The organism is Paenibacillus sp. PAMC21692 (genome assembly GCF_014303795.1).
In the GTDB taxonomy this organism is placed as follows: domain Bacteria; phylum Bacillota; class Bacilli; order Paenibacillales; family Paenibacillaceae; genus Pristimantibacillus; species Pristimantibacillus agaridevorans.
Map to the genome: position 1 here is coordinate 513,700 of NZ_CP060293.1, position 115,343 is coordinate 629,042.

At 54.9% G+C, this 115,343-nt stretch carries 90 protein-coding genes and 1 pseudogene (2 of these 91 only partly in view); 25 read left to right on the forward strand and 66 right to left on the reverse strand.

What is annotated here, in order from left to right:
- A protein-coding gene (locus tag H7F31_RS02100; protein ID WP_187102797.1) for an extracellular solute-binding protein crosses the window boundary here: on the forward strand, nucleotides 1–1,244 show its 3' portion. It extends 361 nt beyond the left edge of the window; the window shows 1,244 of its 1,605 coding nt (coding positions 362–1,605); the start codon falls outside the window, past its left edge; it ends in the stop codon at nucleotides 1,242–1,244.
- 103 nt (nucleotides 1,245–1,347) lie between these two features.
- On the opposite strand, the gene H7F31_RS02105 is transcribed toward H7F31_RS02100, so the two are convergent.
- The 7 genes from H7F31_RS02105 to H7F31_RS02135 form a co-directional block, all read right to left on the reverse strand.
- The gene (locus H7F31_RS02105) at nucleotides 1,348–3,426 is read right to left on the reverse strand and encodes a beta-galactosidase (RefSeq protein WP_187102798.1); all 2,079 of its coding nucleotides are present in this window, start codon (nucleotides 3,424–3,426) and stop codon (nucleotides 1,348–1,350) included.
- Nucleotides 3,427–3,470: 44 nt separating this feature from the next.
- A complete protein-coding gene (locus tag H7F31_RS02110) occupies nucleotides 3,471–5,315 on the reverse strand; it encodes an FAD-dependent oxidoreductase (protein ID WP_187102799.1) in 1,845 nt (614 codons plus the stop codon).
- A gap of 89 nt (nucleotides 5,316–5,404) precedes the next feature.
- Complete coding sequence (locus tag H7F31_RS02115) at nucleotides 5,405–6,772, reverse strand: ABC transporter substrate-binding protein (RefSeq protein WP_187102800.1); 1,368 nt, start codon at nucleotides 6,770–6,772, stop codon at nucleotides 5,405–5,407.
- A gap of 109 nt (nucleotides 6,773–6,881) precedes the next feature.
- Nucleotides 6,882–7,766 carry a carbohydrate ABC transporter permease gene (locus H7F31_RS02120; protein ID WP_187102801.1) on the reverse strand — a complete coding sequence of 295 codons (885 nt, stop codon included), beginning with the start codon at nucleotides 7,764–7,766 and terminating at the stop codon, nucleotides 6,882–6,884.
- The gene (locus H7F31_RS02125; protein ID WP_261800276.1) at nucleotides 7,748–8,641 is read right to left on the reverse strand and encodes a carbohydrate ABC transporter permease; all 894 of its coding nucleotides are present in this window, start codon (nucleotides 8,639–8,641) and stop codon (nucleotides 7,748–7,750) included. Before H7F31_RS02125 ends, H7F31_RS02120 begins: the two co-directional genes overlap by 19 nt.
- A 188-nt stretch (nucleotides 8,642–8,829) precedes the next feature.
- Nucleotides 8,830–10,434, reverse strand: a complete 1,605-nt coding sequence (locus H7F31_RS02130) for a response regulator (protein ID WP_187102803.1) — start codon at nucleotides 10,432–10,434, stop codon at nucleotides 8,830–8,832.
- Entirely contained in the window at nucleotides 10,431–12,209 is a 1,779-nt protein-coding gene (locus tag H7F31_RS02135; protein ID WP_187102804.1) for a cache domain-containing sensor histidine kinase, read from the reverse strand. Before H7F31_RS02135 ends, H7F31_RS02130 begins: the two co-directional genes overlap by 4 nt.
- 383 nt (nucleotides 12,210–12,592) lie before the next feature.
- On the opposite strand from H7F31_RS02135, the gene H7F31_RS02140 reads away from it, so the two are divergent.
- Nucleotides 12,593–18,052, forward strand: a complete 5,460-nt coding sequence (locus tag H7F31_RS02140; protein WP_187102805.1) for a polysaccharide lyase family 8 super-sandwich domain-containing protein — start codon at nucleotides 12,593–12,595, stop codon at nucleotides 18,050–18,052.
- A 149-nt stretch (nucleotides 18,053–18,201) separates the two neighbouring features.
- Here H7F31_RS02140 and H7F31_RS02145 read toward each other — a convergent pair whose 3' ends face one another.
- Nucleotides 18,202–20,565 carry a hypothetical protein gene (locus H7F31_RS02145; RefSeq protein ID WP_187102806.1) on the reverse strand — a complete coding sequence of 788 codons (2,364 nt, stop codon included), beginning with the start codon at nucleotides 20,563–20,565 and terminating at the stop codon, nucleotides 18,202–18,204.
- Between the two features lie 244 nt (nucleotides 20,566–20,809).
- Between H7F31_RS02145 and H7F31_RS02150 the strand changes: the two genes are divergently transcribed.
- On the forward strand, nucleotides 20,810–21,793 hold the full coding sequence (locus tag H7F31_RS02150) for a LacI family DNA-binding transcriptional regulator (protein ID WP_187102807.1): 984 nt from the start codon (nucleotides 20,810–20,812) through the stop codon (nucleotides 21,791–21,793).
- A 144-nt stretch (nucleotides 21,794–21,937) separates the two neighbouring features.
- On the opposite strand, the gene H7F31_RS02155 is transcribed toward H7F31_RS02150, so the two are convergent.
- From H7F31_RS02155 to H7F31_RS02170, 4 genes are all read right to left on the reverse strand, one after another.
- Nucleotides 21,938–22,687: an SDR family NAD(P)-dependent oxidoreductase gene (locus H7F31_RS02155; protein ID WP_187102808.1), complete on the reverse strand. Its 750-nt coding sequence runs from the start codon at nucleotides 22,685–22,687 to the stop codon at nucleotides 21,938–21,940.
- A 25-nt stretch (nucleotides 22,688–22,712) separates the two neighbouring features.
- A complete protein-coding gene (locus H7F31_RS02160; protein ID WP_187102809.1) occupies nucleotides 22,713–23,666 on the reverse strand; it encodes a helix-turn-helix transcriptional regulator in 954 nt (317 codons plus the stop codon).
- A 46-nt stretch (nucleotides 23,667–23,712) separates the two neighbouring features.
- Entirely contained in the window at nucleotides 23,713–25,233 is a 1,521-nt protein-coding gene (locus H7F31_RS02165) for an MDR family MFS transporter (RefSeq protein ID WP_187102810.1), read from the reverse strand.
- A gap of 113 nt (nucleotides 25,234–25,346) precedes the next feature.
- Nucleotides 25,347–26,372 carry a LacI family DNA-binding transcriptional regulator gene (locus H7F31_RS02170; protein WP_187102811.1) on the reverse strand — a complete coding sequence of 342 codons (1,026 nt, stop codon included), beginning with the start codon at nucleotides 26,370–26,372 and terminating at the stop codon, nucleotides 25,347–25,349.
- A 173-nt stretch (nucleotides 26,373–26,545) separates the two neighbouring features.
- Between H7F31_RS02170 and H7F31_RS02175 the strand changes: the two genes are divergently transcribed.
- Nucleotides 26,546–27,916, forward strand: coding sequence for an FAD-dependent oxidoreductase (locus H7F31_RS02175; protein ID WP_187102812.1), 1,371 nt, complete (start codon nucleotides 26,546–26,548; stop codon nucleotides 27,914–27,916).
- Nucleotides 27,917–27,972: 56 nt separating this feature from the next.
- On the opposite strand, the gene H7F31_RS02180 is transcribed toward H7F31_RS02175, so the two are convergent.
- A complete protein-coding gene (locus H7F31_RS02180; protein ID WP_261800277.1) occupies nucleotides 27,973–28,647 on the reverse strand; it encodes an S-layer homology domain-containing protein in 675 nt (224 codons plus the stop codon).
- A gap of 501 nt (nucleotides 28,648–29,148) precedes the next feature.
- Between H7F31_RS02180 and H7F31_RS02185 the strand changes: the two genes are divergently transcribed.
- Nucleotides 29,149–30,864 carry a proline--tRNA ligase gene (locus H7F31_RS02185; protein WP_187102813.1) on the forward strand — a complete coding sequence of 572 codons (1,716 nt, stop codon included), beginning with the start codon at nucleotides 29,149–29,151 and terminating at the stop codon, nucleotides 30,862–30,864.
- Nucleotides 30,865–31,028: 164 nt separating this feature from the next.
- Nucleotides 31,029–32,723, forward strand: a complete 1,695-nt coding sequence (locus H7F31_RS02190; protein ID WP_187102814.1) for a M3 family oligoendopeptidase — start codon at nucleotides 31,029–31,031, stop codon at nucleotides 32,721–32,723.
- A gap of 248 nt (nucleotides 32,724–32,971) precedes the next feature.
- On the opposite strand, the gene H7F31_RS02195 is transcribed toward H7F31_RS02190, so the two are convergent.
- From H7F31_RS02195 to H7F31_RS02220, 6 genes are all read right to left on the reverse strand, one after another.
- Nucleotides 32,972–33,481, reverse strand: coding sequence for a hypothetical protein (locus tag H7F31_RS02195; RefSeq protein ID WP_187102815.1), 510 nt, complete (start codon nucleotides 33,479–33,481; stop codon nucleotides 32,972–32,974).
- Nucleotides 33,482–33,774: 293 nt separating this feature from the next.
- Nucleotides 33,775–35,460, reverse strand: a complete 1,686-nt coding sequence (locus tag H7F31_RS02200) for an AraC family transcriptional regulator (RefSeq protein WP_187102816.1) — start codon at nucleotides 35,458–35,460, stop codon at nucleotides 33,775–33,777.
- A gap of 118 nt (nucleotides 35,461–35,578) precedes the next feature.
- A complete protein-coding gene (locus tag H7F31_RS02205) occupies nucleotides 35,579–36,595 on the reverse strand; it encodes an ABC transporter substrate-binding protein (protein ID WP_187102817.1) in 1,017 nt (338 codons plus the stop codon).
- A gap of 795 nt (nucleotides 36,596–37,390) precedes the next feature.
- Complete coding sequence (locus H7F31_RS02210; RefSeq protein WP_187102818.1) at nucleotides 37,391–39,469, reverse strand: carbohydrate-binding domain-containing protein; 2,079 nt, start codon at nucleotides 39,467–39,469, stop codon at nucleotides 37,391–37,393.
- Nucleotides 39,470–39,507: 38 nt separating this feature from the next.
- The gene (locus H7F31_RS02215; protein ID WP_187105179.1) at nucleotides 39,508–40,200 is read right to left on the reverse strand and encodes a DUF4956 domain-containing protein; all 693 of its coding nucleotides are present in this window, start codon (nucleotides 40,198–40,200) and stop codon (nucleotides 39,508–39,510) included.
- Entirely contained in the window at nucleotides 40,193–41,038 is an 846-nt protein-coding gene (locus H7F31_RS02220) for a polyphosphate polymerase domain-containing protein (protein WP_187102819.1), read from the reverse strand. Before H7F31_RS02220 ends, H7F31_RS02215 begins: the two co-directional genes overlap by 8 nt.
- 264 nt (nucleotides 41,039–41,302) lie before the next feature.
- Here H7F31_RS02220 and H7F31_RS02225 point away from each other — a divergent pair, with 264 nt between their 5' ends.
- Both H7F31_RS02225 and H7F31_RS02230 read left to right on the forward strand, forming a co-directional pair.
- Entirely contained in the window at nucleotides 41,303–41,980 is a 678-nt protein-coding gene (locus H7F31_RS02225) for a response regulator transcription factor (protein ID WP_187102820.1), read from the forward strand.
- Nucleotide 41,981: 1 nt separating this feature from the next.
- Complete coding sequence (locus H7F31_RS02230; protein ID WP_187102821.1) at nucleotides 41,982–43,268, forward strand: sensor histidine kinase; 1,287 nt, start codon at nucleotides 41,982–41,984, stop codon at nucleotides 43,266–43,268.
- A gap of 347 nt (nucleotides 43,269–43,615) precedes the next feature.
- Here the strand turns inward: H7F31_RS02230 and H7F31_RS02235 are convergent, their stop codons facing one another.
- From H7F31_RS02235 to H7F31_RS02245, 3 genes are read right to left on the reverse strand one after another with little or no spacing between them, the layout of a single operon-like run.
- Nucleotides 43,616–44,617 carry an SGNH/GDSL hydrolase family protein gene (locus H7F31_RS02235; protein WP_187102822.1) on the reverse strand — a complete coding sequence of 334 codons (1,002 nt, stop codon included), beginning with the start codon at nucleotides 44,615–44,617 and terminating at the stop codon, nucleotides 43,616–43,618.
- A gap of 23 nt (nucleotides 44,618–44,640) precedes the next feature.
- A complete protein-coding gene (locus H7F31_RS02240; RefSeq protein ID WP_187102823.1) occupies nucleotides 44,641–45,651 on the reverse strand; it encodes an alcohol dehydrogenase catalytic domain-containing protein in 1,011 nt (336 codons plus the stop codon).
- A 1-nt stretch (nucleotide 45,652) separates the two neighbouring features.
- Complete coding sequence (locus tag H7F31_RS02245; protein ID WP_187102824.1) at nucleotides 45,653–46,543, reverse strand: MDR/zinc-dependent alcohol dehydrogenase-like family protein; 891 nt, start codon at nucleotides 46,541–46,543, stop codon at nucleotides 45,653–45,655.
- Between the two features lie 826 nt (nucleotides 46,544–47,369).
- Here H7F31_RS02245 and H7F31_RS02250 point away from each other — a divergent pair.
- Together H7F31_RS02250 and H7F31_RS02255 are read left to right on the forward strand one after the other, a co-directional pair.
- Nucleotides 47,370–48,221 carry a helix-turn-helix transcriptional regulator gene (locus H7F31_RS02250; protein ID WP_187102825.1) on the forward strand — a complete coding sequence of 284 codons (852 nt, stop codon included), beginning with the start codon at nucleotides 47,370–47,372 and terminating at the stop codon, nucleotides 48,219–48,221.
- Between the two features lie 12 nt (nucleotides 48,222–48,233).
- Nucleotides 48,234–49,337, forward strand: coding sequence for an alpha/beta hydrolase family protein (locus H7F31_RS02255; protein WP_187102826.1), 1,104 nt, complete (start codon nucleotides 48,234–48,236; stop codon nucleotides 49,335–49,337).
- A 138-nt stretch (nucleotides 49,338–49,475) separates the two neighbouring features.
- On the opposite strand, the gene H7F31_RS02260 is transcribed toward H7F31_RS02255, so the two are convergent.
- The 14 genes and pseudogenes from H7F31_RS02260 to H7F31_RS02320 all read right to left on the reverse strand — a co-directional run bounded on the left by H7F31_RS02260 (nucleotide 49,476) and on the right by H7F31_RS02320 (nucleotide 66,750).
- Nucleotides 49,476–51,437, reverse strand: coding sequence for a glycosyl hydrolase family 28 protein (locus tag H7F31_RS02260; RefSeq protein WP_187102827.1), 1,962 nt, complete (start codon nucleotides 51,435–51,437; stop codon nucleotides 49,476–49,478).
- A gap of 43 nt (nucleotides 51,438–51,480) precedes the next feature.
- Nucleotides 51,481–52,377, reverse strand: a complete 897-nt coding sequence (locus H7F31_RS02265) for a carbohydrate ABC transporter permease (protein ID WP_187102828.1) — start codon at nucleotides 52,375–52,377, stop codon at nucleotides 51,481–51,483.
- 17 nt (nucleotides 52,378–52,394) lie between these two features.
- Nucleotides 52,395–53,309, reverse strand: a complete 915-nt coding sequence (locus tag H7F31_RS02270) for an ABC transporter permease (RefSeq protein ID WP_187102829.1) — start codon at nucleotides 53,307–53,309, stop codon at nucleotides 52,395–52,397.
- Between the two features lie 75 nt (nucleotides 53,310–53,384).
- Nucleotides 53,385–55,079, reverse strand: coding sequence for an extracellular solute-binding protein (locus H7F31_RS02275; RefSeq protein ID WP_187102830.1), 1,695 nt, complete (start codon nucleotides 55,077–55,079; stop codon nucleotides 53,385–53,387).
- A 117-nt stretch (nucleotides 55,080–55,196) separates the two neighbouring features.
- Entirely contained in the window at nucleotides 55,197–56,810 is a 1,614-nt protein-coding gene (locus tag H7F31_RS02280) for a response regulator (RefSeq protein ID WP_187102831.1), read from the reverse strand.
- Complete coding sequence (locus H7F31_RS02285; protein WP_187102832.1) at nucleotides 56,788–58,608, reverse strand: cache domain-containing sensor histidine kinase; 1,821 nt, start codon at nucleotides 58,606–58,608, stop codon at nucleotides 56,788–56,790. Before H7F31_RS02285 ends, H7F31_RS02280 begins: the two co-directional genes overlap by 23 nt.
- Nucleotides 58,609–58,898: 290 nt before the next feature.
- Entirely contained in the window at nucleotides 58,899–60,686 is a 1,788-nt protein-coding gene (locus H7F31_RS02290) for a CotH kinase family protein (RefSeq protein ID WP_187102833.1), read from the reverse strand.
- 187 nt (nucleotides 60,687–60,873) lie between these two features.
- Entirely contained in the window at nucleotides 60,874–61,716 is an 843-nt protein-coding gene (locus H7F31_RS02295) for a sugar phosphate isomerase/epimerase family protein (RefSeq protein ID WP_187102834.1), read from the reverse strand.
- A gap of 30 nt (nucleotides 61,717–61,746) precedes the next feature.
- Nucleotides 61,747–62,112: an MGMT family protein gene (locus H7F31_RS02300; protein WP_187102835.1), complete on the reverse strand. Its 366-nt coding sequence runs from the start codon at nucleotides 62,110–62,112 to the stop codon at nucleotides 61,747–61,749.
- Nucleotides 62,113–62,995: 883 nt separating this feature from the next.
- A complete protein-coding gene (locus H7F31_RS02305) occupies nucleotides 62,996–63,517 on the reverse strand; it encodes a C40 family peptidase (RefSeq protein ID WP_187102836.1) in 522 nt (173 codons plus the stop codon).
- 197 nt (nucleotides 63,518–63,714) lie between these two features.
- The gene (locus H7F31_RS34110; RefSeq protein WP_261800462.1) at nucleotides 63,715–64,203 is read right to left on the reverse strand and encodes an SRPBCC family protein; all 489 of its coding nucleotides are present in this window, start codon (nucleotides 64,201–64,203) and stop codon (nucleotides 63,715–63,717) included.
- Nucleotides 64,183–64,608 (reverse strand): annotated as a pseudogene (locus tag H7F31_RS34115) (SRPBCC family protein); the annotation flags it as partial. The pseudogene H7F31_RS34115 and the gene H7F31_RS34110, both read right to left, overlap by 21 nt.
- Nucleotides 64,608–65,111 (reverse strand): MerR family transcriptional regulator, encoded by a 504-nt coding sequence (locus H7F31_RS02315; protein ID WP_187102838.1) that lies wholly within the window; start codon nucleotides 65,109–65,111, stop codon nucleotides 64,608–64,610. The gene H7F31_RS02315 and the pseudogene H7F31_RS34115, both read right to left, overlap by 1 nt.
- A gap of 79 nt (nucleotides 65,112–65,190) precedes the next feature.
- Nucleotides 65,191–66,750, reverse strand: a complete 1,560-nt coding sequence (locus tag H7F31_RS02320) for a tetratricopeptide repeat protein (protein WP_187102839.1) — start codon at nucleotides 66,748–66,750, stop codon at nucleotides 65,191–65,193.
- Between the two features lie 115 nt (nucleotides 66,751–66,865).
- Between H7F31_RS02320 and H7F31_RS02325 the strand changes: the two genes are divergently transcribed.
- The 3 genes from H7F31_RS02325 (at nucleotide 66,866) to H7F31_RS02335 (ending at nucleotide 72,390) form a co-directional block, all read left to right on the forward strand.
- The gene (locus tag H7F31_RS02325; protein WP_187102840.1) at nucleotides 66,866–70,003 is read left to right on the forward strand and encodes an ATP-binding protein; all 3,138 of its coding nucleotides are present in this window, start codon (nucleotides 66,866–66,868) and stop codon (nucleotides 70,001–70,003) included.
- 376 nt (nucleotides 70,004–70,379) lie between these two features.
- Nucleotides 70,380–71,357: a phosphodiester glycosidase family protein gene (locus H7F31_RS02330; protein WP_187105180.1), complete on the forward strand. Its 978-nt coding sequence runs from the start codon at nucleotides 70,380–70,382 to the stop codon at nucleotides 71,355–71,357.
- 13 nt (nucleotides 71,358–71,370) lie between these two features.
- Nucleotides 71,371–72,390: a bifunctional glycosyltransferase family 2/GtrA family protein gene (locus H7F31_RS02335; RefSeq protein WP_187102841.1), complete on the forward strand. Its 1,020-nt coding sequence runs from the start codon at nucleotides 71,371–71,373 to the stop codon at nucleotides 72,388–72,390.
- A gap of 89 nt (nucleotides 72,391–72,479) precedes the next feature.
- Here H7F31_RS02335 and hxlB read toward each other — a convergent pair whose 3' ends face one another.
- The 13 genes from hxlB to H7F31_RS02400 all read right to left on the reverse strand — a co-directional run bounded on the left by hxlB (nucleotide 72,480) and on the right by H7F31_RS02400 (nucleotide 81,091).
- On the reverse strand, nucleotides 72,480–73,040 hold the full coding sequence (hxlB, locus tag H7F31_RS02340) for a 6-phospho-3-hexuloisomerase (RefSeq protein WP_187102842.1): 561 nt from the start codon (nucleotides 73,038–73,040) through the stop codon (nucleotides 72,480–72,482).
- Nucleotides 73,041–73,042: 2 nt separating this feature from the next.
- The gene (gene hxlA, locus H7F31_RS02345) at nucleotides 73,043–73,678 is read right to left on the reverse strand and encodes a 3-hexulose-6-phosphate synthase (RefSeq protein WP_087568114.1); all 636 of its coding nucleotides are present in this window, start codon (nucleotides 73,676–73,678) and stop codon (nucleotides 73,043–73,045) included.
- A gap of 184 nt (nucleotides 73,679–73,862) precedes the next feature.
- Nucleotides 73,863–74,213, reverse strand: a complete 351-nt coding sequence (locus tag H7F31_RS02350) for a winged helix-turn-helix transcriptional regulator (RefSeq protein WP_187102843.1) — start codon at nucleotides 74,211–74,213, stop codon at nucleotides 73,863–73,865.
- Between the two features lie 247 nt (nucleotides 74,214–74,460).
- Nucleotides 74,461–75,120 (reverse strand): AlkZ-related protein, encoded by a 660-nt coding sequence (locus H7F31_RS02355; RefSeq protein ID WP_187102844.1) that lies wholly within the window; start codon nucleotides 75,118–75,120, stop codon nucleotides 74,461–74,463.
- A 12-nt stretch (nucleotides 75,121–75,132) separates the two neighbouring features.
- The gene (locus H7F31_RS02360) at nucleotides 75,133–75,513 is read right to left on the reverse strand and encodes a VOC family protein (RefSeq protein WP_187102845.1); all 381 of its coding nucleotides are present in this window, start codon (nucleotides 75,511–75,513) and stop codon (nucleotides 75,133–75,135) included.
- Between the two features lie 113 nt (nucleotides 75,514–75,626).
- Nucleotides 75,627–76,451 (reverse strand): helix-turn-helix transcriptional regulator, encoded by an 825-nt coding sequence (locus H7F31_RS02365; protein ID WP_187102846.1) that lies wholly within the window; start codon nucleotides 76,449–76,451, stop codon nucleotides 75,627–75,629.
- Between the two features lie 380 nt (nucleotides 76,452–76,831).
- Complete coding sequence (locus H7F31_RS02370) at nucleotides 76,832–77,335, reverse strand: hypothetical protein (protein ID WP_187102847.1); 504 nt, start codon at nucleotides 77,333–77,335, stop codon at nucleotides 76,832–76,834.
- A gap of 26 nt (nucleotides 77,336–77,361) precedes the next feature.
- Nucleotides 77,362–77,892 carry a hypothetical protein gene (locus H7F31_RS02375; protein ID WP_187102848.1) on the reverse strand — a complete coding sequence of 177 codons (531 nt, stop codon included), beginning with the start codon at nucleotides 77,890–77,892 and terminating at the stop codon, nucleotides 77,362–77,364.
- Nucleotides 77,893–78,073: 181 nt separating this feature from the next.
- Nucleotides 78,074–78,415: a zinc ribbon domain-containing protein YjdM gene (locus H7F31_RS02380; protein WP_187102849.1), complete on the reverse strand. Its 342-nt coding sequence runs from the start codon at nucleotides 78,413–78,415 to the stop codon at nucleotides 78,074–78,076.
- A gap of 105 nt (nucleotides 78,416–78,520) precedes the next feature.
- Nucleotides 78,521–79,339, reverse strand: a complete 819-nt coding sequence (locus tag H7F31_RS02385) for a TIGR02452 family protein (RefSeq protein WP_187102850.1) — start codon at nucleotides 79,337–79,339, stop codon at nucleotides 78,521–78,523.
- Nucleotides 79,339–79,899, reverse strand: coding sequence for a riboflavin biosynthesis intermediates N-glycosidase (locus H7F31_RS02390; RefSeq protein ID WP_187102851.1), 561 nt, complete (start codon nucleotides 79,897–79,899; stop codon nucleotides 79,339–79,341). The genes H7F31_RS02385 and H7F31_RS02390 overlap by 1 nt, the downstream gene beginning before the upstream one ends.
- A gap of 368 nt (nucleotides 79,900–80,267) precedes the next feature.
- Nucleotides 80,268–80,750 (reverse strand): SRPBCC family protein, encoded by a 483-nt coding sequence (locus tag H7F31_RS02395; RefSeq protein WP_187102852.1) that lies wholly within the window; start codon nucleotides 80,748–80,750, stop codon nucleotides 80,268–80,270.
- 17 nt (nucleotides 80,751–80,767) lie between these two features.
- Nucleotides 80,768–81,091, reverse strand: coding sequence for an ArsR/SmtB family transcription factor (locus tag H7F31_RS02400; RefSeq protein WP_187102853.1), 324 nt, complete (start codon nucleotides 81,089–81,091; stop codon nucleotides 80,768–80,770).
- A gap of 104 nt (nucleotides 81,092–81,195) precedes the next feature.
- Here H7F31_RS02400 and H7F31_RS02405 point away from each other — a divergent pair, with 104 nt between their 5' ends.
- The gene (locus H7F31_RS02405; RefSeq protein WP_187102854.1) at nucleotides 81,196–81,585 is read left to right on the forward strand and encodes a DnaJ family domain-containing protein; all 390 of its coding nucleotides are present in this window, start codon (nucleotides 81,196–81,198) and stop codon (nucleotides 81,583–81,585) included.
- Between the two features lie 35 nt (nucleotides 81,586–81,620).
- Nucleotides 81,621–81,857 (forward strand): hypothetical protein, encoded by a 237-nt coding sequence (locus H7F31_RS02410; RefSeq protein WP_187102855.1) that lies wholly within the window; start codon nucleotides 81,621–81,623, stop codon nucleotides 81,855–81,857.
- A 141-nt stretch (nucleotides 81,858–81,998) separates the two neighbouring features.
- On the opposite strand, the gene H7F31_RS02415 is transcribed toward H7F31_RS02410, so the two are convergent.
- The 3 genes from H7F31_RS02415 to H7F31_RS02425 all read right to left on the reverse strand — a co-directional run bounded on the left by H7F31_RS02415 (nucleotide 81,999) and on the right by H7F31_RS02425 (nucleotide 85,193).
- Nucleotides 81,999–83,123, reverse strand: coding sequence for an RNA-guided endonuclease TnpB family protein (locus H7F31_RS02415; RefSeq protein WP_187102856.1), 1,125 nt, complete (start codon nucleotides 83,121–83,123; stop codon nucleotides 81,999–82,001).
- Between the two features lie 168 nt (nucleotides 83,124–83,291).
- On the reverse strand, nucleotides 83,292–84,491 hold the full coding sequence (locus tag H7F31_RS02420; protein ID WP_187105181.1) for an MFS transporter: 1,200 nt from the start codon (nucleotides 84,489–84,491) through the stop codon (nucleotides 83,292–83,294).
- A gap of 132 nt (nucleotides 84,492–84,623) precedes the next feature.
- On the reverse strand, nucleotides 84,624–85,193 hold the full coding sequence (locus H7F31_RS02425) for a methylated-DNA--[protein]-cysteine S-methyltransferase (protein WP_187102857.1): 570 nt from the start codon (nucleotides 85,191–85,193) through the stop codon (nucleotides 84,624–84,626).
- Nucleotides 85,194–85,493: 300 nt separating this feature from the next.
- Here H7F31_RS02425 and H7F31_RS02430 point away from each other — a divergent pair, with 300 nt between their 5' ends.
- The 9 genes from H7F31_RS02430 to H7F31_RS02470 all read left to right on the forward strand — a co-directional run bounded on the left by H7F31_RS02430 (nucleotide 85,494) and on the right by H7F31_RS02470 (nucleotide 99,306).
- The gene (locus tag H7F31_RS02430) at nucleotides 85,494–86,159 is read left to right on the forward strand and encodes a rhamnogalacturonan acetylesterase (protein ID WP_187102858.1); all 666 of its coding nucleotides are present in this window, start codon (nucleotides 85,494–85,496) and stop codon (nucleotides 86,157–86,159) included.
- Between the two features lie 124 nt (nucleotides 86,160–86,283).
- Nucleotides 86,284–88,611, forward strand: a complete 2,328-nt coding sequence (locus H7F31_RS02435; RefSeq protein ID WP_187102859.1) for an AraC family transcriptional regulator — start codon at nucleotides 86,284–86,286, stop codon at nucleotides 88,609–88,611.
- A gap of 218 nt (nucleotides 88,612–88,829) precedes the next feature.
- Complete coding sequence (locus H7F31_RS02440; protein ID WP_261800464.1) at nucleotides 88,830–89,756, forward strand: ABC transporter permease; 927 nt, start codon at nucleotides 88,830–88,832, stop codon at nucleotides 89,754–89,756.
- A 21-nt stretch (nucleotides 89,757–89,777) separates the two neighbouring features.
- Nucleotides 89,778–90,662 (forward strand): carbohydrate ABC transporter permease, encoded by an 885-nt coding sequence (locus H7F31_RS02445; protein WP_087568099.1) that lies wholly within the window; start codon nucleotides 89,778–89,780, stop codon nucleotides 90,660–90,662.
- 60 nt (nucleotides 90,663–90,722) lie between these two features.
- Complete coding sequence (locus H7F31_RS02450) at nucleotides 90,723–92,285, forward strand: extracellular solute-binding protein (protein ID WP_187102861.1); 1,563 nt, start codon at nucleotides 90,723–90,725, stop codon at nucleotides 92,283–92,285.
- A gap of 184 nt (nucleotides 92,286–92,469) precedes the next feature.
- The gene (locus H7F31_RS02455) at nucleotides 92,470–93,741 is read left to right on the forward strand and encodes a hypothetical protein (RefSeq protein WP_187102862.1); all 1,272 of its coding nucleotides are present in this window, start codon (nucleotides 92,470–92,472) and stop codon (nucleotides 93,739–93,741) included.
- A 17-nt stretch (nucleotides 93,742–93,758) separates the two neighbouring features.
- A complete protein-coding gene (locus H7F31_RS02460; RefSeq protein ID WP_187102863.1) occupies nucleotides 93,759–94,460 on the forward strand; it encodes a DUF1961 family protein in 702 nt (233 codons plus the stop codon).
- The gene (locus tag H7F31_RS02465) at nucleotides 94,457–97,075 is read left to right on the forward strand and encodes an exo-rhamnogalacturonan lyase family protein (protein WP_187102864.1); all 2,619 of its coding nucleotides are present in this window, start codon (nucleotides 94,457–94,459) and stop codon (nucleotides 97,073–97,075) included. The genes H7F31_RS02460 and H7F31_RS02465 overlap by 4 nt, the downstream gene beginning before the upstream one ends.
- Nucleotides 97,072–99,306 (forward strand): rhamnogalacturonan lyase, encoded by a 2,235-nt coding sequence (locus tag H7F31_RS02470; RefSeq protein ID WP_187102865.1) that lies wholly within the window; start codon nucleotides 97,072–97,074, stop codon nucleotides 99,304–99,306. The genes H7F31_RS02465 and H7F31_RS02470 overlap by 4 nt, the downstream gene beginning before the upstream one ends.
- A 291-nt stretch (nucleotides 99,307–99,597) precedes the next feature.
- Here H7F31_RS02470 and H7F31_RS02475 read toward each other — a convergent pair whose 3' ends face one another.
- The 9 genes from H7F31_RS02475 to H7F31_RS02510 all read right to left on the reverse strand — a co-directional run bounded on the left by H7F31_RS02475 (nucleotide 99,598) and on the right by H7F31_RS02510 (nucleotide 109,952).
- A complete protein-coding gene (locus tag H7F31_RS02475) occupies nucleotides 99,598–101,007 on the reverse strand; it encodes an IS1182 family transposase (RefSeq protein ID WP_261800465.1) in 1,410 nt (469 codons plus the stop codon).
- A gap of 207 nt (nucleotides 101,008–101,214) precedes the next feature.
- Entirely contained in the window at nucleotides 101,215–101,340 is a 126-nt protein-coding gene (locus H7F31_RS34120; RefSeq protein ID WP_261800278.1) for a hypothetical protein, read from the reverse strand.
- Nucleotides 101,341–101,516: 176 nt separating this feature from the next.
- Nucleotides 101,517–102,176 carry a FusB/FusC family EF-G-binding protein gene (locus H7F31_RS02480; RefSeq protein ID WP_187102867.1) on the reverse strand — a complete coding sequence of 220 codons (660 nt, stop codon included), beginning with the start codon at nucleotides 102,174–102,176 and terminating at the stop codon, nucleotides 101,517–101,519.
- A gap of 360 nt (nucleotides 102,177–102,536) precedes the next feature.
- Nucleotides 102,537–104,501 (reverse strand): ribosomal protection-like ABC-F family protein, encoded by a 1,965-nt coding sequence (abc-f, locus tag H7F31_RS02485; RefSeq protein ID WP_187102868.1) that lies wholly within the window; start codon nucleotides 104,499–104,501, stop codon nucleotides 102,537–102,539.
- A gap of 225 nt (nucleotides 104,502–104,726) precedes the next feature.
- Nucleotides 104,727–104,870 (reverse strand): hypothetical protein, encoded by a 144-nt coding sequence (locus H7F31_RS02490; protein WP_181376829.1) that lies wholly within the window; start codon nucleotides 104,868–104,870, stop codon nucleotides 104,727–104,729.
- Between the two features lie 117 nt (nucleotides 104,871–104,987).
- Complete coding sequence (gene helD, locus H7F31_RS02495; RefSeq protein ID WP_187102869.1) at nucleotides 104,988–107,417, reverse strand: RNA polymerase recycling motor HelD; 2,430 nt, start codon at nucleotides 107,415–107,417, stop codon at nucleotides 104,988–104,990.
- A gap of 336 nt (nucleotides 107,418–107,753) precedes the next feature.
- Complete coding sequence (locus H7F31_RS02500; RefSeq protein ID WP_187102870.1) at nucleotides 107,754–108,494, reverse strand: hypothetical protein; 741 nt, start codon at nucleotides 108,492–108,494, stop codon at nucleotides 107,754–107,756.
- 37 nt (nucleotides 108,495–108,531) lie between these two features.
- Nucleotides 108,532–109,242: an ankyrin repeat domain-containing protein gene (locus H7F31_RS02505; protein ID WP_187102871.1), complete on the reverse strand. Its 711-nt coding sequence runs from the start codon at nucleotides 109,240–109,242 to the stop codon at nucleotides 108,532–108,534.
- Nucleotides 109,239–109,952: a MerR family DNA-binding transcriptional regulator gene (locus H7F31_RS02510; RefSeq protein ID WP_187102872.1), complete on the reverse strand. Its 714-nt coding sequence runs from the start codon at nucleotides 109,950–109,952 to the stop codon at nucleotides 109,239–109,241. Before H7F31_RS02510 ends, H7F31_RS02505 begins: the two co-directional genes overlap by 4 nt.
- A gap of 163 nt (nucleotides 109,953–110,115) precedes the next feature.
- Here H7F31_RS02510 and H7F31_RS02515 point away from each other — a divergent pair, with 163 nt between their 5' ends.
- A complete protein-coding gene (locus tag H7F31_RS02515) occupies nucleotides 110,116–111,000 on the forward strand; it encodes an alpha/beta fold hydrolase (protein WP_187102873.1) in 885 nt (294 codons plus the stop codon).
- Nucleotides 111,001–111,215: 215 nt separating this feature from the next.
- Here the strand turns inward: H7F31_RS02515 and H7F31_RS02520 are convergent, their stop codons facing one another.
- The 5 genes from H7F31_RS02520 to H7F31_RS02540 form a co-directional block, all read right to left on the reverse strand.
- Nucleotides 111,216–111,932, reverse strand: a complete 717-nt coding sequence (locus H7F31_RS02520; RefSeq protein ID WP_187102874.1) for an ABC transporter permease — start codon at nucleotides 111,930–111,932, stop codon at nucleotides 111,216–111,218.
- Nucleotides 111,929–112,777, reverse strand: coding sequence for an ABC transporter ATP-binding protein (locus H7F31_RS02525; protein WP_187102875.1), 849 nt, complete (start codon nucleotides 112,775–112,777; stop codon nucleotides 111,929–111,931). The genes H7F31_RS02520 and H7F31_RS02525 overlap by 4 nt, the downstream gene beginning before the upstream one ends.
- 146 nt (nucleotides 112,778–112,923) lie before the next feature.
- Complete coding sequence (locus tag H7F31_RS02530) at nucleotides 112,924–113,970, reverse strand: LytTR family transcriptional regulator DNA-binding domain-containing protein (protein WP_187102876.1); 1,047 nt, start codon at nucleotides 113,968–113,970, stop codon at nucleotides 112,924–112,926.
- Between the two features lie 148 nt (nucleotides 113,971–114,118).
- Nucleotides 114,119–114,826: a Na-translocating system protein MpsC family protein gene (locus tag H7F31_RS02535; RefSeq protein ID WP_187102877.1), complete on the reverse strand. Its 708-nt coding sequence runs from the start codon at nucleotides 114,824–114,826 to the stop codon at nucleotides 114,119–114,121.
- A gap of 257 nt (nucleotides 114,827–115,083) precedes the next feature.
- Nucleotides 115,084–115,343 carry the final stretch of an ATP-binding protein gene (locus tag H7F31_RS02540; RefSeq protein ID WP_187102878.1) on the reverse strand. It continues 1,297 nt past the right edge of the window, so 260 of the gene's 1,557 nt are visible here — the last part of the coding sequence; its start codon lies off the right edge, out of view; the stop codon is at nucleotides 115,084–115,086.

Here is a 115,343-nt window from a genome sequence, read left to right on the forward strand (position 1 = left end):
TAAACGATCTGATCGACCAGCATGGCCCGAACATTAAGGAAATGTACGGCGATGTGCTCAACAAGAGCCGACATTCGGACGGCAACAATTATTATTTGAACAACTGGTACGGCATGGACCCCGATCCGGGCTGGAGCTTCAACATGCGGGCCGATATTTTGAAGGAGCTGGGCTACGGGGACCGCATCGAAAGCGGGGAGAGCTTTACGCAAGAGGAATTCGTCGATCTGCTCAAGCAGTTCAAAGAAAAATACCCGCAAGTCGACGGCAAACCGTCGATCCCGCTAACGTTCAACGCCGACCATATGCCGACGGTAGTGGGCACGTTTAAAGGGATGTACGGCATGAAATCCTACTACGAATCGGACGGCCAAATCGGCCTGGAGGTCCGGGAGCCGCGCTATAAGGAAATGATGGGATTCATCAACGATCTGCAAGCGCTAGCCCTTCTCGACAACGAATGGGCGATCAACAAAACGCAAATCTTCGATCAGAAGGTGTCCAGCGAGCGCGTATTCGCCGTCGGCGGCGGCGAGCCGCTTGAGCCTAACCGTTTGCTGCGCGAGAAGTACGGCGAGGATACGGATAAGCAATTCCTCGCGTTTAAGGTGACGGCGCCGGGCGTCGATCCGTCCGCGACGACGTACGGGCCGCGCAGCTCGCTCGGATGGGATGCCATCGCCATTACGGCGGCCAACAAACATCCGGAGCAGACGATCAAGTTCATGGATTTCCTGGCGAGCGAGGAAGGCCAATATTTACTCATGTGGGGCCTGGAAGGCGAGCATTGGGAGATGGTGGACGGCAAACACAAGCCGTTCCCGGAAGTGCTGCAGGGCTTTAAAGACAACTGGAACGAATATTCCAAGCAGACCGGCATCCGCAAGTGGACGTGGTTCGTCAAAAACGGCAACGGCTCCGACGGCACGCCGCTCGATCTCGTAGCGAAATACGAGCGCAACGCATATAACCAGCATGCCATCAAGTCCATGAAGGACTCGACCTGGGATACGGCGATCTACGACAATCTCGGTCCGGGCGGCGGCACGCCGGATGCCCTGAACGAGCAGAAGATCAAGGACTTGCTGTCTCAAGGCTTCACCCAGCTGGCTTACGCCGAGAGCAAGGATGAATTCGAAGCACTCTACGCCAAGCTGATGAAGGATCTCGAAGACAACAACGCGCCGCGCATCGAACAAATTTATACGGAAAATTATAAGAAGCAAATGGAACTGTGGAAATAAGAAAGCCATGCCAACGAAACCAACCCGCTTGGAAGGAAACTCTTCCCGGCGGGTTGGTTTTTGGCTTGCCTCGGTTTCTGCTCAAGGGATGCGGGAGTTTGCCCTACTGTGCGTGTGCGCGGCGCTTCATCACCCGCACGCCGTGAACGGGCAGCACCGCCGCTTCTCCCAACGCTTCGCCCGATTCCATGTCCGTGTATCGGCAACCGTCCAGCTTGATGCTCTGCTCGCTGCCGCTGAAGTTCATCAGGAACACGTAGTCGTCCGTGCCGTCCGTGCGGACTTGGGCGGTAACGCCGGGAGGCAGCTCCGTCTCGATCGTTCGCTTCGCGCCCGCTTCCTCCGCCAATTTGGCGTAGAACGTTTCGTAAAATTCGTCCTTCGCTCTTGTGGCCAGGTAATAGGCTTTGCCGTTGCCGAAGGAGTGGACGGTCAGCGCCGGACGTCCCGCGTAGAAATCGTTCCGGTAGACCGCGAGCGCTTCCGCGCCTTCCAAGTGGATGAGGTCGCACAGTTCATGCGCCTCGAAAGCCCCGGCGAGTCCGAGCGGATTGCCGTCCACGAACGCGAGGCCGTTGCTGTCGCGGTCATACAGGGCGTCGAGCTCCTCGGACCAGATGCCGAGCGTGCGACGCAGCGGACCGGGGAAACCGCCCATGTAACATAGATCGCTTTCACCTACGATGCCCGACCAATACGTGGCCACCAGCGTGCCGCCTTCCTGCACGAATGTTTCCATGCGCGCGGCGGATGCCTCGTCGACCATATAGAGCATAGGCGCAACAACCAGCGTGTACTTGGCGAGATCGTCATGCCTGCCAATAATGTCCACCGGGATGCCTAGCTCCCAGAATGCCCGGTAGTGCTGCATAACCGTCTCCTCGTAATGCAGACCCATGTTTCGCGGTCCTTGCGCGTCCTTCATCGCCCAGCGATTGTCCCAGTCGAAGACGATGGCCGCCTTGGCGTCGACCGCCGCGCCGACAACGTCCGTCAGTCGTCCAAGCGTCTCTCCAACCCCGGCGACGTCGCGGAAGACGCGCGTATGACCGTGTCCGGCATGATCGACGACCGCGCCGTGCAGCTTCTCGAACGAACCCCGGCTCTTGCGCCACTGGAAATATTGGACCGCGTCCGCCCCGTGCGCAACGGCTTGCAAGGAGGAAAGCTTGTGCATGCCCGGCCGCTTCAGCTTGCTGACGGACTGCCAGTTGGTCGTGCTCGGCGTGCTCTCCATCAGCACGAACGGCCGTCCTCCCTTGATCGAGCGGAACAGGTCATGGTCGAACGCGCACGCGGCCGCGATGCCCGCGTCCCCTTCCGGACCATGCTCGTGCCACTCCGGATAGGCATCCCAGGACAACACGTCCAACACGTCCGCGAACTTGCGCGGATCGACGCCGTCGTGCTTGTTGAACAGATTCGTGGTGACCGGAAGGTCGGCATTAATCTCGCGAATCGGCGCGATCTCGGCGCGGCAGAAGTCCACGGTCTGATCGGTAATGAACCTGCGCCAGTCCACGTTAAGCGCATGAAGCCGACTCTCTCCGTGAGGCGCGGGGGACTCGATTTGCGTCCAGGACGTGTACGTATGGCTCCAGAAAGACGACCACCATGCCGCATTTAGCGCGTCCAGGGTGCCGTATCGCCGCTTCAGCCACTCGCGGAAGGCATCCTGGCATAACGGACAATGGCATTCGCCGCCGTATTCGTTGGAGATATGCCAGCCGATCACGGCGGGATGCGACGAATACCGCTCCGCCAGCTTCGCGTTCATGAGCCGCACCTTCTCGCGGTACACCGGCGAGGTCAGACAATGATTATGCCGGAAGCCGTACAGGTTGCGGACGCGATTGCCCGCCACGCGCAGCACCTCGGGGTATTGCTCCGCCATCCAGGCAGGTCTGGCGCCGCTCGGCGTCGCCAGCCAGACGAAGATTCCGTTATCGGCCAGCCGGTCCAGCGTCCGATCCAGCCATTCCCAAGTCCATACGCCCTCCTCCGGCTCCAGCGCCGACCAAGCGAAGATGCCGACGGCCATGACGTTGATATTCGCCAGCTTCATCAGCCTAAGGTCCTCCTCCAGAATGTCCGGCCGATCCAGCCACTGATCCGGATTATAGTCCGCGCCGTGCATCATGACGGGCAGCTTGCCGCTAATCGGCGGATAACGTTTTGCCATTGTATATGTCCTCCTCTGTCTTCTTCGCCATGCGGCCCGCTCGCTTATTTGCATCGGATCTCGAACACCCGGGCATGATCCAGCCCGCCCGTCGCGATAACTTCCAGCCTAAGCTTGCGCACCCGCTCCAGCTCGGCCTGGCATACGACTTGCCGACCATAATTGTCCCGCACATGCGCCACTTCCGTGTATTCGCCCGGGAAGCCGTTCCCGGCACCGCTCTCCGCTTCGACAAATGCCAGCAAGCGGAACTCCTGCAGCGTCTCCGGCTGCGGCCCCCACTCGTTCTGCCGATGAAGAACGTCGTCGTGCGTCAGCGTCAATCTCCGATGCATGCCCGTGTCGAGTACGACGGCAATCTCCCGAATGGACATGGGCGTCTCCCATTCCAGTTCGATCCACGGCGCTTCGTCTCCCGGCTGCGACATCCAACGATGCGTGCCGGGCGAAGTCAGCTCCGGCCTCGCGCCCTTCGGCCCGTGCATGGCGCGGGTGTGCCCGTCGATAACGCTTGCCGCCGGTCCCTCCGGCTGCTCCGAGGACGACCGGACAACAGCCGCACTCGACAAGTACGCCGACGTGCCCGGATACACTCCGGGCAGGTACGCATCCTGTTCCATCAGCGTCCGCTGCGCGTCGCGCACCAGCTTCGGATCCCGCCATGCCAGCTCGAGCGGCACCCCCGCCCGTACGGCCGCCGCGGCGAAAGTGCCCGCGCCCTGTCCCATGACGGCGCAGGTCGCCATGACCCGCGTGCTGGAGAAAGCGATGTGCGTCGCGGAGATATTGCGTCCGGCGAACATCAAATTGTCTACATTGGCGCTAATCAGCGATCTTAGAGGAATGCCGTATACGTAATTCGTGACGGGCTGGCTGCAAGGCTCGATGTCCTTCGCCTCGATGCCCTGCGGAGGATGCGTATCCATCGGCCACCCGCCGTATGCCACGATATCGTCGAAGTGAACTGCCGCCTCCAGATCGGACTGAGTCAGCATATGCCGTCCGACGAACCGTCTTGATTCCCGCTTGCCGGGGACGAATCCGAACCAGTCAAGCGCCCAGTTCTCCGACTCCGGGTGATGCCCGCTGTTCTTGATGTGATCCCATACTCCCATCATGATCGCCAGCAGCTCGTCGCGAATCGTCTCGTTATCGGCGATCGTATCCATCAGCCCGCCGAATTCCACCCACCAGTATCCGTAACCCCAGGAAGAGTGCTCGCGGTACTTGAGATCCTCTTCGGTGTAATGCTTCGCCCAGGTCGGTGGCACGAACTTCATCGGTTTTCCCATGTCCCTCGTCGTGAACAGAAGCGAGGAGCCGAGCCGATACGCGTCGCCCTCTGCCTCCGCATGGGATTCGCCATATTGCCGCGCAGCCTCGCGGCCCGTGACGTACTGAGCCCCCGCCTCCTTGCCAAGCCGCCCGTCGCCCGTACAGTCGATGTAGATATCCGCGATGATATCGAAGACATGCTCCGTGCTCTCGCGGGTTGCCTTGGCCGCGGCGATGCGGCTTCCCACCATGGTCACGCCAACGAGGGATGTGTTCAGCAACAGCGTCAGATTCTGCTCCGCCCTGCATTTCTCGTACAAGATGAGGTCGAACATGGAGGCGCTCCGCTGCGGGTTGCGCACGGCGTTCTCCAGCATGATCTCCTCCATGATGCCGCCCTCGCGCGCCTCCGTCTCCAGCGCTGTCCCGCGCTTGGAATGGGCCGCGCCCACGATATGCATGCGGATCTCCGAGGAGGCATTGCCCCCCAGCACGGGCCGGTCCTGGCACAGCATCACCTTGGCGCCGTTCCTCGCCGCCGCGATAGCGGCAGCAACGCCCGATATGCCGCCTCCCGCAACCAAAATATCCGTATGTTGAACGATTGTCGTCATTGTTGCCAAATCCTCCCTGCGCCCGATTGGCCTGAAATTAAAATCCCCGCCGCGACCCTGGAGGACGATGCGGGGATTGACTTCACATGTTATTTCGACGCGTTAATCGCGTCGTCCGCGCGTTTCTTGAGATTCGCCAGCGTATCGTCGATGGATTGCGCGTTCATGAATAGCTTCTCCGCTTCTTCCTTGAACGCTTTCTGAATCTCCGATTGGCCAGGCGTCTTTGTGAATTTCTTGAACGTGGAATCCGATTCCAGCAGACGCACCAGCGACTCTCTGTCGATGTACTTCTCGGATTCGCCGATGAGCAGGGACGCCACCTCGTTCATATCCGCCTGCTTATTCGAAGGCATTCTGCCTCCCGGCACCATATCCATGTTGCCCTCCAGGAGATACCAAGCGATGAACTTCATCGCGGCTTCCTTGTTCTCGCTCTTCGGATTGATCATCAAATGGTCGCCCAGACCGCCCGAGTTCACGTTGGTGCCGGCCTCGTATTGCGGAATTTGCGCGAACGCCACCTGGAAGTCGCGGTTCGGATACGCTTGCTCATCCTTGATGTAGCGGATCAAATACGAGCCGGTGAATACCATGGCCGCCTTGCCGTTCAACAGCTCATCCTGCGGCTGCAGCTTGTTCATGGCGGCCTCCGCGAACGGATAGGTCACTTTCTCGTCGATGAGCGCCTTCTGCAGCTCCAGCCCTTTCTTGAACGAAGGGAGCGACTGGAAGGTCGATAAGCCGTCCGCTCCGTAGTATACGTCGGTTGGCTGCTGAGTCATGGCCATATCGTAAGCAATCGGCTCCCAGCCGGGATTGAAGTAGGCGCCGTATTGGCCATCCTTGGTCAGCTTCCTGGACAGGTCCGCGAACTGGTCCCATGTCCATTCGACCGGCACGGACTCGCCCACAGCCTCCAGCGACTTTTTGTTGAGCATGATCATCTGATAGCTCTTGGAGGATGACAGGTAATAGGAGTTGCCATCGACCTTGCGGATGTTGTCGTTGCCGATTACGCCGTCCACATCGAAGCCTGCTGCCGCAATCAGCTCATCGAGCGGCTCCGCCATGCCAGCCGTAATACGACGGTTCAGGTTCGCGTCGCTGAACGTCATGTAGATATCCGGTACATCGTTGGACGACAGCAGCGCGGTGTCGAGCTTCGTGTTGCCGGATTCGTCGTTCACGAACCGGATATATTCCACTTGAATATCCGGATTCGCGGCGTTCCATTTATCGATAACGACCTGCGGACCCGACTCCTCCGGCACGCCGCCCCAGAAGCGGAGCTTGACCGGCTCGGCCGGCTTCTCGGAAGCGGTTGCCTCCTTCGTCGGCGACGGCGCGGCGCTGGAGCCGCCGGCATTGCCGTTATTCGTTCCGCCGCTGCATGCGGACATGAGCAACGTGAAGCTCAGCAGCGTACCTGCGATAATCGATGATTTCCTGTTCATTGCATTTCCCCCTGGCGTAAGTATAGTTTGGCTTACGATTCAGTTATAACAATTGAAAGGCCGTATTCCCATGTCATATTCTTTTCTTCTGCCGTGATTTTCTGAGAAGTCATCCTTTCAGCCCCGTGCTAGCGATACCCTCGACGAACCAGCGCTGACAGATCGACACGATCAGAATCAGCGGAGCCAGGGCGGAGCAGGAAGCCGCCATAATAAGCGGATAATTGGTTCCGTTCTCGTCCATATAGCTCGTCAGTCCGATCGGAATCGTGAACAGATCGCGGTCGCGCAGCAAGATGAGCGGGTTCTCGTATTCATTCCAATGCCAGGTGAACGCGAGAATAAGCAGCGTGACAAGCGCCGGCTTCGTTAGCGGCAGCGAAATCTGCCAGTACATGCGCCAGTAGCCCGCGCCATCGACCTTCGCCGCCTCAAGCAGCTCATTCGGCAGCGAGCTGAAGAACTGGCGCATCAAGAACGTGCCGAGAACCGTGAACATGCCGGGCAGAATAATGCCGAGATGGTTATTCACCAATCCCATCTGGTCAAACATGATAAATCGAGGCACGAACAGCACCTGACTCGGAATGATCATCGTCGACAAATAGACGAGGAAGATGAGCTCCTTGAATCGGAATCGCAGCTTGGCGAACGCGAAGCCCGCGAGCGAGCTTGTCACCAGCGTGCCGACGACCTGCAAAAACGTAATTTTGATGGAATTCCAGTAGAAGACGCCGAACGTGACGCCCTCTGTCCACACCTTGCGATAATTGTACCAATCCCACTTCTCCGGAATCCACTGAATCGGATAGCGGAAGATGTCGGCGGCATTCTTGAACGAAGCGGACAGCATCCACAGGAACGGCAGCACCATCAAGAGACCGACGCCCAGGAAGACGATCGTCATGACGATCTTCAGCCCGGTTTCTCTCGTACGCGCGTTTGCCGAACGGCCGACTCTTCCGTTGTCGTGCGCTAGAATTGATTTTGCCATTTTTTCTGAGTCCTCCATTGGATCATGGTCACGGCGAAAATAACAAGGAACAACACCCACGAGATGGTTGCGCCGTAGCTCATATCCCTGAATTCGAACGCCTGGGTATAGATGTACAGGGCAAGTACGCTGGTGGAATGCATCGGGCCGCCGTTCGTCATGACCTGCACCTGCGCGAATACCTGGAACGAAGCGATGACCAGCGTCACCATGATCAGGAAGCTTGTCGGCTTCAGCAGCGGGACGGTAATGGACAGCAAACGCTGACGCCCCGAGGCGCCGTCGATATCCGCGGCTTCGTACAGATCCTTGGATATGCCCTGCAGACCCGCGAGATACAGCACCATGGCATACCCGATATACGTCCATACGGTCATGATGATAATGGCGGCCAACGCCCAATCGGGACTGGCCAGCCAGCCGGGCGGGCTATCGATGCCTATCGACCTCAGGAAAGCGTTGATGGGGCCTTCGGACGAATTGTACATGACCCGCCAGACGACGGCGATGGCCACGAGACTGCTCATGTAGGGCAAGAAGATCAGTGTCCGGATCAGACTCTTCATATATACGAACTTGTTCAGCGCGCTGGCGAACAGGAGGCCGATCAGCATGGCTGCGGGCACGCTGACCACCGAGAAAATCAGATTGTTTTTTAGCGACTTGTAAATCATTTCGTCCTGCAGCGCCCGCTCTATATTCGCGAATCCCGTAAACGTGATGCCGCCTATTCCCTTCAAGTAGTCCCACTCCGTAAATACAAGAAACAGGCTGAACAACAGCGGCAGCAAAATAAAAAAGGCGAAGCCCAGCACGTTCGGCAGGATGAATAAATAACCAGCCAAATTCTCTTTGCTTTTTTCCGTCCACTTCATACGTCTCATCTCCTCCTGTTCCAGTATAGAATCGATTGGTACGGATCTAAATGTGAAAAACTAAGAAGAACCCGTCAATATCTTTGAAAACGAAAAAAGCCTCCCGGAGGAGGCAACGACGATTAAAAGTATAACTTCATCCCGTTGTATTAAAAAATAATCAAAGAGACGTGACGGTAGACTGATCCTCAACGGAAGTGCATCTTCCGATACTCTAGCGGGAACACGCCTTCGATTTTCTTGAAATATTTGCTGAAGTGATTGGAGTCGCCGTAACCCACCATCTCCGAGATTTCATAAATTTTGTAGGCGGGGTCCTTGAGCAGCTCTCGGGCCTTCTCCATCCGGACGGATGTCAAATAGTCGACGATCTTGCTGCCGGTTTCCTTGCGGAACAGCACGCTCAAATAATTTTCGGCAAAGCCGACCCGCTTCGCCATGTCGGACACCTTGAGCTGAGTGGCATATTCGTCGTGAATCATGTCCAGCACCTTCTGAATTTCCGGCCGATACTTCACGTTGGCCGATTCCCGCACGATGGCAGCCGACTTGCGAATCCAACCTGTCAGCCAGCCCCGGATCTCCTCCAACGTCTCTCCGTTGCGAATGACATCGAATGGATACCGTCCCTCGTATTCGGGCAAGGCGTAATACGGAGTTCCTCGTCCTTCCAGAGCCTTGTTCCAGCCATACAGCAGATGCAGCAGTTCGTCGCGCACCAGCTCGGGATCGCTGTCATCTTGTACGCGCCACTGGGCGAACCAATCCTCAAGCTCCGTCATGACGGGATCCTCCGAAGCGCCGGAGAACAGCTTCAACCAAGCTTCTTCGCCCGGAACCTGAATACGGACGGTCCCCGCAGACGATGAGAAGCCTTTGGCGTCCGCGAATGCAATGGTTCCGCTCCCGCAGAAGAACCTGCGCTGCAGAACCGACTTCGCTTCATGGAAGGACGCGTACAGCTCGGACAGATCATTGTACGTTCTCGATACGCCGCAGCTTATCGAGATCTTCGCATAGGCGCCGGTCGCTTCCCGCATATGTTGCAGCATCTCTCCGCCAATCTCCGAAGAGACGATGGCGAAGGTGCCGCCGCTCACCTCGATAAGCTCCCCGCCCCCGTATTTGCGCAGAATCTCGTTCAGCACGTTGGCTACCGTGTAGGCCAGCAGCTGCTCGCTCCGGAATCTGTTCTCTTCAATGACATGCTCGTAGCGGTCGACGGCGACGACCGCCGTCCGGTAGCGCCGCGCGCTGAATTCGAATTCGGCATCCGTCGTTGCATTCTCCAGCTCCAACCGGGTCGTATGCTTGGTTAGCAAACTTCGGAGCAACGCCTCCTTCGCTTCACGATCCAGACGATGCATGCGGAACGCGGCGCGGTGCTGTTCCGCGAGCGCCTCCTCCTCTTCGCGCACTTCCTGCTGAAGCCGCTTGCACTTCTCCAACAGTTCCTCCGGCACCCACGCCAGCTTCAGCAAGTAGTCAACCGCTCCGAGCCGGAGCGCCTGCTGCACGTATTCGAAGTCGTTGTGATTCGACAGGATGACGCATTTCGCCATGGGCCAACTCCCGCGAATCCGGGAGATCAGCTCCAGGCCGTCCATGTCCGGCATCCGGATATCCGTCAACACGATATGGCAATCCTCCCTCTCGAGAATCTCCAGCGCTTCCACGCCGTTCTGGGCTTCCCCAATGATGTGGAATCCATGCTCCGACCAAGGAATCAGCGTTTTCAGGGAAAGCCGCACCAACATCTCATCGTCGACAATCAGTACATTCGTGTTCGTCATTGCGGTGGCTCCTCTCGAATTGGAAATGTGACCATCACTTCAAGCCCGCCTTCCTTCGAAGTTCCCAGCCGGATGCCGAACCGGGTGCCATAATGCAGCTTGATGCGGCGGTCGACATTCGATATGCCGATCCCGCTGTACTTGGCATGCGGCTGCATCAGCTTATCCTGAATCTCCGCCAGCTTTTCCTTCGGAACGCCGTTGCCGTTGTCCCGAATCGATATTTCCAGACGGTCGTCGACCGCTTCGGCGGCAATCGAGATAAGCAGCGGCATGCGTCCGCCGTGTATAATGCTGTTCTCCACAAGCGGCTGCAGCGTGAACTTGAGCACGGACAACTCCGCAAGGTCGGGCGCGACCCGAACATCGATCGTAATTTGGTCCTGATACCTGATTTTCTGCACGGAGAGGTACAGCTCCAGGTATTCGAGCTCCTGCCCCAGCGTCACGAACCGTTGATTCATCTTCATCGAGAATTCCAGCAGCTTCCCCAACGCCGTAATCATGTCGCTGACGTTGCGGTTCGTATTGGACAGCATCGCCATCAGCTTGATGGAATTGAGCGTGTTGAACAGGAAGTGAGGATTGATCTGCGCCTGCAGCGATTGGAAATGCGCCTCCTCCTTCTGCCTCTGCTCTTCCTCTACCCGCCGCATCGAATCGCGCAGCCTGATTACCATGCGGTTGAAGTTATTGCCCAGCAAGGCGATCTCATCGTTTCCCTTGACCGGAACGGATGTCTGGAAGTCGCCGGAACCGACCTGACGCATGGATCGCAGCATGGAATGGATCGGCTTCGTGAAGCGGATCAGGAAAAATAGGAAGACCAGCATGCTGATCGTGAACACGCCCAGAATAGACAGAATCGATTGGCTCTGCTTGGCGTTCAGCTGCGTCAGAAATTGCTTCTCCGGAACAAGGCTAACGACGTACAGACCGATCTCCCGCACGAACGATACGTTGGCCATGTACGTTCCGTCCTCATGCTCCAACTGCTTAATCTCGCCGGGACTATTCCGGAGCTCCGCCGATTCCGCGTCGCTTAACGGCTTGACCGGCTCGCCCTTGGGATTCCTCAGCTCGCTCCCCCCGTCCCATAGCAGCAGCGAAGGAAGCGAGCCTTCCCCGCCGGATGCTTCGGACGGGAACACCGATGGAATCGGCACGCCGATAAACGCCGCGCCGATATCCGATTGATCCCGCAGCGAACGCGACATCGCGAAGTAGCCGCCTCCAGCGGATTGACCGGTGTTGCCGATCCGGGGATCGAGGCGGAACGGATGCATCCACTGCGGGAAGCCGCCGCCTTCTTTGGCCCGCCTGTACCACTCTTCTTGCACGAGAATGGCATAATTTTGTTTCATATCGAACGAATAGAAAGTGGATACCGCGAGCCCATTATCATTCGTGTAGATGAGAAAGGCGCTGCTGTCGAGCAGAAGATCGCGAATCGTCGTCATCCTGCGCTGCAGCAGCTGCACCTTCATATATTCGGTATAGTCCTCGCTCCATTCCGACAATTCGTCTCCATAATACTGCTCGAAGTCGGTTTCCAGCAGGAATAACGCTTTGATCATTCTGGTCGCGACATCGTTCACCGATTTGGCCGTGCGGTCGGCAAGCTCCTGATTGGCGTAATTAACCTCCTGCGCGACGACCTTCTGCGACGTATAGGCGTAGTTCCAGAATATCAGCAGTGTCGGCACGATAACGAACAACAGGAGCGAGATAATCAACTTGCCCCTGAACGATTGGAACGGACTTAATCTCTTCATGCTGCTCGCCCCCCGTACAGCCAGTATAGAGTCCTCTGCAATCGCAGGCAATAAAACGTCCTGCAACTCGCCGCGATCTCGTAGAAGATCACGGAAAACGCATAGAATTTCACGGTTTCGGACCCTTTTAAATTTCTAACATTTGAGCTGGCAATCAAAAGGCTATCGCAGGAAGCAACGCCGGAATGAGGCTGGGAAATAAGTTGCTATCGTATTTGAAGAGCAATTACGACTTGTATGTGCTGCTATTTGAATTTTGCAAGATTTCTTAGAAATACACCGATTTTCATGAGTTAATCCCCTGTTTATGCCCTAGCGCTTGCTCTACACTTTAATAGAGCAAGCGCTTTCTTTACAAATGTTGTCTGATGAGGAGGGGGAACATGAAACGAATTTTCGTTTCGGCTTTAATTATCATGATGCTGTCAACAATGTTCCAAGGAATGGGGGGAGGAGATCGCGTCATGGCTGCGGACGAGCCGAATGGATTTGATGCGCTGCGGTTAAAGTGGCAGGCGATGCTGATCGGCAGCGATGATTATGATCCGAATGACGTACATATCCATGCCCGAATAGTCGACATTGATACCGCCGCGCAAGGATATTGGGAGGCCATGGAGAAGTCGGAGGATCGCAGCTATCTGTGGGCTGACATCGGCAATGTCGCTAGTGTGAGCGCGGAGAAAACAAGCACGTATACCAGGCTTGCTGCGATAGTGACCGCTTATGCGACGAGAGGGTCGGCTCTAGAGGGCAACCCTGATCTAAGGGGAGATATCGTCGGCGCTTTGGATTGGTTATACCAGGAGGCCTACAATGAGACGATGCCCCAGAACGGCAACTGGTGGGATTGGCAAATCGGCGTTCCTCGTCAACTGCTGAATATCGCGGTATTGATGCATGACGATCTCAGCGAAGAGCAACTCGGCAAGTACATGGCGGCTGTCGGACAGTTTGCTACAAAGAAGGACCTTCTGAGATACACCGGCGCCAATCGGGTTTGGCTCGCCAATGTAATAGGTCTGATGGGCGTCCTTACGAACAATGGCGGGCAAGTTGCCGATGCCAGGGATGCTTTAAGCGAAGTGTTCCTGTATGTGGCCACGGGCGACGGCTTTTATGAGGATGGTTCCTTTATTCAACATGTGACGTTGCCGTACAACGGAGGTTACGGGCGCGCGCTTCTGATCGATGTCTCCAAGCTGGTCAATTGGCTGACGGGCTCGGAGTGGGAGGTGACGGACCCGAATGTCGCCAATGTGGTCCAGTGGGTGTATCGGGCATTCGAGCCGCTTATGCATAAGGGTCTCATGATGGATATGACTCGGGGCCGCGAAATATCGCGTTATTATTCGACGGATCACACATCCGGTCAAGGGATTGTGACGGCCGTCATGAACGCCGCCAATTTCGTGCCGGAACAAGATGCCGCAGCTTTCCGCAGCATGGTGAAAAGCTGGATTCGGCAAAATACGTACCGCAATTATTATCAATATGCGGATATTCCGTCGATCATCCAGGCGAAAGCCATCGTCGAAGACGCCGAAATTCCGGAACGCGACCATCCCCATGTCTATCGGCAATATGCGAATATGGACCGCGCGGTGCAGGTTCGCCCGGATTATACGTTCGGATTGAGCATGTCCTCAAGCCGAATTTCCACGCATGAGGCGGTCAACCTGGAAAACATGCGCGGATGGTACATCTCCGAAGGCATGACTTATCTGTACAATAACGATATCTCGCAATACACCGACGACTTCTGGCCGACCGTCAATCCGTACCGGCTGCCGGGGACGACGGTGGATACGCAGCCGAGGAACAGCGGAGCCTTGTATCGCGATCCGTTGCGTGAAGCAGGCGGGGTCGAGCTGGGCGAATACGGCACCTCCGCGATGAAGCTGAAAGCTTTCTCCAGCAGCATGGTCGCCAAAAAGTCGTGGTTCAACTTTGACGATGAGATCGTGGCGCTTGGCGCAGGCATTACCAGCTCCGACGGCCGGACCATTGAGACGACTATCGAAAATCGGAAGCTGGCCGGCGCGGGCGACCAGGCATTGACAGTGGACGGCGTGGAGAAAGCGTCCGAAACCGGTTGGACGGAAGCGATGACCGACGTTCAGTCCATCCATCTGGCCGGCAATGTGCCGGGCTCGGATATCGGGTACTATTTTCCCGAAGGGGCTAAAGTGAATGCACTGCGCGAGATGCGGACGGGGGCCTGGAGCGATATCGATCACCGCGCAACCGCGCCGACGGACCCGATCATCCGCCCTTATATGACATTGTGGTACGATCACGGGGTCAATCCGGAGAACGAAACGTATCAATATGTGCTGCTCCCGAACAAAACCGCCGCGGACACAAGCGCCTATGCGGATGCGCCGGATATTACGATTCTGGAGAACTCGCCTGATGCGCAAGCGGTGAAAGAGAACCGATTGAATATTACAGGCATTCAGTTCTGGAATGACGAGATCAAGACGGTGGGCGGCATTACAAGCAACAAGCGGGCTGCCGTCATGGCGCGCGAGACGGAAGAAGATCTGACGCTGGCGATATCGGATCCAGCCCAGAAGAAATCGGAAACGATCGAGCTGGAGATCGAGAAATCGGCTACGGCGATCGAAACGCTGGACTCCGGTATTACGGTGACGCAATTAAGTCCGACGATCAAGCTGACCGTTCATGCCGTGGAATCATTGGGACAAACGTATCATGCCAGCTTCCGGCTTAGCCCGGTAACCGAGCTGCCGCAAACGCCGACGAACTTCAAAGCCGAAATCGGGCAATATGGCGAAGTGCAGCTGACTTGGGATATCGCCAGTCAAGTATCGGGTTACACGGTGGAGTATGGCACTTCCAGCGGCAGCCTGACCGAAAGCGTGGATGTGGGGATTTCGACCAGCTACGCGCCAACCGATCTGGAGTTGGGTCAAACGTATTATTTTACGGTAAAGGCGTATAACGATTTGGGTGAAAGCGAAGCTTCGGATGAGCAAGAAATGATGCAGACCTTCATCGTGGTTGATAATCTCTCGCCGAAGGTCACCGCAACCGGCAATTGGGCGTCCAGCTCGGCTACGGGCACGAATATGGGGTATACAGGCGCCTACTATGCTTTGGACTACTGGCATGATGGAAATTCGAGCAGCAGTGAATTAAAAAACGTCCGGTACACCCCCGATCTGCCGGCCGGAACCTACAAGGTATCGATTTGGTGGTTGGAACATTCGAATCGCTCTACTGTAGTGCCGGTAGAGATTCATCATAAAGGGGGAGTCGATTCGGCTGCGTTGAATCAGAAGACTCCGGGCAGCAAGTGGCATGAATTGGGCACATACGCGTTTGCCGGCGGCAGTTCGGAGTATATTATGATTTCGAACGAGGGCGCCAACGGCTACGTAGTGGCCGACGCTGTCAAATTCGAACGGCTCAACATACCCCGTCCGGAAATCGTAAGCGCAGCGCCCGGGTCGGAAACGATTGAACTGCAATGGACGCCTGCGGATAAAGCAACAGGATATGTTGTGAAATACGGCACGACAAGCGGCGAATATTCGCACGAAATCGAACTATCCGATGTGACAAGTTATACATTGACGGAGCTGACGAACGGAACTCCTTATTATGTAACGGTGTCCGCCCGCACGACAAACGGAGAAACGCCGGATGCCGACGAGTTTATAGTAATTCCGTATTATACCAAAATCATGGATGACGCGGATTCCGCGGGAGTAGCCGTGACTGGCGATTGGGCTAACGGTGCGGCAAACGCGGCAACCTATGGTTCAGGCTTTCTGCATGATCGCAATAATGGAAAAGGCGAAAAAAGCGTAGTGTTTACTCCCGGTCTCCCTGCAGGAAGTTATAAAGTGTATGCACGGTGGGTAGCGAACAGCAATCGGGCGAACAATACGCCGATCATTATTGATCACGCCGGGGAGTCGGCAACAGTCAATGTGAATCAGAGGGTTGACGGCGGGGTATGGAAAGGATTGGGACGTTATGACTTTAACGGGGATCCGTCAGAGAAACTAACGATCTCAAATACGGGAACGAATGGATTTGTTGTCGTGGATGCGGTTCGGTTCGAGCAGGAACTGCCGGAAACCCCCGAAGTGACTGAAATTGCGGCCGGCAATGGCAGCGCTACGGTACATTGGACCCCAGTCTATAATGCAACTGGATATGTAATCAAATACGGGACAGTTCCCGGGGAATATCCGGAGAGCGTCCAGGTAAGCGTTAATGTTTCCAGCCATACACTTGCCGGTCTGTTGAATGGAACTACGTATTATGTATCCGTATCGGCGCTGAGAGCCGCGAGCGAAAGCCCGAATGGAGCGGAAGTGGAGGTTACACCGCAAGATACCCAGCCCCCGACCGTGCCGGGCCATGTGACGGCGACGGCGATAAGCGCAAGCGAAGTATCGCTGGAGTGGAGTTCCTCCACGGATGACGCAGGCGTATCGGGATATAAGGTATACCGCGACGATACGGAGATTGCGGACGTGACCGACACGGCTTATACGGACAGCGGCTTGTCGCCGGCGACAACGTATGCATACAGGATCGCCGCCTACGATGCCGCAGGCAACACGTCCGAGCCAAGCACCGCGGTTACGGCGACGACGCTCGCCGAGGAGGAAGAGCCTGGAGAGGAAGAGCCAGGCACCGAGCCGGAGACGCCGTCAAGTTGGCCGGTAGCGTTGCCTCCGCAACATACGGTGATTCTCTCCAACGGAGTGGCTACGATCAAAGTTAACGAAGTGAAATTAATGCAAGAGCTGCAACATGCGGGAGGGGACATTCCTCCGGTAATGGATTTGGCCTCGCTGGGCGGCGGGGATTCGGATACACAAAAGCTGGAGCTGTCGCCTCATGCATTAAAATTGCTGAAGGAACACGGCAAAGGATTGGAACTTCGGGATGAAAGCATTCGTTTCCTGATAACTCCGGCCGCCATTGCAACGGAAGGGCTGAATGATCCGCTGATCATTACGGTGAACCGCAAGAAGGGCGATGGGCCTGCCTTTGCGGGGCTGTCCTCGCGCTCCGATGCTTTCAGCTTAAGCCTGGAAGCCGGGGGCCAACCGGTATCGTTGGATGAACCGCTGCAGGTTGCGCTGAATGCCGGCGATGCGCGGGAGGACCGGAAGCTTGCCGTCTACGCTTATGACGAAGCAACGGGCGAATGGACGTATATTGGCGGCACCTATGATGCCGACACGAATACCATCACGTTCGAAGCAAGCCATGATGCCGCCTATGCGGTATTCGGGTACAACAATCCGTTTGCGGATGTGGCCCGCGTACCATGGGCCCAAGAGGCGATAAACGAGCTGACGATGAGAAGCATCATGAAAGGAACGGGTGCAGATGCATTCGCGCCAGGCAGGGCGATTACGCGAGCGGAATTTGTCGCTCTCATGAATCGTTTGCTGAAGCTCGATGAGGTAAGGAATTCGGGACAATTTGCGGATGTGGATTCTGGCGCCTGGTATGCCAATGACATCGCGACGGCATTCGATGCCGGCATCATTCAGGGCGATGGCGAACGGATCAATCCGGATTCGTCGATTACCCGGGAAGAAATGGCTGTGATCCTGATGAGGGCTGTCGCTATCATCAAGACTGACGACACGGACTACTCGGGAGAAATGACGTTTGCGGATGAATATACTATCGGCTTATGGGCAAAAGCGGCGGTAGGACAGGCAGCGCAATTGGGCCTGATAAACGGCAAAGCCTCGAACTTCTTCGATCCCAAGTCCGTGGCAACTCGTGCGGAAGCGGCTGCGGTTATGTATCGAATGTTATTACTGTTTCAATTGCCGTAACGGACTTCGGGCCAACGGCAAAAAGCTGAAAGGCGGCATTAGGGAGTCATCCCTGTGCCGCCTTTTTCTGCATACGGCATCTCGATGCAACTATATAATCGGAGCGGAATCGCTAATTCGACGGGCTGTCCGGAGCCCTTCATTGCTCCTTAGTTATATTCGAAGATTGCCGTTGCGGTAGTATCCTTGTCGCCGACGATACGCACCCAATGAGCGGAATAACCGTCCGCGAACGCGTGGGCGCGGCTTTCTCCGGCCGGCACGGTCAACTTTGCGTAAGCCGCCCAGTTCCCATCTCCCTGAACGTCCACCTCTACGGTGAAAATGACGTCCTCCGGCCCCGCGTGGCTGAGCTTCAGCGACTTGCGGACGTAGCCCAACATTAAATACGGATCGGACGGTACGCCCGCCTTAACGGCGCTCTCCCTCCAAGGCCCGCCCGTGCCCTTCGGAGCGCCGAATTTGCGCAGCTCGTCGACGCTGCCCAGCCAAAGGCCGATCTCTCCGTTCGCGTCGCAGATCGTATGCTCATCCGGCGATCCGTCCGCCCGCACACCCGATAACACGAGCAGACCTCTCCATGAGCAGAAGTCGTAAATCAGCTTGTTGTGCGTGCAGATCGGCTGGATCTTCCGCAGTCCGCCGGAGCGCTCGTCGGGCAGCTCGTAGAACGAACCGTGGAGGTTCATGAGACTCCGCTCGGTAATAATCTCCCTGATGCCCCGTCGGAATCCCGATGCCGACGGCAGGTCGAAGTCTCCGTGCCCCCTGGGCAGGCGGAAGCGATTGCCTTCCTTGTCCGTCACGATGACCGACGCTTCGTCGACCTTGAACTCCGACTTGGGCGCATAATTCTCGCGAAGCGCGCGTTCCAGCTCCGGCTGATCGAAAGGCCGGACGACCATGTCCTCGCGCAGCTCGTAAAATGAAGTTCCCGTTATGTGACCGGCAGCATCCAGACGGTTCGATGCAATATGGAGCGGAAGGGAAGGATCATTCGTCGCATACAGAATGGCCTCGCTTCTTCCTCCCGGTAAGCCAGCGTCAGCCAGCCCCGCGTTCACTTCCCCGAATCGGGGATTGCCTTCGGCGGGATTATAATGCAATGCTGCCGATACATGATTGGCGCCCCGGTCCGGCGTAACGCGAATCCATTCGCCCTCAAGCTCGGCTGGGAACAAATGATAGGCATAACCTTCCGAGGCTACTTCAAGCTCCGCGTACGCGGTCCAGTCCCCTCTGCCCGTCGCGTCCAGCTCGATGCTGAACGTGACCGGCTCCGCCTCCCGATGGAAAAGATGGAGAATTCTCCGCTCGTATCCCGCGAATTGGAACGGCTCGGAGGATTCGCCTGCCAGCACGGCTTCATCTGCCCACAAGCTGCCCCATCCCGCGGGTTTGCCGAACTCCTTCAGCTTGTCGAAGCTGGTGAATACGAGATTGGACTGGCATTTGCCCGTCATCGGGTTCGCTTGCGTCGAGGCGTCGTTGCAGCCAAGCACCAGATGGCCGTTCCAGTGATCATAGTCGACGATCATCTTGTGATGGACGGAGATCGGCCGAATGCCCGCCGTATTGCCGTGCGAGAACGCAGGCGGGAATTCGAAGAGCATGCCGAACATATCCATCAGCCACTTCTCCATGCCGATATCCCGGATTCTCGGCCATTCGGTAAACCAGCCGTCGTCCGCGCTGTGCGTATAGCTGCCCATCGGAAGCCGATAACGTCGCCATGCGCCTCCGTCGCATACGTTCAGCAGCACGGACTTGGCATCCCAGCCCAGCGCCCAAAGCGGTGATTCATCGTCGGGAGACCCGTACAGACCGCCCGGACCTGTCACCTCCGTATATTTGTTCGCGTCTATGATCGTCCAGCTCGCCCGTTGACCGGCATCTCCTTCCCCGCTCCACTCTGCCAGCACGCCGCCAAGCCCATTATTGGAGACGACAAGCCTGCCCTGTCCGGTATAAGCGCCCTTGCCATGAACGCCCGGCAACAGATACGGGCGCTTTCCTTCCGACACATAGTTGGGATCGCGGTACAGGATGTTGACTTCCAGCGTGTATACATCCACCTCGTAGATGCCGGATTCCATCGTATAGAAATACACTTTGTTCTCGGGATCGGTCAAATGCCGGGCCACTCCGGTCAGACGCCCCTCCATCCGGTCCGGCGTCACAACCCGGACCTCGCCAGCGGCGTCAATGAAATAGGGGCCGATAATCAGCTGATTCGACTCCTTGTGAATCATCCGATTCGCATGCGTGCCGCCAACGCTCAGAGGATGGACGGCGGTCGTCAGATCCTCGCCGATGATGTTCAATTTGTCTTTGCTGCCGTAAGGGGAATGCGTAGGATACGTAATATACCACAGCTTGCCGCACCATGGAACCAAGGCGCCTAGGCCGCATTCCAGCTCTTGCTTCTTCTCGTCTCCATTCGTCCATGCCAGATGCGGGTAGATTCCGCTGAAGTTGTAATACGTCTGTTCATTAACCGTAACGCTGTTCATGGCTTTCATCCTCTCTTGTTCATCGATCGTCAACTTACACGAGTAAGTATAAAGGAGCTCTCCTCCAGACCGCAAACGACGAATCACACGAATTACCACCGCTTTCGGGCAAAAACAGGCGTTAATCGCCTGAATGCTCCTATTTTATCATCATATTACACGAGTAAGTAATTATACTTGTATCTCCTGCGTTCAGTTGATACGATAGAAGACGGCCACACAAGCAGCGGAAGGAGAGGGTTACATGGTCAGCCGCAAAGAGGTGGCGGACAGGGCGGGCGTATCCGTCGCGACCGTCTCCTATGTGTTAAACGATAAGCCCGGCGTCAGCGATGCCGTGCGAGAGAGGGTTCGCTCCGCTATTGAGGAATTGGGGTACAAGCCGAGCTACGCGGCTCGCGCGCTCAAGACAAAAAAGACGAACTGCCTGTCCGTCTTCGTCAACTATCTGGGAGATCCATTCGAAGCCGGATTGCTGAACACGCTGGAGCAAAGGGCGGGGCAACTGGGTTATTACGTTTATTTTCATACGTATCAACAGGGGCAGGAGGAAGACTTTCGCCGTTACTTCTCGGGCAGAATCGACGGCTTGCTGTTAATGGGGCAATCCTTGGGAGAGGGAAAGCTGAGAGCGCTGGAAGCCGAAGGCATTCCCGTCGTCTCGATCATGGAGCCCGTTATCTCCGAAGGCATTGCGGCGTTCGTCGATATTGACTGGGAATCCGGTATGGCTGCCGAGATCTCGCACCTCAAGAGTCGGGGGCACGAGCGGATCGGCTTCATGGCGAACGGCGGCAAGGAACATCCGCATGAGCGGAGAACGCAGGCTTTCTATACCTCCATGGAGAGAGCGGGACTGCCGGTTGCCGAAGATCTTCTGTACGGCGGGGGCAGGCTGGAGCAGGCGCAACAGGCAATGGCGAATCATATCGCGCTCGGAATGCCCGGCGGCCATACCGCATTCATAGCCGCATCCGACCTAATGGCAACCGGCATGCTGGCCGCCTGCCGGGAAGCGGGCGTTCAAGTGCCCGGCACTCTTGCGATCGCAGGCTGCGAGAACATCATGATGACGATGCAGACGACGCCGGCCATTACCGCCCTGCATTACCCGCGTCCCGAGATTGCGGCATTGGCCGTGGAGTTATTGGTAGGCCGTCTGAACGGAGAGCCTATCGCGAGCAGGCGTATGGAAGCCGAGCTGCTTATTCGGGAATCAAGCCGCTAGCAAAGGGATACAAACATGCAATAGGGCTGCCAATCGGCCTGTTTGCGAGGTAGGGCTGCCGCCCCCTCGCCCGCTCCTGCGGCGACGTATCAGATATAGCCCAACTTGTTCCTGGATAACCCTTCCGCGCGCAAAATCTCCTCTTCACTCCATCGCAAGCCCGCCGGTTACCGGCGTGTAGGTACCCGTAAGGAATCGAGCGGCATCTCCCGCGAGGAAAGCAACGACCCCCGCGACGTCTTCCGGCTCGGCGATCCGACCAAGCGGGGTGAAGCTGCCGATCATGCGGCTTTCCTCCTCGGAGACCATCAGGCTATCATCGGATTTGACGAAGCCGGGAGCGACGACGTTCGCCGTTATCCCATAGGGCCCGAATTCCTGCGCAATATATCGGGCAAAGGCATCCAGCCCTCCCTTCGCCGTGCCGAATGCAATATGCCCCGGGACAGGGTCCTTGCCTTCCGTTCTGGACAGATAGACAATCCTGCCGGATTGCTGTGCCATCATCGTGGGGATAACAGCCTTCGTCGGCTCGAACGCCGCCTTTAATTCATCCGTCAACTGTCGTTCGAATGACTCCCAAGAAAGCTCGGCAAAGGCGGCGGCATTAACCTCCCTGTCGGCATTGCATATGAGAACATCAATACGTCCGAACTTACTTTTCACGGTCGACGCCAGTTGTTCCATCTGCTCTTCGCTGCGGGCATCCGCATCAATGGCAATGGCCTCCCCGCCATTTGCCATAATCTCGTCAGCGACGGATTGAGCAGCCTGTTCGTAACCGAAGTCGTGAACGACAACCCTTGCGCCTTGTCTGGCCAACTGAATGCACGTCGCTCTCCCTATACCCCGGGCGCCGCCGGTCACAATCGTTACTTTCCCGCTCACAGACATCCTGTTCAACCCCTTTCTCATCCGCTTACCCTTCATCCGATACGTTATACTGCTCTGCAATATCCAGCGCGGCCTGCCTCACCTTGGCAGCAATAGAAGCAGGCTCAAGCACCATGGCGTCCGTCCTGTAATGAAGCACCATCCCGATCAGCCAGTTCTCATTCGGGTAGGTCGTTCTTACAATAAGCCGTCCATCCGGCAATCGTTCAATATCCTGCTCGTCGAACCGATCCATCACGGACACGGTTGCGGATGCCTGGAACTGAAGCGTAACCGGAATACCCTCGCGCCTCTCCGGCGCCGCCCATCTGTCATTTAATTGCGCAAGCGACTCCGCACGGCGAACGAAGGTGTCTGCTTGTACATGGAGCTCCCGAATCCGCGACAGCTTGAAGATCCGATAGTCGCCGCGCAGTCGGCAATAGCCGTGGAGATACCAGGAGTAAGTTTTCAATACAAGCGCCATCGGCTCCACCACGCGCTCTTGTTCTTCACCCTTTCTGCTCGTGTATTTAAACGTCAGGAGCTTCCGGTCATTAACGGCTTGGCGAAGCGTATCGTACCGGCTCTGGTCCTCCTCGCTATTCTTCCAAGGGGTGAAATCGATCTGGATACGATCTCCTTCTCCCGCTCGGCCTTGCTCGGCCTGCGCTACCATTGCGCCTACTTTGCCGAGAAGGCGATCCATATTGGAGCGATCATAGGCCCTCGTGGACTCCAGACCGCGTAGCGCGGCGGACAAGGCGGTCAGTTCATCGAAGGAGAGCAGCTGCCGATCCAGCCGGAAGCTGTCCATAATCTCGTATCCGCCCTCCATGCCCGTATAGGAGACGATGGGAATGCCGGCTTGACCAAGCGAATCCAGATCTCGATAGATGGTGCGCAGCGACACCTCAAGCTGATCCGCCAGTTCCTGCGCTTGTATTCGCTTCCGATTGAGCAGCAATATCGTAATGGTCATTAATCGTTCCAGCTTCATCGTCATCTCTCCTACGCCGGCACGCTGTTGCTCGCCGATCTATGAATTAGTGGGCGGTTGCGAATTCCTCTCCTTCGGCAGCCGGCTCCATCTTGGCCTTCGTCATTGAGAAGGCGGCAAGCAGCGCCAATACGGCGGGTATGAGGCTCCATGCGAAGACGGTACCTATAGAGCTCGACAGCCCTGCGGTAATGGTATCAAGCAGCCCGGAATCGACGGATTGACGGAATGCCGGATTCAGCAGCGAATGGGGGTCGCTTAAGTTCAAACCGGCCGGTACAGCCACGTCGCCTTTGCCAAGCGATTCGGTGAGCTTCGAGAGCAGGCTATGGCTTTGCACGATGCCGAAGATGGTAATGCCAAGCGCCATGCCGAGCGAGCGATTGAAATTTAAGGTCGAACTTGCGGCTCCTCGCTGCGCCGGAGGGAACGAATCCATTACGGCGGTGCTAAGCACCGAGAAGGAAGCGCCGATCCCAAGACCGATCAGAATCATAATCATCGTAATAGAAAGTCGAGAAGATTCTACCGTAATTTGCGAAAGTAGGGCAAGACCCGTCAGAAGCAGCGCCAGCGTCCCGATCATAATGGTGCGGTATTGCAGCTTCGTCATCAGGAATCCGCCAAGCGTGGCCGTAACCACCGAGCCCACCATCATCGGCAATAAGGTCAACCCCGAATTGGAAGCCGAGCCTCCAAGCACGCCTTGCACGTAGATCGGTATAAAGATCGCCGCCGTCATGTACGCCGCGCCGCTGAGCATCGCGACCAGGTTGCTCGTTGTATATAATCTGCTACGGAACAGGCGGAACGAGATAATCGGCTCTGCGGCCCTCTTCTCCACCACAACCAGCAGCAGAACAAGCACGACGAAACCAGCGAACAAACCGAGAATTTGCGGCGAATCCCATGCATACGTTTTGCCGCCAAGTTCAAGCCCGAGCATGAAGCAGACGATAGCGCCCACTAGGAGAACGGAACCGGCCCAGTCGATTTTTTGCCTGGCATGTTCCGTCGATTCTTTGTAAAACAAAGCGATCGCCAGCAATGCAATACAGCCCAGCGGCAAGTTAATGTAGAAGATCCATGACCAATCGAGATGATCGGTAATGTATCCGCCCAGCAGCGGGCCTACAACGCTTGACAATCCGAACACGGCGCCAAACAATCCCATCATCTTGCCGCGCTCCTTCGGCGGCATGACGTCGAAAAGGATCGTAAAGGCGATGGACACCATCGCTCCGGCCCCGACGCCTTGCACGGCTCTATAGAGGCTTAACTCGACGATGGATTGCGCCATTCCGCATAATGCCGAGCCGATCATGAACACGATGATCCCGAAGATAAAGAAACGTTTGCGCCCATACATATCGGACAGTTTGCCGAAGATCGGCATGCACGCCATCTCGGCCACCATATACGCGGTAGTGACCCACACGAACTTGTCGAGCCCTCCCATCTCTCCGACGATCGTTCCGATCGACGTTGAAACAATCGTGTTGTCCATGGATGCCATCAAAATAGCTAGCAGCAGCCCTCCGACGATTACTCCCAGTTTGTTTGTCATCATATTCCATCCCTTTCTTGTACCTTAAGAATTGATTGGCGAGCAATCATCTATGAACATCTTAAGCTACCCTTGTTGACAACAGTGTGTCAGGGAGGAACCGGTTCGTTGGATTATTTCTCTAAGCGTCTCGCGGTCTCTCCTTCGCAGAACGGTCCGGCAATTCGGATATGCTCCCAGGGCTCACCCGGATTGGCGAGCCGCCATAGCAGCTTGTCCGCCGCCTTATAGCCGGTCTCCCGGATAAGCAGCTCCGGCCGGCTAAGACCAGGTACGGCGGCTACCGGGCCGTTGGCCAGCCCGATGACGGAGAGCTCCTCCGGCACGCGATACCCAAGTTCGTCTAAATTGCGGAACAGCCTCTCGATATCTTCGTCGATACCGGCAATGATGGCGGTAGGCTGCACTTCATCCAGCTTGCCCTGCAAGGCTTCGGCGTCCCAATCGCCGGTTAGCTGCGATTCAAGACCGCAAACCAGTCCATGCTCGCCCATCATCTCCTGAAATGCCTGCCAGCGCCTTGCGAACCCCCGTTGGCTGCCGATGTCGCCCACATACATAATACGCGCGTGACCCAGCCGGACCAGCTTGTCGACAGCCATGCAGACGGCTTCGTAGACGTCCCAGATGACGCTGTCGAGCTCCGACAAAGGCCTGGGATAGTTGATGAGCACCTTCGGCAGCGACAGGCCAAGCAGCTTGCGCTCCGTCGTGTCCGACAGCAGCCTGGGAGCAATGAACAAGCCGTCTGCCGTAGGCAGGCTTATACGCTCCAGCCATTGTTCGAATGCGTTGTCGGACAAATCTTCATCCAGCGTATGACACTCCAGGCGGTGGTCCAGCAGCTCAAGCCGCTGACGCAGTCCTTCGGCCAGCAACGTGTTGTAATTCGTCGATTGACGAGACTGGATAAGCGCGAAGCGCAGCTGGAAGGTCGGGTACGGAGCGATGCCCCGGCTGGCGAGTTCCCTCGCCTGGGCTACGGTCAGGTAGCCGCGCCTATACGCCGTGCGGGCTATCCGGGCCCGCGTCTCCTCGGACATACCGGGTTTGCCTCCCAGCGCCTTCGATATCGTCTGTATGGATAGGCCGAGCTCGGCCGAAAGATCATGTAGCGTAACCGTCTTACGCGTTCCCATAGCGAGTTCCCCCTTACTTTCGGCTGCCGCAGCCGACTACCAGCGAGTATACGAAACATACTTCGGCCTGCTTAACCCGGCAGCTCTGTTTCCACTATTTTAAACTAAAGTTAAACTACTTTTGAAGCCATATCCTCCCTATACTGAAGGTACTTTCGAGGGAGGGATAAGGGATGAACAGAATAGATGCGGATGTGGTGATATGTGGTGGCGGTCCGGCAGGTATTAACGCGGCGCTCGCAGCTGGAAGGACAGGCGCAAAGACGGTGCTGATCGAGCGTTACGGCTTTCTCGGCGGCATGTCGACGGCGGCGCTCGTCTATCCATGGATGACGTTTCATACGACGGGGGGCAAGCAAGTCATCGCGGGCATTGCGCAGGAGATTATCGACCGGCTGATGGCGGAGCATGCATCGCCCGGCCATGTGCGCGATACGGTCGGCTTCGTGCGGACGATTACGCCGTACGATCCCGAAGTATACAAGGTGCTGATCGTCGACATGTTGCGAGAGGCAGGCGTTAAGGTGCTGCTGCACAGCCTCATGGACGAGGCCGTCGTCGAAGGCGACCGAATCGTCGCGGTTAGACTGGCCACCAAATCCGGCAAATACGAGGTGACTGCGAAGCAGTTCGTCGATGCGACGGGCGACGCGGATCTCGCCTATTTGTCAGGCGTGCCGTGCCTGCAGGGCCGCGACGGGGACAGCTTGACCCAGCCGATGACGATGAAATTCCGCATGCGCGGCGTCGATCTCGCCAAGGTGAAGCGGTACATGATCGATCACCCGGATGAATTTTACAAAAAAACGCCGTTCGACGAGCTGGAGCAATTGCCGTTATCCGGCGTGCTGGGCTACTTCAAGCATTGGCAGGAAGCCGAGCTGCCCATTAACCGCGACCAGGTCCTCTTCTTCACCGGTCCGGGGCCGGATGAGGTACTTGTCAACACAACTCGCGTGCAGGGGCTGGACTCGACGAAGCTGGAGGATCTGACGGAAGGCGAGATTCAGGGGCGGAAGCAGGTTCGCATGGTGGCCGACTTCATGACCCGCAATCTGCCAGGCTTCGAGAACGCGTCCATCTCGTCGGTCGGGGCGCAGATCGGCGTTCGCGAAAGCCGCAGAATCGACGGCCAATACACGCTGCAAGTCGATGATGTCGTGAGCGGCCGAACGTTCGACGATTGTATTGCGCGCAGCGGGTATCCGATCGACATTCACGATCCGTCCGGCAAAGGCGTGCAGGCCGCATGGGTGCAGGGCGACGGCGCCTATGACATCCCGTACCGCTGCCTCATTCCGAAGGGAATCGTCAATCTGCTCACGGCGGGACGCTGCATCTCGACGTCCCATGAGGCGCTGGCGACAACGCGGCTTACGCCAAGCTGCATGGCGACGGGCCAAGCCGCGGGCACGGCCGCCGGCATAGCTTCGGCGCAAGGCATTTCGCCGGCCGAGATCAGCGTCGCGCAGCTTCAAGAGCGCTTGATCCGGGACGGGGCGCTGCTCAGCAGCGGACAATCGTCGGTTTACAGCGTGATTTGAGCATAACTACGTAGAAACGCCGCCTCGACCGAGGCGGCGTTTCTTTTCTCTCTATCTTATTCGGCTTGCGGCGTTGGAGCAGGATGTGCTTTCACATATTCCAGTACGTTAAAAATTTGCTCCGCAGCTTCGGCACGGGAAATCTCGCCTTTGGGATCGAAGTTCCCTTGGTCATCCAGCTTAGCGACCTTATAAGCAATCGCTCGTTGAACGGACCCTTCGTAATCGATGGTCAGTTCGGCGCTGTCGGCAATCTGAACAGGCGCAAGCTTAATCTTTGGAAGATCGAAGTGAGCTTCGATCGTGCTGATCAGTTGATGAGTGAACTCTTCCCGGGTCCATTTCTGGTCAGGATCCAGATCGGCCGGCAGTTGAACGCCATTCACGCTTGCCGTAATTAGCGCATTCGCATACCACGCTTCATTGTTCGCGTGCTCATAATAGTCCGTCGCTTTCGGTTCGACCTGGAATCGGACGAGAGCCAGATTCAAATCCGCGGCGTTCACAATCAATTGAATGCCTTGTGCCGCTGTGATCGTGTCATTCGGGGCAAACAATCCGCTCGACACGCCCTGGACGATGCCTTCGCTTTGCAAGAATTCGATTTTATCTTTAATGGCAATATTCGATATATCCGAGAAAGTGGATGAAGCCGCAAAGCTTTGACCTGCGAACGTTAATGATAGTGCCGCAACCGTAGAAAGAGTAATCATCTTGAATGTTGTTTTCAATGTTCTCACCTCGTAAAGTTTTGGAATTCCGCGATAAAGTATTCGCTCGTTGATTAGACTTCCGGCAATCTTGATTGCCTGTCATTGTCCTCACACGATAAATACAATCGAGAAGCCTGTTATTTTTCACGATTCCCAAATTTTTTTCCGTACTGTGCATACACGTTCGATACAATCGGCTTCGCTTGACAGAACCGGGGTTTATCATCTATGATCATCAACAACACTTGACAGCAACAACTGCTTCGATCAAGGAGCATGTTCCCGCAAGCGGCGGCTCAGAGAGGGACCGGCAAGGCTGAGAGGTCTCCCCCGAACGGAACATTCCCGCCTTGCCAGCAGCATCGGCGAACTGAAGTAACCGTTGCCGGCCCCGGCCGTTATCCGGATGAAGGATTGCTGCCGCGCGCGGCGATCGAACCAAGGGTGGTACCACGACACATTCGTCCCTGAACGAATGTGTCTTTTTGTTTTACGCACTAATAGAAGGAGGCAACGTACATGCGTCAATCCCAATTATTCGCGACTACCTTGCGAGAAGCGCCCGCGGAAGCGGAAGTCGCCAGCCATCGCCTGCTGCTCCGGGCCGGATACATTCGCCAGCTGGCTGCCGGCATCTATACGTATATGCCGCTCGGCCGGCGTGTTCTTCGCAAAGTCGAATCCATCGTGCGGGAAGAGCTGGAACGCGCGGGCGCGCAGGAACTGCTCATGCCGGCACTGCAGCCCGCCGAGTTATGGAAGGAGTCCGGGCGTTACGACGCTTACGGCCCCGAGCTGATCCGCCTCTCCGACAGGCATGGACGCGAGTTTGCGTTAGGCCCGACGCATGAGGAAGTCATCACCTCGCTGGTGAAGAACGAGATCGGCTCCTATCGCCGACTGCCCGTTACGCTGTACCAGGTGCAGACGAAGTTCCGCGACGAACGGCGTCCGCGATCCGGCTTGCTTCGGGGGAGAGAGTTCCTGATGAAGGACGCGTATTCTTTTGACGCCACGTTGGAGGGTCTGGATCGCTCCTATCGCAAAATGTACGACGCCTACCACCGTATCTTCGAACGCTGCGGATTGAAGTTTCGTGCGGTCGAAGCGGATGCGGGAGCGATCGGCGGGGAGGGCGGCACGCATGAATTTATGGCGCTGGCCGACATTGGCGAAGATATCGTCGTCGTATGTCCTCAATGCGATTATGCCGCGAATCTGGAGAAAGCAGCCTCGAAGGCGGAGCTCGCCGAGCATTGCGGCAAAGCTCTTCCTGCTCTCGAGACAATCCATACGCCGGACGTGCGCACGATCGAACAACTGACCCGGCACCTTGCGATTCAAGCCGGCGATGTCATCAAGACGATTATTTACTCGGCCGACGGGAATCCGGTCGCCGTACTTGTACGAGGGGACCACGAGGTCAACGAGTTGAAAGTCAAAAATCTCTTGGGCGCTAACGAAATCGTGCTGGCAGACTCGGAAACGGTCATGAAGGCGACTGGAGCGGAGATCGGGTTCGCCGGGCCAATCGGCTTGTCTATCCCCCTCCTCGTCGACGAAGCCGTTGCCGCCATGGAACTTGGCATCGCCGGTGGCAACGAAACCGACTATCATGTCGGCAACGTCGTCCCGGGCAGAGACTTCTCCGTCGAACGTTCGGGCGATTTCCGATCCGTTAAGGAAGGGGAGCTCTGCTCCCGCTGCGAAGAGGGCCGCCTTCAATTCGTGAAGGGAATCGAGGTTGGCCATGTGTTTAAGCTCGGGACCAAGTATAGCGAGGCGCTGGGAGCCGGCTATCTGGACGCGAACGGAAGAGAGCAATCCATCATTATGGGCTGCTACGGCATCGGGGTGTCCCGTGTCGTCGCGGCGATCGTGGAGCAGCATCACGACGAGCGCGGCATGGTCTGGCCGGCTTCCGTCGCTCCGTACCTTGTCCATCTCGTACCTGTCTCCGTCAAGGATGAAACACAGCTGCAGGTCGCCGAAGATTTATATGGAACGTTGCAGCGCATGGGCATCGAGGTGCTGATGGACGATAGAGACGAACGTGCCGGCGTGAAGTTTAAGGATGCCGATCTGATCGGTCTGCCGATTCGCATCGTCGTCGGCAAGGACGCCGCGGATGGCAACGTCGAATATGCAGAGCGACATTCCGGCGAGAAGCGGCTTGTAACGGTCGCGGAAGCGCTGGATCGCATAAGCGGCGCCAACGCGGCTTCGTTTCACTAACACGGTATGCAGACAAGGAGCTGTCGACAGGAACGGTTGACGCTGGCTTTCTGAAACCGACTTGTGTCGCGAACGGTTATATCCATTTGTTCTTCTATCTCCGTTCCGATATTGGGGTATAATGGAAGAGGGATTGCAATCCAAACAAAGGCGGTGCCGTAATCATGAAATTTAGCGAGTACACATACGAGAGACCGGACGTGAAGGCGTTCGAGGGAAGGTTCAAAGAGCTGCTGGCCGCGTTCGAGGCAGCGGACGGCTACGAGAAGCAAGATGCGGCGATGGCGGATATGAACAAGCTGCGCAGCGAGTTCGATACGATGCAGACGATCGCGAGCATTCGCCATTCCATCGATACGAACGACGAGTTCTACAAGGCCGAACAGGATTTCTTCGACGAAAACGGACCTGTCGTCCAGGAGTTCGTGACGGACTACTACCGGGCGCTTGTCGGCGCCAAGTACCGCGCGGAGCTGGAGGCCAAGTGGGGAAGTCAGCTGTTCCGTCTCGCGGAGCTGTCGCTCAAAACGTTTAGCCCCGAGGTCATCGAGGATCTCCAGCAGGAGAACAAGCTGTCGACGGAATACTCCAAGCTGATCGCCTCCGCGAAGATCCCGTTCGAAGGCGAAGAGCGCACGCTGGCGCAGCTCGGTCCGTTCCAGCAATCCACGGACCGCGATATGCGCAGACGCGCCGCGGAAGCCTCCTCCGGCTTCATGGCGGAGAACGAGACGACGCTCGACCGCATCTACGACGATCTCGTCAAAGTGCGGACTCGCATCGCGAAGAAGCTTGGCTTCGACAACTTCGTGGAGCTCGGCTACGCGCGCATGAGCCGCACGGATTACGACGCGGCTATGGTTGCGAACTTCCGGGGCCAGGTGCTGGACCATATCGTTCCTGTAGCAACGAAGCTGAAGGAACGTCAGAAGAACCGTATCGCGATCGACCAACTGCTCTACTACGACGAGAATCTGGCTTTCCTGTCCGGCAACGCAACTCCGAAGGGCGATCCGGACTGGATCGTAGCGGGCGGCGCCAAAATGTACGAGGAGCTGTCTCCGGAGACTGACGCGTTCTTCCGCTTCATGCAGGACAACGAGCTGATGGATCTCGTCGCAAAAAAAGGCAAGCAAGGCGGCGGCTATTGCACCTATATCAGCGAGCATAAAGCGCCTTATATTTTCTCCAACTTCAACGGCACTTCCGGCGATATCGACGTGTTGACGCACGAGGCCGGCCATGCGTTCCAGGTGTATGAGAGTCGCGGATACGCCGTTCCGGAGTACGCCTTCCCGACCTATGAAGCATGCGAGATTCATTCCATGAGCATGGAGTTTCTGACATGGCCCTGGATGGAGCTGTTCTTTAAGGAGGATGCCGACAAATACCGCTTCCATCATCTCGCCAGCTCGCTGATCTTTATCCCGTACGGCGTGACGGTCGACGAATTCCAGCATTACGTCTACGAGAATCCGGACGCGACGCCGGCGGAGCGGAAACAAGCGTGGCGCGAGATCGAAAAAAAATATTTGCCTCATCGCGATTACGGCGACAACGCCTATCTGGAGGCAGGCGGCTTCTGGCATAAGCAGGCTCACATTTTTAACTCGCCGTTCTATTACATCGACTACACGTTGGCCCAGCTCTGCGCGTTCCAATTCTGGAAAAAGTCGCGCGAGGACGGCACGGCCGCATGGAACGACTACCTCAGTCTGTGCCGTCTTGGCGGCAGCCTCTCCTTCACGGAGCTGGCGAAGTCGGCAGGACTCGACTCGCCGTTCGAAGACGGCTGCGTATCGTCCGTCATCGGCTCTATCGAGGCGTGGCTGGACAGCGTGGACGACAAGGCTCTGTAGAGGACACCACCCACCCTATTCGCGCTATTCGAGTAACGTTTCCCTATTTTGAGACTGAATACGGATTCTGGTGTCCGTTACATTTCCATAATGGGGTAAAGCGTCGAATTAAGGTCGCTGTTGTCCGTTAGATGTGAACAAAAACCAGCAGCATCCACGAACGAATGGGTTCTGGACTGCCGCTGGTTTTTTTCGTAATCGCTAATGGCGCCGGACTGGTAGGCTAGCTTTGATAGCCTTTGCTGCCATTATAATTGCGGCAACAATTTCTCCAGCTTTTCGATAAAAGAGTCCCAATGACCCGAATTTGAAAATCCGATTCCCCATTCCACATCCCGCAAGGCCCTTCTTAGTTGAAGAAGTTTATCTATTTCCTCCGCGCTTAGTTCGTTGATTGGCTCCACCATATTATCATGAGGGTAGTTACTAAGCTGATCATATAGCGCGTCTAATAATACGCTTTCCGCTTTGGTTATAAAACCTGCTCCCGAATTCAAATCTCTAATGACCATAATATCTTGCACAACATCGCCAAGCTTCTCTCTTACATGCGACGGTTGCTTCCATTCCGACTCAATCTGATAGGCAATGGCGCCTTCCAGTTGATCGAGATCCCACTGAATTTGGGACAGGGTCAACTCATGCTTGACCGATGTTACCCGTTCTTTCAATTTGTAATTCTGATTGACAGCCAGTATGAGTGAGACCACCAATACGGCAAGGAGTATCGGCACTATCATTTTAGTCGTTTTTTGCATAGGAATACTCCCACCTTTAGACATAATTGTATCGTTGGACGTATTCTCCGAGGATTACTCTCCGGATACTATCTCAATTCTTCGATATCTATGTAATTGCCTTGGTTGTATCGACTTACCCGTTCTATCCATCAGCAATACGAGGAGGAGGCAGAAAATGAAAAATCGTCTGCCGTACCGATTACGTCCTGCACTATTATCTTTGGGGTCCTTTGCTCGCGTTTGGAGCTTTCTACTCGGGAACGAAGCTGGTAAGACTCGGCAGAAACAAGCAGCTCTCTCCATGAAGAGACTTAAGCTCGCCTCCGAACCTGCAAACAGCGTGCCAGATAATCGAGATGTTTGTCCAGCGTAATGGGATTATAATTTGCCCAGTCGTCGCTCACGACGTAGCTCTTTCCTTCCTGGACGGCAGGCAGCCCCTGCCAAGCCGGATGCTGCAGCATCCGGCGGCCCGCTTCTGCCATCCTTTCCGAACGGGCCATGGCAAAAAAGACGCGATCCCCAGCATAATACGGCAGTTCGACAGGCTCAATGCGCTTCCACTTCGTATTGGGATCGCGATCCATTAACGATCGGACGCCGGCCGTCGGTTCGAAGCCGATGCCCTGATATAAGGAATGGCCAAAGTGGTGGCCTGCATAGACGAACAGCCCGTCGTCGTGATAGATGAACGCCGCCGCGGTCTCCCCCTCTCGAACGCAATGCTCCAGTCTGTCCCTCGTTCGAATGGCCTTTTTTTCGTAACGTTCAATCCAGCGTTCCGCTTCTTCCTCCCTCTTAAGCAAATGTCCCATGGCGCGCAGACGCGTGTAGACGTCGCTCTCCCAATCGACCTTCACGGCATCGGCGATCCCAGACAGTTGGTCGGCAGTGGGCTGATCCAGGTAACTCGGGAACAGGATTAAGTTCGGCGACAGCCCCGACAGCTGATGCAGATTAATCTGCGGCAGGTCCTCCACGCCCCGAATAGATCGCGGCGCTTCAGGTATCGTACGCAACAACGCGTTGTTGGAGCCGACCGGCAGCACGCCCAATGCCAGCAGCTCCCCAAGATACTGAATGGAGAATATGCGCTGGTCCGCTCCGCAGCCGCCATGCGCATAACGGGATGGAGGCATTCCGAACTCCTGCTTGAACTTGCGGCTGAAATAATATTCGTCGCGATAGCCTACCAATGCGGCTACCTCACCAACCCTTCGTTCCTGACGGGACAACAGTTCCTTGGCCTTATTCATGCGCAAAACCGTCAGATAGTCGAGAGGCGAGCGGCCCGTCATCGCCTTGAAATGACGCTCGAACCGCCAACGGCTGATTCCTTCGCGCTCGGCAAGCCCGCCGATCTCGATATCCTCTCCGTAATGTTTCTCCAGGTAAGCGATGGTCCGCTCGATCGCCAAACGCGGATCCTTAACCGCCTTGGCGGCATTTCTAGCAGACAATACGTCATAAATCAGCTCCTGAAATCGAACATGACGATGGAGTGACAGAAGCGCATCTTCCGCGCTGCTCTCTCTACTATCGCCAATGGCGCCGGGCAAAGGTGAACGCAAGCTCGCGTTGCTCTGCTTCCGCTGTAACCCCAGCAGCTCCGCCAGTCTGATCTCAAGCCGATGCACGGGCCCGCACGGAAACGGCCGACAGCCGGCTGCAAGCAGCTGCAAACCTTGGCCGCCGCTTGGAATAAGGAACTTCAGCAGGTATACTTTAAGCTCCGTTTCGCTAACCACTTTGAGCTCCGTCTCGGCGCCTGGCGAGAGCAACAGACAATGCCCCCGATCTAGAAGATGCCTCCCGCCGTCTGTAAGGGAGATAATGAGGCCGGCTCCGTCCATGGCGGCCAGCAGCGTATATTCGTTTGCCTCGCCCAGCGACCACGCCCGGTCGCCGAAGTAGCTCTGCTTCGCGATTCCCGTCAAATAAACTTGCGGAGGTAAATCTGCGGGTATTGCTCCATTCATATCAGGCATTTCAGGCATTACAACTCCACCCCAAGTGATAACGATTATCAATTAATGCGATTATAACGAAAATAGCCAAGTCACGCAACGTAAAGCTGCGCCCTTGGCTATTATTGTCCAAACAACAACCGTAATCCTACTTGGCGGTCAGCTCGGCGGCCATCTCGTCCAGCAGCCACTCCAGCGACAGCGGGTCGTTCATGGCCCAGCGCGAACCTACGATATACGCCTGGTTGTTCTTCACTGCAGGAAGCGTGCTCCACACAGGACCGTTTAACACCTCATTAAGCACCTTTTTGGATTCTTCGTCATCGCCTGGACCTACCAGGAAGATGCGATCGCCAACGTATTCCGGCAGCTTCTCCAGCGAGATCTCCGCCCACAGCTGCGACGGATCGCTTGCGAACAGCTCCGTTACCTTGGCGGGAACCTGGAAGTTGAACGCATCGTACATAGTCGGACCCAGCCGTTGTTTGTTGTATACATACAGCTTCTTGTCCGAGTAAAGGACGAATGCCGATGCCGTCTCTCCTTGTTTAATATGAGCCTGGACGACTTCGCGTTGCTTCGCCACTTTCTCGTCATAGCCCTTCTGCCAGGCCTCCGCAAGCTCCGGCTTGCCCGCCAGGTCGGCCGCCTCGCGAACATGCTCGAATGCGTCAGCGCCATAAGCGACAACGACCGTCGGAGCGACTTTGGCCAGAGCATCCACGTCGGCTGCCTCCAGGAAGTCAGGCACCACGATCAGGTCGGGCTCCAGCGCCAGCACCTTCTCGATGTTCGGCACAAGTCCGTCCCCGCCGATGTCTTCAATGCCCTCAAGCTGGTCTTGCGTCAACACCAGCTGCGCGTTCAGATAGTTCGTTCCGACGATAGGAACGCCGAGCGCCGTAAATTCGGAAGCGTAATAGTGGGCGATAATGCGCTCCGGACGGGTCGGAATTTCGACTTTGCGACCTAATGCATCCTCGTATTCGCGCGTGCCGGACTCCGCTGACGGAGAAGGCTCCGACGACGACGTCGGCGACGCTTCTTGCAATGGGGATGGGGAAGCAACAGGCGCGTTATTTGATCCGCAAGCGGCCAGCAGAAGCGCCGTCAGCAGCAGAACGAGCAGGGTGATCCCATTTTTTTGGCGTGCAGCGGTATACATCGTAATTCCTCCATTTGATAAACATTCTCATTATCGACGTATTCATCTTACTCCCCTCCATCCGCTTAATCCATGGACATTTCCCGCAAAAAAACTGGACAAAATGCGCGTATCGACTCTTAAGTCGAAAGTTCAACGAACACCGTCGATCTTGTTGCCGCATCGAGCTCCGTGAGAAAAACGCCTGAAGGCGTCCTTTTCTATAATCGTCCTCGTTTCGGCGAAACCGCGTAGAGAAAGTATGAGCAAACTTATGTTTTCCTCTATATTAAACAGCAGCCTTCGAGCGTAATTGTACATTTATACACAAATTCATGATCGGAGATCGGCCACTTACAATAAATTGTTCAATTATACACAAATTCTTATTAAACTTCCCCGCCCAGGAGTCCGCAAAGTCAATATTTGTGTAGATATACACAAATAAACCTAAAACTAACGCTTCTGGGCTAATAATTGTGTATATTCGTACAATTGTTATCGCACGCTTATGTCCCTGACGACATAATGGCAGAAAACCGCCAGGCACAAGCTGTTATTCCAGCCGATTGCCTGACGGTTCTTGAACATGAATGAAGGCCTATACCGCTTTCCGCTCCATAATCGTTGTTACATCATATGCGTTCTGCCGGCTCCTGTCCCCAACGACGCCGATCCTGAGCTGCCGAGCTTGCAGCCGCGTATTGCGTCTGTGTGCTCCCCTCCGGAAACACTACTGCGTCTACGGGCTACCTGCAGCTGGCTTTCACTCCTACAGCAGTCCTACTGCAACTGCATGCTCCCCATCCGGCAACGCTACTGTGTCTGCGGACTACCCGCAGCCGGGGCTTCCGCTCCGGCGGGCGGAGCTGCTCCATCAGCGGGCGGCTCGAAGCCCTCTGGCGGTTGACCTCCCTGCATGTCCCCTTCAGGACGCTGGCCGCGATCCGGGCGCTGGCCGCCTCCGCCGCCCATACCGCCGCCGGGACCGCCCATGCCCATGCCGCCACCGGTCGTAATGCCGGATTCGTTCACCCAAGTGACTGTGCTCGTCACCTCGAACTCTACGATCTTCGTGTCCCCGGAGTAGATGACGTATGTGCTGCCTTGCTTAATGTCCGGAGAGCTGAACAACACGGATTGGAACGTCTTCTCCGGAGCGAAGGCCGCGATCTCGTTGCCGTCGCCGTCGACCAAACGTACACTCGTGCCGCCTTGAAGCGACTGCGGAAAGGTCATTAGGATCGACTGCTGCGTAGAGGTCTCCGACGTTGCCTGCACCATGCCGGAGCTGCCTGCAGCGATCAGCAAACCCCCGCTGATGTCGAACGTGCCGTCGTAGTCGAGCGAGCCGTTGCCGTTGCCCGTCGGTCCGTTCACGTAGACCGTTCCGCCGCTCATTACAATGGAGCCGTTGGCATCCAGCCCATCGCCGTTCGCGTTTACCGTGATCGTGCCGCCGCTGATCGTCAGCAACCGATCGGAGCCTGCCGCAAAGCTGTCCTGCGAAGCACGGCCCGGCATACCTGCATTGGAATCGTTGCCGCCCGCAACGTTAAAGCCGTCGTCCGATGCCGTTAACGCAATCTCCCCGCCTGTGACGGTAATCGTCGAGCCTTCTACGCCTTCGTAGCTTGTCGTAATATCGATCGTACCTCCGGCAATCGTGACCGAAGCGTCGGCGTGAATGCCGTCATCGCCGCTTGCCAGCAAGAAGGTGCCGCCATTAATGAGCAGGCTGCCGTTCGCATGCACGGCATCATCCGCCGCGTCGACTTCGAACGCGCCTCCGTTCACTTGCAAGCCGCCGCCTGCCTTCAGCCCTTTGGCGCTGGTGGACTCCGTCGCCGTGTTGGCTGCGGCGTCAGTCGGCGCCGCCGTACCCGTACCGCCTTGCCTGCCGCCCATCATGCCTTGGCCGCCGCCCCAGCCGCCGCGTTCCTCGACATGCGTCTCGCCGTTCGCGCTTCCGCCGCCGCTGACCAGTTTAAACGCGCCGTCTTCGACGAGCAGCGAGGTCTCCGCTTGAATCGCGTCGTTGCCCGAGACGATATCGAATGTCCCGCCGCCTATCGCGACAATCCCTTTGCCCTCTTCCTCCGCGTTCGTCGACTTCAAACCGTCTCCGCCCGCATACACGGTCAGCGTCACGCCATCCAGCGCGGCTACCCGGTCCTTGCCCACCAGTCCGTCGTCGACGGACTTTACGTTGATTTCGCCGGACACAAGCAGCAAATCATCCTTGCTTTTGATGCCGTCATTGTAGTTGCCCTCCACGGTAAGCGAACCGGTGCCGTTAATGATCAGATCCGCCTTGCTGAACAGCGCCGCATCCGGCTCGTCCGCCGTTGCATCTGCGTAGACATAATCCGCTCCGTCCGTGAGCGTATTATCGGTCCCTTCTTCCAGCGTGACGATAACCTTCCCGGCCTCTACGATGTAGAAGGGCGAATTGTCCTTGTTGCTTAGCCCGACGCCGTTCAACACGACATGCACAGTCTCGTCCGGCGCATCGATCGTAACTTGTCCATCGTTCAGCTGTCCGCTCAGCACATAGGTGCCCGCAGCCGTTATACTGACCGATCCGTCGTCCGCCGCCTTCGCCCCGCTGCCGCTCACGGCAGCGCTCGCTCCCTCGAAGGTGATGCTCGTCGCCGTGTCCGCACTCCAGGCTGTATCGTAGTCCTCATCATCGAACGTAACGAGATCATCCATCGTAAGATTGACCTTCTCCAGAGCTGCGGAACCCTCGGATCCCTGGTTTGCCGCCTGCTCCGTCGATGGGATAGCCGTAGCCGCTGCCGCTCCGTCGTCATTTTTGCTGCAAGCCGACGTCAGAAGTACGGCGCACAACGCGATAACGCCTATATAATGTTTGATCTTTGCACTCTTCATCTGGTATCCTCCCTTTCCGAATCTCCGAAATCTAAATGTTAATAATCCGCCGCTACGGTCGGCGTCATGGTCAGGGACACATCCAGATTGCCGTTCCGGCAGCGAATCGCGTCCAGCAGTTCCTTCTGGTTCACCGTCTGCCCGAGCGTTACTCCATACACCAGCTCGTACAGACTTCCCAGCTCCGTCGTTCGTACTCGCTTTAACTCATACGCCACCCCGAATTGCTCGAATACTTCGCGGAATGCTTCCTCGTAGCCCAAACTCTCCGGAATCGTGACCTTCAATTGCTTTTGCTCGGCCTTTCTTGCGCCATACTTGATTTTGCTGAGCACGAACATGAGCACGCACAAGATGATCGTAAACAGCACCCCATAGCCGAAAGCTCCGACGCCGCACGCAAGTCCGGCCGCCATCGTAAAGAGCACGTAAGCAATGTCCTTGGGATCGCCGGGCGCGCTGCGGAACCGGATGATGGAGAAGGCGCCCGCTAGGCTAAACGCCCGCGCGATGTTGCTGCCGATGAGAAGGATAATAATGGCGACGATGACGGGAAGAATAACCATCGTGAGCGTGAAGTTCGGCGAATATCCGCTCTGGTTCGTGCGCATGTAAGTCATGCTAATAATAACGCCCAACGCGATCGCGATCAAAATGGTGGCTACCGCCGAGCCGAAAGTCATCGTCGTCTCTGCCGTCGTTGGATTAAATAAACTTTGAAAATCAAACATATAAGACACGCTCGCTTTCCTGTTGAGGTGTAGACTGGGATTGGCTGGACGCTGCGGCTGCGAGGCCCGCCGTCGTGATGAAATTGCCTCCCGGAACGACAATGCTGCCCAACCCATTGCTGCCTATGCCCCCGCGCACCGTTTTTTTGTATTCGTTGCCGTATTTGGAGAAGCTCGTGCGGTACAAGCCATGCTCCGAGAGCAGTCGCGACAGCCACATCGGAACGGTCTTCTCCGCCTTGACCTCCATCAGCCACTTGCCTTCGGGATTTAGAGGCTCGCCGTGATCGCCGAGCTCCAACCCCAGATCGTAACGCCGGTGGCGGATGTTGGTATCGAAAGTAATGCGCAGATCGCGGCTCTCCTTGCTAAACATCGCTTTACGCTCATAGGCCAGATATACCTTGGGCTCCAGCTCATAGCGGCTCAGGAAGTAAGCAATCTCGGCGACCACCTGCTTGTTCATGTAGGACTGATGCTTCGGGGCAATCCCCGTACGGACGAAGTCGTACGCCTCGGCCAGCCTCAATCCCGTTCTGCGCTTGTTGACGATGCCGAACACCTTCTTTTTGAGCTCCAGATACACCTTCGCATCCTCGCCGGGTACGCCGTAAGCCCTCAGTCTGAGCTTCTCCCTGTATTTCGGCTTGGACAGACTGGTGCGGATGAGCGAATTATGCGTCGTATCAAAATACAAATTGCAGATCGAATAATACTCATGCTGCTTGTTATAGTCATCCAGCTCCATATAGTCGAGCAGATCGTAGTAGAAGCTCCGATATGCCGCATCGTCGAGCAAATATTTATTTTCGTATCGGTTAAACACCTCAATGGCCATTGCCGATCCTCCCTTTCGTCGCTTGCCGCGTTCACAGTGCCGCTTGCCTTGTCTGTATATTAGCCCTTCAACCTTGAATGAACCTTAAACACCTTTACAATTCCTCCAAAAAGTTTCCGCTTCATTAATATGGAGCCGTCCGCAAGCACCCGCGCAAACTCTTTGTTATCCGATGCAGGCCGCGCCGCAAAGTTAAGGTTGATTCAAGGTTGAATTGCTATAATGAGATGACCAACAAAGACTTCAAGCAAGGGATGATACACGATGAGGATATTGATCGCGGAAGACGAAACTCATTTGGCCGAGGCCTTATCACAAATATTAAAGAAACAACATTACTCCGTAGACGTCGTGTTTGATGGCCGTTCCGCCTACGATTACGCCCTGAGCGGCATCTACGACCTGCTGCTGCTCGACATCATGATGCCGGAGATGGATGGCATGACGGTGCTTCGCAAGCTGCGGGGAGAGGGCGTGTCCACACCGGTCATTCTGCTTACGGCCAAAGGAGAAATCACGGATAAAGTAGCCGGGCTCGATCACGGCGCCGACGACTATATCGCCAAGCCGTTCTCTACCGAAGAGCTGCTGGCGCGAATTCGGGCGGCGCTGCGCCGTAAGGGCGAGGTCATCCCCGAGGAGGGCATCTCCTTCGGAGATATCGAGCTGAGCACAGCCCAATTAAAGGTCACCGTTAAGGGCAAGGAGCTAAAGCTTAATCTAAAGGAATGCGAGCTGCTGGAGCTGCTGGCGACACGAAAGCAAGCAGTCACGTCGAAGGAACAAATTATCGAGAAGCTGTGGGGATTCGATTCGGAAGTAGAATATAACAACGTGGAGGTGTACATTTCTTTCCTGCGGAAAAAGCTGACCTTCCTCCACTCCGAGGTGAAGATCAACACGATCCGGGGCGTCGGCTACGTGCTGGAGGTGGCCAAATAACATGTTCAAAAAGCTGAAAAACCGTTTCCTCCTGCTCAACCTTGTGACGATCTCCGTCATGATGCTGGTCGCCTTTGTCACGATCTATACGATCACGTATCAGGATGTACGGAGAGATATCGATATTGAGCTGCATAAAACCTCAGAGTTTTTCCGGATGCCTCTCGGCGGAGACGGCAAACGGCGGTTGCCGGGCGTCGGCTTTCAGAACGGTCTGCCGGGCACTCTGCCGATCCTATCGGGCTACGGAGGACCGCCCCCGGGCAGAACCGTCTCGTTTATGCTGCTGGCAAGCGCGGACGGCACGATTAAAGCGGCGGATTCGCCGTTCGATTTGGAAGATGGTTTCTACGAGGAGGCGCTGCGCAAGGCGCTTGCAAGCGGCGGGGAGACCGGGCAATTCGCGCATGACGGCAATGACTGGGCGTTCAATGCGCAGGAAACGAACGCCGGCACGTTGTACGTATTCATGGACGTCACCGCCCAGCAGGCTATTTTGACCAAGCTGATCTACACGTTCGCGGCCGTTGGTCTCGGAATGCTGATCGTCATCTACTTCATCAGCCGTTTCTTCGCCAATCGATCCATTCGGCCTGTCAAACAAGCCTTCGAAAAGCAGAAGCAGTTCATCGCCGATGCTTCGCATGAGCTCAAGACGCCGCTGGCCGTCATCGGGACCAATACGGACGTGCTGCTCGCCAATCGCGAGGATACGATCGCCAGCCAAGAGAAGTGGCTGCACTACATCAAGCAGGAGACCCACCGGATGGCGAAGCTGACGAGCGATCTGCTGTACTTGACGGAGATGGACGAGTCGCGTTCCACCATGATGCACGCGGCATTCGATCTCAGCGACACGCTGGAGACGATCGTGCTGACGATGGAGGCGGTGATCTTTGAGAAGCAGCTTCGGCTGGATTACGACATCGAGCATGGGTTAAAGACGCTCGGCAGTCCCGAGCAGATGAAGCAAGTCATCATGATTCTGCTGGACAACGCCATCAAGTACGCGAATCCGCGCGGCGAAATTACGATCGCGCTAAAAAAACAACAGCACGATGTCGTGCTGTCGGTCACCAATACCGGCGAAGGCATCGCGCCGGAGCATCTCGGCCGGATCTTCGACCGCTTCTACCGTACGGACACCTCGCGTACCCGCTCGCAGGGCGGCCACGGACTGGGCCTTGCGATCGCGCGGTCCATCGTGGATCAGCACGGCGGCAAGCTGCAGGCAAGAAGCACGGTCGGCGAATCGACGACGTTCCTGCTGCAGCTGCCGGCTTACTAAAGTGTGCGTTGAGAAAACCTCTATCGAGGCATCTTGAAAGGCAGCCAGTCGGCGAGCTTTAGATCGACGACGCCGACTTAAATCTTGAAAGACAGCCAGTCGGCGAGCTTTAGATCGACGACGCCGACTTAGTCTCCACCCGGAGCGGCTGCACCCAGCATACCGAGGAAATAAAACACATTCCGAAGATCCTCATCAATCGTGAAGATGACATGTCAATGATTTACCAGAAATACTTCCTGTTCCAATAAGAAATCCGCTTTCGAGAACCGAAAACTTTTACTTCTTTATATGGTCAAAAAGTCCGATTTCAGTACAGGGGAGCGGCTGCAATTTATGCCGATCCCCTATCGCTTTTTCAGCATCGGAGAGAGAGCTTGGCTGTAGATCCAATGGCCGTAATCGTTCGGATGGTTGATGTTGTTGAGCAGCAGGCTCTCATGCGTCTTGCCGGCTGCAAGCTCGGCTGCCCAGGTGGCATGTGCGTCTAACACTCCGATGCCATATTCGTCGCCCAAGCGGCGAATGACGTCGGCATACAGAGCGGTTTTGCCGCTCGTATGCTGCCAATTCGGATTGGGCTCGCATGGCGTTACGAGAAGGATATCGCTATCGCCGGCATTGCGGATCGTATCGATCATAAATCGAAGGTTCTTCTCGAAATCTTCAAGAGTAGTCGTATGGCCGTCTGCCTGCTTGTTCTGATCGTTCATGCCGTAACCAATAGAAACCAAATCCGCGTTGAGAGGAACGACGTCGCTAGCCACTCGCCTTACGCCGCCGCTTGTATCCTCGCCGCCTATCGCTTTGTTTACAATCTGAATACGGCCTTCCTTATATAAGCTTTGCAGTGTGTCCCTGATTCTGCCGAAGTACGCCAAACCTTCTTCGCTGGCTTCTCCACCCGTGCTGATGCTGTCCCCGTAGACGACGTAGACGGCTTCTTCTCCCGCTTTCAGCTTGCCGGCCAACCGCCTCAACAATCCCGAACGCTCGATATCTTCGGTCGTCAGGCTACGGTCCTCCGTCACGGACTCCGTAGAGTAATCCACGTATACGGTGTATGCCTGATTGCTGAAATCGGAGTAACGATTGTGATCGAACCCGCTTACCCCGTACATCGGATGAAGGGAACCATCGGGAATACGGCTGCCGTTCGCGCGGCGAATCGTGCCTTCCTCATAGTCGACGATATAGTCCTTGCCTTCCTCATACTGGATCGTATCCGCGAGATCCTTTCTCGAACGGTTTCGCATAGCTGTAGACTCGCCGGCCAGCGGTTTGTACCTGAGGGGCAAGGCTTCTTCTTTCATAAATACGAATGTTTCCGCTAGTTGTTTGTTTGTCATCTAACGACTTCACTCCTCATTGATCAGGCCTCTCCCGATTCCGTCCCCTTCGACCATTCGAGCACGATGCCCAGAAAAAAATCGGATTTGCCCATGATGATGTTCCAGGCTTGTTCCGCGTCTTCCGCCTTTATCCTGTGGGTGATAAGAGGCAGCGTTTGCAGCCAGCCATCGCGTATCCCGATTATCGTATCGTCCATCCGCTGTTTTGTCCACCCGGAGGGGCTGTGCAGCGTGATCTCCTGCGGCCGCAGTTCCTGGATATCGACCATCCCCTCTGTTCCGAGAAAACCGGCCGATACAAGATGACTATTTAGCTTCATCGCGGGTTTCAGCTCGCGAAATGTATCCATGGCTCCGACCGTGTCGACGACTACGGCAATATCCGTGCGATCGCCGATCCAATCCGCCAGAGCCTGCCGTTTCAAATTGAAGGAGCCAATCGACGAAGGCAGCAGCGCCAATCTTTGGTCATGCCTGCCCAGAACGGTCACGTTGGCTCCTCTATGGGCGAGCGTCTGCGCGGCCCATTGACCGACCATCCCGTCTCCGATGACGACGGCGATATCGCCAGGTGCCACTGCGGGACGTGTGCCGCAATTGTATCCGACTTGGGTGAGAACCGCCCCGCTGTATGCGATAGGCTCAGCATTTTCCGGCAGTTTCCAAACTTGGCTGGCGTGGGTAACAGAAGGATTGATGTGCCCGCCGGAGTCAAACATCATTCCGTTTACCATGCTGATTGAAGCAAACACCCGATCCCCGGGTACCAGGCCCGTTACTTGTTCGCCGACGCTTCTAATGATGCCAACCTTCTGATAACCGGCCACTTGGGGGAACGGCAGCACATCCCCCGGCCGTGTGACTTGTTCACCGGAAATTCTCTCCCCGTACAGGAAGGAGGATTCCGTGCCGTTGCTGATCCAGGAATACTCGAGATCGATGACGACATCCTCGGGTCCCGGCTCGGGAACATCAACTTCCATATAACAAACCTGTCTTACGCCTGTAAAGACGACGGCTTCGGCTCGCATGTTATCCCTCCTTCGCAGCGGCTGCGAAATCGACAGGAGGGTATGCGAAAACTTTGATCGCCTCTTGTTTTTGCAGCAGCTCGACGGTTTCCTGGTATCGGTATAGAGGAATGTGGTGCGTTTGCAGGCATTCCGTGTTTAATCCTTTATGGACGACAAGGTCAAGGAGCAGCTCCTGGTCGCTTTCTCCGAATTTCCGATATCGATAAGATTCCAGCTTCATGCCCTTTAACCAGAGATGGTCTCCATATCTGATTTCTCCCTTGAGGACGCCAAAAATGACTACATGCGAGTCTGTTCGTTCTAACAAAGCTTGAACGGACGGCGCAGCCCCTACGCAATCGTAGCCGAGGTCGAAGCGCTCATCCTCCAGATCGTCCAAGTGCTTTGCCAATCCGATCCCAAGTTCATTTACATACGCGATCCGATCGCGGTTAATATCAACGGCGACAACCCTTGTAGCTCCCATTAATCGGGCGGCCTGCATCGCAAGCATACCGGCAGGGCCTAGTCCGGATACGAGCATCGATTTGCCGGATATATCGCCAAATTGCAGCAGTCCGATCAATACGCACTTAAGCAATTCAAAGGAAACGGCTTGCTTCCAACTCACTTCATCGGGAAGTTTAATCAACTCATGAGTGCGGTAATTCAAGTATTCCGCATAGGCGCCGTTGCCTAACAGATGCTCCAATGCCGCCACTCGGTCCCCAACCTTAAGCGACGTCACCTTGCTGCCAACCGCAACGACAGTCCCTGCCATCTCATGCCCGGGGAAGCCTGGCAGCAAAGGATAGTCCGGTTCCTTGGTCGCATCAAACATATCCTTGCCGCCCATCATATTCATATCCCATCGCGGGCAGGTGGACACGATCTCTATGCGCACTGTCACTTGATCATCTTGCGGAACTTCCGATGGAATCGTAATAATTTCGAACGCATTCTTTCCCGTTATCTGTAGCGCTTTAATTGAAATCAGCCCTCTTTCATTTGCAGAATATGATGCTGTATGGGTCTAGTGTACAATAGAACAGGCATTATGTATTTGCATTATATACTCCTATTCAATTAAATAATTCCCTTTAATTTAAGCACTCAATAGGTATTTCTCTACATTCCGTTTGCACACGATTGACATCAATGAAATTAACTTCTTGCCTCTATAGGTTCTTTCCGTAAAAGTTGTCATGCTAATCCTATAGTCTAGGAAAGCCTTTTTCCTTCTAACGGACAGGAGCGTCGCTATTCTTCGATTAAATGATGTTTCTAAAATCTAACGGACACACGCGACCCTATTTGCAGCATCCGAGCAACCTTTTGTTATATTTCGGCCATAAAACGTCGCTCCTGTCCGTTAGAATTTGATCCTTGCGTAAAACCGGCTAATAGTGTTTCGTGAGTCCGTTAGATTATGGGACGGCCCATACTCTGTAGGTGTAACTCCGTTCGTTATTCGCATTCTAGTTACATTCCGGTACATCGACGTTTTTAACGCCTACCAGGGCGAGATGCAATATCGGATCGTATTTGGTCCCTTGTTATGGAGGCTTTTCGTGTTTGCTATTAAACGGATTGGCTGTATACTAGGGTAAAACAAAAGATATCATATTATAGTCCTTTTATTATTTATAAATGTCCTTATAATCAATGGTTATCTGACTTTTTACCGATCATTCATTTGAACAATATTGACATTGTTTTCTGAAGGAGGGATCCTGTTGAAAATTAGAAATTGCGGGGCGGGAACCTTATCCAGGTCGGCGGAGCTGCCTGGCGGGGGGATGCACCCGTCCAGTTATGAAATTCTCTATATTACCGAAGGGAAAGTACGGTTTAAGTGGAGAGCGAATATATGCGAAGCGGATGCGCCGGCCGTATTTATTTTGGCTGCCTCGACGCCGCATGAGCTGGAGAGCTTGCAAGCGGAAGCGAAATTTCGTTTTCTGGAGCTTGACGAGATCGAGGAGTTCCCGTTCACCGACCAACAAGTGGATGAGTGGAATTTCATGCAGGCCCATAAAGGCATCTATTCCAAAACAATGCTCGCATCTTCGATTCTTCAAACTCTCGATTTTGTTTATCATCTCCAATCGACGTGCCTGGCCGGACAAGATTCGAACCTCGGGGATGTATGCTTGCTGGAGATCCGCAAGACGTACAAGCTTATCGCCCATATGATCGAGGATCCGGAAAAATCGGCTGTCGAAGAACGCAAGGTGAAGCACAAGTCGCGCGCCGCGGTAGATTTGCTGATTGACTACATGGATTGGCGGTATAAAGAAAACGTTACGCTGGAAGCTCTTGCGGAAGTCGTCGCCCTGGACCCCTCTTATCTCGTGCGGCTATTTAAGAAGCATATGCAGATGACGCCGTTCGAATATCTTCGGGACCTTCGTTTGAAGGCGGCTGCCAGCTACTTGTCCGGAAGCGATCTGCCGATAAGCGCTATCGCCCAAGATACGGGATTTGCCAGCGTTCATTACTTTTCCCGGATATTTAAAGCCCACTACGGGCAAAGCCCGGCGGAATGGCGCAAGCATCTGAAAGGACCGAAAGAAAAATCGAACTGAGGAGGGTTTTAGATGGATCAGGAACGTTATACCGAACAAGTAACTGAAGGCTATGAATACCGTAAAAAACAAAAAGATGAATTTGAAGCTTTGATTGAACGGATGCGCAACGATTCGGCTGCGAGACGCACTGCTTTTTTTCAACCAAACACCGCAAGCGTAGCTGAATACGAGCAAGATGCTAGACGAATGCGAGTGCAAGTAAAAAATATGTTAGGATGGCCTCTAGGCGAGGAGTATGCCGCTGATTTCCATTCGCACGCCGACGTTGACGCGGTTCCGGAAGCGAATGTAATTTACGTGTCCAAAGATGCGCTGGGAAGCATTTATCGCGTCGAAGTCGAGGCTGGTTTCGGTTTAACGACGTATGGCATCTTGTTCCTTCCGCATGCGCCCGGGCCGTATCCTCTTGCCATCTCTCAACATGGCGGAGGGGGGACGCCCGAGCTCTGCTCGGGTTTTTATGGCGATAATAATTATAACGATATGACACGCAGGGTATTGGAGCAAGGAGTAGCTGTTTTCGCGCCGCAATTGATCCTTTGGAACGATACCTACGGCCCTGAGCATCAGCGAAACGTATACGATAATCAACTCAAGCATTTGGGAAGTTCCATTACCGCGGTTGAAATATTTAAAATCCAAAGGGCGCTCGATTACTTAACTTCCAGGCAGGATATCGATCGTTCCAATATCGGGATGATCGGATTATCTTACGGCGGTTTTTATACCCTGTATACCGCCGCGCTCGATACTAGAATAAAGGCGGCCTATTCGTCCTGCTTTATCAATAATCGATTTGTTATTGATTGGCCCGACTTCACTTGGTTTAATGCGGGAAACCGATTTTTAGATGCGGAGATAGGTTCGCTGATCGCTCCGCGGCATTTATATTTGGAAGTCGGCATCCGGGACGAGCTTTTTCAGTATGCGCATGCCCAGCCGGAAATCGATAAGATTGCCGCACTTTATCAGAAGTTGAACATTGCGCATCGGTTTTATGCAAAAGCTTTTGACGGGGAACATGAATTGGATTTAGCGAACGATGGGATTGAAAGCTTCTGTAACGTGCTTAAGGGGGATTCAGGAATTGCGTTTTTTCCTGAACAGGATTAACAACAAAGATGAAGTTGCTAAAATTCAAGAAAATTAGGGGATAAGTTTAAGGCGAAAACACCTCTTCTCTAAAAAATAAGGGGCGTTTTCGCCTTAACTAGAAATTGCTTATCTATTTATTGATAAAAAGATCAGACTCTACTCAAACGTTATATCCTCATAATATCCTTTGGCTTCTATATACTCTTCCATATTGTTCCCGGACAATTTCGTACCGTTAAGTTTAACATTGGTAAACCGGATATCCTGCACGTTATGCATGTCGTCGACGCCGTAAATCAACGATTTTCGCGGAAGCTTGCCGCGATAGAAGACATCTTCGAAGGCGATGCCGCTCACTGAACCAAGCGGTACGCCAGGTACGAATTCGTCCGTCTTGATCTGAAACAGCATGGAGTCCTCGGGAGCTTCGAACTCGTCGATTTGGATATTTTTAAAGCGAACATTGCTTATCTTATTTCCGCCTGTGGCCCAGAGTTGAATGGCGCCGTTATATTTATTCAGATCCCATACGCCGCGCTGATTCAAGATATGGATATTTTCAAAGCTTACTTGATCGATCGAAGCGTTCGGCGTGGTGCCCAGGCCCAGCAATATGGGACGTGCGTTGTCCGCCCAGAATATCGAATCCTTAACCGTAATATTCGATGTCTTCCCGTAATGGTACATGACCAAATTGTCGTCGGTCGTTCTTATAAATACGCCTGAAACACGAGCGTTTTTGCTGCCCGAGAGGTGGATGCCGTCAGCATTTACCATGGAGCCGAAAAAATTGATGTTTTGGATCGTCGTTTGGTCCGTAAAGTTCATAACAACCGACCACATGGGGTAATCGATCAGCGTAATGCCCTCTAGCTTTGAATTTGCGCTTTTCGTAATCCAGATCGCTCCGCTTCGCCCCTCGGCATAATTTCGGGGCCGCAAAAGTTCTCCGCCATACAAGATGCCGCGCCCCCGGATCGTGATATTATTCCGGTCATCTGCGGAAATCGACCCTTTAACGACCGACCCCGGCGCCAAATAAACGGTCGTGGCGCTTTGACTTACGTAAAACGCTTCACCCGCATGCCAATTGCCATAACCCGTAGACGACATATAAAAAGTGGACTCGTTGTCATCGACGATATTTTCATAACCCGAGAGTGCTCCTCTGACCGCTTTCCCCTTTGCGATGTTCGTCGAATCGCCGTTCTTATAGAGCCGGAACTCGCTTACTAGAGAAGCCATAACATAATGGCTGGAACCGGTATTGCCGAGCAGGACAAGCTTTACATATCTGGCCTTCACGTTTCTTAATACGTCGGTAACGGTCCCTTCCTTCCGGTTCTCGCGTCCGTCATATATTCGCACGTACGGATCCTCCGCTTTCTCCTTGGCCTCGATAATGAAGCGCTGCGGTCCTTTGGCGAACCACTGGGAGTCGGTTAACGGCTGCACGAAATCGAACTTATCCAGCTGAAAGATGTCCCCGAGATCAAGCTCGACCCACATGCCCTTAGGCAGCTCGTGTTCACCCGGCGTAAAGTAATACGTATTTTTGCCGTCCGGCAAATAAAGCGGAACGGGATCGCCCGGATTTACGACGTACACGTTCTCTGCATCCGGTGATGGAACGTTTTTATCAGGCGTATTGGAAAGGATGTGCAAGTTACCTTCGCTCCAGCTGCCGTTTATCATGATCGTAGGCTTTAAAGGCGCCTTGTCGTCCTGAGTGAGCGTAAAGTAGAGGGTGTGCTTGCCTTTTTTTCTGGCATTGATTGGATAGGCGCTCGGCCGAATTTCAAATTTCTTTATTTCCGCCGGATGATAAGTCACCTTAAATTCTACCGTACCGGTAAAGTCAAGGTTCACCATGGCCGCATCCGTAGGAACGTCCTGTTCCTTCTGTTCGCCGTTCTTTACGTTGTATACGTAAAGTTCCTTCCAGGCTTTCTTCCCGTCCCCGCGCACCCATACCGAGAAGCTGTCGTTCTCTTCCCATTCGGGCGTTTTCCAAGTAACGACTTCCGCCGGGGCCTTCCCCATTTGCGGCTTTGCGGCAAGCACCTCTCCATTGACCAACAGAGCTGCCATCAAGAGCATCATCACCAACACCTTCATCCTATACCATCCTCTCCGTATCATGTTCAGACGATCCGCAGCCTTATCCTTTCACACTGCCCAGCACGATGCCCTTCATAAAATATTTTTGCAGAAAAGGGTAAAGGACCAGAACAGGCATCGCGGCCATAAAGATTTGCGAAGCTTTGGTCGTACGGTCCGATACTTCCGCCAGCGCCTTCATATCCTCTGCCGTCAAGTTTCCTCCTGCGGTGAACATCTCCGTGCTTACGACAAGCGTCTGCAAATAGGTTTGCAGCGGATAATTCGCCGGCGAGTTCATATAAATCAGGCCGTCGAACCAGGAATTCCATTGACCGACACATGTAAAAAGCAAAATGGTCGCCAGCGCGGGCATCGAGATCGGAACCATGATTTTCCACAACAGCTGCCAGTGGGTACAGCCGTCGACAAATGCGGCCTCCTGAATTTCCTTCGGCGTACCGCGAAAGAAATTGAGCAGCAGCACGATATTAAACACTGCCACCGCTCCCGGAAGAACAAGCGCCCAGATCGTATCGAGCAAATGGTAGTTGCGAATGACCATATAAGCAGGAATGAGTCCCCCGCTAAACAGGATCGTCACAAAGAAAAACCACACATAAAAGGTTCGCATGGGGAAATCCGCCCGCTCCTTCGACAGCGGATATGCGGAGATAATGACGATCGCTAAGCTGATGACCGTCCCCAGGACAACCCGTTTTATGGAAACCAGCAGCGATTGCAGAAATTCCGGTTTGGACAGCGCGTATTTATAGGAGCTCAACGTAAAATCAACCGGCCACAGCTTCACCGCACCCGCCGTTGCCGCCGAGCTGGAGCTGAAGGACAACGCGAGGATATTAATGAGCGGAAGCAAGCAAACCACAGCCAAAACAATCAGAAATACATTGTTGAAGAGGAGAAAAATTTTACGTCCAAGCGAGTCGTTGATGTCCATGAATGCTTCTCCTTTCTTTAGAAAATGCGGTATCCAGCTAATCGGTAAGCCAGCCAGTAAGAGGCTCCGACAAAAATCAAAGAGACGACCGATTTGAACAGGCCGACAGCTGTCGCAACCGCGTACTGGGCATCGATAAGGCCAAGCCGGTAGACGAACGTGTCAAGTATATCCCCTGTCCGGTACACGAGCGGATTATACAGATTGAACACCTGGTCGAAGCCCGCATTGAGCACGCCGCCGAGGCTCAGCGTCGCCATCAGCACGATGATCGGCAGCATGCCCGGCAAGGTCACATGGATCGTCTGCTTCCATCTGCCCGCACCATCCATGACGGCTGCTTCGTACACGGTTGGATTGATGCTCGTAAGAGCCGCTAGGTAAACGATCGTGCCAAACCCGAATTCTTTCCAAACGTCCGTGACGACAAGCACGTAAGGAAACAGCTTATCGTTGCCGAGAAAAAATATCGGCTTCATCCCGAACCAGCCCGTCACTTCGTTCAGCAGCCCCTGCGAAGGGGAGAGAATATCGATCAGAATCCCGCCCAGGATAACCCACGAGAGAAAATGCGGCAAATAAATGAGTGTCTGAACCGTTCGCTTAATCGATGATTTCCGCACTTCATTCAGCAGCAAAGCCATAACGATCGGCGCCATTTGGCCGAATATGATTTTTAGAAAGGCGATATAGATCGTGTTCCAAAGCACCTGGCCGATACCAGGCATTTGGAGCATAAATTCGAATTGATCCCAGCCTACCCACTTGGAAGCGAAAAAGCCCTTGGAAGGAATGAATTGCTGAAAGGCTATGACGATTCCGGCCATCGGTATGTAATGAAAAAATATCAACAAGAGAACTCCGGGCAGCAGCATTAGATGCAAAGGGAGATACTTCTTCCATAGTCTTCTTTTGGCGGCAGCCGCATGCATCGCTATCATTCCTTTGTGTAGTCAAGTCAGCAAGAAGGAAGCAAGGACAAGCCCGCCTCCCCCAAGTTCTTCCGTCTATTTTTTGGCTTTGTACCAGTCATTGACCTCGGTTGTAATATCGTCCCCGCCCAGCTTCTTCCAGTCAGCGACAAACTTATCGTATTCGCCGATGTCCGCTTGGCCCATGATGATCTTCGTGAACACTTCCTGCTTCATTTTGTCCAGCGTGCTTTTCTTGGCTGTCATCGTCGGCGTGCTCGGACCCGAATATTCGTCAACCAGGTACCTGTTATCCTTCACATAGTCGCTTACTACGTTCATGCCGCCTTTTGGGCCCGCCCACTTATAGGAAGACCAGGCTTGCCCTTCCTCATTGCCGTCTTTGAATTTGCCGGACAACCACAGCTGGTAAAGATCATAATGATGCTTCACGTCGGCAATCGGATTATCCACGTACTTCCCGGCATCCACGGATGCCTGAACGCCCCGGTGAATATTGATGAGCTCCAGCGGGTCGCTTATAATGACTGCCGCAAAAGCCGATACGTTGATCTCCTTGTTTTCGCCTCCGTACCAGTATGCGTCCAGCCGCCCTTCCGGACCATATTGCTTCTCTACCGCAAAATTCAGCAGCTTCACGAGCGCTTCCGGATGTTTGAACCCTTTGCGAACGACGTAGTAGTTTCCGACCGGAACGCCGCCCGAGGTGCTGGCCGGCTTATCGTCAAAGGAGATCAGCGGATACGGCTTCCAATCGGACTTTTCCTTCTTGTAATGATCGGTCAGCGGCCACCATACGGCGCCTTCACCGGAGTAAAACATCCCTGTTTTGTTGGATGCGATCAGCTCATATGCCTTGGCCTGATCCTTGACCGCAAATTCCGGATCGATCAGACCGGCCTTGAACATCTCCTGCAGCTTTTCCAGCGCAGGCTTGAGGCCCGGCTGAATGTCCCCGTACACCAGCCCCGATCCGTCCTTGACCCAACGGCCGGGATAAGCATGGAAGCTTTCGAAGAAGCCCATCATGGAATTCAGATCCTTATTGATTCCGCCGAGCCCTATCGTATCCTTTTGGTTGTTGCCGTCCGGGTCTTGGTTAGCGAACGCTTCAGCGATTTTGTATACGTCTTCCATCGTCTTCGGCTCCGTCAGATTCAGCTTCTTCAGCCAGTCTTGACGGATCCAAAGCATTTGGGCGCCGGTGCCGGTAAACGTTACGCCCGGAAGCGCAAGCAGCTTGCCCCCGAATGTGGAAGCTTTAATGCCGTTTCCTCCGTCATTGGAGATGACCTCCTTCGTTTTATCCGAAGCGTACTTATCGAATATGGCCGTCAAGTCTTCGACCATATCGGCGTCGACAAGCCGTTTCAGCTCATTGGCGTTTACCGTCAAAATATCCGGAATATCGCCCGAGGCAATGGTGACATTCATTTTTTGCTGCCATTGGGTTTGCGGAACGCTCCACTTATTGACAAGCTTAATGCCCAGCTCCTCTTCATAGGAGCGGTACCAGATGTTGTTGTCGATACTGTCGCCCTTCTCGAATTTAAGGGACGGCGGCAGCCACCTGGCCGTAGTCACTTCAATCTTGGACTCGTATTTGCCCAGCGGGTCGGCAGCGGTTTGTTCGTTTATGCTATTCCCTGCACCTTGGTCATTTTTGTTCCCGCCAGCTCCCTCGTTCGTGCCGCTGCTACATGCCGTTACGAAAAGAAGCTGTACAGCCGCGGCGAATAGCAGGTAACGCTTTAGACTTGCATGTTTCATGTTTCATCCCCCTTATGCTGTAAACGCTGTCACTTGCTTGAATCAAGTATAAGCCCGTTACATAAACTTTCGTAACAGGCCGTTTCTTTACATTCGCTTACCTATTTTTTACCTCGATCATTCACCGCGCGCCCGGTAATCCTGCGGCGTAAAACCGCTAGCTTTCTTGAAAAACCGCGTAAAATGCGGCGGTGAAATAAAGCCGAGCGTTGCGCTGATTTCATGAATTTTCATATCCGGTTGGAGCAGCAGCCGCATGGCTTCCTTCAATTTCGTCTCATGGATGTAGGCGAGCACATTCGTGCCCGTCGCCTTCTTGAACGCTCGGGACAAATACGAGGGATTCCACTCGGCAACCTCGGATAAACGCATGAGCGACAGGTCATCGCCCAGGTGATCGCGGATATACCCCTTCAACAGATCGATCGTCCGGTCCCGGCGTTCCGTCTGATCCTGCCGCTGCAGCTCGAAAATCGTTTGGGCCAGCCGGCTATAATAGCCGATCAGTGACGCCGAATCAAGCGGAAGGCCGGAAGGCTGCAGCAAAGGCGATAAATCAATATGAGCCGATAGGCGCTCGTGCAGATTGAAGCGGTGTATATGACGCAGAAAAACGAGCGAAAGCGCAGCATAAACCGATTCGATCCGCACAGGCTCGGCAGTGAAATGCTTCCACTCGGCATCTAAGGCTTCTTCTTGGCCGGCGGCCAAATAGTCGCCCATCAGATCCGATTTGCGCAGCATTTTCGCCCGATAAAGCTCCGTCTCGTCGAATTCCACCTGAACGAGTCCGTTCCGGTCGCCGGCTTGACGATTGCATTCATGCTCCAACATCGCCCAGCGGTCGGCGATATCCTCCCACTCGCAAGGCGAACGGTCCAACAGGCAGAACAGCGAAATATCGAAGGAGCGCAGAAAGACGCCTTCCGCATTCTCCGCATAATCCCGGACAGCCAGCTGAATATCGCTCCACATGGCGGGCTCTTCCGGCTGCTCGTCCGGGTTGCTTGCCGGCGGTTGTACGAACCAGGCGATCGTGTCTTTGCCGACAAATATATACCTCATAAGCAGACGGGAATAACCGTACTGATCCTCGATCGCTTTCATTCCCGCATGAAGCTGCGTCTTGCCGGCTTTCCATGCTCCGCGGTCAGATGCCATAAGCTTGGCCATCATAAGGAGTACGGGACGCCGCGGATCGAGCGGCATGCGCAGCTCCTCGAATTGTCCGGCTAAGTCCGGCATAACGTCGGCTTCGCCGTGGAGCAGCTCGCTTAACAGCTCGTTCTGCAGCAGCGGCAGCGATTGTTCCATTTGCTGCATCGCTTTGGCCATAAGTCCCTCGATCTGCCGCTCTCCCGCAATATCCTCCGTCAGCTTGCCGATCGTCTCCATTATTGTTTCATGACCTTCGGTCTTTAGCAGGTAGCTGGTATTGTCATACTGAATAGCCTCGTACACGTAATCGAATTCGCTATGCCCCGTCAGAAAGACGACCTTGCATCTCGGCCACAAACGGCGAATGTGCTTATGCAGCTCCAGTCCGCTTAGAACGGGCATCCGGATATCGGTCAACACGATGTCGAACTTCCCTCTCCTTATCCATTCGAGCGCCGTCTTGCCGGAATAAGCCTTGTACAATTCCAGCTCGAAAGGAAACCGTTCTTCCAAAAGGGTGTAGAGACCGTCCGCAATATCAGGCTCGTCGTCAACGATCAGCAATCGAAGCATGTTCCTTCTCCCCCTTCCATATCGCCAAGCGAATTTCCAATCCTCCGAGACGGCTGCGCCTAATGCCGATTCCACCGCTTTCCCCGTATTTCAGACGCAATCTTCGATGAATGTTCAGAAGACCGGTCGTTTCGATCGTGCTGTCATCCATCTCCAGCAATCGCTGCAGCTTCTCCAGCCGTTCGTTATCCAAGTTAGGGCCATTGTCCTGCACCAGAATCAGCAAGCAATCGTCCGCCTCCTCGAATGAAATGGCTAGAAGACCGCCTTCCTCGATATGATCGAACGCATGCTCGAAGGCGTTTTCGATTAACGGCTGAAGAATGAGCCGCGGTACCAAAACCGCCCGGTAGGACTCGGGCACTTCGCCGAACTGCGCCTTCATCCGCAGTCGGAAACGCCGTTCCTGAATTTCCACGTAGATCATGGCGTGCCTGGCCTCCTCGTAAAGCGGAACCTCATCCGAGGAATTGCGGGTAATATACCGCAAATAACTGCCCATTTGCGAGGCGAATTGCTTGGCGCTGTCATGATCCTCCACCGCTATCATGTTATACAGGGAGAAATAGCTGTTATATAAAAAATGAGGGTTAATTTGCGACTGAAGCTGCTTCAGTTCGGCGCGCTGCACTAATATTTTGTGTGTATACACCTGTTCGATCAGTTCCCGCAATTGGCGGGACATCTTATTAAAGCCTTGAAGCAAATAACCGAATTCGCTGCGGCTGTTCACGGCGACCGCCACGTCCAAATCCCCCTTCTCCATCTTTCGGAACGCCTGCAAAAGCGCCAATAACGGCCGGTGGATCATTCGGTACAGGGAAAAGCAAAGAACGATAATAAAGACGAAAAACACCGCTATTAATACCCAGAACAGTTGCTGATAACGGTACAAATTGTTAAACAGGCTTTTCTCGGGGATATAATGAATGAGCGAGAAACCGAGCAATGGCGAAAAGCGAGAGGATACGAGCACGTGATCGTCGCCTTTCCCCACGCTGCTTATCTTTTCATATCCGCCGGGCACGCCCGATTTATACCGGTCGATATACCGTTCCAAAAACGGATTCTCGTACTGATGCGTGCGAACGATAAATTCGCCGCTCGGATCGATTAGCACGGAGCCGCTATTCTCGCTGCTTTCCAGGGCGGATAACGACTTGCTCAGCTCGTTCGGGGAAAGCTCCACAATGATGGAATACAGCGCATTTTCGCCTTCGTACAGATCCCGCACCTCATGAACGAGCACGATGTACGGGATGCCGCCGAGCACATAGATGGCTTTTCCTGGATTCTTCTGAGCCAGATCGCGGGTAGCGTCGAATTGCTCGCGAGCCATCGCGCCGGCCCCCTGCATAGCGGATATCGTGCGGTCGATGGAAGGGATATGAGCGGACACATCCGATATGTAAACGCTGCTGTTCTTCAGAGCAAACAGCCTGTCCTGCAGTCGCAGGATTGCCTGGCTTTTGTCGAATTTGTTCATATAGTCCGGAATAACCGCAAGCTTGTTCAGGAACTCGTCGTTAATCAGATCGAACTGCAGCAGTTGAATCCGTTCGACTTCCTTTTCCATCGCACGTATATTCGCCTCAACCCGCGACTCCATCGAATTGGATATTTCGCGGCGCAGCGACTCCCGCCCCCCGGCGTAGAAGTTATTTCCGATCAAGACAATCGGTATCAGCAGCAAAGCCAAAATGATGGCAATGCGGAACAACAGTGAGCTCTTCAGCTTGCCCAGCCCCGTACGGATAATCCCACCTCCATTTTCTCCAAGATTACCATAAGGCGGCATTTTAGGAATACTGATAATTTTAATGGTATAAGGTTGAAGGGCTGTCGTTGTCTTTGATGCTTGACGAAAAAGGGGATCAAACGGCGCTGACCATAAGCGATAATTTGCTAGAGGCGGTTATATCGGGGCGCAAAAAGCAGGAAACTACAAAAATAGAGAAGACCGGGAATTTTCCGGCCTTCTCTAGATGGAGCATCTGATCGTTGCCGCGCGGTTTATTGCTCCGCCACACAGACGGGACTGCATGTTCCTGCACCCCTGTCTGTCTGCCCACCAGTCGGGGCCGCTGTCTACTCGTCAGTCTGCGCCCCTGTCTGCTCATCGGTCGGGGCCGCTGTCTGCCCGTCAGTCTGCGTCCCTGTCTGCCCGTCGGTCGGGGCTGCTTGCCCGCGAGCTCCCGCGTTGTCTTGCATCCGGTCTGCGGGGCCGCCTTGACCACCAAAGCCCTGACCGCGTTCAAAGCCGCCGAATCCCATGCCTCCCATTCCGCCGCGACCGCCCGGACCGTTCTCGCCCAGCTTCGAGAGATCGACCGAAGACGCATCGACGAGACGGTCCGGCGCAGCCTGCTGCCCTTCCGACGTCGACGGGATGTCGCCATCCAGCTGCCCCTGTATGCTCTCGACACGCAGCGTGCCAAGCTTGATCAGCTCCGTCACAGCCGCCTCATACTCTTGATATGTGTTAAAAGCGCTTGGATCCGCCTTCACGCGCTCCGCGATCAGCTCGTTCAAGCTCTGCACTTTTTGCTCGAACTTGCCGTCCGCAAAGTAGCCGTCGACGATTTCCTGCAAGTACTCGTGATACTTCGCCTTGTACGCCTCCACTTCCAGCAGCTTGCCGAGGATTGGCCGCTCTTCTAGCGTTACACCGGTCACCGGCGTGTCGATGGGCTGGTTGACCACATCCGAAGCCGAGCCTCCCATAAAGCCGCCAAACGCCATGTTGTAATCCCATGGCAGCATGCTGATCTGCCCGTTATTCTCGTAGAGGTAGTAATTGTGTGCCATGTTGGACGTATAGCTGTCCATATTGACAACAACCGTATGAGCCGCAAAATATCGCAGAACGGCGTCAACGTCCACGTACTTCTCCAAGTCCGTACCGCTGCTTAAATTTTTCAGCGCTTCGATGACACGCTTATGGTCCTCCTCCGTCGTCTTTGTCTCCGCGTTGTCAAAGATCGCGGAGTAGCTGGCGATCTCGTCGTCGGTATACACCAGCGAGACGCCGTTGCCTCCACCGTTCATACCGCCGCCACCGCCGCGGTTGCCTCCGCCCATGCCGCCGAACCCTCCTTGCGGAGGCGCTCCATTTGCTCCGCCGGTGCCCGGAGCCAGCTGACCCTGAGCTCCTGCTGCCTCATCGGCTGTTTCTCCGCTGCCAGCTTCTCCGCCGGGCATAGCCGTTCCGTCGTTCGTGGGCCTGTTGCCGCCCGGCATGATCATACCGCCGCCCATGCCGCTGTTGTCGTTGTTCGGCTTGTACAGCTCGCCCTCGTCTCCCTTGGCGCGGGCAAGATAACCGCTGTCGATGTCTTCGACGGCGAGATAGAAGCCCCATTCCTGGTCGTTCACCTGTATGTCGGCGAAGGCAAACAAGGGGGCGTCCACGCCGATATAGCTCATAATGTCGTAACTGAGATACTCCTTCATGTAGCTGTTATCCGTAATCATATTATTGACGACCAGCTTGTCGAGACCCATCCAGGTCTGATCCTTGACGTATTCGTCGAACTTTATCTTGAAGCTGTAGCGATCCGTCGTATCGTCGCCCGCCACTTGCCTTAAGCTGGAGTTGCCCTTCGGGCGGATCCCGACATTCTCGATCGTGGATCCATTGATTGTAATACTCGCCGAAATATACTGCTCCTCCGTCGCCGTATCCAGCATTCCCTGCCACTCTGTCTCGTCCGCTTCAATAGAGATCGACATCACCTCCGTCTTTTCCATCTCCGCGGCATAACCCGCAGCCGATGCCGTACCCGATTGACGGCTTCCTCCAAAGCTGCATGCCGCCAGCATGGCCAAGCACAAGAAAGCTGCCAGGATCTTATTCGCTTCACCCCATCGTTGCATTGCGATCGCCCTCTTTCCACACTTATTTGGTCATAGCCCCATTGTAACCCCCTATTCTTAAATGAATCTGAACCGCCGCCAGTAATAATTGCGGTAGACGATTGCACAGCTCCAAATAGAAAAAACTCCGGCGCTGACCACAAGCGCATCGGAGTCTTCTTCTATATATGTATATATGTGTCGCCCCTTATTGAGAGAGTCGAACCCGCGCCGCGCGTCGGCCTTCCACTACAAACCGGGCCGCGGCCGGCAACTGAGCCTCATTTACGTCTTCCAACGTAACGAAGCCATGAGGCTTGTACCGCTCCAGCAGCTCCCAGAACAATGGGTATTGCAGCTCGCCAAGGCCTGCAGCCGTCCCCTGCAGCCTGTTCCCGTCCTCGGAACGAACACAATCCTTTGCATGGGCGCTGACGATCCGGGGCCCCAGCAATCGGAACGCCTCGCGAACGATATCCTCCTGCCGCTCGAAGTTGCCGCCGTTCATCAGGTTGCAAGGATCCAGCACGACGCCTACGCAAGACGATGGAAATCGCTCGATCGCAGCAGCAAGCGTCTCCGAAGAATCGATCAGATGGCCTTGCGCCGCTTCCAGTCCGATCGTGACTCCCCAGCGCTCAGCTTCTTCCACCAGCTCGTCCAGGGCACGATCCAGCCGTTCGCGATATAGCGGAATAAGCGCGGCATCCTGCGGCGTTCCCACTTCTGTTGCGACGATCGGCGCTCCGAAATGGCGCGCATGGCGCAGATGCTCCTTAAAGCGATCCACATTGTACCGGTAAGTCTCGTCATCCAGGTCGATCAGACTCGCGTAACAGCCCAGCACGGCGATTCCGACGCCATGCTTCGCGAACGCGCCTCCGACTTCATTGGCAAGTCCCGGACTCAGCGCCCCAAGCGGAAACTCTATGTCCGAGATCGCCTTGCTGAGAGCGAGCTGGACATACGAGCAGTCCGTTGCGGCTATCTTGGCCGCGAGTTCCTGAAACGGCTGCCTGCCTAACAAATGAGCTAATATGCCTACCGACATCCCTTTCCCCTCCATATCCTGCTTGTCTGTTTATTCATCCTTGTCCCGCATGTCCTCGGCAGCCGCAGAAAATCCCTCTTTAAATCCTTCTTCGGGCCAATGACGGTAACGATTCAAGTCGATCCGTCCTCCCCGCTCCACCTCGACGCCTTCTTCGCCGAGGTAGAGCTCCTGCTGGAAACGCGCTTCGTCGTCCTGCACCGCGATTTCTCCCTTCGCGTTGACGACCCGATGCCAAGGCAGTCCATGCGCCGCGCTCATGCTGTGCAGGATGCGCACGACCTGCCGTGCTCCTCTGGCACTGCCGGCTTGCTCCGCGATCTGGCCATATGTCATCACGCGCCCTTCCGGTATGCTTTTAATGATGTCGATAACGGCTTTCGTGAAAGGCTGCATGGTTCCCCTCCCCCTGATCTTCTTCTTTCGGTTTTCGAATGCTTTAGATCGACGACGCCGACTTAAATCTTGAAAAGCAGACAGTCGGCGAGTTTTAGATCGATGCCGCCGACTTAAATCTTGAAAAGCAGACAGTCGGCGAGCTTTAGATCGATGCCGCCGACTTAAATCTTGAAAAGCAGCCAGTCGGCCAACTTTAGATCGATGCCGCCGACTTAAATCTTGAAAGGCAGCCAGTCGGCCAACTTTAGATCGATGCCGCCGACTTAAATCTTGAAAGGCAGCCAGTCGGCGAGTTTTAGATCGACGACGCCGACTTAAATCTTGAAAGCAGACAGTCGGCGAGTTTTAGATCGATGCTGCCGACTTAAATCTTAAAAAGCAGCCGGTCGGCGAGCTTTAGATCGACGACGCCGACTTAAATCTTGAAAAGCAGACAGTCGGCGAGCTTTAGATCGACGACGCCGACTTAAATCTTGAAAAGCAGACAGTCGGCGAGCTTTAGATCGATGCCTTCAGAATCTTCCTTTGCAGTGATACGGAAAAAGCCGCAGGTCGCGGCATCCTTCGCACACCAACAGCTTAAACCCATTGGCTACGTTCCGCAATTCCGGAATTTCTCGACTTTCTTCAAGACATTGGGGCGTAACTCCCCTTTATGCTTTCTTCGAATCGCTCCCAATGTCCTTGTTCATCAAAGAAAATGCGTTTCAAAATGTTAAGTTCCATATACTTTTACCATACCAAAAACAAAAACAAGGCGGAAGACATACCGCCTCGAAAATTTTATAATGTTGAGAAAACCCTTACAACCGGATAACCGGCCGCAAGGGCTTCAATTCTTGTCTATTTGATGCATGCTCATTGGATATGACGGGAAAGACTACAGGACTCTTCTTGCCGTGGAATAACGTTTCGAGTAATCGCTCAGCTTATTAATGCGAACGCCGTTGAAGGTGCTGCTGATCGTGTTGTGAATGAATTGTCCGTTGCCGATGTAGATGCCGACATGGCTGACCGCGGACGACTTGCCGTTATTGAAGAAGATCAGATCGCCCTTTTGCAGATTGCTCTTGGATACGTATTTGCCCGCATACTTCTGGGAAGCCGTTCCCCACTTGAGACTTACGCCGTATTTGCCGAACACGTACTTGGTGAACGAGGAGCAGTCGAAGTAGAGCTTGCTTGGATTATTTACACCGTATTTGTACTTGACCTTGCCTTGCAGCGACTTGGCAGCTGCGATAATGCCGTTTGCCTTGGCGGAAGCCGAAGTTGCCGAAGCTGTGGCCGCCTCAGCTTGTCCGATATGGGAAGTGCCGAAGGCCGCGTGACCCGACACGAGAGTTGCGCATACTGCCGTTGCGATAACCGTCTTCTTGAACCAGTGGTTTTGGTTTGTCATAGGATGATATACCTCCTGATGTCTGATTTGCTACATCCGGAGTATAGCATGCATAACTGGGCACAAGTGGTTTCTTAGTGGTTTCTCATTAGACAATACCTGCACATGGGGGAGATTATTTCCAACGGCAAACAAGAGACCGATAGAATCAGTCTCTTGTTTTTAACACTTTTTCACGCAATTAAGCCGCCCTGAAATTACAAGCTAAGTCGCTTGGCGTTCTCCAGCACCTTGCCCAGACGATCCAGGTTCTGCTCATTGCTTCTCTCGCACATAATCCGGATGGGCTCAAGCTCTTCCGCATGCCGAAAGCATTGACGAAACGTTACCCGCGTGCCGCCTTCCGCATCTTCGAACAAGGCCGTGACCTGGAACGCAGGCGCCTCGGCATGCTCCAGCACGATCCGCTCGTTCGGCACTATTTCGATGAACGTATTTCGGTTAGGATAGTCCGTCCCATCGGGCCCGTGCATAGTGAGGCGCCACACGCCGCCAGGACTAAAGTCGATTTCGTGGAACGTATTGGTAAAGCCTTCCGGTCCCCACCACTCGGCCAGTTGGTCGGGCGTCGTCCATGCCGCGAATGCCAGCTCGCGAGGCACATCATAAATCCGGGATGTCGTTAGTTCTAGACCATCATCCGCTGCAGCCGGCTCCGTCAAGGAGCGCCCGAGCGCGTCCAACATTTCGCCCGTGCCATGCTCCCGAATCTCCACCGTATCATGCCCGTCGAGGAACGCGCCTTGCTCCGTGAATATCAGCCTTGTGCCCTCTTCGACATCCAGCAGCTCGATCGTTGTAATGGAGGTCGAGATGCGAACATCGCCCATGTCCATGCTGTAGGTATAGATAATCCGCTCGTTCGGCACAATATCCTGATAGACGGCGTCGTACACGAAGAGAGGTCCGCCCTCCGCTATTTCGCCACTGCTATACTCTCGTCCACCGATGCGGAATTCGAAAATATCCGGCTTCGAGAACCACTTCACTTTAGCATCCAGGTCGGCCCATGCCTGGTACACCCCATCCCGCGTCGCAGGGTAAGTCCGTTCAACTACAAAAGTGCCATGCTTGACAAAACGTTCGCTCATTACGATTCCTCCTTAGAGCCAGGCATTCCGCCCCTTCGGGCCAGCAGTGCGCCCAACAGATTCAGCTGCCCCTCCCATTTGTTCTGCCGATCCATGATCGGTTTGTCATACTCCGCCTTCATCGTCTGCAGCAAGCCGGTGAATTCATCCGCCGATACCTGCTTCTTGCCTTGCAGCAGCTTCGCCACGTAGCGGAGCTGGCCAAGCATCTTCTCCTGCCGCCGGATGTCTTCTTGCACCCGATTAATTTGCAGATTCACCACGTCCAGAGGCTTCATGCCGCTGCCGGACATCGCCGCCTTCACTTCCTCCAGCGACAGGCCGAGCTCCTTCAGCGACACAATCTGGTAAAGACGCGTCACGTCCTCCTCGCTGTACAGCCTATGACCCGAATCTGTCTGCGAGGATGGAGAAAACAGTCCGATTCCGTCGTAGAATCGCAGCGTACGCACAGTTAACCCCGTCAGCTTAGCCAGATCGCCGACCTTCCACTGCTTCTTCATGGCTCATCCCCACTCACCGGCGCCGGCTTGCTGCCGGTAAGCCTATTATAAAACCTTACGTTACGTAAGGTGCAAGCCTCTATTTTTCAAATTCTTGAAGCAACGCCGATGCTTCCTCGTGATCCGGCTCCAGCTCCAGCAGCAGCTTCAAATAACGCACGGCTTCCTCTTCCTGCTCCTGCTCGAAGCAGCAAATCGCCAGACAATAATAGACAGTCGAGACAACCTCGTCCTTCTCGGCCTCGACAGAAGCCTCAAGAAATGTTTTCGCTTCCTTGTAGCGATCCATCTCGAACAAAATCAGACCGGCATCCAGCGCCAGATCATATTTCTGCTCCATGACATAATAAGAGGACCACATCAGCTCGATACCCCTTGTTATATCGTCCAGCTCATCCTCATACGCATCCGGCAGCAGCTCGGAGATCCGTCTCGCGCTTTGAGCGAAAAACTCCGCGTCGTATCCGCCAAGCCGCCAGAAGCCAAGAAATTGCTGAAGGCCCATCGTATCCAAGTGGCCGTCCAGCCACTCCTTTAGGCTATAGAATTCATCCGGCCCGAACCGCTCGATAACGCGACGATACGCAAGGCGAGTATGGACGCAGGCCTCCGGCCGCTCCAAACGAAGAATACAGCCTACGTTAATATTCTTGTAATGCTGCGGAGGAAATAACGCAAGCGCTCCTTGCCGCTCGAACACGTATTGAAAGGCGTGATAATTGGCCGTAAAAGAAAACCCACCGTGACGGATCAGCTCCGGAGGCGGAGCGTTCCTCCAATTGTCGATTCTATGGTCGCCCTTATCGGCCGTGATTAATGCAGAGCCTGCCGTGGACAATGCGTGTAATCGCTCCAGGCAAACGAAGCCCGAGGATGGGAACAGCAGATGGGACTCGTCCAATTCCTCCTGGTAGAAAGCAATTAAGTCGCGATAGAAATAGTCTTCCCGCTCGTATTCGGGCGCCGGACGATGCTCGTAACGCAGCGACAGCCGGTCGAGCTTCGCCGCCGCCTCTTCTCCCTCGTTTTCTCCACGCTGGGCAGAACGGATAAACACGTCGGTCTCGTAGACGCGGCCGTCTCCCATATAGAGCAGTTCCTGAGGGATGCCATCGAAGAAGTAATTCGCCACGATGACAAGGGGCTGCTTCAATGCGCCGGCGACGATTGTCTCACCAGACACCAGCAGATGAAGCTCCGTGTCCTGGACAGCATCGAACCGGGCCACATCAAGCGTGCCGTCCTCCAGAAACGGTTGCAAGGCAGGATGTTCCTTCCACGCAAGCACGTTGCTCATCGCCAGATCCGTCATCCAATAACGAAATGGCGGCAGCGGGATATCCGCATATTGAATAAGCGCGCGCAGCTCGTGCAGCACATGGCAAGCAAGCCTACCCACGCCTGCGCCCACCTCCACGATGCATACGGGCTCTTCTGCGAGGCCTTGCGTTGCCCGGTCCATCAACAGACCGAAGATCATCTCCGCATATGCGCCGCCGATCATCGGATTGCTGGTTATGTATTGAGGAACCTGGTCGTTATGCCAAGCCGTCATCCCCGCCTCTTCGTAATATTGCCGCTGAATCTCCCAGATCGGCGCCTCGCTGAACCGGTATCTCCGTTCGTTCGTAACGCTCATAACTATGTTGCCCCCGCTCTCTTATGGTTTCCCCTTGTCATCATACCTTTTTTTGCCCTCCAGCACGAATATATCTCCTACAGGACAATACGCGATTCATGTCGAATAAGGAGAGATGATGAAAATACGACCAACGACAACCTTCAAATATATTATTATATTAGCTGTCCTGTTCAGCGCGCTCATCGGACTTCGCTGGGCCTGGTCCGAGCTGTTCCATACCGAAGAGCTGCCCCGCCCCGTCGTCGACGGGGAGCTCGACATGCGCGGCATCGATCTGTCCGACTCTCCCGCCTTTTTTTTAAACGGCCAGTGGGAGTTCTATCCCCACCAATTTCTTTATCATGAAGACTTTGCGAGCGGGAACGCGGAGCATTCCTCCGTCATGGTTCAGGTTCCTGGAGATTGGAAGGACGCTCTGGCGCCCAATTCCGACAACTCGTACGGCTATGGAACCTATCGCCTGCGCGTGCTGATCGATCCCTTGAATCGTCCCATCACCATGTGGCTAAAGAACATCCAGGCAGCTTCCGAGGTCGAGATCAACGGCTTCTCCGAGGGGCCAATAGGCACTGTTACCGACAGCAAAAATAATTACGAGCCGAAGAGCATTTCTTATACGGCTTCCTACTACACCACCGGTACGACCGAGCTGAATATCTTGATTCGAATCGCCAACTATGACGAGCCGTTTAACGGGGGCATTACCCGCTCCATTCGATTCGGCTCCGCCGCCGCGGTCGACATGATCCGCTGGTACTCTATCGGCTTCCAGCTTGTCACATTCGTCGTTCTGGTGCTGTACGGCACCCTTGGTTTTATTTTATACGCCTTTAACCGAGAGGAACGCACCTTGCTTTCGCTTGGGATGCTGACGATGACAGTTGCGATTGCCATTACGACCGGTCAGGACAACCTTATGCTGCTCTGGCTGCCGATCGACTATGCCCTGGGCTTTAAGCTGCGGATTATCTCACTGCTTTGGCAGAATGTGTTTATTTTGCTCGTATTCCGAAGGTACGCCCCCGCCCCCGCCGGGAGCCCTTGGCTGCGCCGTTATGTCGCCTTGATCGCCGCTGTCACCTGCGTCTTGCTTGCGGCTCCGGCTTCGTGGACATATAGCTTCCACGATCTGTATGGTTTTATGGGCTTGTATCTTTTCTCCTTCTTCTGGTTCCTCTTTACGACAGGCAAGCTCTTGTTCCAGAAAGGTGGAGACCGCGACGTCGTCTTTCTGCTATTGACCGCAGCCGGCATTACCTCCAATATTTCCTGGAGTATAATGGAATCCAGCTACGATGTGACGACGGTCTACTATCCTCTCGATATACTGGCTTCGCTGATCGGCTTCTCGGCTTATTGGTTCAAGAAGTACTTCCGTCATGCCAAGAACAACGCCATGCTCAACGAACAATTCCGCATTGCGGACAAACTCAAGGATCAGTTCCTTGCCAATACTTCGCATGAGCTCCGAACGCCGTTGCATGGCATTATCAATATTGCGGAGACCGTTGTCGCCAAGGAGAGGGAAAAGCTTGATGAGGGCAGTCTGAGGGATATGGAGCTGCTCGTCACGATTAGCAAGCGAATGTCTCATACGCTTGGCGATCTGCTCGACGTCGTCCGGCTGCAAGAGCATCGCATCATGCTGCAACAACGAGCCGTCCCCATACAATCGATCGCTCCTGGCGTCGTCGGCATGTTGCGATACTTGACGCGAGGCAGGCCCGTCACGATTACGATCGATATGCCCGAGTCCTTGCCTCCGGCTTGGGCGGACGAACAGAGGCTCGTCCAAGTGCTGTACAATCTGCTGCATAACGCGTTGAAATATACGGAGTCGGGGACGATATCGTTATCCGCCAAACATCGCGGCGGCAAAATTGTTATCGCCGTTACGGATACCGGCGTCGGCATGGACGAAGATACATTGTCCCGCATTTTCCTCCCCTACGAGCAAGGTACTTACGGTCGTCAGGATGGAAGGGGCATCGGTCTGGGCCTCAGCATCTGCAAGCAGCTCGTCGAGCTTCATGGCGGAGAGTTGACCGTACGCTCCGTGCTCGGGCAGGGTTCCGTGTTCAGCTTCGCGCTAAAGACTGCGCAGGGCGATTCCAGCCACGTCCCCGAAGCCGCCGCTTCATTGGAACAGGATCCTGGCACAGCTCCCCTGCCCAAAGAAAGCATTGACTTATTGAGTCCAGATCTTGACAGTGCGGAGGCGCCCTCCGACTTTCCGCCGTTGCTGAGCGATGGCACCACCATCCGTATCATCGCCGTGGACGACGATCCCGTCAATCTCAGCGTGCTTGCCGGCATTTTGTCAACGGAGCTTTACACGATAACGACGGCCAACAGCGCGGGAGAAGCGTTGGAGCACATTCGAACCGCACCATGGGATCTGCTGATTGCCGATGTCATGATGCCTGTTATGTCCGGCTATGAGCTGGCTCAAGCCGTTCGCGAGCATTACAGTCTCTCCGAGTTGCCCATCTTGCTGCTTACGGCGAGCAGCCAGCCTGCGGATATCTATGCCGGCTTCCTGGCCGGCGCCAACGATTATGTGACCAAGCCCGTCGACGGCATGGAGCTGAAATACCGCATACGGACTCTTATCGAGCAAAAGCGCTCCGTTAACGAGCGGCTGCGGATCGAGGCTGCTTATCTGCAGGCCCAGATTCATCCGCATTTTCTGCTAAACGCGTTGAATTCCATCATGGCGCTCGGCGCCATCGACACGGACAAGATGCAGGAGCTCGGCAGTATGTTCGCCTCTTACCTGCGCATCAGCTACAACTTTATCAATACGAATGAGCTGGTCCATTTAACACACGAGTTGGAGCTTGTGCAGGCCTATCTGTATATCGAGAAGGTACGGTTCGGGGATCGTTTGATTGTCGAATGGGAGGTCGACGAATCCATCCATTTGTCCATTCCTCCCCTGTCTATTCAGCCGCTGATCGAAAACGCCGTCAAACATGGCATTATGAGCCAGGACAGCGGCGGGACACTCCGCCTTTATATCGAATCTACCGAAGCCGGAGCCTGGATCGAAGTGCAGGATGACGGCAAAGGCATGGAGCAGGAAGCGGCTTTCCGATTGTTAAACAAGGGGATGAATCGTCAGGGCGGTATTGGCCTTGCCAACACGAACCGACGGTTGCTGCAGCTGTACGGCCGCGGCTTGTCCATTTCAAGCCAGCCCGGGAAAGGCACAACCGTATCGTTTTTCGTCCCGTTTACCGAGCGTTAGTAAGCGGACCGCGCGCCAGGGCTAGCGAGCGACTATAGCTCGCTATAGCCATATCGCGGGTAATGGCCAGTTTTAGTGTCAGGAGCCATGGCTGCTGCAGCCGGCCACAGAATAGGCTATCGCAAAAGGGAGAATCCGCCGCCGGATTCTCCCTTTCCCGTTATATGTAACCTGACACGGGCCAACGCCAGACACACGCATCCACTGATCTCCAACCGGCACCTGGTAACTCCCGCCAATCCCCCGCTTTCCGCTTATCGCGCGCTTCGGTGCATGACATAGGCCAGCACCAGTCCCCCATTTAAGATTCATTCAAGGTCGCCGCTTTAAGATAAGGGTCTAGTATCCCGCAGGAGGAGTGATTGCCTTGATACGTATGCGCAAACAAACCATGATCATTACTCTTATAGCCATCGTGCTCTTGACCGTCGCTTTCATCGTGTACCGGCTGGCGGATCGCTATCTCATCGAGCACTTCGAGGTCATTGTCGAACCGAGTACGCAGATCCCGAGCGCGGGCACAAGCCAGGGCTCAGACACTGAAAGCACATCAGACGCTGCAGAGCTCTCGAATGACGAGGAAAAGCAGACCACGGCGCATTGGGATGACTGGAGCTACGAAGACGAGACTCAGACCATCCAGATCGAGAAGGTGCAGACCGGCTCCGGCGAAGATAAAATCACCTACTACGTGGCGGATGTCACCTTCCAAGACGAGGCCAATCTCGACACCGCCTTCGCCAAGAACGCCTTCGGCACCAACATCATAGAGGACACGTCGACGATCGCGGAGAACAACAACGCCATATTCGCGATTAACGGCGACTATTACGGCTTCCGTAGCGATGGTGTCATTATCCGCAACGGGACCTTGTTTCGCGACGAACCCGCTCGCGAAGGTCTGGCGCTATACAGTGATGGATCGCTGCAAGCCTACGCCGAAGAAGCGATCTCTTCTGACGCCCTACTGGAGGCGGGGGTCACCGACACGTTCTCCTTCGGGCCGGCTCTCGTGACGGAAGGAGAGATTGCTGGCGACTTCTCCAGCGTGAAGATCGACAAAAACTTCGGCAACCGCTCCATTCAGGCCGCCAATCCTCGTACGGGCATCGGTATGGTCGCACCGAACCGCTTTCTGTTCGTCGTGGTCGACGGACGCAGCTCCGAGAGCCGCGGCATGACGTTGACAGAGTTCGCTGAACTATTCCAAGATCTCGGCGCGGTCGAGGCGTACAACCTGGATGGCGGGGGTTCTTCGACGATGTATTTTATGGGCAGGGTTGTCAATGATCCGCTCGGCAGGGGCAATGAACGCGGCGTCAGCGACATTATCTATATTCCGAAGTCCGTATAAGGAGGCAGCCATCATGACCATACTCATCCCCTCTTACGAGCCTGACGAGCGGCTGATCGCCCTTGTTCGCAAGCTCAAGCAAGTTAGCGAGGACGACATCCTGATCGTGGACGACGGCAGCGGCGAGGCATACAAAAATATCTTTGACTCCGCATCGGCAGTCGGCTGCACAGTTCTGACACATCGGAGCAACCAGGGCAAGGGCTGTGCACTTAAGACCGGCTTCGACTACGTGAGGCAGCTAGGCGATGGCGACGCCGTCGTTTGCGCAGACAGCGACGGCCAGCATCTGCCAGGCGACATAATGAGAGTCGCGGCGGCGATCCGCGATCGGCGAGGGCATATCGTGCTGGGCAGCAGACAATTTACGGGCAAAGTCCCGCTGCGCAGCCGCATTGGCAATACAGCTACCCGCATGGTGTTTAAGCTGGCGACCGGCCAGCCCATCCAGGATACGCAGACCGGACTGAGAGGATATTCGCCGGATCTGCTGGACTGGCTATGCCAATTGCCCGGAGACCGATTCGAATACGAAATGAACATGCTTCTGGAAGCACCAGGCGCAGGCTACGAGCTAGTGGAGATGCCCATCGACACCGTCTATCTGGATGAAAATAAATCATCGCACTTCCGCCCGATCGCCGACTCCGTTCGCGTCTACATGCCGTTCTTAAGGTTCTGCGCATCGTCCGGTCTCGCTGCCGTCCTGGATTTTGCCTTGCTGCTTCTGTTGCAGTGGCTGACCGGTAATCTGCTTTTCTCCGTGGTAGGCGCCCGCGTGTTCAGCTCTCTGATCAATTATGCGATCAATCGACGATTTGTGTTCTCCAGCAGCTCAGGCCATGCAGCGGCCATGCGGAAGTCCATGCCCCGTTACTATACGCTGGCTGCGGTCATAATCGCCCTCAACTATGGCATGCTCCACTTGCTCCACGAGAATGTCGGCATCTCGCTCGTAGCAGCCAAGCTTGTCACAGAAGTATCCTTGTTCGCGCTGAGTTATTGGGCGCAGCGCAAGTTCGTGTATGAATAACGCTCCTATATAGCAAGAAAGGCGAGGACATCCCTTGGACGTCCTCGCCTTTCTTCGTGCGCGCGGAAATTGAATTGCCGCTGTTTTGTCTATTCCAAATTAGCGTGCTGCCTGAACATCGCACCGGTGCCTTGCGCCAGCTTCTCCATAAGCCTCAAAATCACCGCGTCGAACTGAATCAGCAACGTCTGCTCGAACAGCGAGCCCATGGGTTGCCTGGTGACGCGATCATCGCCCGACTTTTCCTTGGACACACCGGGCAGCTTGATAACCAGGTCCGCCAGACATCCGATCGGGGAATCCGGAGCCAGCGTCAGCGCCGCTACGGAAGCCCGCAGCTGCTTCGCCTTCTCCGCCATGGCGACGAGAGTGCGGGTCTCGCCGGAGCCCGACCCGATAATTAGCACGTCGCCTTCCGAAATTCCCGGAGTGATCGTCTCTCCCACGACGTAAGCGTCTATGCCCAGATGCATGAGACGCATCGCGAATGCTTTGGCCATCAAGCCGGAGCGGCCCGCGCCGGCCAAGAACACGCGGCGCGACGCCAGAATCGCTTCGGCAAGCCGCTCCTCTTGCCCGCCATCGAGCTGTGCCGCGGCAAGCCGCAGCTCTTCGATGATTTCGACGGCGTACGCCTTCTTGGAGGCCACGGTTAGGCTCCTTGCTCGATGAGCTGGCGCATCTCCGCCGCGGCTGCCTGCTTATCCGCTTGTCCGGTAATACCGCCGCCGACGATGACGAGATCCGGGTTCGCTTTGATGACTTCGGGAAGCGTGCTTAATTTGATGCCCCCGGCGATCGCCGTTTTGGCATGTTTAACGGCGGATTTGATGGTGAGCAGATCCGCGAACGAATTTTGACCCACGGCTTGGAGATCATATCCCGTATGCACGCAGATGTAGTCGACGCCGAGCGCATCCACTTCCCGGGCACGGCCCGCGAGATCCTTAACCGCGATCATGTCCACCAGAATTTGTTTGCCTTGCTTGCGCGCTTCTTCGACTGCGCCCTTGATCGTCATATCTTCGGATGCGCCAAGCACGGTCACGATGTCGGCTCCCGCCTCCGAAGCCTTCATCACTTCATAGCCCGCTGCATCCATGACCTTCAGATCGGCGAGCACTCTCAGATGAGGGAACGCCTCCTTGATTTCCTTCACCGCGCGCAACCCCTCGTTAATGACGACGGGCGTGCCGATCTCCACGATATCTATATAGGCTTCGACTTCCTTCACCAGTTGTTTGGCCTGCGGAATATCGACCAGATCCAATGCCAATTGCAATTCCATGTACAAGTCACTCCTCGCGTTTATCTTAATAAGTGTGGAACACGCAACTTATTGTATGACGACGGGGAAGACTTGAACAGTACGCACTATTCGGTGACATAGTTCCCAATTGTATACCAACAGCGTCAATCAAGGTGGAATGGCCGTTGCTTTCCTCTGGCAGGGCAGCGCGTTTCATTGCTTATCAATGATCGCTCGAGGTTGGCGAAGCTTCCTTGTCCACCCGTTCTTGATGCTTCAGCCCCCAGTCGGCCAGCAGATGAAGCACCTCCCCCATCGTCCCTCCGTATGGGGTCAAAGAATATTCGACCTTCGGAGGCACCTGCATAAAGACCTCCCGATGAATAATGCCGTCTTCCTCCAATTCGCGGAGTTGCTGGGTCAACATCTTCTGAGTAATGTCCGGCATGCCCCGCCTTAATTCGCCGAATCGCCTGGCGCCGTCCATCAGATGGCATAATATGACCAGCTTCCATTTGCCTCCGATCACCTTTAGCGTCGTCTCCACGGAGCCCTTAAACAACTGATCGCCCATAATGTCGCTCCTTCCACCGTTCGTCGCAAGCTATCGCCGCCAAGCGACGATAGGCAGCCTGTTTGCCAGAATCGTCCTTCCATGATAGCCGACTCTTCCCGCAATCACAACAGCCCGCAGACAGATCCCGAAGCTAGCGCAGTACACGATGGCAAGTCGCCCCTAGGCAATAGAATAACAACGGACAGTCCGCAGGCCGATGAGTCGACCGTGCGGAACTGCCCGTTTCGATTGATTTGCTCTTGCCCTATCGCGTCGCCAACCCCAGCTTCTTCGCAAAATACGCAAAAGCCTTCTCGGAGCAGACTGGACCGATCGCTTGGCCCACCTCTGCCTTCGCTTCTTCCACCGACAGCTGCCTGACATCGCCGAGAACCGATCGTATCCACGAGTCCGAAGTCTGGTAACACATGCTGCTCCAGCTCTCCTTCTGCTTGGCCGAGCCGGTAATGACGATGTAGCCGCCACTTTGAAGCTCGTTCAGCGCCTTGTCGTACTCCTTCTTATCCTCTTTGGCATCGAGTCCCGATTCCTTCCGCAAGTGACGGGAATCCGTATTGCCTTGCTCGCTCAAAATCCCGTAGATCCGATGAGCGGCCCGCGACATGGAGCCGGCTTCGAAGAGATCGCGGACGGACTGGTTGCCGGTCAAAATCGTCCTGACCGCGGGATACAAGGCGCTGTCGATAAACGAAGCTTTTGTCCCGAAGAACCTGCCGTATGCGGCCACGCCTTCCTGAGCGATCCGAATGCGCCAAAGCCAGGGATCGGTAGCCTGTTCCGTATGCCAGGCGCTGTCTTCGGTAACGACGGTCAGCGCCGGATGCTCGGGAGCCAGCTCCGCGAAAGGAAATATCTTATATTTTTTTACTAGCTGCACGAATTCCTCATATTCCGTTATCTTCATCTCTGAGCGCCCCTATGCAAACAGACTGATCAAATTGCCGTCCGGGTCCTGAACGATGGCATAACGTTGTCCCCATACCGCATCCCACGGCTCGCGATGTCCGCCGTAACCGCTCTCCACAATTCGTTGATACAGCTCGTCCACCTCTTGCGCGTTCCCGCAAAGAAATGCGAGCTCGATACGATGGCCCGCGGGCTCTGTCCAACCGCCATAGATATCCGCTATCATCTCTTGTTTGTCGAACGCCAAGCGGACGCCGCCCTGCGCCTCGACCTCTACATGCATGTCGTTATCCTTGTTCTCCGGGATGCTGAGGCCCAGCAATCGGTAGAAGGCAAGCGCCCTGCCCATATCCTTCGTCACGATGCCTACCATATCCAATCGAATGCCCATCCGTTCATTCCCCTTTCGCTGCATTCTGTATTACTGACGCATAATCATTGTCGCCAGTTCTACACCGATCATACCTCAATTCCAGCCGGCATAATAGGAAAAAACGGACATGTTCATTCCTTCGCCCACACTTGCCCCGGCGGTAACCCGTAATATCGTTTGAACGTCTTGATGAGATGGGACTGGTCGTAATAACCGTATTTCACTGCAAGATCGGCGTAGCTCATCCTGGCTCCAGCACCCCCATAAATCTCCCGCAGCATGCTCTGGAACCGGATAATGCCAAGCATCTCCTTCGGACCGACGCCAATCTCCCGTTCGAAAACCCTACGCATATGGCGTTCGCTGAAGCCCAGCTTGTCCGCAAGCTGGGCAGGGGACAATATGCCTTTGTAGTCGTACATATAGTTTAACCCGTTATAAAGCAAGCCGGGCATTGGGACATCCAGGCGAGAAAGCAGTCCCGAAAGCCGGCTTTCTGCAAGTTCGATCAGCTGCGATACATCCTTGGCGTACAGCAGTTCCTCCGACAGAAAAAGACCCTCGGCTCCCCACATGTCGTACAGATACACCCGCTCCGAGGCAAAATCCGAGACCGGAACGCGAAGAATGGAACGAGCGGACTCCGTATACATGCGAATGCCAAAGGAGGATTGCTCCGAGGCGAGATCAATAACGAGGCAGTTCGTCATCAGACCCGTGACGAAGGCGGCATGGCTGGCGGAGGTCGCCCTGCGATCCACGATAATATCGACGCAGCCGTCGGGAATAATCCGGTGCGGTTGGCTCCCCGATCGCGCGTCGAAATCCACCGTCCAATAACAAGCCACATAGGGCGCCAAGAAAGCGCTCGGCGCGTATTCCCTGTAGCTGTAGCCGGAATGCTGCCGCTCGCTTTGCAAAGTCGGCGACTGTACGGGGCGGAATAGGTTTGACATGCAGCGGAGGCCTCCCTGCTTTTTAGAATCGTCGTTACTAGCGTAACATAGTGTCGCCATGCAAGGAAACGTCAGGCAGAACCCTCTATGCGCCAATGCATCGCGGGGAATTGGGCCTACGCTTACACCTCCGGGCCGCCCCACGCCAAAAACCCGTCCGAATGTTCGGACAGGCTTTGCGCTCCCTTGCAGAAGCGGCGGTCTGCGCAAGAAATTACTTTGCGGCGGCGGCGGAAGTTCTAACTTGCTCGCTCGCTTTCAGCGCTTCTTTCAGGCTGATTCTGCCTAGTTTGCTACCGCTTTTTTTGTCAATGCTCGGAGGCATAACGACCATGGATTTCACCCCCTTTCGAGATTCATGCTTTTCCGGCAATATGGATTTACTTCCGTTCCCCTGCCTTCAGATAGGCCCAAAGATCGGCAAACGCCGTCTCGTAGACGACCTCTCGACCGGTGCCGCCTTCGCGTTCCCCGACGTACTTCGCAAATTTGGCATAGAGCCGATTCAGATACGTTTGATTGGCAAGCACATAAAATCGCACCAATCGAACCCCGCGATTATCGTTCTCTACCTTCCTGACCCAATCCCCGAACCCGCGATAGAAGATCCAACTGCTTCGATAAGGTTCGGCCAATATCGCGGACTCGATAAAAACCGTTTCTCCATCACTCTCGTAGCGGTATTGAAGGTAGGCCGCGAGCTCGCCCTGTTCGTTCTCGTACAGCATAAAGCGGCTGTCTTGAAGCGTCGTCATGAGATGCTCGATTGTCTCCAGCAGAGAAAGCTGCCGATCGAACTGATAGCTCTCGGCGATGTAGAACTTCGCGAATCGCGCATAATCGGAGTCCGTCTCGCAGTTTTTCGCGTACAGCCGCTTTGACATGCTATTTCCTCCATTTGGTTGCAAGATCAAGAATCGATCGACCGGGACGCGAACCGACCGACATATGCCTTTAGTTGTGCCAAGGTGACCCGATAGGCGTACAAATCGCCGGCAGCCGTGCCCGATACGCTTGTCCTCTCCGCGAACTTCCCGAACAGTCGTGCCAAATAGGCATCCTGCTTCGTCCAGAAAACAAGCTCCGCAACCTCTTCCGTCTCTTCTTCGAGATACTCCGTTAGAAACTGCAAACCTCGCAAAAAAACCGGCGTTCTCCGGCATTCCTCTACCAAATAAGCAACCTGCAGCTGCAAGATATGGCGATCCTCGTAATCGCCTTCTCCGGTCCCGCGAATGTAGCCTAAAGCGCCTACGGCTTCTCCGTCGTCGTCGAGGCAGAGGATGCACCGAGAATCCTCTATCAGCAGCGGGCTTGCTATAAAGTTAAACGATACGGGGAAAGAATATGGCATTCCGAGCCCCTCGTAATGACTGAGCAGAAAGTCCAAATATTTTCTGTGGTACATGTGGCTCGCGCTCACGGAAAAAGTATAGTACATAGAAACGCCGCCTCCATGCTTTTGACATTATTTTATTACGTTTCCACCGTTTTGCCTATTTACTTTTGTAAGTTTTCCCGAAAGATTGTCGAAATCGCGGAAAATCGCTCTCATGACAAAACGGACGACATCGTTTGTCCGATGTCGTCCGTCCTATGACGCTCGCTGAGGGAGCAGGATGTTAGATCTTCTTGACGAATTCCGACTTCAGCTTCATTGCGCCGAAGTCGTCAATCTTGCAGTCGATGTCATGGTCGCCGTCAATGAGCCGAATGTTCTTGACCTTCGTGCCGATCTTCACGACAAGCGATGTGCCTTTGACCTTCAGGTCCTTAATGACGGTGACGGAATCGCCATCCTTAAGCACGTTCCCGTTCGAATCTTTCACGATTTTCTCTTCTTCGCCGCTCCCGTTTGCGTCGTTCGGGTTCCATTCGTGGGCGCATTCCGGACAAACAAGCAAGCTTCCGTCCTCGTAAGTATAAGGCGAATCGCACTGTGGGCAATGGGGTAGCGTGGACATAATTCAAAAACTCTCCATTCATTTAAGTTAATTAGATGTCGTAACCGTTCATTCTCTGATGGGCAAGTCGCCTTTGTCCATGCTACCGCATATCAAAGCTCGCTTTCAACCCAATATTTGTTGGAATGCCCTAATGCACTTGCCCTCCGGGGCATCCAGAACCGCGAATTTAATCTCCTTGAACAACCCGACTAGCCCTTCGTCCAGAAGCAGCTCGCGCCACCATCCGGCCACCTTCCACGGGTCATTCCGGAAGACTCCGCAGCCAAACGCCCCCAATACCAGACGCTGGTCTCCCATATCCGCGAAAATAGCCAAAGCTAATCGCATCCGATTCTTCATGGCAACTTCCGCTTGCGCCGGGTCCTCCCCCTTCAGCAGCACTTGACCGAAATTCACGGCGGGCAGCGTCAGTACAGACGCCCGAAAGGGAGTTTCCGCCAATTGAAATTTCTCGTCTCGAAAGAACACCACGTCCGGTGAATAGATGGCATGGTCCGTATACATCATTGAGCTGCAGGCTCGGTTAGCTTCATAGTAGCCTTGGTTCCGAAGCAACGTGCCGTATAGGCCGCTGGATGCGGCAAGGCTTTCCTCTTGAGCCATGGCTCCGTTCAAGAACCCGCCTCCGGGATTCTTGGCGCTGGCAAAGTTCAGCACCCCGATTTTATCCGTTGCCGACACCGCCAATTGACTCGTTGCCTTGACCGTCGCCTCATTAGCCACGGCATAATGAGCGCTGTCCCCCCCTGGCGAGACCGGGAGATTGCGTACCAAAACTGCACCTTGCTCGGGCGTAATCAGACGACTGCCTTTCTCAGACCGTTGCTGCGCTTCCGCTATCTCAATCTTCCGACCCCCATGCTCGTAGAAACCACGCTGCTGAATATCGACCGTTTCCTGGGCTATTTTTTTGCGATTCATTACGCCTCCTCCTTTCGTCCAAGTAGAATGTCTCGGACCTCCATAAGTGCAAATCCAAGCAAGTTCGTCCCCCTCCACTGCAAGGGGTCCTTTGCCTTGGGATCGTCCTGCATTAAACCGATTCCCCAGATTCGGTCGTAGGGACTGGCTTCGACGATAATGCGCTTTCCGGTTGCTTTCAAAAAATAGCCCAGCTCCGGATGCTGAGAGAACTTGGCTTCGTTGGCTTGCTTGACGATACCGTAGCTGCGATCCTCCCATACCTGGCCGTCGAAGCCGCTTACCCTGCGTCCAAGCTCCTTCATCGCCTTGGGACTGTCGGCGCGCAAAATGGCTGCAAGGGAGGCTTCGTCATGGAATAACCGCGCCTTCTCCGCCATCATGTATTGCTCCGCGCAGCTGTACCTGATCCCTTCAATGACGAATGGACTCTTCCACCATTGACTCAAACAACTCTTATCGACCTGTTCCCCTTGCTGCGTATGGCCCCAGAAGAACAGAAAATCGAACTTTCGTCCCGTCGAGCTTAATTGACGCAAAGATTCGATATCATAAATCAAGAATAACCCTCCCTTGTAAAGCCGGGTTGACCTGCAAGACAAGCCGCCGCGTTGGTATAATTGATTGATAATGTTTAATTGATATTATCATTTTAATAATATAAATATAACAAAATCATTTCCAACGCACAAGGTCATTTATTATTATAGGCAAGTGTCCCAGCTGGGGCCTTCCATAGACGACTGGCACGCTTCAATAAGAAAAACTTCTATCGAAGTTCTTCGAGAATGAGCGACTGCGTTTCATGGTTGTATTAATCGCTAAATCGAATTTCAATTTCTGATCGCTCGAAACCTTATTCAATTGTCATCAGAACGAAACCCGCCAGCTTGGCTTACAGCTGACGGGTTCTATCTTGTGCCGCTATTCACTCGCGCGGCAGCTCGCCGATGATACCGGCATAATCGGCGCGTCTTTTCTCCCAGACTTCTTTGCGAGGCTCGTGCTCGCGCTCGTCGAGCAACGCTTCGACGACGTCGAGACAAACATGCCAGCCTGCAAGATCACGATGCGAGTGATCCGTAATCTTCGTTATTTTCTCAATAAGGAGAAGACGGCAGCCATCCTCTTCGGGGTAGAGCTCGAAGCGCACACGATCCTCGCCCCACGTATATTCCAGCACGGACTGCCGCTTCATCTCCAGAATAGCCATCTCTTCGAACGTGCCATCCCCCATGTCGAACTTAATGACGCTTCCCTCCCGGAGTTCTTCGACTTGCAGCTCCGAGAACCACTTCTTCAGCTTGTCATTTTCGGTCAGATACGCCCATACCTTCTCGACGGGATGCTTCAGCTTGCGCTCGAACCTGGCCTCGTATCCTTCTTCGGTTTGTTTGACAACGGCTAACATCGTTTGCCTCCTCTTCGCTATAGCGGCTTCTTGTCGTCCTGCTCCAACGCCATCTCCAGCTCGTCCAGCTTGTAGCTCCAGAACCTCCGGTATGGCGCAAACCAATCATGGACTTGCCGCAGCGGCCCTGGATTCACCCGGTAGATGTGCTGCTTCGCTTCCTTCCTCGCCGTAACCAGCCCCGCTTCCCGCAATATTCTCAGATGCTTGGATATACCCGGCTGGCTAAGGGGCAGCAGCTCCACCAGCTCTCCGACGGATCGTTCACGAACGAGCATCAAATCCAGCATCGTCCTCCTATGCGGCTCCGCCAACACTTCAAATAGTTTGTCGCTGTTCATACAAACATATTACTATTCGGTTATATTTCCGTCAAGTTATGCGTTTGGCGTGCCACTCGCCTCGCCTCCTTCCTGTGCTACAATGAACGAAAGGAGCTGATAGCATGGATATTCTGCGCCTAATGGCGGAAGAGAAAATCAAGGAGGCTATTCGCCGAGGCGAGTTCGACAATCTTCCCGGCGCGGGCAAACCGCTCCCGCCTGACGACATGGAAGGAGTCCCCGAGGACTTGCGGGTCAGCTACCGACTGCTGAAGAATGCCGGCATCGTGCCGGAAGAGATCCAGCTGCGCAAGGAAATGGTGACGCTCGGCGATCTGCTCGCCGCATGCCGAAACGACGGCGAGCGCTTAAAGCTCGAGCGGGAGCTTTCGCTGAAGAAGCTCCGCTACCAATCGCTGATGTCCGCGCGCGGCTGGCAGGCATCCGGCGCCTTCGCGGAATACGAAACCAAGGTGCAGCAGAAATTGACGGAGAACGAGTCCGAATCGTGATTCGGACTCCAAGATCGACGGGGGAGGTGTAAGAGATGGAGGAAACCATCGCTTCTATTATTCTCATGTGCGAGAAGCTAACGGAAGAAGAGCAGCAATTAATCGCCGATGGGCTATCCAGACATTTTGGGAGAACCGTTCAAAGTTTGATTCCTGCGCTCCCAACTTTTAATTCGGAGGAACTGAACATCACTAAGTTTGTAATCAACGGACTCATTCTATCCAAAGAATACTCGCCTGATGTCAATAACCCCCACTTAACTATCGTTTGAAGCGGGAGCTTGTAACGACCCGATCGTACAAACGTCTTGTGCGACTCCGATCTTTTTCGTTCGGAAGAGAACGTGGTGTTACATCCTCGGATAAGCCTTCGCTTACCGATGGGCAGACTGACAGCTACCCTGCAAGCCTAGTCATGCTAGGCCTGCACCTTGTAGAAGGTACTCTTTTCCCTTCAGACAGAGATTCATCGCACCGATCCGGTCATCATTACTTGCATAGCCACAGGCCAGGCAACGGAATCGATGCCCCCGTTTATCCCGGTTCCCTTTTGCCGTGTGACTGCATATCGGACAGGCTTGCGAGGTGTGTTTTGGATCTACGGCAATGGTCATCGCTTTCGCAAGCTGCGACTTGTACGTTACCATCTCGCGAAGCTGGCGGAACGCCCACGATACCGTCACATAGCGATGTTTACGCCTGACCTTTTCCGTTGCTCCCCGAATCCCGGTCAAATCCTCCAGCACAAACAACGTATTCGCCCCATATCGGGTCACGAGTGCCTTACTGACTTGATGATTAACATCGGTCATCCAGCGGTTTTCTCGTTCTCCGATTTGCTTCAGCCTGCGACGGGATGAAGGCGTTTGTTTGCGCTGCAGCTCTGAACGCAGCCTTTTGTAGTTCGCTCGTTTTTGTTTGAGCTCTCTTCCTCGAAAGAATAGGGTTTTGCCATCGGTGTCATACGCCGTGGCTACAAAGTTGACGCCCAGATCAACGCCAACGACGTGTTCGATTTCCGCCGGCTCAGGAACGGCTATTTCTTTCGATACCGGAATATGCAAAAACCACTTTCGCTTTTTATACACCAGCTTGGCCGTACCGAAAGTCCACGAACCGTCGAAATAAGCTTCCATTCCTTTCGCTTCGAAAGGAACCTTGATACGGCCCTGCAGCGTATTGACGGAGAACAGCCCAGCGCCCAGGTTCAGCGAATAATCCCGGTTCCAGACAAGATCATATTCCGGCTTCTTAAAGCGTACAAGCGTCCAGGCATGGCCGTTACTCCGAAGGGCTTTGTATTTGGCAATCACGGTTTTCATTACTGACTGAGCCATTTGGGAGCGCAGGCCTAGCGTACTGCGAAGGGTTTGATACGTCATTCGGTGCAAGACAGGCTGCCCGAGCTCTCTCTTCTCGAACACAAGAGCAGAGACAAAATCGCAGCCCTGCCGATAAGTGATCATCGTTTGTTGCAGTGCCCTCATTTGACTTTCTGACGGTTTTATTTTGAGTTTAGCCGTTACGGTTGCGATCATACGTTCGTCTCCTTTCTATCCGTATTTTAGCATAGCAGGGAGAACAAGAACATACGAAATATCCTTCAGGCTAACGCCTGACGCCCATTCCTCCCCCGCTTATAGAAGTCGGGAGTATCCTGGGCGATTTTGATGAAAGAGGCATATGAACGCTTGAAGGATACGAATTTATATAACTTCCTTCCTTCTAGCCAACAGCCCATACAAGATGATCCCCGAAGCCGCGCTTAACGCCGCGCATATCGCGATCACGCCGTAGCCGGCCTGAAGGCCGCGGAACAGCCCCTCTTGCGTCTCCGCGCCTACCATTCCTTTAACAAGCTCGATGACGCCGCCGATCAAATAGTTGCCAAGCACGCTTCCGACGCCCATAACCGTCACCGTAAAAGTAATGGCCATGTCGCTCTCGCGAGGGTACCTGCGCGCAATAAACGCCATAACCGTAGGATAGATCATCGCAATGCCTACCCCACCCGCAGCAAAGAAGTACGCCAGCTTTTCCCCGCCGAAGATGGCGACGAACGTGCATGCCGCAGAGAACGACGAGAACAGGATCAGCGACACCGTGAAGCCGATTCGGTCTGTCAGCGGTCCTAGCAGCAGCCTTGCCAGCGCAAAACAAAGGAAAAACGCGGACAGCATGCCCGATGCGCTGACCGTGTCCCAGCCGTAAGCCTTCTCCAGGAAGTTAACCAGCCAGCCTCCGACCGCCAGCTCCGATACGACCCCGAAGGTCAGCACGCAGATCATGAGCCAGAGAACCGGGTCCCTCATAAGCCGCTTTAACGGAATACGTTCCTCATGCTGAACCTCGTCGCCAGGGAAAGTCGTAAACATGGCGATGGCCAGCGGTATAACAGAGAGCAGCAGGACGACGAGGTACATCCCGCGCCAATCCAGCGTGTGGCCATTAACGGTCACCGCCATCAACCCGGTCGCCATCAGAGGCGCGACCGTCGAAGCGAGTCCATAGAAGCCGTGCGTCAGGTTCATCATCGTTCCCGTATTTTTGACGAAGATTCGCGCTCCCAGAATAGCCAGGCCGATCTCCAGCATCCCGTTGCCGATGTACATCAGGAAGTAAGAAGCCGAGAATGCAGGATAATATTGCGAGCCGAAAATAAATACTCCCGACGCCGCCATGACTGCGAATGCCGCAACCGTAACCCATCTGATTCCCCATAATCGGGTCAAATAGGCGGTAAACGTACAGGCGAGCAAATAGCCCAGCGAATTAAGCGCCAATAAGGTGCCGAGCTGCGATTCATTAAGCAGGAAGTCGAATTGAATGCGCGGTATGGCCGGCCCTTTAATATTTTCCGAAAAACCGAAGATAACAAAGCCAATAAAAATCGTTGCGAGCTGCATGACATAAATCTTGTTGAATTTTCCCTTGCTCTTACTCTTGCTGCTGTTGGTGCCCTCCACGTTGTCCCTTCTCCCGTTGTTTATCTTCTCTATATGGTTGGAGCAGAATGACTGGGCTTGCCCCTGCTGCCCTTAAAATAAGTAGCGTTGATGCCCTTTCGCTTTATACGACCCGGCGCCTTCCAGCCGAAGCAGCGTTTCCTTGATGGCAAGCCCGCCGCGGAAGCCCGTAAGCGTGTTGTTCTTCCCGATAACCCGGTGGCAAGGAACGACGATGGGCACGGGGTTGGCGCCATTGGCGGCGCCGACCGCCCGCACGGCCTTCCCTCTGCCGATCGCGATAGCGATATCGGAGTAGCTCCGAGTCTCTCCAAAAGGAATGCGGACGAGTTCGCGCCAGACGTCATTCTGAAATTCGGTGCCCCGGAAATCCACCGGAACCGTAAATGCCTTGCGTTCGCCTTCAAGATACTCCTTCACTTGCGTGCAATAGGGACGCAACTGCTCCATGCTTTGGACCAGTTGGGCATCCGCCACTCGTTTGTTAACGGAAGCAACCAAATATTCGAACGGCTCATGCGGAAAGGTGATCTGGCACAAGCCTTCCTCCGTCGCCGCTACATAGATCGGCTGATCCCCGAATGCGGGATGGATAAACATATCCCAATACACGCTCGTACGTTGTCTCGATTGCGATGTCATGCTACCATCTCCTCTGCTCGATAGGATATATCCTATAACGTCCGATTAACCCACAATACCAGCTAATAAACATCCAAGCAAGAAGAGAAAGGAAACGGGAGCCTGCCGAAAGCTTCCTCGATGATTGGCATATCCGTATCGGGGGTCAGAGACTTATATATGCCCGTATGCGGGTTGGATTGGCTAACGGAACGGCGCGGCGCGTGTCCAATTGCAAAAAAGTGCAATTGCAGGGGATAGCTCATACGCTTACAATATGCGCGTAATCATGTAATCAATAGTCCTTACAGGGGTGAAGTGATGCAACATACAGTTAACGTCTATCTAGCAGGAGATTCCACGGTACAAACCTATGAGCCGGAGCATGCGCCGCAGGCGGGCTGGGGCCAATATATCGCCGAATATTTTACGAAGGAGGTTCGCTTTGCGAACCACGCAATTGGCGGCAGAAGCTCGAAGACGTTCATTGAGGAAGGAAGGCTGCAGACCATTCTGGAAGAGATCGGCAAGGGTGATTATTTGTTCGTCCAGATGGGTCACAACGATTCCACGAAGAGCAGGCCGGAGCGTTATACAGAACCTTTCTCGACTTATACATCTTATTTAAAGATGTACATCGAAGGCGCCCGGAGCCGGGGGGCCATCCCCGTGCTGATCACGCCGGTCGGCCGGCTGCACTATGAAAACGGAGAGTTCTTAAACGATTTTCCGGACTACTGCATGGCTATGAAGCAGCTTGCTGCCGAAGAGAATGTCCTCCTCGTCGATCTGATGACGGAAAGCCTGGCCTATTACTCTTCTGTCGGCTACGAGGAGACAAAGTCGTTTTTTATGGTTTCCGTAAACGGGACCGACCACACCCATTTCACCGAAATCGGGGCACGCCGAATGGCGAAGCTCTTAGCGGATCAACTGAAGAGCTTGCGGATCCTGCCCCGTTTATACGCTGCTGCCGATACCAAATGAGCCCTCCAATTATTTCATGGAAAGAACCACTTTGATCGGATATACTTTACAAGCACAGGCGGGATAGATTCCTGCCTGCGCATGAAAGCGGTTCCCTATAATTGATTCGGAACGGAGGGAGTTCATGCTCCAGCGAATGGGCGGCTACGCGAGAACGGGAAGAAAAAATAGAAGCTTTTACCGAAAAAGCTTTACTTGGTTCTTATTCGCCGCAAGCGTACCGGGGTTGATCATCGCCCTGGCGACATACGGATTCGCGGTAGGGCCGATGCAAAAGAACATCAGCGACCTGCACCAGAATCAGATTAAGGAACGCGCGCAGAACATCGACGACCAGTTCGGATCCGTGGAGCAGGACATCTCCCATTGGGCGTTCAATCCGCGGTTCGGCTCCGACCTGAAGGAGATGAATTTCGTCTACCAATTCAGGGACACCTACGACATTACGAAGACGTTATTCATGCTGCAGGGCTCCCATCCGCTCATCAATCAAGTGCAGCTCTACATCAACGGACACAATACGGTGCTGTTCCAGCCCGAATTCTATATGCTGGACGACTCTGCCCAGATCGACGGCTTTCAGCGGATCATAGCGGAGGGAACCAATATTTATTGGACGGATTGGCTGCCTGCCGCCGAAGGGAATGCGCAGAACGCGGACACTCCGATCGTGCTGGTCCACAAAATTCCGGGAGACAGCAGCTCGCCGTTCGGCGTGCTCGTCACGGAGCTCAAGCGGGAGAAAGTCATGAACCTGCTCAAAACCATGACTCCCTACAACCAAGGCTTCACGATGCTGCTCGACAAGAAAGGCGAGCTGCTCGTCGCCGACCATGCCGAAGAAACGGCCGTCAATGAGCGTCTTCGCGCGGAAGTGCTGGGCCGGGAGGAGCCGTCCGGCACCTTCCTGTTCAACCGGGACGACATCACGTATTCCGTATCCTACGGGAAGCTGACCCGCCTGTCCACGGAGTGGACGTATATTTCGGCTACGCCGATCACGACCATCACGTCCTCCGTGGTGAAGCTCTCCAACACGATCTTCCTCGTCAGCGCATCGGGACTGGTCCTGGCGCTGCTGCTCTCTTGGCTTGCTTCCCGGCGGGTCTATCTGCCGGTCGAACGGCTGCTGAACAGCCTTAAGTGGCATAAGGGCGAAGATCTTGCCCGTGGCATGGACGAATTTCAATTTTTGGAGAACCAGTGGAACCAGCTGCACGACGAAAGCTTGAATCTCCGCAATCGGCTCGACGAACAACGGACCCATGTCCGTTCGGGCTTCCTGCTTCAATTGCTGCAAGGACATCTCGCTTCCTACACGGAGAAGGACTTGAAGAGCAGAATGAAGCTCTACGGCTGGGATACCGACGACCATCAATTCCGAATTCTGCATATCCAGCTGACGGGGTACGACATTCTGACCGAGCGGTTCTCGCAAGGGGACGAAAGTCTCGTGACCTTCACGGCCTCCAATATTATCGAGGAGCTTGCCGCTGGGCATTTCGAGCAGTTCAGCGTCATGAACTTCCATGACTTGACGGTAGCGGTGCTCGTCATGTATCCGGACGGCGAGCCCATCGGCGAACGGATTCAATCGCTGGGGACGGAAATTACGAAAGCCATCAACGGCATTATCCATATGCAAGTCACGATCACGTTCAGTGGAGCGATGGAGAGGATTCAGCTCATTCCCGACATGTATATGGAAGTGGAGCGCGCGACGGGCTACCGCAAATTCGTCAATCAGAATCAGTTGATCGATATGGAGCAATTGACCGCCCATGCGGACGGCAGCGAGTTCCATTACCCCTTCGCGCTGGAACGGGACATCGTCCATGCGATGAGAGCGAGCGACAAGGAGGAAGCGGAGCGGCTGATTACCTTGTTCCTGGAGGAGGTGCTGTCCGCCCGCGGCACCGAAATTTTGGTCCAGCAAAGCATGCTGCAGCTGTTCGCGACGATCCAGCACGCCATTCTGCAGTCCGGCCTAAGTCCCCATCAGCTGTTCGGCGGCGAGAACATGTTCGGCCAACTTTCGCAAATCCGCGAGCCGGAGAAGATGCTGGGCTGGATGAAGCGGAAAGTCATTCTGCCTTTCATCGACGAGAGGGACGCCAGAGCCAACATCGAGCTTAAGCGGCTCGTGGAGTCGACGATCGACTATGTCCACGCCCATTACGCGTCGGATCTTTCGCTTGAGCAATGCGCGGATTTGGCCGGGACGAACAGCTATACGCTCAGCAAATATTTCAAGCAATTCATGGGCATCAATTTCATTGATTACGTAACGGAGCTGAGGATCGATAAAGCCAAGACGTTGTTGCGCGAGACCGATCTTAAAATCAACGACATCGCCAGCGAGGTCGGCTATCAGCAGCGCTACTTCAACCGCATCTTCAAGAAGCAGGTCGGCCTTACGCCGGGGCAGTTCAGAGAGCAGACGGAAGGCTGAAGCCAAGCCCGGAAACAAGAGAGTACCACCCCGGCAACAAAGTTCCATACGTTCGAAAAAGCCTTGATAATCAAGGCTTTTCTTATGCAAAAATGTGAAATTGATTGTCTTTCGCCATGGAGCGATACTGGGAAATGTAAGCGATGACATCTTGGCGCGATCGATACAGAAAGGGTGAGTGAATGAACACGGCGCTTCCTTCCGATTCCAAAATATCCATGACGCGGGGCAACCCCAAACGGAGACGCTGGCTGTCGAGGCTGAAAAAAGACAAATGGTTGTACCTCTTGTTGCTTCCGGGGTTGCTGTACTTCCTAGTGTTCAAATATTTGCCCATGTGGGGCGTACTTATCGCCTTCCAGAACTACCAGCCGTTTCTGGGCCTCTGGAATAGCGAATGGGTTGGCTTCGAGCACTTCCGCAATTTTTTCGCCAATCCCGACTTCTTCCGGCTCCTGCGGAACACGCTGATTCTGGCCGTATACGATCTGATCTTCTTCTTCCCGGCGCCCATTATTCTGGCGTTATTATTGAACGAAGTGAGATTGGCCTATTTCAAAAGAATCGTTCAAACGCTCGTCTACGTGCCGCACTTCGTCTCCATGGTCATCGTGGCCAGCATGACCTACGTGTTCCTGACCACGTCGGGCGGCATCATCAACGAGCTCGTCGCCTCGATTACGGGCAAATCGATCAACTTCCTGGCGGATCCGTCCTGGTTCCGGCCCATGATCATCCTTCAGATGATGTGGAAGGATTCCGGCTGGGGCACGATCATCTTCCTGGCCGCGCTCGCCTCCGTCGACATGGAGCAATACGAAGCGGCGGTCGTCGACGGCGCGAACCGCTTCCAGCGCCTGATCTATATTACGATTCCCGCCATCAGCAGCACAATCGTCATCTTGTTGATCCTGCGGCTGGGAAGCTTCCTGGACAACGGCTTCGAGCAAATTTTCCTGATGACCAACTCGCTCAACCGGTCCGTCGCGGACGTCTTCGATACGTACGTCTATTTCGTCGGCATCACGCAAGGAGCCTTCAGCTATAGCACCGCCATCGGCTTGTTCAAGTCGGTCGTCGGCATTCTGCTCATCTACGGCAGCAACCGTCTCGCCAAGCGATTCGGACAAGAAGGCATATTCTAGGGCGGAGAGGAGGAGACAAGAATGAACAGCAAGCACGACTCGCTCGGAGAGAAATTGTTCGACGGCTTTAATTACCTGCTTCTCGGCCTACTGTCGCTCGTCACGGTATTGCCGTTCGTCTACATTATCGCCGGCTCCTTCGCAACGGAAGTGGAGCTGATGGAACGCGAATTCTTTATCTTCCCGAGGGATCCGTCGATCGCGGCGTTTCAATACATTTTCTCGACGGATACGATTAGCCGCAGCTTGATCAACTCGGTCATCATTACGATCGCCGGCACGCTGGCCAATCTGGCGTTTACCTTCACGATGGCCTATTCGCTCTCCCGCAAAGATTTGATGGGACGCAACGTCATCATGAACCTCGTAATCTTCTCGATGCTCTTCAGCGGCGGCATGATCCCGGGTTATCTCGTCGTGAAGGAGCTCGGGCTGCTGGATTCCTATGCCGCGGTCATTCTGCCCGGCGCCATCAGCGCGTTTAACATGATCATTATCAAAAACTTCTTCCAGCAGCTTCCTCCCGGCTTGGAGGAATCGGCCCGGATCGACGGCTGTACCGACCTTGGCGTCCTATGGCGCATCGCGCTGCCGCTGTCGAAGCCTATCATCGCCACGTTCGGCCTGTTCTACGCGGTCGGCCACTGGAACAACTTTTTCTCGGCGCTTCTGTTCCTTAACGATCACACCAAGTGGCCGCTCCAGGTCATCCTGCGGGAGATCGTCATGCTGTCGCAGCTGGCCGCCGGCGATATGGGCGCCATGGATCCCAATTTCATCGAGCCGCCGGATCAATCCGTCAAGATGGCCGTCATCGTCGTCGGCACGCTGCCGATCCTGCTGGTCTATCCGTTCCTGCAGAAGCATTTCGCCAAGGGCGTGCTCTTGGGCTCCATCAAAGGCTAGATGAACGCATTCGCGTGAAATCTATAGAAAGCAACCATTCAATAACGAGGAGGGTTATCAATGAAACAGAAAGTAACCGGTTTGAAAAAAAGCTTGGCATTACTCGTCCTGTCTTCGGTTATGGCCATATCGGCCTGTTCCGGCGGGAACGGGGGATCGAATGGCCAATCGGAGAGCGCTCCGCCGCAAAGCACGAACGCCAATTCCGAAGGCAACGGGAACGCAAAGGAAGAACCGTTCAAGATCAGCATCATGATGCAATCCTTCGATACCAACCTGCCGAAAGCCGACAGCCCGGTCATCAAGAAGCTGGAGGAGTACACCAACACCGACCTGGACATTCAATTCGTGCCGAACAGCTCTTATCCGGACAAAGTCAACATTACGCTCGCCTCCGGCCAACTGCCTACGATCATGGTCGTGGACAAATCGCCAAGCTTCATCAGTTCGGCCCGCGCCGGCGCGTTCTGGGAGGTGGGTCCTTACCTGAAGGATTACCCGAACCTTAGCCAAGCCAACGACATCGTGCTGAACAACTCCTCCATCGACGGCAAAAATTACGGCGTCTACCGGGGCCGCGTGCTGGGCCGGATGGGCGTTACTCTTAATCAGGTTTGGATGGAAAATCTCGGATTGCAGCCTCCGAAGACGATCGACGAGTTCTACAACGTGCTGAAGGCCTTTAAGGAAAACGATCCCGATCAAAACGGCAAGGACGATACGTACGGCGTCGTCATCACGAAATACGCGGGACCTTGGGACATTATGCAGGTCTGGTTCGGAGCTCCGAACGGCTGGGGCGACGACGGAAGCGGCAATTTGGTGCCGACGCACATGACGCCGGAATACCGGGAGGCGCTGCAGTTTTTCCGCAAGCTGTATGAGGAAGGACTTGTTAACGAGGATTTCGCCGTCATGGATTCCGCCGTGTGGAACGATCCGTTCGTAAACGGAAAAGCCGGCGCCTTTGTGGACGTGGCGGATAATGCTCGCCGCCTTAATAGTCCGATGCAGGAAAAGGCGCCAAGAGACAGCTCCTACACCAACGTCTACCAGGCGCCGGTCGGTCCGAAGGGCCATCGGGATATGCCGACAACCGGTTATGCCGGCATGCTCGCGATATCGAAATCCGCCGTCAAGACGGAGGAGGAATTGAAGAAGGTTCTGACTTTCATTGACAAGCTGAGCGACGTGGAGATGCAGGATCTGCTCGGCTACGGCATGGAAGGCGTTCACTACGACATGGTGGACGGCTATATCGCGCCGAAGGAGAATCTGGACGCCAGTCTCATTCAGCAATACAACGGTTTGAACCAAATGCTGACGTTCATCGGTCCGGTCGGGGCAACGTTGGAGCAAACGGATGTCAACAAAATGATCGCGGAGGTGCAAGCGGCCAACGAAAGCATCGTCGTCGCCAACCCGGCGCAGCCGCTGGTCTCCGAGGTGTACGCGCAGAAGGGACAGCAGCTTGACAACATCATCGCGGATGCCCGCATCCAATACATCGTCGGCCAAATCGACGACGCGGGCCTCGACAAAGCCATCGAGCTATGGAAGACGACAGGCGGAAACGATTATATCGCGGAAATCAACAAGCTCCACAAGGAATCCCAGCAATGAGAAAACCTCTATCGAGGCCTTTCAATGATGAGCGACCGCGTTCAAAGGTAGGTTTTATCGCCAATAAGAATTTGTTTTTCGGCTAAGCCGAAAACTTATAAATTCTTATGTGGAAAAAATGACGATGGACAGTGCCGCGAGCAACTCGCCGCACTGTCCATTGCTACATCGGAGGCGAATCGGCATGAGCCAGCAAGATAGAATTCCCGTTCTAGTCCGTCAATTGGACATTAATCAGGCAGGGCTGCGCAACAAAATGCTGCTCGGCGATCTGGACGGAGACGGCCGCATGGAAATCGTCATGGTCCAGCCCGACGGGGGCATCGATGACCGGTACGTTCCCCATCAGGTCCAATGTTTGACCGCTTTCGATCTCGACGGCCGCCTCCTGTGGCAGGTCGGAACGCCCGATCCGAATTGCGGGGGACCGGGCTCGGATTATCCGGCGCAGCTCTACGATATTGACGGCGACGGCTGCTGCGAGGTGCTGTGCGTCATGAACAAGCGCTTCTTCATCCTGGACGGTCGTACCGGTCAGGAGAAACGTTCCTTCGAACTGCCCTCGGAGCTCGCGCATGATTGCATCATCCTGGCTAATCTCAGCGGCGGGGCCTATCCTTCGGATATTATTTTGAAGGATCGGTACCGAACGTTATGGGCGCTTGACCGCGATCTCCGCCTCTTATGGACCTATTCGGGCAATCCCGGCCACTTCCCTTGGGTATTCGATGCCGACGGGGACGGCCGCGACGAAGTCATGGCGGGTTACGACCTGCTGGATCATGACGGCAAAAAGCTTTGGTCGGCACGGAATCTGGAGGACCACGCCGACTGCATATGGGTCGGAGACGTTCTGGGCAGAGGAGATGTACAGATCGTCATTGGCGGGAGCGTAACCGTCATGTATGACGTCCAAGGCAAGGAGTTATGGAGGTATGAAGGGTCGATCGAATCCCAGCACATAGCGCTTGGCAAATTCAGGAGCGACCTGCCGGGACTGCATATTGCCGGTCTCGACCGGATTAGACGCGGGGACACGGGTGAGGCATTCTCCGAAAGCGGCAAGGATGGCCTGTTTTTGCTGGATTCCCAAGGCGCGGAAGTGTGGAAGGAAGACCGGCAGACTAACGGCTGGCTGACCATCATCGAGACGCTCCCCCGTTGGGATGACGGGCCGCTGGATTATATATTGGCCTACCGCCGGGGAGGCGGCGTCCCGCCAACGCTGTATGACGGCCATATGACCGTGGTAGTGGAGTTCCCGAGCGACGGCTATGTCGCGCACGCGGACTTGGCAGGGTCGGGACGGGAGCAGGTGCTGATCTACGACCATTCCACGGCCTGGATTTATGCCAGCATGCCGATGGAACTGACGCCTCGTCAGCCGGGAGTGCCGTTGCCCCAGCCCAAACGTCTGTACAGCTCTACGCTATATCCTGGCGGAGAGTATCGCTGAGGAAGGGGGCATGGGCAATGGACGATCGGGACGACGCCGAGCTTGGGGAGCTGCTCTATGCCAACCCGTTGGGTTGCGCCGAAGACGTCGCGGACTTCGTCATGGAGGGCGACGGGATGGCCAGCTTCCCGCTTGGAAGGCTTCGGCTGGAGAGCAGGCGGGACCCGAAGGATGGGCAAGCCGCCAATATCGTGTACTGGTGCAGGGAGCACTTCCAGGGCGACATCGCCATCCGATGGAAGTTCTGGCCCATTCGCCAGCCCGGGCTGTGCATCCTGTTTTTCTCCGCCGCAGGGAGAGGCGGCGAAGACTTGTTCGACCCCGCTCTGAGTCCCCGAAGCGGCGAGTACGACCAGTATCATAGCGGGGACATAAACGCTTATCATATTTCTTATTTCCGCAGGAGCTATGCCGAAGAACGCCGCTTTCAGACCTGCAATCTGCGCAAAAGCCACGGCTTCCATCTCGTGGCGCAAGGCGCGGACCCGCTTCCCGCCATCGCGGACTGCGATCCGCCTTACTTCATGCAGGTAACGAAGCGCGGATCCCTGATCCGGTTTTACATCGATGAGCTTCTGTTATTTCAATTTCTTGACGACGGGGTGACTTATGGTCCCGTGCTGGACCGCGGCCTGCTCGGCTTCCGGCAGATGGCGCCCATGATTGCGGAATATTCCGAGCTGGAAGTGTACCGGCTGCAAAGGAGTGATATGGAATGACAGGTAACAGTGGCAAACTAGCCTTGTCGTGGCTTGAAGGGCGGCCCGCCCTGCCTGCGGGCGTCGTCTGGGGCGCGCCCTGGAAGCAAGGCGAGCTGGATCGCCGCACGCCTATCAGGCTGCGCGGTCTGCAAGGCGCCAACGTGGCTATGCAAAGTTGGCCGACGGCCTATTGGCCGGACGGCAGCGTGAAATGGACGGCTCATGCGGCATCGCTTCAAGGGGACCTGGAGGACGGATATATACTGGAGCAGGGACAAGGATCTCCCCTTGCGGCTGCCGAAAGAATCGTCATACGGAAAACGGCGGAGCATATCGAGGTGGACACCGGCGCCATCGTCTGCCGGGCGAATCGTTCGGGGCCCTCCGTTATTCAAGAGATGCGGATCGGCGGAAGAACGGTATGCTCGGACGGCAGGCTGGTTGGCATGCGCGAGGAGCATCATGCCGTCTCGGGCCATAGAACCGTCGTGGAAGAGCCGATGAACAGCGTCGTCGAGCATGCAGCCGTGGAACAGAGCGGCCCCATTCGCGCGGTTATTGCCATACGGGGCCGCCATCAATTATCGATAAGCGGCCGCAGGTGGCTTCCGTTCACGCTGCGACTCGTATTCTATGCCGGGCAGCGGTCGATTTCCATCGTTCATACCTTCCTCTATGACGGCAACCCCCATCAGGACTATATTAAAAGCTTGGGCATTGCTTTCTCCGTTCCGATGAAAGGCCCATTATATAACCGTCATGTCCGCCTTGCCGGGGACACGGGCTGGTTCGGAGAGTCCCCCAAGGGACTCATGACATTCCGCTTGCCGGAGAGGCAGCGCGAGCTGTACGAGCTTCAAGCCGCGGGATTACCGATTGCCTTTGACCCTGCGCAGGATGGCGAACTGCCAAGTCTCCTTGCGGATTCGCCGGAATGGGGGGATTTCAAGCTGGTCCAGCCGTCCTCCGACAGCTATGACATCCTGAAACGGACGAAGGAAGGCTGTAGTTGGATCCGTTCCGTATCCGGCAGAAGAGCCGCCGGGCTGTTATATGCCGGCGGGGACCATGGAGGACTGGCGATCGGCGTCCGCCGCTTCTGGGAGAAGCACCCTTCCGCTCTGGAAGCGAAAGGACTAACGGGAGACGAGGCGAACCTCACCTTCTGGTTTTGGTCGCCGGACGCCCCGGCCATGGATCTGCGACACTACGATACCGATACGCACGTCGTCTCCTGCTACGAAGGAGCGGATGAGCTTCGCAGCACGCCTTACGGCATTGGCAACACTTCCGAGCTGACGCTTTGGTGCTGCGAGTCTACGCCGGATCTCGATATGCTAGATGCCATGGTACGGATGAAGGATTCTCCGCCTCTGTTGGTCTGCGAGCCTACGCGCTACTGGGAAACACGCGCACTGGGGTCCTGGAGTCTGCCGAATCGCTCCACGCCCGTGAAGTCCCAGCTGGAAGACACGCTGGATGGCTTGATCTCCTTCTACCAGGAGGAGATCGAGCAGCGCCGATGGTACGGCTTCTGGGACTACGGCGACTTCATGCACAGCTACGACCCCGTGCGGCACAGTTGGAAGTACGACATCGGGGGCTGCGCCTGGCAGAATACGGAGCTCGCTCCGAACATCTGGCTGTGGTATATGTTCCTCCGCTCCGGCCGGGGCGATATCTTCCGCCTCGCGGAAGCGATGACCCGCCATACGAGCGAGGTCGACCTCTATCACATCGGCGAATACGCGGGACTCGGCTCCAGGCACAACGTGCTGCACTTCGGCTGCGGCTGCAAGGAAGCGCGAATCGGCATGGCGGGGCTGCATAAGTTTTATTATTATTTGACGGCGGACGAGCGGATCGGCGATATCATGGACGAGGTCAAGGATTCGGATTACGCGACGGTTCGGCTGGATCCCATGCGTGCTTATTTCGCCAAGGACGAATTCCCGACGCATACCCGAAGCGGACCGGATTGGGCGGCGTTCTGCTCCAACTGGCTCGTCCAGTGGGAACGGTACGAAGACGCCTCCTACCGCGACAAGATGCTGCGAGGCATCGAGTGCCTGAAGTCCATGCCGAACCGTCTGCTGACCGGCCCGGTCTTCGGCTACGAGCCGAAGACCGGCGAGCTCCTGTTCATGGGCCATGAAAATTACGGCCACCACCTCATGATCTGCATGGGCGGGGCGCAGGTTTGGGCGGAGATGGCCCATCTGCTGCAGGACCCGGAATGGGATGCCATGCTGGCCGAATACGGGGAATTCTACAATTTGCCGAAGGAAGAGAAGATCCGCCGTTCAGGCGGCACGCTGCAGGGCAAGGATTGGAACATCCCCATGCTGTCGACCGCCATGATGGCTTTCGCGGCCCGCCGGACGGGGGACGGCGAGCTCGCCAGGCAGGCATGGGAGTATCTGCTGGCCAGCTCCTACAATTGGAGCGTGGAAATCCCGCTCGAGACGCAGGAAGTGCCCCGCCAGTCGTTTGTCCGGGAGATTGCCGAAATACCTTGGATCTCCACGAACACGGTCTCGCAATGGTCTATTAATACAATCGTCTGTCTGGAACTCATCGGGGACGAAGTGCCCGAATCCATTGCCGAGCATAAGAAGGAGAATCTAACATGATGCAGATGGAGCATTTGGACCGGGGACTGGTCGCCATGTGCTCGTCCGAAGGCGTCTTCCTCAGCTGGAGGTTGCTGATGAGCGAAGCCACGGGGCATGGCGAACGCGGTCTGACCGGCACGGACTTCCATGTCTATCGCGACGGCGCCCTGTTGGCTGCCGTGAACGACAGCACCAATTATCTCGACCGCGGCGGAAGCGCGGCATCGGAATACGAGGTTCGCGCGGTTGTAGACGGTCGCGAGACGGAGCGCGGCGAGTCCGTTAAGCCCTGGCGGGACAACTATTATGAATTGCCGCTCCGGAAACCCCCGGACGGCGTGACGCCAAGGGGAGAAACCTACACCTACTCCGCCAACGACATGAGCGTCGGAGATGTCGACGGCGACGGGCAATACGAGTTTTTCGTGAAATGGGATCCCTCGAACGCCAAGGACAATTCGCATTCGGGCTACACCGGGCCCGTCTATATCGATTGCTACAAGCTGGACGGCACGCTGCTGTACCGCATCGATCTCGGGGCCAACATTCGGGCCGGCGCGCATTACACGCAGTTCCTCGTCTTCGACTTCGACGGCGACGGCCGCGCGGAGCTGATGATGAGGACGGCTCCCGGCACGAAGACGGTCCGGTTCGGCGGACAGGACAACTTGCCTTCGGAAGCGTACATCACCATGCCGGAAGAGGATCTCGCCGCCGGCTATAGCCATCAGGACGATTACCGGATGAGCAGCTCGGACTACTATGAGCATATCGTGGAGCTGTTCATGCGCTGGCATCGGCACGAAGAAGTGACGGCCGGCCATTGGCCGGCTAGCTTGGAAGCGTGCTTCGGCATGGAGAAACAGTACGATTATCCCTTGACCTGCGAGGATGCGGAGAAGCTGACGGATTATCTGATGGATGTCTATGCGCCCGCCCGAAACAGCCGCAACGCGCTAAGGAAAATCGAAGGCTTCGTGCTGGACGGCCCGGAATATTTGACCGTATTCCGCGGTGAGACGGGAGACGAGCTGCAGACGATCCGCTACAAGCCCGGCCGGCATGACGACGGGCTGATGTGGGGCGATTATGCGTGGAATCGCATCGAGCCCGGCAACCGGGTAGACCGTTTCCTCGCCGGCGTTGCCTATTTGGACGGCGAGAAGCCGTCCGCCATCTTCGCGAGAGGATACTACACGAGGTCGACGGTCGTCGCTTACTCATGGGACGGCCGCCAGCTCAGGGAGCAGTGGATCGCGGACAGCGGCTGGGTGACGATGAACAACCCGTTCAACGATACGCTTCATCTCCCGGACGGGCGCGATGAGTCATTCGGCGCGCTGGCCAGGCAGGGAGCGCATTCCTTGAGCGTGGCCGACGTGGACGGCGACGGCTGTCAGGAAATTATATACGGCGCGGCGACGATCGACCATGACGGGTCCCTTTTATATAGCTCTGCGGATGTCATTCCCCAAGCAGGCGCTTCGTCGGGGGCCGAGGCCGGGGCGGATAGAAAGGTAAAGCTCGGCCACGGCGATGCGCTTCACGTCGCCAATATCGATCCCGATCGCCCGGGACTGGAAATATTCATGGTCCACGAGGGCGGCGCGTCCGTGCCGTACGGCTACACGCTGAGGGATGCGGGTACGGGTGAGGTGTTGTACGGCGCTCCGGCGGATGGCGATGTGGGCCGCGGGATGATCGGCCAGGTGGATCCCGCATGCCGCGGCCTGCAAACGTGGTGCAGCGAGGATATTCACAGCCAGGAGACGTTTGGCTTGATGACGGCGACAGGAGAGCGGATCGAAGAGAAGGCGCCCGGCACGAACATGAACATTCGATGGGCCGCCGACATGACAACCGGGATCATTAGCGGCTCCTTTGACGAGCCGGTGGCCATTGACGATTGGAAGAGAGGCCGCCTCCTGACGGCCGAAGGCTGCCGATCCAATAACGGTACGAAGGGCAATCCCTGTCTCGTAGCCGACATATTCGGCGATTGGCGCGAGGAGCTGCTTGTAAGGACGGCGGACAGCTCCGCGATTCGGATCTACGTCAGCACGGAGCTTACCGACCGGAAGCTGTACACGCTGATGCATGACGCCCAATACCGGGTCGGCATCGCCTGGCAGAACGTCGTGTATAACCAGCCTTGTTATCCAAGCTTCTATCTGGCGTCGGATCTCGATTGGCGCGCGGTGCCTCTTCGGCGGTCGGCGGTGCAGCGCGTTTTATTCCGAGAAATATAAGCCCAGTATAGAGCGAAACTTATACTTTCTTATATTTCAAGAAAAGGACCTCAAATCCCACTTTGCAGTAGGATTCGAGGTCCTTTCACGTATAAATCGGGAGTTGTGCTGTGCGGGTCGTGCTCGTTCCCCCTTCTCGCGAATAAGGGGAAAAACGCCCTCTAATGTCCCCGTCTCCGCCCTTGCTTGCGCTTTAGAGGGAAATCCTCCCTATAATCCCGACCGGATCGCTGTATTCGGGCATAATCCCCCCGATTAGAGGGAGGTTTTCAGACTGTTGAATAACCTCATTTATGCGGCCTGGGTTTGAGTCATAGAGCGGTATTTGGTGTTAATTGGTAGAAACAGTATCTGTACATGCTGTAGACCGCCAACGAACATCTCCTTCCAAGCCAGATGCCGCGCAATTTTCTTCAGATTTTGGGAAATTGCCGTCATCAAAGACTGCTCCCGCATTTTGTTTATTCCGCGGAGCTTGCTTCGACGATAACCATGAAGATTTTTGGCATCTGCAAAGCTTCGTTCAATCGTTTGGGCGCGAAGTTTATACAGAGCTTCACCTTCTGGGCTTATACGGTTAAGCATCACTTGTTCTTTATGCGCTTCCCAAATATGACGCTGAATCTTACGTTGCTTATTTTCGGCCTGCGTGCACTGTGACAGCATTGGACATGAAGCGCAGCTACTAGGGGCAGAAACGTATTCCCGGTAACCTGCACGATTGGTGGTGTAGTAGCTCAATTGTTGGCCAGCGGGACAAATGTAAACATCTTTTTCCGTATCATAGATAAAGTCACTCTTTGCCAATAGGCCCGGTGTTCTGCTTGCCTGTCGATAGTTGATGACGGGGAAAATATTCATCTCTAATGTTTTTTTGCAAATGTAGGGCGTCATATAGCCGGAGTCCAGTAGCACGGCCTCTAATGTGGCATCAAAACCAAAGGTTTGGATTTGGCGTTGCAAGCGCTCGAGATAGACGGTGGCGTCGTTTACATTGCCAGGTGTCACATGAACGTCTGTGATGATATTGAATTTGTGATCCACGGTGCGATGATCGAGATAATGGAATCCTTCTGGCTTATTGCGGCGATTCATATAACCACAATCCGGGTCTGTGGCACTGACTTTATGTTTGGTGACTTCCACCTCCTCTTTCGGAGCTAAAGGCTTTTTTTCGTGAAGATCTCGATCCTCGTTCACGGCTTGGTGAAGTTCTTCCAGATATTCGTGAGGCGTCTTCCCGATGACTTGAACGGTATAGGCATTATTGTTGGCATCGGCTCGAACATGCGTCGAATCGGTAATGAGTACGCGGCCTGCCACCATGTGGTGTTCCATCGCCAAACGCACAACTTTCTCAAAAATCTCCTGAAACAGGTTCGTTCCCGCAAAGCGGTTGTTTCGGTTAAAACTAATCGTCGAATGGTCGGGCACCTTGTCTACGAAACGCAGTCCCAAAAACCAACGGTACGCCGCATTAGGAAAGATCTCTTTTTCTAACTGGCGCTCCGAACGAATGTTGAAGAGGTAACCAATGAGCATCATTTTGAATAATACGATGGGGTCGATAGGTGGTCTACCCGTCGTTGCTGTGTAATAGGGACGCGTTAACTCGGTAATAAAGGAGAAATCGACATGGTCGTGAATGACTCGAAGAAGATGATCTTGAGGCACCAATTGTTCCACACAAACCAGTTCCATTTGATAATCGGTCGAAGCGTCTGACTTATTGGTGTTCCACACGATAACCACGCCTTTCGAGTACAATTTATTACCTTTATTATACCTAAATTAACGCGTTAATTTGGTGAATTATTTAAAGATTGGTGAGTTTTTCAACAGTCTGAGGTTTTCCCTCTATGCCTAGCCGATCGCCAGATTTATTCTGATTAGCGGGAGCTTTTCCTTCTATTTTCCGCCAGCGGGAGCAACGAGCAGGGGAACGCACAAGCTGTCGAACAAGCTGTCGATCATGCCCACCAACTCGCCTGATCTACCTAACACGCTGAAGCTGCTCCATCTAGATTGACTCATTCTGTGCCAGCTTTGCTTAATTTAGGTCGTGTCTGAAAACCCGCTCAGGGGCATCTTTCACCGCCTTTCCGCCCCTCTGCTTCGTCACTTTTGCTTGACGTAGCCTTAGGTAACGCCTTCACAAAAGTTCCTTGCATGGAACGAAAATTCGGCAAAATCTGCTCCCCTCGGAGTATTCAGACACGCCCTAGCACGGAATGAATAAATTTCTCCAACGAAGCAATATCCGTTATGTTGTTATTGCACGCCCGTCCGTCCGCGCACACATAATGCCCCACCGACTTGTAATAATCCGAGGAAGCCTGGGCAGGCCTCTTCTTCGCAACGGCTGAGAACAGCACCAGCTCTTCATAGCGGTTGCACGCGAAGCAATAGCTCTTCTTATTGATTGCCGTGAACCTTCCCTCGAGGCCCAAGAATTGCTCCCCGTTATGATAGACGATGAACATCTTGCCCGTAGAGATATCTGTCCAGCTCAAGTAGGTGATATATCGAAAGTCGATCCCCGAGAGGTCCGGAATCTTCAATTTCTTATTCTTGGGGAACAGCTTCCGAATCTGCCCTCCGGCGATCGGGGGGAACGGCACCAGGTACGGCTCGAGCGCCTGCACATATGCGTGACACTCGTCCGCTGTTCTTAGCTCCGTCACGAATTCCAGCAGCGCCTTGCCCTTGTCCGTTAAATCCGGGAACAACTCCGTCGCCTTAAGCTGCGCGCCATATCGGACGGAGTCCAGAATCTTGGGATCCGCGACCGATCTTGTCGCGCGCAGGACAGACTCGGCTTGTTGTCTAATTTCATTATATTGGTAGTTTCTAATAAACGGTTGGCACATTAAACTTCAGCCCCTTATTCGAATTGGTCAAGCAAATAAGGTGCAAAGCCCGCTATTAGAAACGATAAATGCTCATTCCGGCGATAAGCGCCCGATTCATGCAAAGTATCGCCTCCTTATCAGGCTTTGCATGAGGCCTTGCCAATCCGGCAATCTCGAATTGCCATGAGTATCACCTCCGAGGGGTTCAAGTAAAGCTATTATAACTCTCCCATCGGCCGAAGGAAACAGGAATGCGCCGGCGGACTCCGGGATGATGGGCCAGTCCGAATGATGGCATAGCCGACGAATCCCTATGGCGAATCGAGGGGCGAAATCCCTTTGGCTAAGCTGCTTGTGGCGTCGAACGCGGGTTGAGCTTCATTCCTCCTGCGCCTCCAGCCATCTCTCCATCAACGCATCCAGACGCGCCCGAAGGTGTTCCATCTCCGCCCAGCTTAGCTCCATGCGGGACAAAGCGTCAGCGTCCTGTGCCGGAATGCCCGGTACCGCGTCCAGCTCCGCCAGCCGCCGCTCCACTTCGGCAATCTCGGCTTCCAGCTGGGCGCCAGATTTAGCTTCCTTCTCCTTGAGCGGCTCCGCTTGTTTAACCGAACGCTCACGCTCCGTTCGCGGCCGGCTCCGGATCGCGCTATCGCCAGCGCCTGCCGCTGGGGCCGGGGCGGGGGCAGCGCCTGCAGCCGCTGCTGCGACGGCCTTCCTCCTGCCCCTCTCCGCCTTGTATTCATCGAATCCGCCCAGATAGACGGAGAGACGGCCGCGGTCCAGCTCCCATATTTTCTGCGCCAACCGATTGATCAGGTATCTGTCGTGCGTCACGATCAGAATTGTGCCGGGGTAGTCCTCCAGCGCATCCTCCAACGCCTCTCTGGACGGGATATCCATATGATTCGTCGGTTCGTCGAGAATGAGCAGATTCGGCTTCCCGAGCACGAGCAGCGCCAGCCTGAGACGCGTCCATTCTCCGCCCGATAACATACCTACAGGCTTAAACACTTCCTTGCCGTAGAACATGTAGGCTGCAAGGCTGTTCCGAGCTTCGCCCTCCTCCACGCCAGCTTCCTCCCGATAGTAGTCCAAGATCGTCTGATCCGGATTGTCCGGTCGCTGCTGCTGAGCCAGATAACCCGCCTCGACTCTCGAGCCCAGTTTCAGCTCCCCGCCGTCCGGGTCATGGTCGCCTAACATAAGCTTCAGCAAAGTGGACTTGCCGGAGCCGTTGTCGCCGATCAGCATAACCTTCTCGCCATAATGCAGCTCTCCGGAGATGCCATTTAACACCATTGTCGCCCCAAAGCGCTTCTCAACGCCGTCGAATACGACGACTTGCTTGCCAGAGCGCCCGGTAGGACGAAGCCCGAACTCCGCCTCCTTGCGATCGATCGCGGGACGCTTAAGCTTCTCCATGCGGTCGAGCGCTTTCTGCATGCTTGCCGCTCTCCGAAAGAACTTGCCGTTATCGCCGATCCTGCCCCATTCCATCAGCTGCTTGATCGTCTCGCGCATCTTCTTTATAACCTTCTGCTGCTCTTGGTAATCGGCGAACTGGCGGAGGACCAGCTCCTCCTTCTCTTTGGCGTAGCCGCTGTAGTTGGCATGGAAGACCGTCGATTCGCCGTCCTCCAGCTCCACGATTTTCGTTACGACACGGTCGAGGAAATAGCGATCGTGGGATACGATCAGACAGGCTCCGTCGTACCCCAGCAGGTAATCCTCGAGCCACTCCACCGCGCCCATGTCGAGATGATTCGTAGGTTCGTCAAGCAGCAGCAGTTCGGGCTCTCTCAGCAGCTCGGAAGCGAGTCCGACCTTCGTCTTCTCCCCGCCGGATAATGTTGCGTAGGCGCGCGCGTACCACTCCCGCGGGATACGCAAGCCGTCGGCCACTCCGTCGATTCTGGCTTCCAGCTCGTATCCTCCGTCCCGCTCGAAACGCTCCTGCAGCTTCGCATATTCCGCCAGCAGATCCTCCAATCGTTCTGGACGTTGCGTCGGCGAAGACATCTCCGACTCCAGCAGCGTCATGCGAGCGCGGCAATCCAGCAAGTCCCGGAAGCCGCTCTCCAGCACCTCGCGTACAGTCATGCCGGGGCTCATATCCGGCATTTGCCGAAGATAGCCGATCCGCGCGCCCTTGCTGATGGCCAGCATTCCTTCGTCAGGAGCGTCCAGCTTGGCGATCATGCGGAGCAAAGTCGTCTTGCCGCAGCCGTTGCGGCCGACCAGCCCGGCTTTCTCTCCATGCCGAAGCTCAAAGGTGACGTTTTCCAGGACGAGCTGGGCGGCATTGTATTTTTTCACGTTCTGACAATTTATCGTTAACATAAGGGTTCCTCCTCATAATGGAGGCCCTACCTGCTGCTCGCAGATCTCCGGCGAGTTCATTCGAAGACACCTGACATACAAGGTGAAACGGCTGCCGCCGTCCTTTGGCGGCGCAGCGCGTTTCAATCCGAGAATTATAGGTCAAGTATGAAGAAAACTTTCCTATAATTAAAAAAAGGACGCAGGGAAAATTCCCCACGTCCTGTTCCGTTCGATCCGTTCAGGTTAAGGTAGGAGCCTCTTCGCAAGTTGTGTTATCGTATGGTCATAAGTGGACAGACTTCTCCCGTCTTGCGCCAAACCATGAACGATGCCAGCCATCGCGATGGGCAGCCGGCTCACTTGCGCGTTCACAACTTCCGAATTCATCCTACCTTCACCTCCTCTTGCATAATTAGTTTTCAGTATACAACAGCCTCTGCGCCTTCCGCAACATACATACGCGCAAATGGAAATCCCTCTGTCCTACGGCTTTGTGTCGATCTGTCAGGACTCCGTCTCGTACAATTCCCGGTCCAGTCCCGTCAGATAAGGTGTCGCTTCGCCAATTACGTACAGCCGCAGTCGATGCATCGCACGCGTACAGGCGGTATAAAACAACTTCCGCTCGCTCTCCCGATTGTACACATGAGCGGATGCGTCGTAGATCAAAACCGCGTCGAACTCGACGCCCTTGGCCAGATAGGCCGGAAGAATGGAGATGCCCCGTTCGAAGGTGAGCGTCTCCTTGGTGATGAGCAGGAGATTCTCGCCTCCTGCAGCCGTCAGGCTATCATAGGCCTCGCGGCTCTCCGCCGCGGTCTTCGTAATGACGGCGATGGAACCGAAGCCTTCCGCTTGCAGCTTGGCGAGGTCTTGCAGCATACGCGCCGTTCGCTCCCCGTCATTGTCAAGCATCGTCACTACCGGCTTGCCCCCGCTCCGGTCAAATGGCACAATCCCCTCGCCATCGGACAGCAACGGCTTCGTAAACGACACGATCTCCCGCGTAGAACGATAGCTTCTGACAAGGCGTATGAGCGTCGTATGCTCTTCTCCGTAGAGTCGGACCAGCGGAGAATCCGTCTCCTGCAGATTGGTCGCCTGAGGAAAGATCGCCTGCCCGAAGTCGCCTAGCACCGTCATGCGGGCGTGGGGGAACAATCGTTTCAAGAAGGTGTACTGGAACGGCGAATAATCCTGGCCTTCGTCCACGAACACATGCCGCACGTCATTGTTTCTCCGGGCGCCTTCCACAAGCTCCTTCATATAGAGAAACGGAGTCGCATCCTCATACAGCAACTCCTTTCTCTCCAGCTTCTCTTGCGTTGCCCGGCATATATCGCTCCATAGCGATGGCAGTTCCTGCTCTCCTGTCATGTCCCGATACTTTGATACATCGTCGAACAGACCGCTGTAGAGACCGATCACATCGACGAACTTGAGACGCTTTACTTGCCGCCGCAGCGGCGCGAACCTTTTCTTCGCGATCATGCGGCGCAGAAACTCCTCCTCTTGATCGCCGAAGTCGAACACATTCTCTTCTCCCAGCTCCCGCTTGGGGACGTCGCCGTACGCATCCAGATATTGTTGAGTAAAGTCGAAGACCGCGTCTTCCTTCTCGTATTTTTTCCTTATGGAGCCGTATGCCGCTTGATAGTCCTCCATATCCAGATAGTTCAGTTCGTCCTGGACCCACTCCGCCGCACGCTCCTTGCGTTCCAATACGGCAAGCTCCTTTAGCAGCCAGTCGCGCAGCATGGTGATCCGATTCTCTAGCGAGACCGAGCTGTCGAAGCTATAAAATTTAGAGGACATTTGTTCCGCGGTAACGAGTTCCCTGTCCATAAACGTAATGCCGATAAACCTCATTCCTTGCAAGCACAGCCACTCCGCATACCGACGAAGCGCGTCTAGAAAGGCTTCCGACGCTTTATACCGAATCCCTTGCTGCCTGGCCTCATACGCGTCCCTGTCCTCCGTTGTCAGCGCAAATTCCAATCCGTCAAAAGGGCTCTCAACCGAAACTTCGGGCTCCAGCCAATGGGCCAGATACTCCTGAAAGGTCGTCTGCTGCATATTGTCCTCGCCGAGCTCCGGGAGCACGGTGGACACGTAGCTGTTGAACATGGGATTAGGAGAGAACAGGACGATCTGATCCGCCGTCAGCCGATTGCGGTATCTATACAGCAAATAGGCTGCGCGCTGGAGCGCGGCGGATGTCTTGCCGCTGCCGGCCGCTCCCTGCACGATGAGCATGTGGCTCTTAACGTCGCGCACGATGGCGTTCTGCTCCTTCTGTATCGTGGCCACGATACTCTTCATGGCCGTGTCCGCCCCGTTGCCCAGCGCCTGCTGGAGCAGCTCGTCGCCGATCGTGACGCTGGTATCGAATACATTGCGGAGCTCTCCGCTCCGAATTTGATATTGCCGCTTCAGCGCCATCGTCCCCCGGACGGTCCCGCCGGGCGTTTCGTAGTCCGCCTCTCCCGGAGAGGCATCATAATATAAGCTTGCGATGGGCGTTCTCCAATCGTACACCAGGAAGTTCAAACCTTCTTCGTCGACAAAAGAGGAGACGCCGATATAGACGCGCTCAGTAGCCCCTTCCCCCTCCTCCGCGAAATCGATCCGTCCGAAATAAGGCGATGGCAGCAGCCGCTTCATATTGTTCCATTGCTTCAGACGCTGGCGGTGGCTTCGCTCCCGCTCCGACAGCAGCGCTTCCTGCTGCTTGATGCTGTGGAACGTTTCCTCAAAATCCTCGTCCGTGCTCGTATTAACCGTGACTTCTTCCCAGAACTGCTTGCGGATATCCGTCACTTGATGGTGAAGCCCCGTAACCTCGGGCTCCAGTCTGTCTATCTCCTTATGCAGCTGCTCCGTTACGGATTTTAGCCGCTCCTGCTCTACCTTCCAATCGTCGGCGCTGATCATCTCTTGCGAACACGCTCCTTCGGTGGTTATGGATTTTTTTAAAAACCTGGTTGACAATTCGGCGATTCACATGATATTATAGAAGTATAGATAAGATGTTCTAACTCCGTCTAAATTAATGTGGTTCGCACAGATTTATTAATCATAACATAGACTGTTTGTCATGTAAACAATTCTAAATGATCACATAACCAAAGACGGCCTCTGTCGATGACAGAGGCCGTCTTTTTTGATTGCTGCACAACTTGCCACGGTATGCAATTCCGATCGCGCTGAGAACGCACAGGGTCCGCTCGGCCCCGGATTGCACCCTCGGCCGTTGTCAACTTGCGCTATTCACTGCCCAAACTGCACGCAGCCCTGGGACAGTAGCCACTGCTTGATGTCGGCGAACAGCTGTCCGGCATCCTTCTCGTAAATGATGGCTACTTCCTGCCCATTAGCATAATTGAAACGGATATAACCGCCTAATCGGCGATTGAACAGCTTGCACCCGTATTGGTTCTCGATGACCAGATCCGGCGGAAAGGCTTCGCGGCACAAACCCGCCAGCCGCGGCAGCGTAAGTCTGTCTGGATCGGGCGGCAAGCGCAGGAAGAGATGATTCCTCGTATCCGACCGTGGCTCGTAATACACGTCATCCTCTTGAACATTGCCGTAAACCTCGCGAAAAATTTCGTCCAGCGAACGCGCATAAGCCCCGTCGTCTTTCGGCTCCGATACATCCAGCGAGATTCGCTGCAACTGGTCCCCGTGCCGAGGGAGCCACAGCAACTGACCGGTCGGTGGATGCACCGCAAGGAAATCTCCGTCCACCGAGCTCCCGATCGCTATCAGCTCGCCGATTTGCTGCCGGGTAATGGGGCTGTCCTCGTCATGCTCCCACAGGTCGTAATCGACGAACGGCTTCAGCACCTCCGCATCGGGCCAATAGACGTTCATCCAACCTCTGTACGTCCCCTCGCCGAAGCGCTGGAGAAAACGCATATATCCCGGCGGGAACACGGCTGCCGCCTTTTCTTCCGGAACCTGCCCGCCCCGGTCAAGCAGCGGATACGATTGGGATACCAAATACATGGCCACACCTCCAGTTGAGAAAAACTTATACTCCTACCTACTTGGCCCCGGCCTCCACTAATAGCTTCTCGATCCCCGCGAAGCCTTTCGAACGGGCATGCTGCAACGGGGTCACGCCTTCTTTGTCCGCCAGGTCGACATCCGCTCCATGCCGAATCAGCAATTCCACGGTCCGCTCCTGCCTCTCGTTCCCGTTATTTAGAATGATGGCCTCCAGCAGCGCCGTCCAGCCCAGGTTATTGACATGATTGACGTCGATGTCCGTCTTCGTCAGCAGCTCTTGGACAACCTCCACGTAACCGTGCTCGGAGGCGGGAATTAGAGCGGTGCCTCCGTAACGGTTCGTAATGGCGGGATCGGCGCCCGCTTCGATCGTAAGCTTGAGAATTTCCAGATACCCTTCCGCCTCGGCATATAAAAACGGCGAGTTTTTCATCCCGTCCCGTATATTGACGTCCGCCCCCGCTTCGATCAGCGCCTTCGCCATCCCGATATCGTTGTTGTAGGTCGCGATCATGGCAGGCGTGCGTCCTTCTCCATCCTGTACATTGATGTCTGCCCCGTCTTGCAGAAGCTTTTCAATGGCATCCTGCTGCCCCGCTTTCGCGGCAGCCAGCAACCCTTCATTCAGACTCCCGTTCATGCTCCCACTCTCCTCATCCCGATTTTCTGCAGCTCCGCCGTCAGAATCCGCGCAGCCTTGAAGCAAAAACAGACAGCACAGCCCGATAAGCAACCACTTCTTCATGCCTCATTGCTCCTAACCAACCCGATGTATTTCATAAGCTCCGCTATCGCATGGAATTGCGCCTCAAGCTTGCCGTTCAGTCGCTGAAGGGCGTACTGGAACGATTGATCGACCGTCGAATAACGATGTCCTTCGATTTCGTTCAGAAGATCTTTTAAATTCTCGATGTAATAGATTGTTTTCCTTAAGCTGCTGATGACCAAAATTTTGCGAAGCTCGGCTATCGTAAAGATCCGGTAACCATTGTCAGGATCCCGTGCCGATACGATCAGCCCTTCCTTCTCCCAGTGCCGGATGGCAGAAGCGTTGACTCCGGCTAGCTCCGCCACCTGTCCGATGCTCATTCCATCCGTCAGCTTTACGTTGCGATAACGATCGAATGCAGTATGCCGGACCATTCGAATGATATCCTCGACGCGCCTTTTCTCCTCCTGGGCTATATGCAGCTGCCCGTTTACCAACCATAGGGCATCCGTTGTCTCCCCGCCCTTGATCTTCCTCATGACATCGTAAGCCAAGGGGATTTCATAGCCCTTCAATAACCACCGGATGGTGATGAAGGCCTGGAGATGAACGGATTCATAACATCGGTGATTGCCCCCGCCTCTAGGCACGTCGGGAAGCAGCCCTTGCTCTTCGTATCTTCTTAAGGTGGTGGTACTGACACCCATACGCCGTGCAACTTGACTCGGCGTGTAGACCTTCGCCATGCTCCAGCGCCTCCATCCTTCAAGCCATACCTTAAAGTGCTTCGTTAGCTTTACGACCTACTCTACATTATACCACCTGCGTTCTGCCGGACCAAACCGGACGATTGCATCCATGTTGTATCGTAGAAGATGAAACAGATACCGCTGAGGAGGAATGAACGCATTGAAAAAAAACATATCGTTAAGCGACGGTACAGCGCTTGAGATCGGTTTGGCCGGCAATCCGGCCCATCCGGTCGTTATGCTTCCGGTGTTCAAGCAATCGGTGTACGGCATAGATGCCGACAACTTGCGCATGTGGGGCGTCGATCCCGAGCTGGGCAAACACTTGGTCGAGGGGCTGTCGGACCGGTTCAGGATTTTATATTTCGACTATGAGGGGCATCTCATGGGCAATCCCAGGCCGGAGCTGCTGACTCCCGATTCCATCTGCCAAGACTTCCTGCAAATCGCAGACGAAATGAATGTACCTGTCTTCAGCTATTACGGTTACTCCTGGCTCGCTCTCGCGGGCTTGCAATTGGCCATTCGAAGCAATCGGCTGGAGAGCTTGATCATGGGAGGATTCCCGCCGCTCGAAGGGCCGTACAAGGAGATGCTGACCGTAACGTCCAGGACGCATGAGCAAGCCCTGCAACAGCAGAACCGCTCCGGCGATGTCTTCCAATCTTCCAACAGCCCGGAAAGCAGCCCGGAGGGCTTCGATTGGAGCAGCGTCCAGATAGCTTTGGATCCCAAACAAACGAAACAATTCTACACCTTGTATGACCATCTGCGGGATTTCGACGACAAGTCCATTCTTGAGCTGTTGAAGCTGCCGAGACTTGCTTTCGCGGGGGAGAGGGACACGATCGTATATGGGGAAAACTTTGGAGGCGTGACGGTAGATATCGCGGGGGCATTGCGCAGGCATGAAGCGGCTTTGACAGAACAGGGCTGGGATATTGCGCTTTTGCAGGGGGAGGATATGGACCATACGAAGGCAATGCAGCCGGATACAGTTCTGCCCCTTATCAAACCATGGCTGACGAAGAACTTGCTGGCCTAATAGAATGGCTCGGTCTCAGGGGGACCGAGCCTTCTTTGCCGTCCGCCAGATCAGCTATTCGAACAATCCCAGAATGCCGTCCGGCAGCCAAAACTTCTTGACGACCAGGACGACGGCAAGCACCACAACGCCGATTATAATATTTTTGACCAGCTTGTTATTGTTCACGGATATCCCCTCCATTGTCGTTATATTCGGATTCGCACGCGGCTTCTTTACTTGTCGAAACGCTGTCTGCCGTAAGCCAGGAAGCATAACGCTCCCGTCAGTGCCGTCCAAGCAAGCAGATTAAGCATCTGGCCAGCGATGCTGCCGAATGCGCCATCCCGATGAAGCTCCGTAATGGCAACCACGTATTGCTGCGAAGGCAACCAGCGGATCACGTTCATGAGAACGGGCACATCCAGGTCAGGCACGAATATTGGTCCGAATATAAAAAACAACAAGACGGGCAATCCGACAATGGAGGACTCCGATGCCGTACGCGCGATTAGGCCGATCACCGTCCCAAGCGCCATGAAAATCATCAATAACAGGACGGAGAGAATCGCCAAATATGCGATATTAACGTCGGGCACGCCGGATATGACGATACAAGCAGCGATGACGATCAAGGCGAACAGAACCGTCGTGGCGCTTTTGCCCGCCAGCACTTCAAGCTTAGTAGCCGGGGACAGCATCAATGCCCGGAGCGTGTTCTTCTCCTTCTCCTCGGCGATCATGGCCGCCTGGACGAAGGCGCCGGTAATGGAGATGGCGACGAGGATGGGAACCGTCAGGAACGTAAGGTCGGCGGGGTCGCCGTCCTTCTGAACGAACAACAGGGCAAGCAGGATTGGCATGCCCGCATTGAGCAGAATATGCGGATTGCGAATGCCGTCCTTCCACTCCTTGGCCACCATCGCCTTGAATCTGCGCATCGAGAACATCATTCCAGCCCCCTTCCCGTCAACTGTACAAAGATATCGCCAAGAGTTGGCTCGTTGGAATGAATCGCCAGCAGCCCCCCGTTTCGCATGAGCGCGCTCACCTCGTCCGCCCCCGCTTCGTTCTGAGCGATCACCCGGCTGCCCTCCCGCGTCGTTACCGTAATGGTACGGTCGCCGTAGCGCAGGCGAAGCGCCTGAGGGGTATCCAGCGCTGACAACTCCCCGTTGTTCAGGAACGCGACGCGGTGGCAGAGCTGCTCGGCTTCCTGCATATTGTGCGTCGTCAGGAAGATCGTGGTGCCCCGGCGGTTCATCTCCAGCAGCGTCTCCCGAATGCGGCCGCTATTAACGGGATCCAGCGCGGACGTCGGCTCATCCAGGAACAGAATATCCGGCTCGTGCAAAATCGCCCTGCCCAGCGTAACCCGCTGCTTCATCCCCTTGGACAGCTTCCCGACGGGCGTCTTGCCGTCGCCGGACAAATTGACGGCTTCCAGAACAGCCCCGGCCCGCTTCTCCGAGACGCCGTACAGCCGGCAGAAGAGAACGAGGTTATCCAACACGCTCAGCCGGTCGTACAGTCCGCTGTTATCTGTCAACACGCCGATTCGTGCCAGAAAGGCGGGACGACGGCTGCGGCCGGGGTCGCTTCCCAGCACCTGAACGCGCCCCGACGTATAGATGAGCTGCGAGGTCAGAATTTTGACCGTCGTTGTTTTGCCTGAGCCGCTGGGACCCAGGAATCCGAATATTTCCCCTTGCTGGACCTCGAAGCTGATGCCCTTCAAGGCTTGCTTCTTCTTGTACTGCTTCCCGAGGTTCTCTACCTTGATAATCGCTTGCTTCACAATGAACGGTCACCTTCCCTTAAACTCGCGTAGCCGGTAAGCTCGACTCCAGATTAACCCTTTGGAGACCGACTTGCCGCCAAATAGCCATGGAAGGCGTCATTTTCGAGGTGAATTCAGCGTTATCGGGGGCGAATGGAACAGGATCAGAGACCGACCATTCCTTTAAGCTCCTCGAATTTCCCCTTGGAGAGGGGGATTCTCGATCGCTTGTCGTCGTCGAGCACGAGACTGTAGCTGTTGCGGCTCCATACGATCAATTCGGCGATAACGTCCAGCCGGACGATATAAGAGCGATGGCAGCGATAGAAGCGGTAGGGCTTCAGCTTCTCTTCCAGTTCCGACAGCGTCCAGGCGCAAGCGAAGGCTCCAGAAGTCGTAAACAAGCTTGTCGCGCCCTCGTTGCTCTCGATGTACCGAATGTCCTGGGGATCGACGAACACATATTTGTCCTCCGTCTTCACCATCAATCGCGCCAGCTTCATATCGCTATCGGGCACCGCCTGCGTTTCGGAGTCCGACTGTTCCGGGCGGGAGGCTTCCGGCTCGGCGTATTCCGCCGCTTCCTGGACGGTGATCGGGGTCAACGCGTCTCCCGTCAGATGGAAGATCCGGTTCGAGATCGACAACGCCTGCTCAAGCGTCGAGCAAGTGATGAGCACCGCCTTGTCCTTGCGGATAAGCTCGTCGATCAATCTTCGCACGACCATGCAGCTATGCAAGTCCAGATTCTGCTCCGGCTCCTCCCAGATCACGAGCTCCGGATCGTGAACGATGCTTCTAGCGAAGCCCAGCAGCCGCTTCTCGGAATCGCTCAGTCTGGAGATCCTTTCCTCCGCCTTCTCCTCCAGCCCAATTACGCCAAGCAACTCCTGGACGGAGATAGTCGCGTCGTATAACCGCGCCCAGAATTGCAAGTACTCCCTCACTTTCAATCGTCTGTAGATGCCCTCTTCGAGACCGCAGAAGCCCACCAGCTTCGCGGTATCGGGATCTGTAAGCAATAACGGCTTTCCTTTATAAAGAACTTGGCCGGGAGAAGCGGCGTCTTCTCCCGTGATGGATCTAATTAAAGCGCGACCAACATCGTGATTGCACTGCACGACGGTGCACTGTCCGGATACCAGCTCCAGAGGGGCGATTCTTTCCTGCTGCGGCCTCGACGCCGCACCGCTACTCTGCTTCATCATCATCTATGCCCAGCCTCCCGTTCTCCCTATTATTTCACAAAATCCCTGTTGCCGAAATGCTAACGGGCAACCCTGCAGAGATGCCCGTAATTAAAAAAAGAGCAGGCTCGCGCCAGCTCCTTGTCTTGCCGATGTCCCCGGACCCTCCGGCCTACGGGCTTAAGATAAGTACGATGACGCTTCGATCTCTCCCGAAGTCCCAATCAACGAATACGTCGACGATTCTCGCATTAAGTATTTGCTCCACATGTTTATTATTCCGCACAAATTGTTTCTCGAGACGCGTCAACGCCTCCTTCAAGTGTTCCTCGTCACGAAGCCGGATCAGCTCCTTGCTCAGATCGATCAGGATCCCGTTTCGGACCACCAGCAGCGTTCGCTTGTTCAACTGGCGGGAGTAAATGTGTTCCGGCTCCTTTTGAATGCGGCCGCTCATCAGAATCAGCTCGCGATGAAGCTCCTCCTGGCCTGCGTAGGGCTCTCTGGCCTCTTCTGCCGCAGCGCTCTCTTCTATCGCGGCATTCTCATCGGACCACTGTCCTACGAAGACGCCGGAATGATAAGGCAACTCCCAGTCATAATAAAAATCGAGGTTGCTTATACCGGTTAATACCAGCAAATAGGCCTTAATCTCGGGGACTAACCAAGACATCACAATGTCCCGCGTATGTCGTACGGTCTGTTGCTGTCCCTGATTCAGCAGGATTCTCTCTGTAGGCGTCAAGAAATTACGCAGATAGATCACAATATATGGCCTGTCTACGCTTACATAGATGGACTGAGGCCCTTTGCCGAATGCATCTCGCAGCATTTTCCCAATATGGCTTGCTATTTCGTTCTGGAAATAATTATCATTCATATGCTGTAAGTTCATCCTTAGTCTGTGTCCTGAAATTTCCATAAAAATAAAAAAAAGCCTAAACAAAGGTCGCGATTGCAACATTTATTTAGGCTTATGTCCAGCGCTATCTCTGGTTCATTGCGGCCAGCTAAATTCCGAGTTCGTATAAATGCTATTGCTAGAATGCGAGCCTTTATCGCGTGAAAGAATAAGGTAATAGCATCATATCTGTTACCCTCACTTTATCTTAATGATTTTATGCCTAATTAGCAAGGTCAAAGCTTGTAAGATCGCACGAATTCTTCTAATGCTTGCTGCAAGGACCCTCTTGTCTCAACCCTTTCGTGCAGCGAAATTCCCAATTCGACCATCGTGCTTGTCATTTCTGGTCGGATGCCTGTCATAATGGCCTTGCAGCCTTGTATGGAGGCGCCGTTAACGATTTTAAACAGCTGCGACATTATCTTGTCGTCCATATAAGCAACGCCGGATAAGTCGATGATGATTTCTTTCAGCTTCAGCTGATAGATCCGGT

Excerpts from the sequence above, each read along its gene's own strand:
- H7F31_RS02105 (WP_187102798.1), bottom strand. The coding sequence starts at position 3,426 with ATGGCAAAACGTTATCCGCCGATTAGCGGCAAGCTGCCCGTCATGATG.
- H7F31_RS02110 (WP_187102799.1), bottom strand. The coding sequence starts at position 5,315 with ATGACGACAATCGTTCAACATACGGATATTTTGGTTGCGGGAGGCGGC.
- H7F31_RS02115 (WP_187102800.1), bottom strand. The coding sequence starts at position 6,772 with ATGAACAGGAAATCATCGATTATCGCAGGTACGCTGCTGAGCTTCACG.
- H7F31_RS02120 (WP_187102801.1), bottom strand. The coding sequence starts at position 7,766 with ATGGCAAAATCAATTCTAGCGCACGACAACGGAAGAGTCGGCCGTTCG.
- H7F31_RS02125 (WP_261800276.1), bottom strand. The coding sequence starts at position 8,641 with ATGAAGTGGACGGAAAAAAGCAAAGAGAATTTGGCTGGTTATTTATTC.
- H7F31_RS02130 (WP_187102803.1), bottom strand. The coding sequence starts at position 10,434 with ATGACGAACACGAATGTACTGATTGTCGACGATGAGATGTTGGTGCGG.
- H7F31_RS02135 (WP_187102804.1), bottom strand. The coding sequence starts at position 12,209 with ATGAAGAGATTAAGTCCGTTCCAATCGTTCAGGGGCAAGTTGATTATC.
- H7F31_RS02140 (WP_187102805.1), top strand. The coding sequence starts at position 12,593 with ATGAAACGAATTTTCGTTTCGGCTTTAATTATCATGATGCTGTCAACA.
- H7F31_RS02145 (WP_187102806.1), bottom strand. The coding sequence starts at position 20,565 with ATGAACAGCGTTACGGTTAATGAACAGACGTATTACAACTTCAGCGGA.
- H7F31_RS02150 (WP_187102807.1), top strand. The coding sequence starts at position 20,810 with ATGGTCAGCCGCAAAGAGGTGGCGGACAGGGCGGGCGTATCCGTCGCG.
- H7F31_RS02155 (WP_187102808.1), bottom strand. The coding sequence starts at position 22,687 with ATGTCTGTGAGCGGGAAAGTAACGATTGTGACCGGCGGCGCCCGGGGT.
- H7F31_RS02160 (WP_187102809.1), bottom strand. The coding sequence starts at position 23,666 with ATGAAGCTGGAACGATTAATGACCATTACGATATTGCTGCTCAATCGG.
- H7F31_RS02165 (WP_187102810.1), bottom strand. The coding sequence starts at position 25,233 with ATGACAAACAAACTGGGAGTAATCGTCGGAGGGCTGCTGCTAGCTATT.
- H7F31_RS02170 (WP_187102811.1), bottom strand. The coding sequence starts at position 26,372 with ATGGGAACGCGTAAGACGGTTACGCTACATGATCTTTCGGCCGAGCTC.
- H7F31_RS02175 (WP_187102812.1), top strand. The coding sequence starts at position 26,546 with ATGAACAGAATAGATGCGGATGTGGTGATATGTGGTGGCGGTCCGGCA.
- H7F31_RS02185 (WP_187102813.1), top strand. The coding sequence starts at position 29,149 with ATGCGTCAATCCCAATTATTCGCGACTACCTTGCGAGAAGCGCCCGCG.
- H7F31_RS02190 (WP_187102814.1), top strand. The coding sequence starts at position 31,029 with ATGAAATTTAGCGAGTACACATACGAGAGACCGGACGTGAAGGCGTTC.
- H7F31_RS02195 (WP_187102815.1), bottom strand. The coding sequence starts at position 33,481 with ATGCAAAAAACGACTAAAATGATAGTGCCGATACTCCTTGCCGTATTG.
- H7F31_RS02200 (WP_187102816.1), bottom strand. The coding sequence starts at position 35,460 with ATGCCTGAAATGCCTGATATGAATGGAGCAATACCCGCAGATTTACCT.
- H7F31_RS02205 (WP_187102817.1), bottom strand. The coding sequence starts at position 36,595 with ATGTATACCGCTGCACGCCAAAAAAATGGGATCACCCTGCTCGTTCTG.
- H7F31_RS02210 (WP_187102818.1), bottom strand. The coding sequence starts at position 39,469 with ATGAAGAGTGCAAAGATCAAACATTATATAGGCGTTATCGCGTTGTGC.
- H7F31_RS02215 (WP_187105179.1), bottom strand. The coding sequence starts at position 40,200 with ATGTTTGATTTTCAAAGTTTATTTAATCCAACGACGGCAGAGACGACG.
- H7F31_RS02220 (WP_187102819.1), bottom strand. The coding sequence starts at position 41,038 with ATGGCCATTGAGGTGTTTAACCGATACGAAAATAAATATTTGCTCGAC.
- H7F31_RS02225 (WP_187102820.1), top strand. The coding sequence starts at position 41,303 with ATGAGGATATTGATCGCGGAAGACGAAACTCATTTGGCCGAGGCCTTA.
- H7F31_RS02230 (WP_187102821.1), top strand. The coding sequence starts at position 41,982 with ATGTTCAAAAAGCTGAAAAACCGTTTCCTCCTGCTCAACCTTGTGACG.
- H7F31_RS02235 (WP_187102822.1), bottom strand. The coding sequence starts at position 44,617 with ATGACAAACAAACAACTAGCGGAAACATTCGTATTTATGAAAGAAGAA.
- H7F31_RS02240 (WP_187102823.1), bottom strand. The coding sequence starts at position 45,651 with ATGCGAGCCGAAGCCGTCGTCTTTACAGGCGTAAGACAGGTTTGTTAT.
- H7F31_RS02255 (WP_187102826.1), top strand. The coding sequence starts at position 48,234 with ATGGATCAGGAACGTTATACCGAACAAGTAACTGAAGGCTATGAATAC.
- H7F31_RS02260 (WP_187102827.1), bottom strand. The coding sequence starts at position 51,437 with ATGAAGGTGTTGGTGATGATGCTCTTGATGGCAGCTCTGTTGGTCAAT.
- H7F31_RS02265 (WP_187102828.1), bottom strand. The coding sequence starts at position 52,377 with ATGGACATCAACGACTCGCTTGGACGTAAAATTTTTCTCCTCTTCAAC.
- H7F31_RS02270 (WP_187102829.1), bottom strand. The coding sequence starts at position 53,309 with ATGCATGCGGCTGCCGCCAAAAGAAGACTATGGAAGAAGTATCTCCCT.
- H7F31_RS02275 (WP_187102830.1), bottom strand. The coding sequence starts at position 55,079 with ATGAAACATGCAAGTCTAAAGCGTTACCTGCTATTCGCCGCGGCTGTA.
- H7F31_RS02280 (WP_187102831.1), bottom strand. The coding sequence starts at position 56,810 with ATGCTTCGATTGCTGATCGTTGACGACGAGCCTGATATTGCGGACGGT.
- H7F31_RS02285 (WP_187102832.1), bottom strand. The coding sequence starts at position 58,608 with ATGCCGCCTTATGGTAATCTTGGAGAAAATGGAGGTGGGATTATCCGT.
- H7F31_RS02290 (WP_187102833.1), bottom strand. The coding sequence starts at position 60,686 with ATGCAACGATGGGGTGAAGCGAATAAGATCCTGGCAGCTTTCTTGTGC.
- H7F31_RS02295 (WP_187102834.1), bottom strand. The coding sequence starts at position 61,716 with ATGTCGGTAGGCATATTAGCTCATTTGTTAGGCAGGCAGCCGTTTCAG.
- H7F31_RS02300 (WP_187102835.1), bottom strand. The coding sequence starts at position 62,112 with ATGCAGCCTTTCACGAAAGCCGTTATCGACATCATTAAAAGCATACCG.
- H7F31_RS02305 (WP_187102836.1), bottom strand. The coding sequence starts at position 63,517 with ATGACAAACCAAAACCACTGGTTCAAGAAGACGGTTATCGCAACGGCA.
- H7F31_RS34110 (WP_261800462.1), bottom strand. The coding sequence starts at position 64,203 with ATGTTGGACGCGCTCGGGCGCTCCTTGACGGAGCCGGCTGCAGCGGAT.
- H7F31_RS02315 (WP_187102838.1), bottom strand. The coding sequence starts at position 65,111 with ATGAAGAAGCAGTGGAAGGTCGGCGATCTGGCTAAGCTGACGGGGTTA.
- H7F31_RS02320 (WP_187102839.1), bottom strand. The coding sequence starts at position 66,750 with ATGAGCGTTACGAACGAACGGAGATACCGGTTCAGCGAGGCGCCGATC.
- H7F31_RS02325 (WP_187102840.1), top strand. The coding sequence starts at position 66,866 with ATGATGAAAATACGACCAACGACAACCTTCAAATATATTATTATATTA.
- H7F31_RS02330 (WP_187105180.1), top strand. The coding sequence starts at position 70,380 with ATGCGCAAACAAACCATGATCATTACTCTTATAGCCATCGTGCTCTTG.
- H7F31_RS02335 (WP_187102841.1), top strand. The coding sequence starts at position 71,371 with ATGACCATACTCATCCCCTCTTACGAGCCTGACGAGCGGCTGATCGCC.
- hxlA (WP_087568114.1), bottom strand. The coding sequence starts at position 73,678 with ATGGAATTGCAATTGGCATTGGATCTGGTCGATATTCCGCAGGCCAAA.
- H7F31_RS02350 (WP_187102843.1), bottom strand. The coding sequence starts at position 74,213 with ATGGGCGATCAGTTGTTTAAGGGCTCCGTGGAGACGACGCTAAAGGTG.
- H7F31_RS02355 (WP_187102844.1), bottom strand. The coding sequence starts at position 75,120 with ATGAAGATAACGGAATATGAGGAATTCGTGCAGCTAGTAAAAAAATAT.
- H7F31_RS02360 (WP_187102845.1), bottom strand. The coding sequence starts at position 75,513 with ATGGGCATTCGATTGGATATGGTAGGCATCGTGACGAAGGATATGGGC.
- H7F31_RS02365 (WP_187102846.1), bottom strand. The coding sequence starts at position 76,451 with ATGTCAAACCTATTCCGCCCCGTACAGTCGCCGACTTTGCAAAGCGAG.
- H7F31_RS02370 (WP_187102847.1), bottom strand. The coding sequence starts at position 77,335 with ATGTCAAAGCGGCTGTACGCGAAAAACTGCGAGACGGACTCCGATTAT.
- H7F31_RS02375 (WP_187102848.1), bottom strand. The coding sequence starts at position 77,892 with ATGTACTATACTTTTTCCGTGAGCGCGAGCCACATGTACCACAGAAAA.
- H7F31_RS02380 (WP_187102849.1), bottom strand. The coding sequence starts at position 78,415 with ATGTCCACGCTACCCCATTGCCCACAGTGCGATTCGCCTTATACTTAC.
- H7F31_RS02385 (WP_187102850.1), bottom strand. The coding sequence starts at position 79,339 with ATGAATCGCAAAAAAATAGCCCAGGAAACGGTCGATATTCAGCAGCGT.
- H7F31_RS02395 (WP_187102852.1), bottom strand. The coding sequence starts at position 80,750 with ATGTTAGCCGTTGTCAAACAAACCGAAGAAGGATACGAGGCCAGGTTC.
- H7F31_RS02400 (WP_187102853.1), bottom strand. The coding sequence starts at position 81,091 with ATGAACAGCGACAAACTATTTGAAGTGTTGGCGGAGCCGCATAGGAGG.
- H7F31_RS02405 (WP_187102854.1), top strand. The coding sequence starts at position 81,196 with ATGGATATTCTGCGCCTAATGGCGGAAGAGAAAATCAAGGAGGCTATT.
- H7F31_RS02410 (WP_187102855.1), top strand. The coding sequence starts at position 81,621 with ATGGAGGAAACCATCGCTTCTATTATTCTCATGTGCGAGAAGCTAACG.
- H7F31_RS02415 (WP_187102856.1), bottom strand. The coding sequence starts at position 83,123 with ATGATCGCAACCGTAACGGCTAAACTCAAAATAAAACCGTCAGAAAGT.
- H7F31_RS02420 (WP_187105181.1), bottom strand. The coding sequence starts at position 84,491 with ATGCAGCTCGCAACGATTTTTATTGGCTTTGTTATCTTCGGTTTTTCG.
- H7F31_RS02425 (WP_187102857.1), bottom strand. The coding sequence starts at position 85,193 with ATGACATCGCAATCGAGACAACGTACGAGCGTGTATTGGGATATGTTT.
- H7F31_RS02430 (WP_187102858.1), top strand. The coding sequence starts at position 85,494 with ATGCAACATACAGTTAACGTCTATCTAGCAGGAGATTCCACGGTACAA.
- H7F31_RS02435 (WP_187102859.1), top strand. The coding sequence starts at position 86,284 with ATGCTCCAGCGAATGGGCGGCTACGCGAGAACGGGAAGAAAAAATAGA.
- H7F31_RS02440 (WP_261800464.1), top strand. The coding sequence starts at position 88,830 with ATGACGCGGGGCAACCCCAAACGGAGACGCTGGCTGTCGAGGCTGAAA.
- H7F31_RS02445 (WP_087568099.1), top strand. The coding sequence starts at position 89,778 with ATGAACAGCAAGCACGACTCGCTCGGAGAGAAATTGTTCGACGGCTTT.
- H7F31_RS02450 (WP_187102861.1), top strand. The coding sequence starts at position 90,723 with ATGAAACAGAAAGTAACCGGTTTGAAAAAAAGCTTGGCATTACTCGTC.
- H7F31_RS02455 (WP_187102862.1), top strand. The coding sequence starts at position 92,470 with ATGAGCCAGCAAGATAGAATTCCCGTTCTAGTCCGTCAATTGGACATT.
- H7F31_RS02460 (WP_187102863.1), top strand. The coding sequence starts at position 93,759 with ATGGACGATCGGGACGACGCCGAGCTTGGGGAGCTGCTCTATGCCAAC.
- H7F31_RS02465 (WP_187102864.1), top strand. The coding sequence starts at position 94,457 with ATGACAGGTAACAGTGGCAAACTAGCCTTGTCGTGGCTTGAAGGGCGG.
- H7F31_RS02470 (WP_187102865.1), top strand. The coding sequence starts at position 97,072 with ATGATGCAGATGGAGCATTTGGACCGGGGACTGGTCGCCATGTGCTCG.
- H7F31_RS02475 (WP_261800465.1), bottom strand. The coding sequence starts at position 101,007 with ATGGAACTGGTTTGTGTGGAACAATTGGTGCCTCAAGATCATCTTCTT.
- H7F31_RS34120 (WP_261800278.1), bottom strand. The coding sequence starts at position 101,340 with ATGAGTCAATCTAGATGGAGCAGCTTCAGCGTGTTAGGTAGATCAGGC.
- H7F31_RS02480 (WP_187102867.1), bottom strand. The coding sequence starts at position 102,176 with ATGTGCCAACCGTTTATTAGAAACTACCAATATAATGAAATTAGACAA.
- abc-f (WP_187102868.1), bottom strand. The coding sequence starts at position 104,501 with ATGTTAACGATAAATTGTCAGAACGTGAAAAAATACAATGCCGCCCAG.
- H7F31_RS02490 (WP_181376829.1), bottom strand. The coding sequence starts at position 104,870 with ATGAATTCGGAAGTTGTGAACGCGCAAGTGAGCCGGCTGCCCATCGCG.
- helD (WP_187102869.1), bottom strand. The coding sequence starts at position 107,417 with ATGATCAGCGCCGACGATTGGAAGGTAGAGCAGGAGCGGCTAAAATCC.
- H7F31_RS02500 (WP_187102870.1), bottom strand. The coding sequence starts at position 108,494 with ATGTATTTGGTATCCCAATCGTATCCGCTGCTTGACCGGGGCGGGCAG.
- H7F31_RS02505 (WP_187102871.1), bottom strand. The coding sequence starts at position 109,242 with ATGAAGAAGTGGTTGCTTATCGGGCTGTGCTGTCTGTTTTTGCTTCAA.
- H7F31_RS02510 (WP_187102872.1), bottom strand. The coding sequence starts at position 109,952 with ATGGCGAAGGTCTACACGCCGAGTCAAGTTGCACGGCGTATGGGTGTC.
- H7F31_RS02520 (WP_187102874.1), bottom strand. The coding sequence starts at position 111,932 with ATGATGTTCTCGATGCGCAGATTCAAGGCGATGGTGGCCAAGGAGTGG.
- H7F31_RS02530 (WP_187102876.1), bottom strand. The coding sequence starts at position 113,970 with ATGATGATGAAGCAGAGTAGCGGTGCGGCGTCGAGGCCGCAGCAGGAA.
- H7F31_RS02535 (WP_187102877.1), bottom strand. The coding sequence starts at position 114,826 with ATGAATGATAATTATTTCCAGAACGAAATAGCAAGCCATATTGGGAAA.